The following is a 95,188-nucleotide window of genomic DNA, read 5'->3' as shown; positions in this document are numbered from 1 at the left end:
AAAAGATGAAAACTCAAGCGGTGTTTTCGGTTTCCCTTTAAATTTGTAGATTCAGTTTTGAGAGAACAACGTTCTCTTGAAAAATGTGCGGTGACGATGGCAAGAAGGTCACACCTGTTCCCATCTCGAACACAGAAGTTAAGCTTCTTAGCGCCGATTGTAGTGAAGGGTTTCCCTTTGTGAGAGTAGGACGTTGCCGCGCAAACAAAAAGCAAGCATGCAGGTTATCCCTGATGCTTGCTTTTTTTTTTGCATTTTTTCGGATTAATCCCAGTTATTGATTTTGTTTCCCAAACAGCTGCACAGCGTACAGAAATTCCCCGTCATAATGGACGCCGATGCCTACCTCCAGGAAATCGGGTTGAATCATATTGGCGTAATGCCCTTCACTTTCCACCCATCCATCAAACAAAAATTCGGCCATACCTGCTTCGTCCTTGAAATAGGTCGCCATTGCCAGATTTTCTCCGACCGTTTGATAAGGGTACCAGTAATCCTCGGTCTGGATGACCGTGTAAAAATCGGTTCCATCCGGCCGGGTGTGCGAAAACGATGTCTGGGTTTCAATGGCCCGGTGATCGGCCGCCGCTTTAAGCGTTTCGTTCTTCGTAAGGGGAAGCAAGCCTTGCTCCAGGCGAAGCTCATTCAGCAAAACCATGATTTTATCTTCCACTAGGGTATAGTCGATTTCATCAGGTCGGGTGAAGGGCGCTGTGAGCAGATCGACGCCTTCAGGGCTTGTCAGCACTTGAATTTTCTCAGCCACATCCGTTTGGATTGCTTGCTCGAGAAACGGGAATTTATCGTTCAAAGCATTACGGTTTATTCCGTATCCGACCAATAACGCTGCTATGCCCGTGAACAGCAAGCCTCTAATGATTCGCATCCGCACCGCTCCTTTCAGATTTCCAAATAGTTTATTACTGGAAAATTTCCAGTAGATTCAAGCATGTTTCCATTATAGTCAATTTTCTGCGCAATGTCCTGGAGAAAGTCTGGGATTCGTTTTTTGATCGGTAATTTGCTAAAATGGGGGTAGAATCGAAAGATGGAAACCTGTTGTGCGGATTGCTGAAGGGGGAATTCCTATGAACAAAAGGGTTGGGTTGCTGCTTGTTGCCTGTGTAGGTGTCTTTGCTGCATGCCAAAATGAAACTGAAAGTGCAACCGTGAATTCTTTGGTGGGGGAAGAATCAGCTTCTGTTGTTGAGGAAACTGCAGCTAAAACGATCCTTTTTTCAAGCGGTGTAAAGAACGGAATCACCAGAGGCGACAAGTATAACTATTTTGCATTAGAGGGTACTGCTGAAGGGTATGATCAAGTGACGACCATCATCGAAGGGACGGCTGTCGACTACCGCGAGACGAACAACGTGTGGGAGTTCGATTATCCTTATCAAGGCCCCGGAGTCGAAACGGAAATTACCTTCACGACGGATACATCCGTCATCTATGGCGATACCGGAATCGAACTGGCTGATCTTGCTCCTGAAAGTTATGTCACCATAACGTTTATGCCCAATGAGAACCCAACGATAACTCCGCCGGCTTTTACGGTCAATGAGGGTGAGGCGCAAAACTTTTTGAGCGACGAATCCGGGATAAATGAATTGGTGACGGTAACGGAAATTCGTGAAATAGATGCGCTGGAGGGACTCAATCCGCTTGGGGAAAAACTATTGGAAGTGGAAATACAATACGTCAACAACGGCAACGTCGAGACCTACATCGCACCCAACTATTTTTCGGCACTTGATGCCGAGGGGAAGAGCCTGCCGTTGCGCTATACCCATTTCTGGCTACATACTGTCGCACCCGGGGAGTCCTTCACGGACACGGTATATTTTGACATCACCAGTGAAGGGCCGTATGCCATCCAATTTTTTGATGGAGCCTGGATCGACAGCGAAGAAGCGGGCGGCACTGTCAATGATATCTAGCTGACCGAATGATATCGAAAAACTACGGGAAATAGTCCATTACAGTGATTGTGCTGGTTAATGGATAAATGGATAAAAGGAAACAGCCTTGTACAGCGAAAGCTGTGCAGGGCTGTTCTTACGTTTTCTGAGGTACGGCTGCAAAAATTGTGCGTTACTTTTAGGTACGGACAACCAAAACATCACACGGTGCATGACGGACCACATAGTTAGAGACCGATCCAACAAAAGCCCTGGTGATCGCACCTTTGCCGGTCGCTCCGATGACAATAAGATCGATGTTGTATTCTTTTGGAAATGCTTCAGCGATCAATGTCATTGGGTTGCCGTTGGTTACAGACTTCTTGATTTCAATCCCTTCATTTGTAGCGAATGTCATCATTTCATCGAGGAATTCATATTCCATGTCCTTGTATGCTTCCGTCAATCTGGATTCATATTCAGGGCTAAGCGGAACATTTCGTGTATCCTTGACATAGATAAGGTGTAACGCGGCGTTATTGCGTTTGGCAATGGCAACAGCTTTTTTGAACGAATCTTCTGACTGACCTGAACCGTCAACGGGAACCAAAATATTTTTGTATTCTGCTAACATTTCTACCCGCTCCTTTTTTGATTTTGTTCAGAAAACGCTTCCTACATTCATTCTACAACAACAATGTTTGAAAAGGAAGCCGGGAACAGGTGACAAAAATGAGAATTATTTGGCAGAACTATTAAAAATAAATGAAGCATGCTAAAATGAGTTTACGAAAAAGAAAGGAATGAAGGCGGATATGACGGAAGCGAACCAAGAACGGGAGATCAGATATTGCAGGCAGACGAAGGTGATTCAGACACACCATGTTTTTCCGTTCGATTCAAATTACCACGGTACCTTGTTCGGCGGTAAACTGATGAGCATGATCGATGATTGTGCGGCAATTTCTGGGGAGCGTTTCGGTCGTACGACCAATGTGACCGCATCGGTGGACACATTGAACTTCATCAAGCCGCTTCCGACAGGGCACTCAGTCTGCATTGATACGTTTGTGTCCGGAGCAGGGAAGACGTCCATGGAAATCTTCACAAAAGTGACCGGGGAGAATCTTCGGACGGGTGAACGTTACTTGGCGGCTACCTGCTTTTTGACCTTTGTGGCGCTCCCTGATGAGAATGGGGATAAAGTATGTCTTCCGAAAATCGTACCGGAAACGGTCGAGGAAAAATTCATCAACAGCGGATATGAAGAAAGACGGCAAAAGCGGAGAGCCGATCTGGACTACCAAAAAGAGCTGCATGAGCATCTCACGATAGAAATACCTTGGGCGGATTAGCGTTTGCAGGCAGAAACAGCACGGCAAGGCTTGATCTGAACAGCATGGAAAGAAATACATACAAATGATGGAGCAGGAGTGTGTCAACGTGTCGAAAACTAACGGAAAAGATTTATTGGGTCAGCCATTTTTGAATAAAGGGACCGCATTCACTTTGGAAGAACGGGCAACATTGGGATTGGAAGGCTTATTGCCGACTGCAGTCCGTACACTGGAAGAGCAGGGAGAGATTGTCTATGCGCAACTGGGCCAACTGAGCGATGCCTATTCCAAACAGAAGCATCTGATGAATATCTACGCCCAGAACCGCGTGCTTTTTTACCATGTTATCGGGAAACACGTGACGGAGTTGTTGCCGGTCATCTATACACCGACCATCGCCGACACAGTCATGAATTATTCGCGGGATTACCAGATTCCCCAAGATGCGGTCTATTTGGATGTGAATCGTCCGGAAGCGATCCGCAGCGCTTTGCTGAATAGCAGTAAAGATATGGATGAAATCAAAATGATGGTCATCACGGATGGCGAAGGGGTGCTGGGCATCGGCGATTGGGGCATCCAAGGCATCGCGATTTCGGTCGGGAAACTGGCCGTCTACACAGTCGCTTCGGGATTGAATCCGCAACAGGTGTTGCCGATTGTGATCGATGCGGGCACAAATAACCAAGAGCTGCTGGAAGATCCGTTCTACCTCGGCAACAAGCATAAACGCGTGACCGGAGAGGCTTATTACCCATTCATCGAAACGTTCGTTGAAGAGGCTTCCGCGCTGTTCCCGGATGTATTGTTCCACTGGGAAGATTTCGGCCGCGACAACGCCGCCAATATTCTGGAACAGTACCGCGATAAAATCTGCACGTTCAATGATGACATCCAAGGGACCGGCGTGATGATGTCGGCTGCGATGGACTCGGTCGTCAGAATCACGGATAAGCCGATCACGGAACACAAAATTCTTGTTTTCGGAGGCGGAACTGCCGGTGTCGGCGTTTCCGACCAAATCCTCATGGAGATGCTGCTGCAAGGTGCCGACAGCAAGGAAGCCCGCAAACAGTTTTACATGGTCGACCGCTACGGTCTGGTCACTGATGATATGGCAGACTTGACGCCGGGCCAGCAAAAATATGCGCGCGCCGCGGATGAATTCCCTACACAGCTGACCGATTTGGCTGAAATCATCGATGCCGTCCAACCGACCGTATTGATTGGCACTTCGGGCCAAGCCGGCGCCTTTACGCAAGCAGTCGTCCAGAAGATGGCAGCATACAATGAACGTCCGGCCATCATGCCGATCTCCAATCCGACCAGATTATGCGAAGCAAAGGCTTCGGATGTTATCGCTTGGTCCGAGGGAAGAGCGTTGGTCGTCACCGGTAGCCCATCCGATCCGATCGCATACAATGGCGTGAACTATAAAATCGGGCAAGCGAATAACGCCTTATTGTATCCGGGCTTAGGCTTTGGGATCGTCATCGCAAAAGCGAAGACAGTGACGGACAGAATGCTGTCCGCTGCAGCGCACGGCATCACTTCCCTGCAGAACTTGGAGGAAGCGGGAGCAGCGATTTTGCCGCCGGTTTCCCAGTTGCGCGAAGCATCGAAATTGGTTGCGGCAGCCGTCATCCAAGCAGCCATCGAAGATGGCGTAAATGGCGTTGAAATAGCGGACCCGATGGAGGCTGTCGAAGCTGCCATCTGGAAAGCAGAATATTAGGACAAAAAGCACGTCCAAAAACGGAAGAAACGACAGGAAGGAACGGGATGAATGGAATATCGGATTGAACATGACTCATTAGGGGAAGTAAAAGTAGCAGCGGATAAATTATGGGGTGCACAGACACAGCGCAGTCTGGAAAACTTCAAGATCGGAATCGAAAAGATTCCGATGGAAGTCATCTACGCATTGGTCGAAATCAAGCGGGCTGCCGCAGCCTCAAACCATGAAGTCGGTTTGTTGGATGAGACAGTGGCAAAGGGCATCCTTTTGGCGGCTGACGAAGTGCTTGAAGGAAAGTGGGACGATCAATTTCCATTATCCGTATGGCAGACCGGAAGCGGCACGCAATCCAACATGAACGTGAACGAAGTGCTGGCGAACCGGGGCAACCAGCTTGTTGACGGCGGCATCCATCCCAACGACCACGTGAACAAGGGCCAGAGCTCCAATGACACATTCCCGGCTGCCATGCATATCGCCGGCGTACTGTACATAAAAAACAAACTGTATCCGGCGATTGATCAAATGATCGGCACCCTGACCCGCTTGGAGCAGGAAAATGCGGCGATCGTCAAATTGGGCCGTACCCATCTGCAGGATGCGACGCCATTGACATTAGGCCAGGAAATCAGCGCATGGCGCGTCATGCTTGAAGAAACCAAGTCAATGATCGAGGACTCCTTAAAATATATGCGACAAGTAGCCTTAGGCGGGACAGCGGTAGGAACGGGACTGAACGCCGATCCGATCTTCATCCAAAAAACAATCGAAAAGGTTGCGGAACGCACGGGCGAGCCCTTCGTCGGTGCAGAAAACAAATTCCATGCGCTGACCAGCAAAGATGCCTTTGTGCATACGCACGGGGCAGTCAAAGCATTGGCGGCCAATTTCTACAAAATCGCAAATGATGTCCGTTGGCTGGCAAGCGGTCCGAGAAGCGGAATCGGCGAAATCAGCATCCCGATGAATGAGCCCGGAAGTTCGATCATGCCCGGAAAAGTCAATCCGACCCAATCCGAAGCGGTAACGATGGCCTGCATCCAAGTGATGGGCAACGACAGCGCTATTGGGTTTGCCGCTTCGCAAGGTTCTTTCCAGCTGAACACCTATATGCCGCTCATCGTGAACAGCTTCATGCAATCTGTCCGCCTGCTTGCGGATGCACTGATCAGCTTTGATGAAAACTGCGCGAGCGGAATCAAGGCGGAACAAGAAAAAATCAACCATAACCTGACCAATTCCTTGATGCTGGTGACTGCGTTGAACCCGTACATCGGCTATGAGAAAGCAGCCAAAATCGCCCAGAAGGCTTTCGTGGACGGCACTTCCCTGAAGGAGGCGGCTGTCGCGATGGGACATGTCACTGCTGAAGAGTTTGATAAGTACGTGGATCCGATGAAAATGGTATAATTATTTCCGACGAAGTGCGGATCGACAGGCAAGTTCAGTCGATCCGTTTTTGTTGTCTATTATTTTGAAACAGATTGAAAAGAGGGGGTTGCGTCGTGGATATTACCTTGGAATTGATGAAGCACAGCATTTTGGAAAGCGAGCGGATCCTGCTGCGTCCGGTCGGATTGGCGGATGCTCCGGATATGTACGAGTATGCTTCCGATGTGGAAACGACCCGTTTTGTCTTCGAAACGCATCGCGATCGGGCGATGACGGAGGAAGCCATCGCGAATTACTTCATGGCGGCGCCTACGGGAAAGTATGCGCTTGTAGTGAAGGACACCAAAAAGATGGTCGGGACGATCGATATCCGTCCGAACCCGACTGACCGCATCGCGGAAATCGGCTACACCTTGAACAAGGCTTACCGCGGCAACGGCTATATGACGGAAGCCGGCAAGCTCATCACGGCGCTGGCTTTTGAAGTTTTGGAACTGGAAAAAGTCTTTGCGATGCATGACGTTCTCAACCCGGCTTCAGGCGAGGTGATGAAGCGCATCGGGATGCAACCGGAAGGGATTTTGCGCAGGCATAAAGTCTTCAAAGGGCGCAGCTGCGACATGGCTTATTACGGAATACTGAAGGAAGAGTATTTCCAGCAAGCAAGGAAAGTCTGAACCGCAAAAAAGCATTGCTATTTCGGAGCTTTTCTCATACAATAATTAGTGATTGAACGTAAGGAATAGTATATGGATGATGGGCAAAGAGAGTCTTTCCTAGGCTGGAAGAGGGACCCCCACTGATCCGTTGAACCTACCTGACAGTATGCCTTAGAAATATGGCCGGTTTTCTGCCGTTACCAGATGTTGAGTTGGGCTTTCGCCAATAATGAAAGCCAATGAAGGTGGTACCGCGGAAATACATCAGGAAAGTATATTTCGTCCTTGTTAAGGATGGATTATGCTTATTTTTTTGCAATCAAATAGAAAAAATATTTTAAAATCAGGAGGAAAAACATGAGTAACTTACAAAAAGAAGATTTTTCAGCATGGTATATCCAAACCATCAAACAAGCTGATCTGATGGATTATTCACCTGTACGCGGCTGCATCATTTTTAAACCGGACAGCTATGAAATCTGGGAACATATCCAGGAAGAATTCAACGCACGCTTCAAAGAGGAAGGCATCCGCAACGCCTACTTCCCGATGCTGATCCCGGAATCATTCTTCACAAAAGAAAAAGATCATATCGAAGGCTTCAGCCCGGAATTACCATGGGTTACGGAAGCTGCTGGCGAAAAATTGGAAGAACGTTTGGCATTGCGTCCAACATCGGAAACGATGATCGGCACGGCTTTCGGTGACTGGATCAATTCTTACCGCGATCTGCCGATGGAAATCAACCAATGGGCTAACGTGTTCCGTTGGGAAAAGAAAACCTTGCCGTTCTTGCGTACTTCCGAATTCCTTTGGCAAGAAGGACATACTGCCCATTCTGATGAAGAAGATGCGCGCCGTCGTACCATGCGTATGCTGCAAGTCTACAAAGAAGTCATCGAAGGTTTGTTGGCAGTGCCTGTCTACGAAGGACAAAAAACGCCTTCAGAACGTTTCGCAGGTGCGGTTGATACCTACTCCGTAGAAGCGATGATGAAAGACGGAAAAGCAGTTCAGGCCGGCACTTCCCACTATATGGGCACAAAATTCGCGGAAGCATTCGACATCAAATATTTGAACCGCGATAACGAACACGTTTATGCGCATACTACTTCTTGGGGCGTCTCCACACGTTTGATCGGTGCAATGATCATGGTCCACGGCGATGAACAAGGATTGGTGTTGCCTCCTAAAGTCGCAGCGAAACAAGTTGTCTTGATGCCGGTTGGCCCATGGAAGAAGAAACCAGAAATCGTGGAACGTCTGGAAATATTGCAAAAAGATCTGAAAGCTACCGGTATCCGCGTTCTCTTGGACGACAGCGACAACTCGCCTGGATTCAAATTCAACGAGTGGGAACTGAAGGGCGTACCGATGCGCATCGAATTCGGACCGCGCGATATGGAAAACAACCAAGTAATGGTGAAAATGCGTGACCTTTCCGACAAAGTGGCTGTATCCTTGGATGAAATCATGGACTTCGTGCCGAAAGCATTGGACGAAATGCAAGTGCGTCTGTTAGAAACGGCCCGTGAAAACCGCAAAGCCAATGAATACACCAACATCGACACGTTGGACGAACTGAAAGCACATATCGAAGCGAAGAAAGCAGCAGGCGAAGTGCCTGGATTCGTATTGGCAGGATGGGACGGCGAGCTTGAAACGGAAGCGAAAATCAAAGAAGAGACTGGCTTCACGACCCGCAACATGCCTTTCAACCCGCCAGTCGAAAAAACAACCTGTATCGTTTCAGGCAAACCAGCCAAACACACAGTCTGGTTAGCCAGAGCTTACTAAAGATACGATGAATCCTACTCTAGAAATCGAGCACTAAGAGGATATTACGAGAACGGCCGCTCTTTGGCCGTGACGTAATATCAGCTTAGGCGGAGATTTCTGGGATTCAGAGTTTGACTAAAAAAAACAGGACCCACTCCATCAATGCGGAGTGGGTTCTGTTTGTCTTTTCGGCATTACTTTTTGTCGGCATCCTCGGGGTGCAGGTGCACGATTTTTTTCCCGCCCAAAATGTTTTTCACATCAGTACGGCGCTTGTCTTTTTGAGCTTCGACCAATTTCTTCGGCGTAATGTCATTACCCTCGGGATCGTAAACTTTTGAATTCAAAAGGATTTCATCAAAAGAACTGCGGAACGATTGGATGTAGGTTTGACGCAGTTGTTGCTGCTCGATTTTTTCGGTTTCGGTCAGACCATCCGCCGTTTTGGCTTTACGGGCCAATTCATTGATTCTGTTTAACAGTTTTTCCATATATGTTTCTCCTCTCATGTGGAAGGAGATATCAGAAGTGTTTGTTGTGCCAAGCTTTCGCTGCAACAACCTCTTCATTCGTCAGTGAGTGTCCAGCGTTTCCCCAATAAATGGATACCTCACTGCCGGCTCCTTCTAGTGTTGCCTTCAAATCCGTGCTTTCTTCCGGTGCGCAAAGCGGATCATTTGTGCCCGCACCGATAAAGACAGGAAGGGCATGCAGATCAGGCAATTGACGATTGTGGAACGGCACCATCGGATGATGAAGGATGGCCCCTTTGACAGCATCTTTGAAAGAGTATATCATACTCCCGGCTATATTTGCACCATTTGAGTATCCGATCACGACGATGTTATTCCGGTCGAAACCATATTCTTTGGAGGCATCCTCCAAGAACGCAATCAATTCCTTAGTGCGGTATTCCAGGTCATTTTCGTCGAATACGCCTTCTGCTAAACGGCGGAAATAACGGTTCATGCCGGATTCGGTCACGTTTCCGCGCACACCCAGCAGAGAAGCTTCCGGATCGATCGCCTCTCCGAGGAAAAACAGGTCGTGCTCAGTTCCTCCTGTGCCATGCAATAACAGCAGCAAAGGCCTTTTTGGATTCCCTTGTTTGAAAATATGTTGATGATTCATCTAAATCAATCCTCTCTATTATACGTTGCGGACTTCGAACGGAATGAGTCCTGCCGTCAATGCCTCACGTCTGCTTTCGTACTGCGGCGGAAGCATCAATTTTTGGCCCATTGTTTCGCGGGGCTCATCGATAGCGAATCCCGGAGAATCCGAAGCGATTTCGAAAAGGATGCCGCCTTTTTCCCTGAAGTAAAGGGCTTTGAAATAATTGCGGTCCCGGACAGGCGTGGCATGCAGCCCAAGGTCGGTGACATGCTTCAGCCAATCCAGGTGATCCGCTTCATCTTTTGCCCGCCATGCGATATGATGGACGGTTCCGACACCCATGACACCGGCGCCAACCGAAGTCATCTTGATATCGACGGTATTGCCGAGAGCAGCTTCAGAACGGAAACGGATCAGGTCATCTTCCTGCCCGATGCGCTCCAATCCCATCACTTTTTCAACGACAGCCGCAGTTTCTTCGGGCGCTCCCGTCAACAGGACGGCTCCCGCAAAGCCTTTGATGGCATGTTCTGAGGGGACACCGTTGAAGGAATAAGGGTTATTTTTTCCGTCTTCACGCTCCACCAATTCCAGATGCAGACCATGGGGATCATCAAAGTCTAGGTAAGTTTCCCCGAACCGGGTCGATTTATCGAACGGAACGTTGTAATCAGCCAGGCGGTTTTCCCAGAATGACAGGGATCCAGCCGGAACCGCATAAGCAGTGATGCCGACCTGTCCATCGCCGATGCTGCCATGGCGGGATTTTGCCCATGGGAAGAACGTGATGACGGTCCCGGGTTCGCCGTCCGCGTTGCCAAAGTAAAGATGATAGGTTTCCGGATCGTCGAAGTTGACGGTCTGTTTGATCATGCGCATCCCGAGCACGCCGGCATAAAAGTCGACATTCTCCTGTGGATGACCCACGATGGCTGTAATATGATGGATTCCTGCTGTTTTCTTCATTACGAAAGACACTCCCTTAGAATTGATTTTGGATTCTTTAAACTTATTATCTCGAATTCGAAATAATAATAACACGAGAAAATTAAGCTGTCAAATAGTAAGCGTAGAGCAGTCGGTAAATAAAAAGTTAAGATAGCAGTAAAATTTACCGCGGGGCATATGCTATAATTAAACCTACAACAACAGAGGAATGAGGGGTAAATTTGCAGGATAGCAGCATCGACCAAGTCATACGGGATTTTGTCAGTAAAGGCATTGCGGCCCATCGCATCCATAGCCTGGATGAGCGATACGCCATCAATCACTTATTGGGTTTATTAGAGATAGACGCTTATGATGTTCAAAAAATACCTTCCATTCCTTTGCCCAATTTACTGGACTCACTGGATCGGATGATCGGCTACGCGATTGAAAAGCATCTGATTTCGGATATTCCTGAGGAAATCGAAATCATGGAAGCGCAAGTCATGGAACTGATCACACCTTTGCCTTCGGAAGTGAATAAGCGTTTCTGGATGCATTATGAAGAAGCACCGATGCGGGCAACCGATGAGTTCTATCGTTTGAGTCAGGATAATGACTACATCAAGACCAGGAAAATCGCGAAAAACAAACATTTTTCGATCGATTCCAAATACGGCAAGCTGGAGATTACGATAAACCTTTCCAAACCCGAGAAGACGCGCCAACAGATGGAAGCTGCGCGTCAATCGGAAGGCGGCAACTATCCTGTTTGTGCGCTTTGTATGGAAAACGAAGGATATAAAGGAAGAGCCGGTGCGGCAGCGAGAAGCAACCATCGGATTGTGCGTCTTCCTTTATTCGGGGAAAACTGGGGCTTTCAATATTCGCCTTATTCCTATTATAATGAGCACTGCATCATTCTTTCCGAAGACCATGTGCCCATGCATGTCAATGAAGAGACAATTGCGAACCTGTTGGAGATCGTGACGGTTTTCCCACATTACTTCATCGGATCCAATGCGGGATTACCGATAGTCGGAGGCTCCATCCTCAGTCATGAACATTATCAAGGAGGGCGTCACCATTTTCCGATGGAAGCTGCCAAAGTTCTCCGGACCTTGGCTCTGGAAGGTTTCCCGGAAGTCGAAGCCGAAGTACTCTTTTGGCCGCTTTCGGTCATTCGTCTCCGTTCAGAGGATAGGGATGTGGTCGCTGCAGCCGCGTGCGCCATTATGGAAGAATGGCAAAACTACAGCGACCCGCAAGTTGAAATTTTGGCGGAATCGGCAGGCATTCGCCATAATGCGGTAACTCTCATTGCGCGCCGTGTCGGAGAAGCTTACGAGTTGGATGTGGTGTTTCGGAATAACCGGACAAGCGAAGCATTCCCTGACGGCATCTTCCATCCGCATCAGGATGTCCAGCACATCAAAAAAGAAAATATCGGCTTGATCGAAGTGCTCGGCCTGGCCATCCTGCCGCCCCGATTGGATACGGAGCTCAATGAAGTTGCCGATTATCTGTTGGGGAAAACCGCTGACGTTGCCTCCTGCCATCTGGAGTGGGCCGAAGAACTGAAGCAGCAAGGGCCTTTCGAAGCAGATTCCGTCATGGAAATGATCCATGAGGCGGTCGGTGAAAAATTCCTGCGCGTGATCGAGGATGCTGGCGTGTATAAGCAAACACCGGAAGGGCAAGCGGGCTTCGATCGCTTTTTGCGCACACTTGAAAATCAGAAATGAAATTGCATAGAAGAACGACGGAGGTGAAGTAAGGATGGCGACCATGAAGGACATCGCCGAAAGGGCAGGAGTCTCGACCGCAACGGTTTCGCGCGTGCTGAACCACGATGAGACGCTTTCTGTCGGGAAGGAAACGAAAGATCGGATTTTCGCAGCCGCAAAAGAGCTGAATTATTCCAAAACGAAAAAAAAGAAAAGCAGAGAAAAGATCCTGCTGCTGCAGTGGTATACCCAAGAGGAAGAGTTGGATGACCTCTATTATCAAGGCATCCGTTTAGGGGCCGAGGAACGCGCCGAAGCCGAAGGGTACGATGTCGTGCGCGTTTTCCATGATGTGACCTTCGATATCGAAAAGGACGTCATCGGAATTGTCGCAATCGGTAAATTCGGAGAGCGACAGGTACAGAGGCTGATGGATTTCGGCAAGCCGTTGTGCTTCATCGACTCGGATCAATTCAAATGGAAACAGGATTGCGTCATTGTCGATTTTGCATCCGCGATGGAACAGGTCGTTGCCGAAATGGACAGAGGCGAACACTCCAAAATCGGCTTTTTGGAAGGCAAGGAACTGACGAACGACAAAGAAATGCTGGTCCGCGATCCGCGGTCGGAGCTATTTCTTGCCGAACTGCGCAAGCGAGGCTGGTACCGGGACAAGTACCACCGCAGCGGGAGTTTCAGCACTACCTCAGGATACGAAATGATGAATCAGTTGATCAACGAAAACCGGGAACAACTTCCGACTTTCCTGTTTGCCGAAAACGATGCGATTGCGATAGGTGCCTTGCGTGCTTTGCAGGAAGCGGATATTGCGGTTCCTGATCAAATTTCGGTAGTCGGATTCAACGACAGCAAGGTCGCCAAATACGTCTATCCGACTTTGTCGACCATCCGTGTCGATACGCGCGAGATGGGCAACACAGGTGTATCCTTATTGCTGGACCGCATCTCCTATCCGCGGAAAGTATCCAAAAAAATCAGTTTGTCCACGGAATGGATCAAGCGCGCATCGACAAAGTGATTCCACCAAATCAATGCTGAACCGCTCTGAAAAAAGAAGAAGCCGCCCCAACAAACCGATACAGGTTGTTGGGGCGGCTTCTTTTCATATCCTATCAAAAATGAGTCTTATTTTTTCCAATCATCGATTTTATCATCAGCCTTGTCTACAAAATCATCGGCTTTGTCATGGAGTTCGTCTTCAACTTCAGCTTTTTTTTGTTTTGCTTCGCCGCGTGCTTGTTGGAGTTTACCTTCTAATTCTTTTCCTGAGTCATCCACCAGGTCGCCGTATTCCTCTTTAACTTTGCCGACAACTTTGTCCTTCATGCCTTTTGCTTTATCGCCCAAATTTGAATCCATGATGTCTCCTCCTTTTTGATGTCGCACTTTTTGACTACGCTTACTATAATCTATTTTAACGCATTTATTTTTAGAATCAAGCAATAGCCCTTGGAAATGAAACCGTTATCCATCATTCTTCTGGGAGTATTTGGAAGGACACATGCTTTTTATCGTTCTGATTAAATGCTATACTAGATAAGCAGAATAATCAGGAAAAGGAGGCTATCTAGATGAAAATATTAGCCATTGAATCCTCAAACCAGACCATGAGTGCGGCTGTATGCGAAAATGGCCGCTTGCTCGCAGAGGTCACTACAAATGGAAATCTTCAGCATAGTACCCAATTGATGCCCGCGGTGGACCATGTCATGCAGCTTGCTGGATGGAAGCCTGCCGATTTGGAACGCATCGCAGTTGCTAAGGGGCCGGGATCATACACAGGAGTCAGGATCGGAGCGACCATCGCTAAAACATTGGCGTGGACATTGGCGATTCCGTTAGTGCCTGTTTCCAGCCTGAAGGTTATTGCCGGCAATTGTGAAGGGGCAGCGCACAAGCTTGTTCCTATGATTGACGCGCGCAGGGGCAACTGTTACACAGCAGTTTATCAATTCGAGGACAACTTGTTGGTGGAACGGATTGCCGACACACATATAGCCAGTGAAGAGTGGTTCCAGCGCTTATTGGCGGAAGAAGGCACTTACCTGTTCGTGGGAGAGGATGTCAGCAAATACCGCGAGCGGATCGTTGCATTATTCAAGGAACGCGCACTATTTGCGGGAGAATCACAGGCTTTGCCGCGAGCGAGCGTTCTGGCGACACTTTCGGAATCCGGAACAGCGGAGGATCCGCACACATTTGTGCCGGCTTACTTGAAAAACCCGGAAGCTGAAGAAAAATGGGAAGAACAGCATCACAGTAATCGGAGGGAAGACTACGTTGAAAGAGTGGATTCATCGATTTAAATCCGTGTACAAGGAAATTCAAACCGATGTCCGGTCATACATCCTGTCCAAGTTCGTTTACAAGCGCGTTCTCTCCGAGGAGGAAACCTATCTGCTGCGTAATCAGCTGCCGGTCAGATTGATGATCGGCAGGAAACAGCATATTCCGGATATTCTCTATATCGAACGGATGAGCTATGATGGCGCGACCCCTTGGGGAAGGACGGCATTGGAGAATGATATGTTGCAGAATCCCAAATCGCTGTATTACGTTTTGTATGAAGGGTATTCGCCCATAGCTTTTTTGGGTGTCAGATTGGATGGGAAAGATATCCATATCACGAATTTGGCGGTAGTGCCCGAATTTCAGCAGATTGGTGTTGCCACTTTGTTGTTGCGGGTATTGAAGGGTTTTGCGGATGAAAAAGGAGTCACAAGCATCAGTCTGGAAGTGCGGATTTCAAACCACAGAGCGAAGGCTTTGTACGCTAAAATAGGTTTTCTGCCGGAGCGGGTCAAGCAGCATTATTATCACGGCGATGGCGAAGACGCGTTGGAGATGGTGTGGCCCTTAGCGGGAAAACAATCGGAAGAAAAGGAAGATGTTCATGCAACGCACGTTTGAAATCTGTGACCTGAAGGCGGACGCAGGCAAGTTGGAGCAATATGCACAGGCTTTGTATGAACTTACATTGCTGGCCAATGAGGGGCATTCCAGTTGGAAAGCATCCTCGTTCCTGTCTGAATTGAAGGATAATCATTCCCTTTATACAGGCTGCATGGAAGAAAATAAGCTGGTGGGCTATATTTGTTGCATGGCGGTTGTGGATGAGGCGTCGATCAATAATTTTGCGGTAGCGCCTGACCAGCAGGAAAAAGGCATCGGAACAAAATTGTTGCAGGAGATGATCGTCTTGCTGAAAACGAAGGGCATAGAACGGCTCTGGCTTGAAGTCCGTGTCTCTAATGAAGCTGCCTGTAACCTGTACAAAAAAATAGGTTTCACAGAAATATACCGAAGAAAAGAGTATTACCAGAATCCGATCGAGGATGCCTACATCATGGAATTGGCGCTGATATCGGAAAATAAAGAGGAGGCGGAAGGCTGTTGACAGAAACAGATGTGACCATACTCGCGATTGAGAGCAGTTGCGATGAAACAAGTGTAGCTGTGGTGAAAAACGGAAATACGGTCCTTTCGAATGTTGTTGCTTCCCAGATCAAAAGCCACATGCGCTTTGGCGGGGTCGTGCCGGAAGTAGCGAGCCGTCATCATGTCGAGCAGATCACCCAAATCGTTGAAGCGGCATTGAGTGAGGCCCAAGTCACTTTCGATGCCATCGATGCGGTCGCGGTAACACATGGCCCAGGCTTGGTCGGCTCGTTGCTGATCGGCGTCAGTGCGGCAAAAGCGTTGGCTTTTGCGCATCAGAAACCGCTCATTCCGGTCAACCATATGGCCGGCCATATCTATGCGAACCAGTTGGTGACGCCGATGCGCTACCCGTTGTTGTCTTTGGTGGTCAGCGGAGGGCATACGGAATTGGTGTATATGGAAAAGGACGGCTCTTTCGACATCATCGGCGAAACGCGGGATGATGCTGCGGGAGAGGCTTACGACAAAATCGGCCGCATTTTGGGCTTGCCTTATCCAGGCGGGAAAAAAATGGATGAAATGGCTCATGAAGGCAAAGAAACGATGCATTTTCCGCGCGCAATGATCAAAGAGGACAACTATGATTTTAGTTTCAGCGGATTGAAAAGTTCCGTCATCAATACTGTCCACAATGCGCGCCAAAAAGGGGATGACATCAATCCCTACGACTTGGCTGCCAGTTTCCAGGCAAGCGTCGTGGAGGTTTTGGTGCATAAGACTTTGCGCGCAGCCAAGGAAAAGAATATCAAGCAACTGCTGTTGGCCGGCGGAGTTGCCGCCAACAGAGGCTTGCGTGAGGCTTTGTCCGCAAAAATGGCACAAGAGCTTCCGGAAGTCGAAGTCGTCATTCCGCCGTTGTCGCTTTGCGGGGATAATGCGGCGATGATCGGGGCTGCGGCCTACACTGAATACCGCCAGAAACATTTTGCTGGATACGATCTGAATGCACATCCCGGATTGGTGCTCGGAGAATGAAAAAAAGAGAACGCTGGCCGATTATGGCGACCAACGTTCTCTTTTTTTGTCGTTCTTAGCCAATCAATGCTCTGCAGTAATCGGCATCGAGATCCGAAAAATCGGTGACGATGACGGTTGCCAAGGATAGATCCTGCGGCGGGAAGTCGAGATTGCGGAAACCGATACATTTGCAGCCGGCCGCATGTGCAGAGGCAACCCCGTTTCTGGAATCCTCTATGACGACGCAGTTTTCCGGTTTGGCTTTCAGGTTTTCGGCAGCATCCAGGAAGATATCGGGCGCGGGTTTGGAATGTGCAACGCTCTCTCCCGAAACAAAATAGCTGAAATATTTTTCGATGTCCAATTCTTTTACAGCCTTATGGATATCCGTCAACGGAGAGGAAGAGGCAATCGCTAAAGGAACACCAGCTTCATGCAGACGTGCAATGAAGGGAATCACACCGGGGATCGGTTGCAGGCCATCTTCTTCCATCAGACGATTCCGGATGACGTTCGCCCGCTCCACCAATTCTCCGACTGGAGCATCCAGATCGAATTCATTTTTCATTGTTTCCCACATATACTCATGCGTCGTTCCCTGATAACGGAAATGGTACTCCAGCTCGGTATCCACTCCAAATTCCTTCAATAACATACTCTCTGATCGCAAAAAGAATGGTTCCGTATCGATGATGACACCATCCATATCAAATAAAACGGCTTCCAACATATTCTTACCTCCATGTTATGCGTACTTGTTCCAGTGCATCTTAACAAAAGTTCCGGCTTTCCTCAACTGAAACAGAAAGCGCGTGAGCCAGAACGGTTATCCGCCTGACTATTCGCTCAGTTCCTCAAGCGCAGTTGTCTGATCTTCCCAATCCTGCATCAGCTCTTCCTGCCGTGCTTGGAGAGCGAGCAATTGCTGATTGAACTGTTGGACTTTTTCATGGTCACCGTAGACTTCCGGCTCGGTCAATTGCAGCTCGATTGCAGCGATGGACTCCTCGACGGTCGCCAATTCATCCTCCAAAGCCTCCACTTGCCGGGCCAGTTTTCTTTCCAATTTCAGCTTTTCCTTGGAAGAAACATAATCCCCTTTGGCTTTCGAAAGGGGCTCAACGGCAGTGTTTGTTTCCACAGCGCTTTCGGCCTGCTGCAGAGCTGCCAACGCCGCTTCTTGTTGTTTCTTTTCAATATAGTAATCGTAGTCCCCGAGGTATAATTTGCTGCCTTCAGCGGAGAGCTCGACAATGCTTGTCGCAATCCGGTTGATGAAATAGCGGTCGTGGGATACGAAAAGCAGGGTGCCGTCATAATCGATCAAGGCATTTTCAAGCACTTCCTTACTGTCGATGTCCAAATGGTTCGTGGGTTCATCGAGGACAAGGAAGTTCTTTTGATCCAAAGCCAGCTTGCAGAGCGAAAGCCTTGCCTTCTCGCCACCGCTCAATGCCGGGATCGTTTTTTCGACATCGGCGCCGGAGAACAGGAAGCTCCCCAGGATACTGCGCACGTCTTTTTCGTTCAGCGTAGGGTGAAGATCCCAAATTTCAGCGAGAACGCTCTTGTTTTTGGAAAGGTTGCCTAATTCCTGGTCATAATAACCAAGGTCCACATTGGCACCGAGCTGGACTCTGCCTTTCAAAAGCGGAATCTCGGAAATGATCGACTTCAGCAAAGTGGACTTGCCGATCCCGTTCGGCCCGACGATCGCGATCGCTTGTTGTTTGCGGATATCAAGATTGATCGGGTCAGCCAGGATCGTATCGGAATAGCCGACAGCCCCGTTTTCAAGGGTCAAGACGACGTTTCCGCTCTCTTTTGCGATCTCGAAGGAGAAGCGGGCGGAACGTTCATCGCCTTTTGGCTTGTCCATCCGGTCCATTTTTTCCAGACGTTTGCGGCGGCTTTGCGCCATCTTGGTCGTGGAGGCGCGCGCCAGGTTACGGGCGACATAATCCTCCAATTTGGAGATTTCATCCTGTTGCTTCTCGTAAGCCTTTAATTCCTGCTCCAGGCGGGCGGCTTTCTCGGTCAGATAATAAGAGTAGTTCCCTTTGTAGTGCTGGATCTTGTGGCGGCTGATTTCATAGACTTCGGTGGCTACTTTGTCCAGGAAATAGCGGTCATGGGAAACGATCAACAGCGAGCCGTTGTAACCGATCAGATAATTTTCCAGCCAAGCCAACGTGTCGATGTCCAGATGGTTGGTGGGCTCATCCAAAATGAGCAGGTCGTTCTTCTCAAGCAGGATTTTGGCCAAGGCGAGCCTTGTTTTCTGGCCGCCTGACAATTGGGAAATCGGGCGATTGTAATCTTCTTCGTAGAACTGGAACCCGTGCAACACTGAACGGATCTCGGATTCGTAGCCGTACGCATTCTTTTCATGCAGGGTGTGCTGAAGATGGTCATAGCGTTCCAAAGCTTTTTGATAGGCTTCTTCATCCTCGAGCAGATCTGGATCCCCCAGAGCAAAAGCGGCTTGCTCAGCTTCTTTGCTTAATTGGATGAGTGGGGCAAAAATGGTCAACATTTCTTTCCAAATCGTATTGGAGGAATCGACCGCGCTATGCTGATCCAAGTAGCCGATCGTGACTTCCTTGCTCTTGGAAACAGAACCGGCATCCGTCGCTTCGATGCCCGCCAGGATCTTCAGCAAGGTTGATTTCCCTGCTCCGTTTCGGCCGACGAGCGCAATGCGCGAATGGTCTTGGACGGTAATTTGAATATTATCGAATAAAACGCTCGCCCCAAAAAGGCGCGCCAAATTTTGTCCTTGTAATAAAATCATATGTAGTGTCCTCTTTCTAAACAAATACTCGCATTTATCCTTTTCATTTTATCACAGCAAGCACTGATTCGATAGAGACAAGCAGAGTTATTGCTATATTCACGTATTTGTGCATGTGAATTTTATTGATGACCCCGCTTACAATTAGTATTGTATTTCACATAATGTTCAAAAAAGGATTCACAATCAAGTCCGGTTTCGAACAAATTAGTAGATTTTTCACAATCAGATGATATAATAGTCAATATGAAATGAAAGCTTAAGTATGTGAACATACTTTTTAAAGTTTGTGCATTCGGGCAAACAATATGAGGTACGAAATGAACGAGGAAAGAAGAGGAGAAAATAATGTCGACGAATGATATTCCAAAAGCTACGGCAAGGAGGTTGCCGATTTACCACCGCTATTTGCGCTTTTTGCACAACGCTGGTAAAAAACGCGTTTCATCCACTGAATTGAGTGAAGCAGTAAAAGTGGATAGTGCTACTATCCGTAGGGATTTTTCATATTTTGGCGCACTGGGCAAAAGAGGATACGGCTATGATGTCGAGTATTTGTTGGATTTCTTCAGCAAAACCTTGAATCAGGACCGTTTGACGAACGTGGCTCTGATCGGTGTGGGTAATTTGGGACATGCCTTGTTGAACTACAACTTCCATGTAAGCAATAATGTGCGCATCAGTGCCGCATTTGATGTCAATGAAGGCATCGTCGGCAAAATCCTTAGCGGTGTGCCGGTTTACCCGATGACTGATATGGTTGAGCAATTGCGCATCCAACAGATTGATGTAGCCATTTTGACCGTTCCCCAAGAAGTGGCGCAGGATGCCACGAACCGATTGACCGAAGCGGGCGTTCGCGGCATCATGAACTTTACCCCGATCCGTCTTTCCGTTCCGGATAATGTCCGCGTTCAGAATGTGGACTTGACGAATGAATTGCAGACATTGATCTATTTCTTGGACAATGATATCGGCTGAGCAAAGTCGACAGCTGATGATAAGAAAACGCAAAAAGAAGGATGAGGCCGCCTCATCCTTCTTTTTTCTAGTTTTTATCGATGCTGTCTTTGATTTTCACGTAGGCATTGAACATGCGTACGCCTTTGACAACATCACTTGTTGCGAACAACACGCTGACGATGGCCATGAATCCCCAGCCTGCAGTATTCACGGCATCGACTGCCAACCAGATGAAGAGGATGGCGAAAACGAAGCGGATGATTATTTGAATTAGTAGATTTTTTAAAGTCATGTTATTCCTTTCTTTTTCCTAAATAGCGGGCTTCACGTGTCTCACGAAATGAGTTGGGACAGAATCGGCAAGGCTGACACGACATTCATCAACGCATGCGCAATCATCGGAGTCGCTATGTTTCTTGTCCGGTAATAAAGGAAAGAAAACCAAAGACCCAGAGAGCCGTAAACCAAATAGTGCCCATCATTATGCGCAATCGCAAAAAGCAAAGCGCTGATAGTGGCTGCGCCGACTATCCCGATTCCGTCAACCAGATGCGTGACAATCGCTTTACGGAACACAAATTCCTCCATCACAGGTGCAAAGATGATGATGTTGAAAATAAAGAACGGGTAGCGGTTTGTCAAGTCCAGCAACACTTCCGTATTTTCGGAAACGACTGGCATCTTGAACAATAGATACTCCACATTCATCGCGACGATCTGAATCAGGACAGCTCCCATGAAACCGAAGAGTCCGGTAGTGAGCGTTTTTCCGATTGGGGCAGACGGTTGATCCGTAAGACTGTTTAGTGGTGTCCATTTTTTTCTGCTATTCCATGCTACCATAAGGACAGTTCCCAGGAAAGCAAAGAATAACGAGAGATTCATGGCGGCTGCGATGCGATCTGCCTCCGGAATGAAAAAAAGCATCAGGACCGGCAAGAGCTGAGAAGCGAGATAGATGAGGATGATCTGTATGGCTAACGTTAACCTTGAACGTATTTTTTTATTCATATATAGTACCTTTCTGAGAGAACTGACGTTTTTGCGCTTAAAAACAGTATAGCATAATAGCGAATAAAAATAGAATCGGAAAAAATCGGCTTCCCTCTTGCAAATTAATTGGAGATTGATTAATATAGAAATGTAACTTAGCACTCTAAGTTGATGAGTGCTAAAATGATATTATTTTGGAGGGATCATCTTGTTAAAACCATTAGGAAACCGTGTTATTGTAGAAGTTGCCAAAGAAGAAGAAAAATCTATAGGCGGCATCGTTTTACCGTCATCCGCTAAAGAAAAATCCCAAACAGGTACCGTAATTGCTGTCGGCGCAGGCCGCGTGACAGATAACGGCGTAACAATCGAAATGACCGTTAAGGCGGGAGACACTGTCCTTTTCGAAAAATATGCAGGCACAGAAGTTAAATATGCGGGAACAGAATACTTAGTGATCAAAGAAAGCGACATCGTAGCAATCCTGGACTAAAAATATAATTCATGAGGTGAATCGATAAATGGCAAAAGACATTAAATTTTCAGAAGACGCAAGGGCAGCAATGCTTCGTGGTGTAGATATATTAGCAAATACCGTAAAAGTGACTTTAGGACCCAAAGGACGCAACGTCGTTTTAGAAAAAGCGTACGGCTCTCCGTTGATCACGAATGATGGTGTAACGATTGCTAAAGAAATCGAATTGGAAGATCGCTTCGAAAATATGGGAGCGAAACTGGTTGCCGAAGTTGCTTCCAAAACAAACGATATTGCCGGTGACGGTACTACGACTGCCACTGTTTTGACACAAGCCATCGTTCGCGAAGGGCTGAAAAACGTTACAGCAGGCGCAAACCCAGTGGGCATCCGTCGCGGTATTGAGTTGGCTACACAAGCAGCTGTAAAAGGTTTGGCGGAAATTTCCCAAACCGTAAATTCAAGAGAATCGATCGCGCAGGTTGCTGCCGTATCATCCGGATCGAAAGAAATCGGCGAATTGATTGCTGAAGCGATGGAAAAAGTCGGCAACGACGGGGTCATCACTATCGAAGAATCTAAAGGTATCGAAACCGAATTGGATGTTGTTGAAGGCATGCAATTCGACCGCGGTTACCTGTCGCAATACATGGTCACAAACAATGACAAGATGGAAGCTGAATTGGAAGCACCATACATCCTGATCACGGATCGCAAATTATCCAATATCCAAGACATCTTGCCTTTATTGGAACAAATTCTGCAACAAGGACGCCCATTATTGATCGTTGCTGATGATGTTGACGGAGAAGCACTTCCTACATTAGTATTGAACAAATTGCGCGGAACATTCAATGTAGCAGCAGTCAAAGCACCTGGTTTCGGTGACCGTCGTAAAGAAATGCTGCAGGACATCGCAATCTTGACAGGCGGTACAGTCATCGCTGAAGACTTAGGCTTGGAATTGAAGGATGCTTCCGTAGAGCATTTGGGTCGTGCAGGCAAAGTTGTCGTAACCAAAGATTCCACAACAATCGTTGAAGGAGCCGGCGAAAAAGCAGCCATCGAACAACGTGTGGCGGTCATCCGTGCGCAATCAGCAGAAACAACTTCGGAGTTTGACCGTGAGAAATTGCAAGAACGCCTTGCGAAATTATCCGGTGGCGTCGGCGTCATCAAAGTCGGAGCGGCTACAGAAACTGAATTGAGAGAACGCAAACTGCGTATCGAAGATGCTTTGAACGCAACGCGTGCTGCTGTTGAAGAAGGTATCGTATCCGGTGGGGGTACAGCCTTGATCAACGTTCAAAAATGCGTCGAAGCGTTGGAACTGAGCGGCGACGAAGCGACAGGTGCACGCATCGTGGCACGTTCGTTAGAAGAGCCAGTGAGACAAATCGCTGAAAATGCAGGGAAAGAAGGCTCCGTTGTAGCCGATAAGATCAAAGGCCTTGAAGTTGGCATGGGTTATAACGCCGCAACCGACGAATGGGTAAACATGATCGAAGCAGGAATCGTCGATCCTACGAAAGTGACACGTTCCGCTTTGCAAAACGCAGCCAGCGTTGCTGCTTTGATCCTATCGACAGAAGCTATCGTAGCCGACCATCCAGCCCCAGCAACAGCCCCATCAATGGACCCAGGCATGGGCATGATGTAAAAAACAGGATGTGATGATTCGCGTTTAGATACCCGGACGTTGGAGTGAACCGTGGATGTCCACCTCTTTTGTGGACAACCACGGTTTGCGAAACGGGAGCGGTATCTGCGAATCAGAACTCAACTATAAGGATACGATGAATTGCGTTTAGAGGGTGAGCACTAAGAGGATAACCACAAAGCGGACGTTTTTTGTCCGTGTGTGGTTATCAACTTAGGCGGAACCCTCTGCAATTCAGAGTTCAACTATAACAGTGTGTGATGAATCCTAAGCTCAGAGTTTGAGCACTAACGAGGTTCAGGACCAAGCAGCCCGCTTTTGGCTGATTGGTCCTTTTTTCTGCAGATTTTTTTCAAAGCCAGATTGCTTCAACAATGACTTTGACTTCTGATCTATTTTTCCGTATAGTATATGCCCTATGGGGGCATATACTATATAAACAAGAGGTGCAACTCATGTCTCATTCACAGGAACACAGAACGGACAGTCTTGTTAAACGATTAAATCGGATTGAAGGACAAGTCGCGGGGATCAAAAAGATGATCATCGAAGAAAAAGATTTTGCTGATGTCATCATCCAATTGAATTCGACCAGATCCGCCATCCAAAAAATCAGCCACATACTTTTGGAGGCCCAAACAGAGCATGCGTTGATGCATGTCAGTGAAGGCGCTGATTTGGATGATGAAATGAAGAAACTGCAAAAAGTAATTTCGCAGTACAACAAAATGAATTAGGTGATGAGATGGAAAAAAGCACAGGAAAGAAAATTCTGAATTTAGCAATACCTGCAACAATCGAAAATCTGCTCCAGACATTGGTCGGTTTCGTTGATACGCTACTGATAGCAAAGATAGGCCTCATGGCTGTCACGGCAGTCGGTGTAGCCAACACAATCCTGAATGTGTATTTGGCGCTATTCATAGCATTAGGGGTCGGGACGTCTTCCCTGATAGCCCAAAAACTTGGGGCAAAGGACAAGGAGGGGGCTGTCCGGATTGCTCAGCAATCAACCTTTTCCGCAATAATCATAGGCTTGCTTTTTGGGTTACTGACGCTTGTGTTCGGAAAATCATTTTTAGCGCTGATGGGCGCGGATGACCAAGTGATGGCCTATTCCGCCGCGTTTTTTTATATCGTGGGGGGCAGTTCGGTCTTTTTGGCGGTCATGACCATTTTCGGGAGTATACTGCGCGCGTCCGGGAATACAAAGTCCCCAATGCAAGTCAGTATAATCGTAAATATACTGAATGTAGGCTTAGACTATATTCTGATTTTTGGTATCGGACCGATTCCGGCTCTTGGTGTTGTTGGGACTGCGATAGGCACAATGGTGGCAAGAATGTTGGGATGCCTGCTGTTATACAAACACATAAAAAAATCCCCTGTTTCATTCAATCTGAAGTCTATTTTTGCAAAAAGTGATTTTGCACCATTAATGAGGCTTTCGATTCCAGCAGCGCTTGAGAGATTGGTCATGCGGGTGGGACAAGTAGTCTATTTCGGCTTGATCGTTGCGATCGGCGCGAAAACTTTTGCAGCACACTCCAGTGCGGGTAATATCGAAAGCTTTGTGTATATGCCGGCATACGGGTTGGCCACTGCTGCTGCCACTCTCGTCGGGAACAGTACAGGTGCAGCGGATTTCAAGGAGGCAAAACGTGTCGCATTCCTATCGGCAACATTTGGCGTCATCGCTATGAGCTTCTTGGGGTTGATCCTGTTTATAGGCTCCCCATATTTTGCCCAAGTGTTCACATCGGACACTGTGGCAATCAATCAAATCGTGACTGCGTTGAGAATAGATGCGTTCAACCAGCCGGGTCTTGCGGTCAGCTTAATCACGACAGGTTCCTTGCAAGGGATGGGCGATACCAAATCGCCTTTGTACAGCACCGCCTTTGGGATGTGGTGTTTGCGCATAATCGGGGTGATCGTTTTAGGAAGAGTATTGGGTTGGGGAATTGCCGGCGTTTGGATTTCGATTGGAATTGATCTTTACATACGCTCGCTCTTTTTGGTCCATCGATTCAGTAAAAATATATCCGATCGAAGCATGCTATCCCCTGAATAATGAAAAGTAACCATTGAAGTCATCAAAATCATCCACAGAAAATCAAATGCAGGCTTCATTTCTACCGGAAATGGAGCCTGTATTTATTTTTTTATAGAAATGAACGTAAAATCATGCAATTTAATAATGAAAACTTCTGTCTATAATTTCAGAACATCCCCGTCTGAATGGTTTTGAATGAAAGTTAATGTTTTTGGAGGAAAATGATTGCTTTATTCTCGTGTGGGTGGTATATTTTTGTTCGAGAGGTGATAGAAAGTGCTTACAGAAGAACGGCATAAAATCATTCTAGACACTTTAGCCAAAGACAATATCGTAAAACTGCAGGACCTTGTCGATGAGACGGGCAGTTCTGAATCCACGATCAGACGGGATTTGAGCACTCTTGAAGAGGCCGGTTTCCTGATTCGTGTCCATGGTGGAGCAAAGAGAAACTATAGTGTTTCCGCTGAAGACAGGATGGAAGATAAAACGTCCAAAAACGTTCAGGACAAACAACGGATCGCTGAAAAAGCAGCTCAATTAGTGAGCGATCAAGACATCATCTTTTTGGATGCCGGATCGACCACCTACGAAATGATTCCCTTCCTGAAGGGCAAGAGCATCCTCGTCGTCACAAATGGCGTCCCGCATGCCAGTTTATTATCGGATATGCAAATCGAGACGATCCTTATCGGCGGCAAAATCAAGATGGAGACAAAAGCAGTCATCGGACCGGTCAGCCAAATGCAAATGAGAAATTACCGTTTCAGCAAAGCTTTTCTTGGCATCAACGGCATCGACAAGCAATATGGTTTCACGACGCCGGACACCGAAGAAGCGGCCATCAAGCGGATAGCCATCGAGAATGCAGCACAAAGCTATGTCGTAGCGGATGCTTCGAAGTTCAAGCAAGTCAGCTTCGTGAAGGTCTGCGATATTGAGGATTGCGGCATCATCAGCTACAATGTCCCGTCGGAAATCAAACGTAACCTGAAAGACAGTACAACTATTTGGGAGGCTGAATAATGATATATACAGTAACATTAAATCCATCCATCGATTACATCGTCCATTTACCCGCAATCGAGTTGGGTGAAGTGAACCGTATCCAACAGGATTTCAAACTGCCGGGAGGCAAAGGCATCAACGTTTCCCGCATCTTGAATGAACTGGAAGTGGAAAACACCGCTTTAGGGTTCCTTGGCGGTTTCACCGGGAAATACATCGAAGACTGGTTGGAAGCGGAAAAAAGCAAAATACACTTCACGCATGTGGATGAAGCGACCCGCATCAATGTCAAAATCAAGTCAGGGATGGAGACGGAAATGAACGGCCCGGGCCCGAATATCGAGCCTGCAGTCGCCGAAGAATTCCTGAAACAATTCGATGCGCTTGATCCGGAAAACGACATCGTAGTCTTGGCGGGAAGCAAACCTACAAGCTTGCCGGATGATTATTATCTGACAATCATCCGCAGACTGACGGACAAAGGCGTACCGTTCCTGATCGATACGACCGGGGAAGAATTAAAAAATGCATTGCCTTTCCATCCGTTATTGGTAAAACCGAACCACCACGAGTTGGCGGAATTGTTTGATACTACTTTCGAAACCGATGAGGACATCCTGCCATACGGGAAGAAGCTTCTTGAAGCTGGAGCGCAATACGCGATCATCTCGATGGCCGCTAAAGGAGCCATCCTTTTCACTCCGGAAGGTGTTTACCATGGAACAGTACCGAAAGGGGTACTTAAAAATTCAGTCGGTTCCGGAGATTCAATGATCGCCGGATTTGTCGGTACATACATGAAGACGCACGACCCGTTGGAAGCATTCAAAGTCAGTATCGCTTGCGGAAGCGCGACCGCTTTTGCCGACGACTTAGCCAAACGCGAAGAAATTGATGCTCTAGTCAAACAAGTCACTATCAGCCAGCTATAGGGAGGAGAACTTATTAATATGAAAATCAATGATATCTTACTAAAAGAATTGATGATTATGGATTTGCAAGCAACAACCAAAGAGGGCGTTATCGATGAAATGATCGCAGGTCTTGCCACTAATGGCATCATCAATGATGCTGTAGTTTACAAAGAGGGCATCATGAAGCGCGAATCACAAACATCCACTGGTTTGGGCGACGGCATCGCAATGCCGCATGCCAAAAACAAAGCGGTCATCAAACCTGCAGTCGTTTTTGCAAAAAGCGCAGCCGGTGTGGACTATGCTTCATTGGACGGTCAACCAGCACATCTATTCTTTATGATTGCGGCTCCAGAAGGCGCAAATAATGTTCATTTGGAAGTTTTAGCGTCATTATCCCGTTTACTTATCAATCCTGATTTCACTGCATCATTGAAAAAAGCTCAGACTCCAGAAGAAGTTCAAGGTTTGTTTGCGGCAGCAGAAGCTAAGCGCGAAGCCAAAGAGCAAGCAGAAGCAGCAACGAAAGCAGCTCCAGTAGCGGCAACCGAAACGAAGAGACCTTTCGTCATTGCAGTAACGGCTTGTCCTACAGGGATCGCACACACGTATATGGCTGAAGATTCATTGAAACTGATGGCTGAAAAAATGGGCGTCGATATCCGCGTTGAAACGAACGGCTCGGATGGCGTCAAGAACGCCTTGACAGCCGACGAAATCCGCCGTGCCGATGGCGTCATCGTGGCAGCTGACAAAAAAGTTGAAATGGCGCGTTTCAACGGTAAACACGTTCTTCAAAGACCGGTAAGCGACGGCATCAACAAAGCTGAAGAATTGATCACAAAAGCAATGCGTCAAGAAGCACCGATCCTGAATGTTGAAGGCGATACATTCTCATCCAGCTCAAGCGACGAAAATCCATCAATCATCGGAAGAGTCTACAAAGACTTGATGAACGGTATTTCACACATGTTGCCGTTTGTTGTCGGTGGTGGTATCCTGATTGCGATTTCCTTCCTGTTCGAAACGTCATTCGGTGCAGATAGCCCGTTGTTCATTTCCTTCATGGCAATTGGTGGAGCAGCATTCAGCTTCCTGATTCCGATTTTGGCCGGTTACATCGCAATGAGTATCGCAGATCGTCCAGGGTTGCTCCCAGGTATGGCGGGCGGCTACTTGGCAGTGCAAGCAAACGCCGGATTCTTGGGCGGATTGATTGCTGGTTTCTTGGCCGGTTACATCATGGTTTATCTGAAGAAAGCCTTTAAAGGATTGCCTCGTACCTTGGATGGCATGAAGACAATTCTCTTGTACCCTGTGTTCGGTCTATTGATCACTGGCTTGTTGATGTACTTCTTGGTAGGTCCTGTCTTCTCCACAATCAATACAGCTATGATCACTTTCCTGGAAAACTTGGGTACTGGTAATGCAGTACTGTTGGGTGCTGTTCTTGGCGGTATGATGGCAATCGATATGGGTGGCCCATTCAACAAAGCAGCTTATGCCTTCTCAATCGGTATCTTCACAGACACTCAGGACGGCAGCTTGATGGCCGCTGTAATGGCTGGTGGTATGATTCCTCCATTGGCAATCGGTATCGCAACATTGATTTTCAAAAACAAATTTACGGATATCGAACAAAAATCCGGACTTTCCAACATCTTGTTGGGCCTTTCCTTCATCACTGAAGGTGCGATTCCATTCGCTGCGGCAGATCCGATGCGCGTAATCGGTTCATCCATCGTTGGTTCAGCGATTGCGGGTGGTTTGACGCAGCTATGGGCAGTTTCGATCCCTGCACCACATGGTGGCTTGTTCGTAATCACATTGGCTAACCGTCCGTTGATGTTCTTGCTGGCTTTGTTGATCGGAACAGCCGTTTCAACGTTGATGCTGGGTCTGTGGAAAAAAGATAAAACACAAGAAGTCGCGAAATAAATTGAAACATTCATTGAGAGAACAGACTGGGCATCCCCCTATCTGCTCTCTCTTTTTTGCTGTTCCGAAAATAAGTCGCATAAATGAAAACGGTATGACAGAGAAATGAGAATAATGTAAAAAAATGGGATGATTTTCATGGCAGATATGCTATAATGCATATTGTTAAATAAACGAAAATGTAGATATCAGTTCATGCATAAAAGCAACGGATATTGAAATCTGTATAAGGAGGTAAAAGCATGGCAGCAAAGGAATCAATCAAAAAAGTGGTTTTGGCTTACTCAGGTGGATTGGATACGTCCGTCATCATCCCTTGGTTAAAAGAAAATTACAACAACTGTGAAGTAATCGCCGTAGTAGGAGACGTAGGACAAGGTGATGACTACAGCCGATTGGAAGAAAAAGCGATCAACTGTGGCGCATCGAAGTTGTATGTTGCAGACTTGAAGAAAGAATTCGTTGAAGAATTCATTTGGCCGACATTGCAAGCTGGCGCTAAGTACGAAGGACAATATTTATTGGGGACTTCTTTCGCCCGCCCAATCATTGCCAAAAGAATGGTAGAGATCGCGCATTTGGAAAATGCTGATGCAATCGTTCACGGTGCAACAGGGAAAGGGAACGACCAGGTCCGTTTTGAAGTCGGCATCAGAGAATTCGATCCGAACATCACAATCATCGCCCCTTGGAGAGAATGGGAATTGACTTCCAGAGAAGATGAATTTGCGTATGCTGCTGCACATAACGTGCCGCTTCCGATTACGTTGGAAACAAACTACTCAAAAGATAAAAACTTATGGCATCTATCGCATGAGGGCCTTGATCTGGAAATGACAGCCAACGAGCCTGATTACGATAAAATTCTGGAGATGTGCGTGACGCCTGAGAAAGCTCCGGACGAAGCGACCTATGTCACGCTGGAATTCAAAAAAGGCATACCGGTCAGCCTGAACGGTGAAGCTTTGGACGGCATCGCCTTGATCGGAAAATTGAACGTGATCGCAGGCGCGAACGGCGTCGGCATCATCGATATCGTGGAGAACCGCTTAGTCGGCATGAAATCAAGAGGCGTTTATGAAACGCCAGCCGGAACTGTGCTGTATCATGCCCACGACAAATTGGAACAGCTTTGCTTGGACAAAGATACTTTCCAATATAAACAATTGCTGGCAAACAAATATGCGGAGCTTGTATACAACGGATTGTGGTACACTCCATTGCGCAAAGCGTTGGCTGCATTTGTGGATGAAACACAACAGAATGTCGAAGGTTTCGTGAAGATGAAACTTTACAAAGGCAACATCACTGATGCTGGCGTTGTCAGCGCGAAATCATTGTACAGCGAAAGCTTCGCGACTTTCGAGAGCGACGATGTATACAACCATACTGATGCAGCCGGCTTTATCCGTCTGTTCGGATTGCCTACATCCATCCGTGTCATGAAAGAGCAAGCTGAAGATCAAGCGACACATGAAGAATTGAAAGATCTATTAAAATAAATAACCGGTATTAGTGTTTTTTGACAGCTAGTCCGCTCCGGAACGTCCTCATCAGGCAATAAGTCCTGATGAGGACGTTCTTTTTCAATTGTTGGATAAACCTGAATCATGATGCCGTAAGCAGGCTCCCATCCTGGAATGGAGGGATATTGCCTGCCCAAACTTTGATATCCCAAAAGAATAAACTATGATAAAATGAATGCATTCATATTATGCAAGTTTAAGGAGGAGGAGATTAAGCGTGAATCAAACAGGTGAATGGAACAAAGCCCGTAAAATTATCATCGGTATCATTGATGTGCTATTGTTCATCGGATCATTGCTGCTATCTTTTTATTTAAAATTCGGAAGAAATATACCATTGATAAACTTCGATGCCTTTCAGGGCAGCATTGCCTATGTCTCAGTGATTTTCATCATCGTCAATATCCTGTTCGGTACGTATATCTTTTACAATAAATCGATCAGTGACTTCTTGTTCATAACGGTCATCGGGCAATTTGTCCTTTCGTTGATCATCATGGCGCTGACTTTTGCCGGGCGCTGGTTGGCATTCCCGCGATCGGTCATTCTGATCAACTTTTTTGTGGGAACGATCTTGCTGTTCCTGTTCCGCGTAATGGTTTTCAAAATGTATCAGAGCATGAGCGGAAGCAAACGGGTCATGATTGTCGGGATGGAAAAAGAAGTATTTGCAGCAGTCGACAACTTCACGAATACAAAAAGCATCCGCCATGTCGTGACGCATGTGGTCCTGTCGGATTATTATGAAAATGTCCTGCGGCATCTGGATGAGATTGACATCGTCTACTTAGCAAGCCAAATCGAAGAATCCGAAAAACTGAAGATATACGATCTGTTGACGAGCAAAGAGAAGAAGATGTTCCTGAATACGAGTTTCGAGAATCTGATTATGGTCAATCCGAATATGATGAACATCGAGGATGAAAGCATCATCGAAGTTTCCCCGTTCCGTATCTCGGCAGAAGATGGCCTGATGAAACGAATCATCGATATTGCAGTTGCGCTCATCGGTATCATCATCACTTCGCCGATCATGGCCGTTACAGCTATCTTGGTGAAGAAAAGTTCTGAAGGTCCCGTATTCTACAAGCAGATACGCATCACCAAAGACGGCAAGGAATTCGAAATCCTGAAGTTCCGCAGCATGGGTGTGACTGCTGAGAAAGATTCAGGCCCAGTTTTGGCTACAAGCAATGATGTGCGCGTAACGACAGTCGGAAAATATCTGCGCTCCCTGCGCATCGATGAACTGCCGCAGTTGTTCAACGTATTGCTGGGCGATATGTCCTTGGTCGGTCCCCGGCCGGAACGTCCTTTCTTCGTTGATCAATTCAAGGAATTGAACCCGCATTATTACCTGCGCCACAACGTTCGTGCCGGGATTACCGGATATGCGCAAGTGTACGGGAAGTACGCTTCCGACTTCAACAGCAAGCTGAACTTCGATCTGATCTACATCAAGAAGTATTCCTTGATACTGGATCTGAAAATCATGCTCCAGACCGTCAAAATCTTGTTTGATAAAGTATCATCCCGCGGAGTGGATGAAAGCGAACGGGAGATTCTGACCGAGCAAGAGATTGAAGCACGCGGTATCAGAGTCATTTACTAAAAAGCAAAGCGGTCTAAGCCCGCTTTGCCTCGAATAAACAAAAAACCATCCACCGGGCGTTTTTCCGCCCGCCAGGATGGTTTTTTGTTTACACAGAAATGCCGGTTGTATTTGCGGGAACGCGGGCCGATCACTATAATCAATCTGATGGATTTTGGACAAAAAAGCGGAAATGTAAGGGGAATTGCGTTACAATAGGTAAATAGAGCACTTCCTACTGCAGGACCGTAAAAGGATGCGGAGGCCTACGATCAAAGATGAAATGAGTGAGTTGGATGAGTTTTGATTATAACGATGATAGTTTAGCTTTGCATACTGATTTGTACCAAATTAACATGATGAAGACTTATTGGGATGAAGGCATTACCGAAAAACATGCAATTTTTGAATTGTACTTCCGAAAGTATCCTTTCAATAATGGCTATGCAGTCTATGCGGGGCTTGAACGCTTCGTATCCTATATCCAGAATTTGCGCTTTACGGATACGGACATCGCCTATTTGCGTGAGCATGTCGGCTACGAGGAAGGTTTTTTGGAGTATCTGAAAAATTTCCGTTTCTCGGGCACGATCCGTTCCGCTCAGGAGGGGGACCTCGTCTTTGCGAATGAACCGATTGTCCAAGTGGAAGGTCCGTTGGCGGAATGCCAATTGATCGAAACGGCCTTATTGAATGTCGTGAATTTCCAAACGCTGATAGCGACAAAAGCCGCACGTCTGCGCTATGTCTGCGATGACGAGCCGTTGATGGAATTCGGTTCCAGAAGAGCGCAGGAAATGGACGCCGCCATCTGGGGCACACGCGCAGCCTATATCGCGGGATTCAATGCAACGAGTAATGTCCGAGCCGCTAAACTGTTCGGCATTCCGGCTTCGGGTACCCATGCCCATTCGATGGTGCAAGTCTACCGCAATGATTATGATGCCTTCATGGCTTATGCGCGTTCCCACAAGGATTGTGTATTCCTGGTGGATACGTATGATACGTTGAAATCGGGCGTGCCGAATGCCATCAAAGTGGCGCGGGAAATGGGCGATAAAATCAACTTCAACGGCGTACGCATAGACAGCGGGGATATGGCCTACATTTCCAAAAAAGTCCGTCAGCAATTGGACGAGGCAGGCTTTACCGATGCGAAAATCTACGCATCGAACGATTTGGATGAATTGACCATTTTGAACTTGAAGATGCAGGGCGCAAAAATAGATGTCTGGGGTGTCGGCACCAAGCTGATCACCGCATATGACCAACCCGCGCTTGGAGCGGTCTACAAATTGGTTTCAATTGCGGATGAGAGCGGCAAAATGGTGGACACGATGAAGATCTCCAGCAACGCCGAAAAAGTCTCCACGCCAGGCAAGAAACAAGTGTGGCGGATCACCCGCAAGCGTGACGGCAAGTCGGAAGGGGACTACATTGCGCTTTGGGAAGAAAAGCCCGATCAAGAGGCGGAACTGTATATGTTCCACCCGGTCTTCACTTACATCAACAAGACCATCACTGACTTTGAGGCGCGTCCCGTTCTGCAGGACATTATCGTGGACGGTGAGCTGGTTTACGAATTGCCTTCGCTCCAAGAAGTAAAAGCCTTCTCGGAAGCGCAGATGAGCGGTTTGTGGGATGAATACAAACGTATCCTGAATCCGGAAGACTATCCTGTCGACTTGTCGCAGAAGACGTACGATCACAAGATGTCCACAATCAAAGCCATCAAGAAGCAAATCAAGGAAGAAGCGTCATTATTGGAAAGCACTAAATAACCAATCAGATCAATCAAGGGGGAATAGGTATGCGTCCATTGCAAAAAGAAATTATTGCTGCATTAAGAGTGAAACCAGAAATCGATCCAAAAGAGGAAATCCGCATCAGCATCGATTTCATGAAAGATTATTTGGCGGCACACCAATTTTTGAAGGCATTCGTTTTGGGCATCAGCGGAGGACAGGACTCCACTTTGACGGGGCGTTTAGCCCAGTTGGCGATCCAGGAAATGCGCGATGAGACAGGCGACGATAGTTACCAATTCATCGCTGTCCGCCTTCCGTACGGCATTCAATTCGATGAGCACGATGCCCAGGCTGCATTAGCTTTCATTTCGCCTGACCAAAAATTGGTCGTGAACATCAAAGAAATGGCTGATGCTGCACTCGATGCGCTTGAAGAAGCCGGCCTTACCATCACCGATTTCAACAAAGGAAACATCAAAGCGCGTCAACGTATGATCGTTCAGTTCGCGATAGCGGGCGACAGCAGCGGAGCTGTTTTGGGGACTGACCATGCGGCAGAATCCGTGACCGGTTTCTTCACGAAATTCGGGGACGGCGCAGCCGACTTGTTGCCGATTTGGCGTTTGAACAAACGTCAAGGCCGTCAATTATTGAAAGAACTGGGCGCGCCGACGCAGCTCTACGAAAAAGTACCGACAGCGGACTTGGAAGAAGACCGTCCGGCATTGCCTGATGAGGTGGCTCTCGGAGTGACTTATGAGATGATCGATGCGTATCTGGAAGGCAAGGAAATACCGGATAAGGAAGCTGAAGTCATCGAAGGCTGGTACACGAAGACCGAGCATAAACGGCACTTGCCGATCACGGTCTATGACAGTTTTTGGAAAGAAGCCTAATCTGTTCAGATAGTGGGGTTTTGCAGTGAAAATCAGCAAACAATTTAAAATGATGCAAGAAAATCAAGAACTGCAGTGCAAGAGCAGGGGTCATATCCTGCTCTTGCACTGCTTCAGCTTGTTGGCGACTGTATTCGTGGTCCATCTTTACCTTCAATGGACCCAAAATGATCTGGATGCCGGACTGGTCGTGAATTTTGTATTTGCTTGGCATACCGAGAAGTTCCTGATCAGTACGGGCGTATTAGTGACGCTGGGTCTATGGCTTTGGGCGTTGGTAGGGAACATCCGCTTAGCGAACGCCTTGCTGTTGCTGTCGGGAGGAATCCTCGGCATGGCGACTTATGAAAAGATGCTGCAGCGGAACGAGCCCGTTTATCCGAGCGACTTGAAGATGCTGACGGAGGCCACCTTCCTTTTGGAGATGCTGAATGGACGGACATTGGCGGCACTAAGCTTTGTGTTCATCCTGTTTTTGGCATTCGTGCTTTATTCCCTGCGTCATGCCAAGTCCAAGAAAACCGTAAAATTGGGATGGAAATCACGCGTGCTGATTCTCATAACAACAAGCATGGCGCTCGGCTATGCCGGCCAGTTCCAGCAGGAAAGCAACCTGCTGAAGAAAGCCTATGACAGGACGGCTTATTGGATTCCGTACAGCCAACAAATGAACTACTACAACACCGGCTTTGTGGCCGGCTTCCTATACAACCTTTCGGCTGCACCGATGGAGCTGCCGACGGATTATTCACAGGAAAAGATTAATGAGTTGAAGGTAACCTATCAACAACTTGCTGACGAAATCAACGCAGAAAGAACAGCTGTATTGCCTGAAACGAATATCATCTATATCATGAATGAAAGTTTTGCGGACCCGCTTGAATTGGAAGGATTGAATCTGCAAAGCGATCCGATTCCGTTCACGCGAGCCTTGATGGACACAAGCTACAGCGGCGAACTGTTGTCCCAAGGCTATGGCGGCGGAACCGCCAATATCGAATTTGAGGCATTGACAGGTTTTTCGATGGAGCCGTTCGCTGCGAACATCACGACGCCCTATACGCAATTCCTGTCTTCGCAAGACGATTTCCCTTCCGTCGTGTCCCGTTTGGAAGAAGCCGGTTTCCGTACCACAGCGATCCATCCCTACAATACGACCATGTATAAGCGGTTGGAGAACTATGAGACTTTGGGATTCGATTCTTTTCTTTACGAGGACACGATGACAAATACGGAAAAGTTGGATACCAATCCGTATATTTCGGATGCAGCCGCGTACGCTGAAATAACGGCTATCCTGAAAGCCAGCGAGGAAAAAGATTTTATCCATTTGGTGACGATGCAGAATCATACGCCTTATCAAAATAAATACACGGTAACGCCATCTGCTGCTGAAACCGGCATAGCCAGCCAGACGATCCGGAACTATCTGCAGGATCTGCAGTACAGCGATCAAGCGTTGGCGGATCTGTTGGCAACTCTGCAGGAATGGGATGAGCCGACAGTCGTCGTGTTTTGGGGGGATCATTGGCCGAGCGTTTTCGGAGAGGATCTTTATGCGCTGAATACGATCCAAAATATGCATGAGACGCCTATGTTCGTCTACAGCAACACGGAAGAAGCCCAAAAGGATTTGGGCGTCACCAGCCCCATCTATTTCTTCCCGGAAGTGCTGGAGTTGAGTGGCAGCCGCGTCACGGCTTTTGAAGCCTTGTTGATGGCGCTTCAGGAACAGGTGCCAGCTTTCGAAAAGACGCTGTATGTGAATGGCGATACCGGTGAATATGTCTCGAGCCGAGAGGGACTGTCCGATCAGGCCAGAAGTCTGTTGGCGGATTATGATCTGATCCAGTACGACACGACCACCGGAGACCGGTATGCAGAATTAAACGGTTTTTTCAAAATGAACGATTGAAATAGGGTGGCACAGGCTGGCTCCTTTTGCGGGAGTTGATTTGCAAGTAGGGCCGGAATCGCCTATGATTAAGGGAATACAGGGTGAAAGGAGGGGTCCGGTGAGTTTCTTTATACGTTTTATGCTTCTTTTCGGTGCGACGATCCTGGCTAGTATGCTGTTCACCTATCTTTTCCGTGCGGCTGCGAGACGTTTCCGCTGGACGGATAAGCCATCCGTAGCTAAAGTGCATGTCAAGGAGACGCCGACGATGGGAGGCGTAGCCATATTCTTGGCTTATTGGGGAGCCTTCTTCGTTGGAATCCCTCTGAGTAACCGCTCGGGCTTTGCGGGCATCATGTTTTTGAGCTCCTTGATCATCCTGATAACGGGGATCATCGATGACGCCTATGATCTGAGGCCCTGGCAAAAAATGATCGGCATCCTTACTGCGGCGAATGTCCTCTATTTCTTTACGGGCATCAAAATAGACAGCCTGACGCTGGATTATTTCGGAACGATTGAATTCCATGAAGCGGGTTACTTGGTGATGATGTTGTGGATTGTGGTCATCACGAATGCGGTGAATCTGATGGATGGGTTGGATGGCTTAGCTACAGGCACTTCGATCATTTCCCTCTCGACGATGGGTTTCGTCAGCTATTTCTTCACCGATTATATGGATGTGGCCACCGTCATCATGATTTTCCTTTTGGTTGCGAGTTTGTTGGGTTTTTTGCCTTTCAACTTCTACCCGTCCTCCATTTTCCTCGGGGATACGGGATCGCTGTTCGTAGGGTTTATGATCGCGGTGCTGTCCTTGTACGGCCTGAAACATGCCACTTTCGTATCGCTCCTGATACCGGTGGCGATTCTCGGGGTTCCGTTGACTGACACGATTGCCGCTGTCCTTCGTCGGACTTTGCACAAGCGTTCCATCAGTGCGAAGGACAAAAGCCACCTGCACCACCGTTTGCTGCGCTTAGGGTTTACGCACCGCCAGACCGTTTTGGTCATTTATGCTTTGGCGATCATCTTCTCCTTGACTGCCATCCTGTTCCCGATTTCTTCTTTCTGGGGAACGGTCGTTTTGGTAGCCGGTCTGATTTTCGGCGTGATGCTCTTCATCGCTTCCTTCAATCTGTTGGACAGCAATCGCTCCAAGTTGCGCAAGACATTGTATCGCCTTTTGAGGGAAAAGGACGACAAAAACAAATGAACAAGCCATGAAAGCCAAATAGGCTATCACGCGCTTGTTCATTTTTTTATTCAAAATCTATTCGATTTCGCCTTCATCGGCTTCGTCGTAAGCTGGGGAGACAGGACGCTCCACATAGTCCTCCTCGCCGATTTCAAAGACGACACGGCCGTTCATGACATCCGTAACAGCATTCTGGAAACGGCTGATGTCCTCAGTAGGGATGCCGCACAAAAAACAAACCTGGTCGGTGTATTGGGCCTCAATCAGAGTGTAGGGCGACTGTGCCAAGTAATTCTCCAATTTTCCGGATGCGGAATAGGAAACGATGCAGCCAACTTTTGTCTGGAGGCTGCGGACAACGATGCCGATGTCCTTCAGTGCGGTCGATACGGATCGGCTGTAGGCGCGGATCAATCCACCGGCCCCCAACTTTGTCCCGCCGAAATAGCGGGTCACGACGGCTGCGACGTAACGCAGATCGTTTTTCTTGAGCACTTCCAGCATCGGGACGCCAGCTGTTCCGGATGGCTCGCCGTCGTCATGGGCGCGCTGGATTTCGTTCTGGTCGCCGATCAGGTAAGCGGAACAGTTGTGCGTCGCTTTCCAATGCTCTTTTTTGACGGCTTGGATGAAGGCTTTGGCCTCGTCCTCAGAATGGACACGTTTGAGGCTGCAGATGAAGCGGGAACCCTTGATGATGATCTCTGTAACGCCGCTCTCTGCGATAGTGTGATAGGTTGTCAGCATATCCTTTCCCCTCCAAGTTTTTTTATTCTCATTTTACCACAGAGATGCTCGGATGACAGGCCACGAACAAGGAAAGGGACTTTCCGAACATTTCCATTTGTGGTATTGTTAGATGGAATAGACCAAACGGCCACAGGGGTCGATGGAAAGGTGATCTGCGTGAAAGCTACAGATTTAATCGATGTACTCAAAATGAAAAAAGTTGTTGGGAGCTTGGATCCCGCTTTGAATATTGGAAAAATAAGTCAGGATTCCCGCGATATCCAATCGGGGGATCTGTTTATCTGCATCGACGGTACGCAAGTCGATGGCCACAATTACGTTGAGACGGCGGTCGCCAATGGTGCGGGCTTGATTGTTGCCCATAGGGATATCCAAAAATTGGCAGCATCGGTCCCGGTCGTGTATGTTCCCGATACGGGCAAAGCGATGAGTCTGCTTGCGAATCATTTTTATGCTTATCCGAGCGAGGCGATGAAAGTCATCGGCGTCACGGGGACAAACGGAAAGACGACGGTAACCTACTTGGTGGAAGCCATCCTTAAGGCGATGGACAAAAAAACCGGACTGATGGGCACCATCGAAATGCATATCGGCGACGAAGTGCACAAAACGAAAAATACCACGCCAGACAGCATCACGATGCAAAAGGCCCTGCACCTTATGGTTGAGAAGGAGACTGAATACTTCACGCTGGAGCTGTCCTCGATTGCGTTGGAAATGGGCAGAGCATGGGGTCTTGATCTGGATGTCGCGATCATGACGAACCTGACGCATGAACATATGGAATTCCATCACACGATGGCAGCCTATGCCGAAGCGAAAAAGCTGCTCTTCTCCCAACTGGGAAACGGACGCAAAAATGGACGGACGAAAACGGCGGTACTGAATGCGGATGATGAAACGATCCACAGCTATCGCATCGCTACGGCGGCAGAAGTCATTTCTTACAGCGTGAAGGATGAAACGGCTGATTTCTTTGCAGCGGATATCACATACAGCCGGACGCAGACACGCTTCAATCTGATCGTCAATGGGGAACGCTATCCTGTCCTGACGAACCTGGTGGGGCTCTATAATGTCTCCAATACATTGGCTGCGCTAGCAGCTGTTTATGCAGTGGGCATTCCGTTGGAGGATGCAACAAAAGCGGTAGCGTCATTGGCTGGTGTTACCGGCAGATTGGAGATCGTGCCTGGCGCGAGCGACATCGGCGTCTACGTCGATTTTGCCCATTCGCCTGACGCGATGGAAAAAGTATTGAGTGTGGTGCGCGAATTTACTCAAGGCAGAGTCATTTCCGTTTTCGGCGGCGCTGGGGAACGGGAGCATGAAAAACGCCCAATCATGGCCCGCATCGGTACGGAACTTTCCGATTATGTGGTCCTGACGACGGACGATACCGGGAAAGAACCGCAGGAACAGATTATCGCGATGATGCTTGCCGGCATCGAAAAGGATAACTATGAATACATTGAAAACCGTAAGGAAGCGATCCAACATGCCATCGCCATCGCAGAACCGGGAGATACGGTCATCCTGCTGGGCCGCGGACATGAGGCTGACTACAACGACAGAGGCAGAATGATCCGCCTGTTGGACAGTGAAGTGGCGGCTAAAGCGATTGAATTGCGCAACGAGCAGAAAGATTGAGGACTTCCATGAAAATTGCAGTAGTTACGGACAGTACCGCTTATCTGACGGCTGAGATACGCCAGCGGCACCATATTCATATGCTGCCATTAGTCGTTAATATCGGAGAAAAATCATATGAAGAAGAAATAGATCTGGTTGCTGAGGATTTTTATGCCTTGATGAAAGCATCTGGCGATTTCCCTAAAAGCTCCCAACCAGCAGTGGGTGCCATGCAGCAGCTGTATGAAGAATTGGCTAAGGAATATGATGCAATCATCAGCGTCCATCTCTCAAGCGGCATCAGTGGTACGTACCAGAATGTTGCTGCTCTAAGCAGGGAATATCCGGAGTACAACATCCATGCCTTCGATTCTGAAATCAGCTGTTACGTGCAAGCCCGCTTCGTCTTGGAGGCTGCAAGGTTGGCTGCTGCCGGTATTGACCCGGAGCAGATCATGGCGCGATTGGACCATATGAAAAAACGTTCCCGTGCTTACTTTATGGTGGATGATCTGATGAACCTGCAGCGCGGCGGCAGACTGTCCGGTGGGGCTGCTGTCATCGGCTCGATCATGAAAATCAAACCGGTGCTGCATTTTTCGGACAAAAAGATAGTCGTTTTCGAAAAAATCAGAACCAATGCAAGGTCATTGCGACGGATCGAAGAACTGTTGGGCCAGACGGCTTCAAAGGCGGACTATCCGATCATCGCAACCGTCATCCATGGCAATATTCCCGAAAAAGGGCAAGATTGGCTGGAACATCTCCAAGGAAAGTTTCCGGACATCCGCTTCGAAATGAGTTATTTCGGCCCTGTCATCGGTACGCATTTGGGCGAGGGTGCGCTGGGGCTGACCTGGACTGAAGACACCGAATTGAGCTTTCCGATATAGGCAACAACTGTTTGCGGCAATCATACATTCATCCGGAAGGAAGGGCCATTTGGTCCCTGGCCTTCCTGTTTTTTTCTGGGGGGAATTTCGGACTGGTTTTTAAACAGATAGCGGGGGTGCTTTTGTGAGAGTATTTATCGGCGTCAGATTGCCTGAGCCCATTAAAGAACAACTGGGTGCCGTTCAGGAAGAAGTGAAACGTGCCAGCCTCAAAGGATCATTCACGGATCCGGATAACTTTCATTTGACGATGCGTTTTATCGGGGAAGTGAATCCGGAACAGAAAAGTGCGATCGAAACGGTGTTGGCCCGCTGCACGCAAGAACAGGCTCCCTTCCTGATCGAACCCGATGGATGGGGTTGTTTTTTCAAGAAAAACAAGTGGATCATCTGGCTGGGCATCAAAGAAAACAGACAGCTCCATCAACTCTATGATCAGCTTAACGCGGAACTTTTGGGGCAAGCAACGACAGTCGCCGACGAGGTTGCCTTCATTCCGCACCTTACGCTCGGTCGGGGGATCGTACTGTCGCAGGAGTGGGAATCACTCATCAAAGTGCCGCTGCCCTCTGACCAGAAAATCCCGGTCACCGCGCTGACGCTGTTCGAAAGTGTGCGGGTGAACGGAAAGCTGGTCTATCGCCCAATCGCTGATTTCCCGTTCAACGGTCAGACAAGCCGGACGATTTCCAGCAAACAAACAAATCCCTGACAGGAAACAGAAAGGCGTCACACTTCGCATAATCAGCGGAAGAGCGGCGGCTTTTTTTGCGTATGCTACCAAAGAAGGGATAGGTGGGATGATATGGACGGGAAGGAACTGTACGGCAGGGAGTTGACGAGGAGCGAGTGCCGCAATGCAGACGAAGCTCTGTTGGCTCTGGCTGAGAAGCGGCCCGGATTGGTCAGCGCAAACGGGAAGTTGACATGTAACCGCTGCGGAAATCAGGAAAGGAAAAAGCTGCAGGCAGCGCCATGTTCTTGCGGAGCTGCTTGTCTTTATTGCTTGAGTTGCCTGAACATGGGGAAAATCAAAAGCTGCACAATCCTCCATCATCTGCCGGAAACCAACTCGTTCGCATGGCCCCATGAGCCGATTCTGCAATGGAAGGGCCAGCTGTCCTCGGAACAGAAACGTGCATCGGATGAAATCGTGGAGACGGTCCATGCTGAAGAGACACGCCTGATCTGGGCCGTTGCCGGTGCCGGGAAGACCGAGATGATTTTTGAAGGGATTGCAGCCTGTCTGCGCAAAGGCGGGAGAGTCTGCCTGGCCTCCCCGCGCGTGGACGTTTGCCTGGAACTGGCCCCACGGATCAAGCAGGCCTTCCCGGACGTCCCGGTGGCCTTGCTGTACGGAGGGGATGAGGAGGGCTACAGCTATACGCCGCTCGTCATCGCCACGACCCATCAACTGCTGCGTTTCCGGGAAGCGTTCGATTTCCTGATCATCGACGAAATCGATTCCTTCCCGTTCCATAACGATGTGAGCCTACAATTCGGGGCGCAAAAATCCAGAAAAAAGGCGAGCGCGCTGGTTTACTTGACGGCAACACCTTCAAGAGTGATGCAAAAGGACATCAAGCGCGGCAGATTGTCAGCGACGGTGTTGCCTGCCCGCTATCACGGCTTTGCGTTGCCCGAACCAGAGTGTCTGTGGGTCGGGAATTGGCGCAATGCCATCAACAAAAAGAAAACGGCCCGATTCCTTACCCTGATCCGCAGGCAGCTCCAAACGAATCGGCGCTTTCTGCTTTTTTTGCCGCACATCCAGCTGATGGAAGAGCTGGACGGATGGTTGAGGGAACTTTTTCCGGACAAGCAGTTCACTTGCGTTTCGGCGAGCGACCCTGACCGCGAGGAGAAAGTGAAAAGGATGCGCGCGGAGGAATATGATTTTTTGATGACGACGACCATATTGGAGCGCGGCGTGACTTTCAGGGACATCGATGTCATCGTGCTTGGCGCGGAAAATCGGGTCTTCACGGAAGCTTCGTTGGTGCAGATTGCCGGCAGGGCAGGCAGGCACAAAGACTTTCCGACGGGGTGGGTCTGCTTTGCCCATGATGGCGAAACGAAAGCCATCCAAGGTGCGGTCCGGCAGATCCGCTCGATGAACCGGGATGCGGGAAGAAGGGGGCTACTGAATGGGTCAGTGTCTGTTTTGCCAAAATGAGATCCGCGAAGTTTTGACCCTTCAGGAACTTTTCGGTTCCAGGGAAAAAGTTTGCGGAACAATCTGCCGATCCTGCGACGAAAAGTTGCCGCGTTTAGTCGGTCAAACGTGCTGCCCGGGCTGCATGCGGCCGCAAACAGCCATTGAGTTGTGCGAGGACTGCCGGAGGTGGAGCTGTCGTTATCCGGAGCTGACGATCGCGCATCATGCCTGCTATGCCTATACCGGTGTTGTGAAGGACTGGCTGCAACGCTACAAGTTCCAAGGCGATTACCGTCTTGCCGGTGCCTTCACGAACGAGCTGCAGGCTTTCCAAAGGGCGCATCCAAGAGGGCTGTTCCTCCCGTTGCCGATATCATCAGCCAGTTACGAGGAAAGAGGCTTCAGCCAATGCGAAGAGATGCTGAAACAAGCTGGGATCCGCTACGTGCAATTCTTGGGAAACCAGCATGCCGGGGAAAAACAATCCGAAAAAAACAGGCAGGAACGACTGCTGACAACGCAACCATTTTCGTTGCTGGACGAGCACAAAAAATATCTTCAGCAGGAAATTATTCTTTTTGATGATGTCTACACAACCGGAAGAACGCTCTACCACGCGAAAACCCTCCTGTACAAGCATGGATTCAGATCGGTTCGTTCGATTACGATCGCAAGATAATAAATCATAAACATTGAAATTTTAAGGCGCTTACATTATAATGAAGTTAAAGAAACCCCCTATGAGTGGTCCATAGGTGAGGGTTGTCTTTATCTGACGATGCGTCAGACGAAAGGAGAGAGTGCTATGTTTAAGTATAATGTCCGAGGAGAAAATATTGAGGTTACAGAACCGATCCGCAGCTACGCCGAGAAAAAATTAGGCAGACTGGAAAAATACTTTAGCAACGTGCCTGAAACAACTGCGCATGTCAACTTAAAAGTATATCCATTCCCAGCCGAAAAATCTGCTAAGGTGGAAGTTACGGTTCCGCTACCTTTCCTGGTTTTAAGAGCCGAAGAGACTTCCAACGATCTATACGGAAGCATCGATTTGGTCGTGGACAAACTTGAACGCCAAGTCCGTAAGTACAAGACGAAGATTCATCGCAAATCCAGAGAGAGAGGATTTGATATCGGTAACGAGCCGAATCTGATCGAAGAAAAAATGGAAGACGATGAGAATCCGCTTGAAATCGTCCGCACTAAACGTCTTTCCCTCAAACCGATGGACAGTGAAGAAGCTGTATTACAGATGAATATGCTTGGACACAACTTCTTTATCTTCGAAGATGCTGAAACGAACGGCACAAGTATCGTGTACCGCCGAAAAGACGGCAAATTCGGTCTGATCGAAACTGACTAAATCCGAAAATAACGTCCCCCGCCCATAATAAACGGCGGGGGGCTTTTTTTATTAGGCAACAGGTGCATGGTTTTGTTGATGGCGAGTAGTTCACATTAATTAAAAGTAATGATAGAATAGTAGAGATAAAAGAATTATTTTTGCATCAGCAACGAACGACTTATACACGAATGCATACCCAGTGAAAATGATTGCTGGAATGAAATCAGACAGCAAGAGGAGATATAGAATGGCCAACTTTTTAAAGAAACTCATCGAGAATGATAAGAAAGAGCTACGTTCCTTGGAAGGAGTAGCGGATAAGGTCATCTCCTACGCGGATCGAATGGCCGCTTTGGATGATGAAGAATTGCGCGAACTGACCGAATCCTATAAAGAACGCTATAAAAAAGGGGAGTCTTTGGATGACCTGTTGCCTGAAGCTTTTGCGGTAGTCCGCGAAGGCGCAAAACGCGTCTTGGGACTGTATCCTTATAAAGTGCAGATCATGGGGGGGATCACCCTGCATAAAGGCAACATCGCCGAAATGAAGACCGGTGAAGGTAAAACCTTGACTGCAACAATGCCTGTTTACCTGAACGCCTTATCGGGCGAAGGCGTTCACGTTGTCACCGTCAATGAATACCTGGCAAGCCGCGATGCTGTTGAGATGGGTGAACTGTACCGCTTCCTGGGGTTGACTGTAGGCTTGAACACTAACGGCAAGTCTTCTGAAGAAAAACGAGAATCCTATAACTGCGACATCACTTACAGCACCAACAATGAATTGGGCTTCGATTATTTGCGGGACAATATGGTTGTCTACAAAAATCAAATGGTGCAGCGCCCGTTGAACTTTGCGGTCGTCGATGAGGTCGACTCGATCTTGGTTGATGAAGCCCGTACACCATTGATCATTTCCGGACAAGCCGAAAAATCGACAGCACTCTATAACCGAGCTGATTTCTTCATCAAAGGATTGAAAGAGAATGAAGACTTTACGATCGATTTGACATCCAAATCGATTGCATTGACAGATGAAGGCATCGAGAAAGCCGAAAAAACATTCCATTTACCAAACCTGTACGATGTGGATAATACCCGCTTGGTGCATCATTTGGATCAAGCTTTGCGCGCGAACTTCATCATGCTTGTGGATATCGATTACGTAGTGGAAGACGGAAAAGTAAAAATCGTTGACCAATTCACTGGGCGGATCATGGAAGGCCGTCGTTACTCGGACGGACTTCACCAAGCCATTGAAGCGAAAGAGAACGTTGAAATCGAAAATGAATCGAAAACGATGGCCACCATCACTTTCCAGAACTATTTCCGTATGTACAAAAAACTGTCTGGTATGACCGGTACGGCGAAAACGGAAGAAGAAGAATTCCGGGAAATCTACAATATGAACGTCATCTCGATTCCTACAAACAGACCGATCGTCCGTAATGACTTTCCGGATTTGTTGTACCCATCCTTGAAGAGTAAATTCAGGGCTGTCGTCGGCGACATCAAAGAGCGTCATGCCAAAGGGCAGCCGATCCTTGTCGGTACCGTAGCAGTGGAAACTTCGGAACTGCTTTCGCACATGCTGCGTCAAGAAAACATTCCGCACCAAGTGTTGAATGCCAAAAACCATTTCCGGGAAGCGGAAATCATCATCGGAGCCGGTCAACCCGGAGCCGTCACGATCGCCACCAACATGGCCGGCCGTGGTACCGACATCAAGCTGGGTAAAGGCGTCAAGGAATTAGGCGGTCTCTGCGTCATTGGTACCGAACGCCATGAATCACGCCGGATCGACAACCAACTGCGTGGACGTTCCGGACGTCAAGGGGATCCTGGTGAAACGCAATTTTACCTGTCGTTGGAAGATGACTTGATGAGACGCTTCGGATCGGAACGCATCCAGCAAGTTTGGAGCAAATTGAATTTGGACGATGAAGCAGAAGACGTGGTCATCCAAAGCAAAATGCTTTCCAAACAAGTGGAATCCGCCCAGAAACGAGTGGAAGGCAACAACTACGATACCCGTAAAAACGTATTGGAATACGACGAAGTCATGCGCGAACAGCGTGAAATCATTTATGGACAGCGTCTGGAAGTCATCAACGAAACCGAATCCCTGAAGTATGTCGCAACAGCCATGATCAAACGTGCGATTGCGCGTGTGGTCGAAACACACACCATCGGTGAAAAGGCGACATGGAACCTACAAGGGATCCGCGATTTTGCGGGAGCTGCCCTAGTGCATCCCGACAGCATCAGTTTAGCCGATCTGGAAGGCAAAACTGCGCATGAAATCGAGGAATATTTGGTGGAACGCGCAATGGAAGTTTACAAGACAAAAGAGAAACAATTGAGTCCGGAACAAATATTGGAGTTTGAAAAAGTCGTCATCCTGCGGGTCGTGGACAGCAAATGGACCGATCACATCGACAATATGGATGAGCTGCGCCAAGGAATCGGCTTGCGTTCATACGCACAGAACAATCCGTTGACCGAGTACCAAACCGAAGGCTATGATCGTTTCCAAGAAATGATCGCCACCATCGACTATGACGTCACCCGCATCGTGATGAAATCAGAAATCCGCCAAAATCTGCAACGACAATCAGTAGGCCAAGGCTCGAACATCATGCCGACGCGCGAAACAGTCGCGTCCTTAACCGAGCAACAGGAACAAGCGCGCAGAGCACAGATCGCCGCAATGAGAATGCAAAAACTGATGGAAATCCAAAAAGCCAAACAAGCGGCTGAAGCAGCAGAAAAACAAGAGTCGCCTACCGAATAATAACCGGGAGCGATTCAAGCAATCTACACTTCATCCAGCAAAAAAAGTCAAACACACACTAATCGGATACAGCGCCAATCGAGGAGGGTCGGGATAAAAAACAGTAGCTTGTTTTTATCCCGACCCATCCTTCTTTTGTCGAATCTAGGAGGAAATCAAATGGAATTAAGTGAAATCAAAGCAATATTGGAAAGTTCAGAAACAAAAATCTCAAGCTTCAGGAGGTCTCTTTGACTTAGATGGCCTGGAAACGGATATCGCGGAATTCGACGATCGCATGCTCGATCCTGAGTTCTGGAACAATGCCGAAGCGGCGCAGGAAGTCATCAATCAATCGAACCAAATAAAAGTAGTCTACAATACCTACAAGAGTTTGGAAGCGCAGTATGAGGACCTGGAAGTCTTGTATGAAATGGTGAAAGAGGAAGAAGATCCGGATTATTTGGAAGAATTGAACGAAAAGACGAAAGAATTTACCGAAGCGTTGGAAAAATACGAACTGACGATGCTGTTGAACGGACCGCACGACAAATCCAACGCCATCTTGGAAATCCATCCGGGTGCCGGCGGAACGGAATCCCAGGATTGGGGAAGCATGCTTTTCCGCATGTACACACGTTGGGCCGATAAAAAAGGCTTCGACGTGGAGACACTGGACTATCAAAGCGGGGATGAAGCCGGAATCAAGAGCGTAACGATCCTTATCAAAGGATTGAACGCCTATGGCTACCTGCGTTCGGAAAGGGGCGTACACCGTTTGGTCCGCATTTCGCCGTTCGACTCGGCCGGAAGAAGACACACCTCTTTTTGTTCGATCGACGTGATGCCGGAGATCGCTGCGGATGATACGGAGATAGAAGTGAGTCCGGATGACATCCGTGTGGACACGTACCGCGCCAGCGGAGCAGGCGGACAGCACATCAACAAAACATCCTCAGCCATCCGGATCACGCACATCCCGACCGGCGTTGTTGTGGCGAGCCAGGCGCAACGTTCCCAATTCCAGAACAGGGACACCGCTATGGGGATGCTGAAGGCAAAACTATATCAACTTCAAGAGGAAGAGCGTGAAAGAGAACTGGCAGCCATCCGCGGAGAACAAAAAGAAATCGGTTGGGGTTCACAGATCCGTTCTTACGTATTCCATCCCTATTCCATGGTCAAAGACCACAGAAGCAGCTATGAAACGGGTAACGTACAGGCCGTCATGGACGGGGATCTGGACGCCTTTATCGACGCCTATCTGAAAATGACAATGGATCAGGAAGAGCTATAAGAACCGCAACGAAATGAAAAATGGCCAGACGTGAGCAGGAATAATGAGGATTCAGCTGGGCTTCTGAGAAACTATTGACACATACTTGTAAAGAAACTAAAACAGACATAGTTACACAACGTGCTATAATAGGGAAGCATTCTTGCGGCCTCTGAAGGTTTCAGAACGGCAGCAAGGAAAAAAAGAAAAGACAGGTGATAAAATGATTGAAATGCTGAATGTCTCTAAGAAATACAACAACGGCATTACGGCGGTCAATAATCTGAGCGTGAAGATCGAGCAAGGGGAATTTGTTTATATTGTAGGCCCCAGTGGAGCCGGCAAATCAACCTTTGTCAAAATGATGTACCGCGAAGTAAAACCATCCTCAGGAACAGTTCAAGTAGGCAAATATAATTTAACGACCATGAAGGAAAAGGAAATCCCATTGTTGCGTCGTTTTGTGGGCGTAGTCTTCCAGGATTTCAAATTATTACCGAAACTGACCGTATACGAAAACATCGCCTACGCGATGGAAGTAGTCGAAAAAAGTCCGAAAGTCATCCAGAAGCGCGTATTGGAAGTGCTTGATTTGGTCGGACTGAAGCACAAAGTCCGGATGTTCCCGAATGAACTTTCCGGTGGAGAACAGCAACGGATTGCGATTGCGCGTGCGATTGCGAACATGCCTGGCGTCCTGATTGCGGATGAGCCAACAGGTAACTTGGATCCGGATACGTCGATGGAAATCATGCGCATTCTGGAAGAAATCAACAACCAAGGCACGACGATTCTGATGGCAACCCATAACAGCCAAATCGTTAATGACATCAAACACCGTGTATTAGCAATAGAGAATGGCCGTATTGTCCGAGATCAACAAGAAGGAGAATATGGATATGAAATTTAGAACATTTATGAGACACATAAGAGATGCGTTCAAAAGCCTGTTCCGTAATGGCTGGATGTCGATCGCCTCAATCAGTGCTGTGGCGCTGACCTTGCTGCTTGTGGGATCCTTTACCGGTATTCTCTTGAACGTGAACAAATTGGCTTCCGACGTCGAAAATGATGTGAGTGTAAAAGTTTACATCGATCTGGCGGCTGATCCGGCTGCGCAGGAAGTGTTGAAAACAGAACTGGAAAACATCGCCAATGTGGAATCGATCACTTTCTCAAGCAAGGACGAGGAATTGGATAAGATCATCGGCAGCTACGGCGATGAGTTCGACCTATTCGGTGGGGATGCCAATCCGTTGTATGATGCTTATGTCCTGAACACAACGGCTCCGGAACAGACGAAAGCGGTAGCTGAAGCAGCATCCGCTATGCAGTATGTCACGCAGGTCGAATACGGCGGTGCCACAGCGGATAAATTGTTCGAGACGATTGCGACGATCCGTACGATCGGGCTTGTCATCATCATCGGTTTGCTGTTGGTTGCCGTATTCCTGATTTCCAACACAATCCGAATCACCATCTTTTCACGGAGCACAGAAATTGAAATCATGCGTTTGGTGGGGGCTAAAAACAGCTTCATCAGATGGCCGTTCCTGATTGAAGGAGCCGTTATCGGTCTGATAGGGGCATTGATTCCCATGACCTTCCTCATATTCCTTTACCGCTTCATTTTTGATGTGAGCGGGGATTACTTGGCAGGCACAAACTTCGGGCTTTTGACTCCGAATCCATTTCTTCTCTACATCAGTCTTCTGATGGTGGGCATCGGCATCTTTATCGGAGCATTCGGTTCCGTATTCTCGATGCGCAGATTCCTGAAAGTTTAAAAATAATTCGAGTTCAAAAAAGGTTCCAGTCATACTACTGTATGGCCAGAACCTTTTTTCTGTTGCCTGAAACAGTGTTCTTGCCCGAAAAAAAGACAAGCTTTAATTATTATTTTTACTCTCGAATATTTCCCCGGAACCGGACAGAATCTCCTGTACAGCGCACTTTTTGGAGTCTACTGGTTTGAGAAACAAAAATCAGCCGGTGAAATCTGAATTGCCGTTTTCCAACATTTTTAGTATGCTGAAAAGGAAGCGAGCCGAACAGGAAGCTGAGGGGCTCAGAATACGTACATTCGTAAAATACATGGGATGGCATTCGCCATCCCGGACCCCAATCGGTCGGAGGAGGAAACATGAAAAAGGTTTTGCTAGTGGATGATGAACCATCCATCGTTACATTGTTGGCTTTCAACTTGGAAAAAGACGGCTACGAGGTGACAACTGCCACCGACGGAGCGGAAGGCTACCGTTTGGCCATCTCGAATCCTTTTGACTTCATCATTTTGGACCTGATGCTGCCGTCAATGGACGGAATGGATATCTGTAAACGTCTGAGACAGGAAAAATTTGATACACCGATCATGATTTTGACAGCGAAGGATGATGAATTGGAGAAGATCATCGGACTTGAGTTGGGGGCGGATGACTATATGACGAAGCCTTTCAGCCCCCGCGAAGTATTGGCCAGGATGAAAGCTATCTTAAGAAGAACAAACAAAGCTGTTCCGGCTGAACCGGTTACGACTGCCCAACAGGAACTACCGGAAGATGAGACAGAAAAAATTGAAGTGGGCGAAATCACTATTTTCCCGCAATTATATGAGGTCCATGTTGATGGAGCATTGATTGAAATAACGCCGAAAGAATTTGAATTGTTGCTTTACATGGCGAAGCGTGCCAATCGCATCCTGAGCCGGGAACAGTTGTTGAACGCCATCTGGAATTTTGATTACGCGGGAGAAACGCGCATCGTTGATGTGCACATCAGCCATCTCCGCGAAAAAATCGAAAAAGATACCAAAAATCCGCAATACATCCGTACGGTCCGAGGCTTCGGGTATAAATTCGAGGTAGCTAAGCCATGAAGCAACTGCAGTTGCGGATGCTTGCCACATTTGTGCTGATCTTCGCGCTTTTCAGTGTGGCTTTCGGAATATTTCTGGAGACAGTGTTAGGGAATTATACGCGGAACTTGCACAGTGAGCTGCTTGTTGAACAGACTCAAATAGTGGGTACACTGCTCCAAAACAGCACGGATGGCAGTGATTGGTTTTTTGTTGAAGCAGAGTTGGATAAACTCGATGCTTTCACGGAAGACAGGATTACTTTGGTCGATACTGATGGGGTTGTTCTTTATGATTCGCAGATCACTACAGTTAACTTGGAGAATCATCTGCGACGGGAAGAAATCCAGGAGGTTCTTTCCGGGGAGGCTTACGGAACAGGTCAGCGAAAGAGCGAAAGCACCAATCAGGAGTTGTATTATGTAGCTGTACCCATCTATGATGAGGCAGGCACCATCGTTGCGATTATCCGATTATCCAGACCACTGAGCGCCTTGACGGTCAGCCAACGCATTGAACAGTCCCTTTACGTTTTTATCCTATTGGCTTTGGTGGTAGCGTTCATACTCACCTATGCTTTGACGAAACGTATCGGCAGACCGATTGATGCCGTTATGGATGTTGCCAAAAAGCTTTCCGACCACCAATATGATGCGCGGTATAAAGGGAGAGGCTTCGGCGATTTCCAGAAATTGGGGGAAACCATCAATGAGCTTGCCGAGAGTCTGGATAATCAAATGAACGAGATCAAGCAAAATGATGAACGCCTTACGGGGTTGATCAACCATCTTGTTATCGGCGTGATGCTTTTGGATGAAAACAAGGAAATCACAATGGTCAATGCTGCTATGCAGGAAATATTGAGCGAAAGCGAAGAATCATTGGTCGGCCAATCCTATGTTGAGGCAGTAAGCAGTTATGGGCTCAGCCATATGATTGAACGAGCGTACACATACAGAGAGCCGCAGAATGACGAAATCTACTTTTATTATCCAAAAGATAGGGTAGTCGATGCCAATATCGTTCCGATCACAAGCAAGAAGCCTGGCGAAATGAACCTGATCGTCCTCCTCTACGATATAAGCGAAATCCGGCGATTGGAAAAAGTCCGCACCGACTTTGTTGCGAATGCATCCCATGAGCTCCGGACTCCTATCACTGCTTTGAAAGGATTTGCCGAAACATTGTTGGACGGTGCAATGGAAAATCCCGTCATCCTGAAGCAATTTTTGGAGATCATCTTATCCGAAAGTACAAGGTTAAATCTTTTGGTGAATGATATATTGGAGTTATCCAAGTTGGAGCAGCGCCAAGTTCCGCTCACAGTGGAAGAAGTGAACGTTTCGGAAGCGGTGCTGGCGACATTCCAGTTGGTCGATCAGAAAGTCAAAGAAAAGAACATGACGCTGGAATTAGTGGAAAAGGATTTCGTCACCTTGCATACGGATCCGAACCGCTTGAAGCAAATACTGGCGAATCTGATCAACAATGCCGTAGTCTATACGCAAGCCGGAGGGCATATTACGGTCACAGTCGAGAGGATGGCAGAACAAGTGCATCTTCACGTTGCCGATAATGGCATCGGGATACCGGAAGCCGATCTGGGAAGAGTTTTTGAACGCTTCTATCGCGTCGACAGAGCCCGGAGCCGCAACTCCGGAGGTACCGGATTAGGCTTGTCGATCGTGAAGTATTTGGTTGAAAACATGAACGGAACGGTGACTGTAGCAAGCAAGCAGGGGAAAGGGACGACCTTTACAGTGACGTTGCCCCTATAAGAATGGATTCAAATACAAAAGCTTTACAGGCGAGAAACGCGTCTGTAAAGCTTTTTTGCTGGGATTCTGAGGGCTTGTTTACAAAACATTTACAAAAAAGAGGGCAACTCAACAAAAACTTTACACGAAACCGCAAGGAAATTAACAAAAGACCGTTAATATTAGGGTTGTGAACAGGCAATGACGTTCAAATAACCTCAACATAAAGGATGGTAAAAAATGAACTTTGGCAAATTATCTAAATTCGCAATGGCTTTAACTATCGGCGCTACATTGGCGGCTTGCGGCAATGGTGACGGAGGAGACGCAGCAACAGAAAGCGGTGCGGCAACAGAAAGCACAACTGCAAGCAACGATATCTTAGTAGATGGATCTTCCACAGTATTCCCGATCATGGAAGCAGTAGCAGAAGAATTTTCAATCGTAAATCCAGACCTCAGAGCGACTATCGGTGTATCCGGTACGGGTGGCGGATTTGAGAAATTCATTGCAGGCGAAACAGACATCAGTAATGCTTCACGTCCGATCAAAGACGAAGAAATCGCCTTGTTGGAAGAAGCCGGCATCGAATATACGGAGTTCCAAATTGCCTTGGATGGCTTGACAGTAGTTGTTAACAGCGAGAACGACTGGGTAGATCAATTGACTATCGAAGAATTAGCAATGATCTGGACAGAAGGAACCGGCGTAGAAACATGGGCGGATGTCCGTGAAGGCTGGCCGGAAGAAAAAATCGAGTTGTTCAGCCCAGGTACTGACTCAGGAACGTACGATTACTTTGATGAAGTGATCTTGGATGGCGAACAAATCAACAAAGTAGCTTCATTATCTGAAGATGACAATGTCTTGGTACAAGGTGTTTCCGGATCCGCAAATGCTATCGGGTACTTCGGATATGCATACTTCCTGGAAAACAGTGACATCGTCAAGGCTGTTCCGATCGTAAACGGTGAAGGCGTTGCAGTCACACCAAACGACACAACAGTTCAAGATGGATCTTATGAGCCGCTATCTCGCCCATTGTTCATCTACGTGAAGAACGAGTCATTGAAAAATGAAAATGTCTACGAGTTCACGAAATACACATTGGAAATGGCAGCCGAAATGGCAGCTGAAGTTGGCTATGTAGCACTACCGGCTGAAACGTATGAAGCAGCTTTGACTACATTGGAAGGCTTAAAATAAACAAAACCAAATAAATAACTAAGGGATGTAAGGGAAGCGAGCGTTGTGCTTCCCTTGCATCTCATCTTTATTAGAGGAGAATCAATATGTCCAAATCTGTCAAAGACTTGATGAACGAAAAAAGTTCACGACAAAAATCTTTGCAATTTACAGAAAAAGCAATGCCTCTTTTTTTTCTGGTCTGTGCGATCATTTCGATCCTGACGACATTCGGGATTGTGTTCACATTGGCGAAAGAAACGTTCACGTTTTTCAATGATGTTCCGATCCTGGAATTCCTTACCGGAAGAGAGTGGTATCCTTTCTTCAAAAATGATCCCAGTTTTGGGATTTTGCCGTTATTGAGTGGAACATTCTTGATAGCAGGCATTGCGATGCTCGTAGCCGTGCCGCTTGGCTTGGCCTCAGCCATCTATTTGAGCGAATACGCAACCGAACGGACCAGAAAAATCGTCAAGCCGGTTCTGGAGGTTTTGGCCGGGGTTCCTACGGTAGTTTACGGGCTGTTCGCCTTGACGTTCGTTACCCCATTGCTGCAGACAGTTATCCCGAACTTGCCGATATTCAATGCGCTGAGCCCTGGTATTGTCGTGGGGATCATGATCATCCCGCAGATCACGTCCTTGTCGGAAGAAGCGATGGGCGCTGTGCCGAACGCCATGCGTGAGGGGGCCTTAGCTTTGGGGGCTACCCGTTTGGAAGTGGCGCTGAAAGTCATTTTACCGGGGTCCTTGTCAGGGATCATCTCATCCATTGTATTGGGAATCTCGCGTGCGGTTGGCGAAACGATGATCGTATCCACAGCTGCTGGCTCCACGCCTAAATTTACGCTTGATGTAACAGAATCCATCCAGACGATGACTTCCTACATCGTCCAGGTCAGCATGGGGGATGCCACATATGGTTCAACCATTTACTACAGCATCTATGCAGTAGGGATGACCTTGTTCCTCTTCACCTTGCTGATGAACCTGTTGGCGAATTATGTGTCTCGTCGTTTTAGGGAGGAATATTGATGAAATTAGTAGAGAAGAACAACAAAAGAATCAACAACCGGCTGATGCTTAACAATTTATTCAAAGGACTTTTTTTTCTCGCCACCTTTTTTGGTATCGTCGTCTTGGCTATCCTGGTCATGCGGATCGTCTCGCAAGGAGCCAGCTATCTTGATTGGGATTTCTTGAGCAATTATGCATCAAGAAGACCGGAAGATGCCGGTATCAAAGCCGCCATCTATGGTACCGTCTGGATCATGGCCATTGTCGCTCCAGTATCACTCATTCTGGGTGTCGGAACGGCGATCTATCTTGAGGAATATGCTCCAGATAATAAATTTACGCACTTCATCGAGTTGAACATTTCGAATCTTTCCGGCGTGCCATCCATTGTTTTCGGGCTCCTGGGGCTGACTGTATTCGTCCGCTTGCTGGAAATGGGCCGAAGCGTCTTAGCGGGCGGTTTGACCATGAGCTTGATGATTTTGCCTGTAATTGTTGTTTCCAGCCAAGAAGCGATTCGCGCCATTCCAAAGGAACAATATGAGGCCTCTTATGCGATGGGTGCCACCAAATGGCAGACGATTCGTACAGTCGTTCTTCCGGCAGCTGTGCCCGGCATCCTTACTGGATCGATATTGGCTCTTTCAAGGGCGGTCGGGGAGACTGCACCGCTGTTGATGATCGGAGCGATGACCTTTATTGCCTATGTTCCGGAAAGCATCTTATCCGGTTTCACGGCAATGCCGATCCAAATCTTCAACTGGGCAGGACGTCCCCAAGAAGAATTCCAGGCGGTCGCTGCAGCAGGAAGTATTGTCTTGATGCTTATGTTGGTCATCATGAACTCATTGGCAATCTATATCCGCAATAAATTCTCGAAGCGTTATTAAATTAGGAGGGTACTCATTTGAATCCAGAAGTGAGCTTAAAAGATAAAAAAATGATTTACAGCGTGAAAGATTTCAACTTATGGTACGGGGATACACACGCCCTGAAAAACATCCAACTTGATATTCCAACGAAAGAAGTCACGGCGATCATCGGACCATCAGGATGCGGCAAGTCCACTTTCATCAAAACCTTGAATCGGATGGTCGAGTTGGTTCCAAGCGTAAAAATGACGGGATCAATCAATTATAATGAACAAAACATTTTTGATCCAAGATACAAAGTGGAACAGCTGCGTACGGATGTGGGGATGGTCTTCCAAAAGCCGAACCCTTTCCCAAAATCGATCTATGAAAATATCGCATACGGGCCTAAAATCCATGGCATCAAAGATAAAACCATTTTGGACGAGATTGTTGAAAAAAGTTTGAAAGGTGCAGCTCTTTGGGATGAAGTAAAAGATCGTCTGAAGCAGAATGCCTTTGGGTTATCCGGTGGGCAACAACAACGTTTGTGCATCGCCAGGAGTCTGGCGGTGGAACCGGAAGTCCTTTTGATGGATGAGCCGACTTCCGCATTGGATCCTATTTCGACGTCCAAAGTCGAAGACCTTATCCAGACTTTGAAAAAAGACTACAGCATCATCATCGTTACCCATAATATGCAGCAGGCAGCCCGGATTTCGGACCAAACGGCCTTCTTTTTAAATGGAGAAGTGGTAGAATATGATAAGACGGAAATCATTTACTCCAATCCGAATGACAAACGCACAGATGATTATATCTCTGGCAAATTCGGGTAAGACTGGGCTATAATGGGATAAGAGATGCACTGTGATGCATAATGACTTGTAACAGGGGGCGAAAAGATGAGAAAGATTTTTGAAGAAGAATTGCAGGATTTGCACGTACTTTTCTCTGAAATGGGGAAAATGGTGAATGAAGCAATCTACATATCTGTTAAAGGTTTTGTGAATCATGATAAAGAGCTTGCTGCAGAAGTGATAGCGAGTGATATCGTCATCAACCAAAGAGAAGCGGAAATCGAGAAAAGATGCTTTGAATTGATCGCGTTGCATCAGCCAGTCACTGGTAACCTCCGCAGAATCGTTACCATCATGAAGGCATGCGCGGATCTGGAGCGTATGGCAGATCACGCCGTGAGTATTGCGAAGTCGACTATCCGTGTTAAAGGCAATAAGCGCAATTCCGATATCGAAGCAGCGATAGCAGAGCAATCAGAAAAAGTGAAAGTCATGGTGGAGGAAGTACTTGCAGCCTACATCAAAACGGACATCGAAAAAGCAAAAACAGTTGCTCTAAGCGATAAACTGGTCGATCAGGCCGCCGAACATATCTACGGACGCGCCATCGAAGAGATGAAGCTTGATCCGGAGCTGGTTCTGGGAGCGACCGACTACATCATGGTTGCCGGCTATCTCGAGCGGATCGGCGATTATGTAACAAATATTTGTGAATGGATCATTTATTTGGGTACAGGGAAAATCATCGAATTGAACACAAACAACAAGTTCGAAGACTGACAGATTTATGAATGCAGGATGAGAAATGCTGAAGCCAGGAAGAACGCGCAATCAAACCCGATTGTGCGGCATCTTCCCGGCTTTTTTTTTGCTTTATTCAGTAAGGGCAGCCAGAAGTGGCTGATTGAAAACACTCATGAAAATGTAATAAATATTTCTGTGCTATATGTAAGACAAGCGTTCCGGCAATTTGTTATAATATGGATAATCGTAGAGTAAATTTACAGAAAAATAACGTAAAATCAACGTTACAATGTTCCATCAATAAAATATATGGTGGATTTACATAAAATTTACAAAAGAGATACGAAACATTTACAAACATTCGTTACGATGGATAAGTATGTGTTCAAGGTAAATACATGGGAGGTACACAATGAAATTAAGATACGTTTCAGCCATAGTCAGTCTCGCTGCCGTTTTTGCGCTATCTGCCTGCGGACCTGTAGTCGATGAGGAATCCATCACCGCGGTCGGCTCTTCTGCGCTGCAACCGCTAGTCGAGGCAGCAGGGGAACAATTCAGCGCGGAAAATCTGGGTAAATTCGTCAATGTCCAAGGCGGCGGTACCGGAACCGGCTTGAGCCAAATCGCCGCAGGTGCGGTAGACATCGGCAATTCGGATATTTTTGCCGAAGAGAGGGAAGGGATCGATGCCAGCCAATTGGTGGACCATCGTGTCGCCATCGTCGGGATTACGCCTATCGTGACGCCTGGCGTCGGTGTAACGGATCTTTCCATGGAAGAGTTGCGCGGCATCTTTACCGGCAAATACAGCAATTGGTCCGAATTGGGCGGAAAGGATCTGCCGATCGTCGTTTTGAACCGTGCGAAGGGCAGCGGGACCAGGGCGACATTCGATAAATGGGTTCTGGCCGGAGAAGAAAGCATCATCACCCAAGAGCAAGAATCTAACGGAACAGTCCGTCAGATCGTTGCTTCAACACCAGGCACCATCAGCTATGTATCGTTCTCGTACGTCAACGAAGATGTCGAGGCGCTTTCCATCGATGGGGTAGAGCCAACACCAGAGAACGTTGCGACAAACGAATGGGTCATCTGGGCATATGAACATATGTACACGAATGGTGAACCGACGGGATTGACGAAAGAATTCCTGGATTACATGCTGTCGGAAGAAGTGCAAGGCAATCTGATCGAAGCATTGGGATATATTCCTTCGACGCAAATGAAGGTCGATAGGGACATTGAAGGAAACGTAACACCGATCGAATAACAGCAACTGAAATATCATTGTGATGAAAGGCTTCGCCTTTTCGGAGGACGGCGCCTTTCGTTGCGGCTCAAAGTTTAAGAGGAGGGTTTCTCTTGGAAATGACACCAGGAAACTTAATGAAAAAGTCAAGTAAACGCAGATTGGAATCATTTGGACGCACCATCAGTCTGATCAGCACGGCAGTCATCGTCTTCATTGTGCTGTCCATTCTATATTTTGTCACCAGCAAAGGGATATCCACCTTTGTTACGGATGGCGTATCGCTAGGGGATTTTTTGACGAAAAGCATCTGGAACCCCGGTACCGTCGCTGATGACGGCACCCCGTTGGTCGGCGCCTTGCCGATGATCGCTGGCTCATTTTTGGTCACCTTGATTTCCGCAGCTTTGGCAACGCCGTTTGCCGTGGCTGCAGCCTTGTTCATGACGGAAATTTCACCGAAATCCGGGAAAAAAATACTGCAGCCAGTCATCGAACTGTTGGTTGGTATTCCGTCTGTTGTATATGGATTCATCGGCTTGACGGTTGTAGTGCCGTTTGTCCGCTCGTTGTTCGGCGGTACCGGATTCGGTATTCTTTCTTCCACCTTGGTCCTGTTCGTCATGATTTTGCCGACCGTGACCAGCATGTCAGTGGATGCGTTGAACGCAGTCCCCCGTCATTACCGGGAAGCTTCCCTTGCTATGGGTGGGACGCGCTGGCAGACCATCTATAAGGTGGTTTTGCGGGCAGCTACCCCAGGCCTTATGACTGCGGTCGTCTTCGGGATGGCGCGAGCGTTCGGAGAAGCCTTGGCGGTTCAAATGGTCATCGGGAATGCAACGTTGATGCCGAATAGCCTGGTGACGCCGGCTTCAACATTGACAAGTATTTTGACGATGAGCATGGGGAACACCGTGATGGGAACCCTGGAAAACAATGTCCTCTGGTCATTGGCGACCATCCTCCTGTTGATGGCTTTATTCTTCAATATTTTGACACGCTACATCGGTAAGAAAGGAGCCGTTAAAAAATGAACATGAATCCCAAAAAAGTAGACAAATTTATGGTCGGCCTGATTTATTTATTTTCCGGAACGATCATCCTTATCTTGGCAAGTCTACTGCTCTTTATTCTATGGCGCGGCCTGCCCCAGTTCTCATGGGAATTTCTGACGGCTCCGGCAAAATCCTTTCAGGTAGGCGGCGGAATCGGAGTGCAGTTATTCAATTCCTTTTACCTATTGGTCCTGACGCTGCTGATCAGCACGCCTCTTGCACTGGGAGCGGCGATTTACCTTTCGGAATATGCACCTCAAAATTGGTTTACCGACATCATCCGTACTGCTATCGAAGTTTTGAGTTCCTTACCGTCTGTTGTAGTCGGTCTCTTCGGATTTCTGATCTTCGTCATCCAGTATGGTTTTGGCTTCTCGATCCTTTCGGGAGCCTTGTCCCTGACCATCTTCAATCTGCCGCTTTTGACGCGGACGATTGAAGATTCCTTGCGGGCGATCCCGTCTTCCCAGCGTGAAGCTGGATTGGCGTTGGGGCTTTCCCGTTGGGAGACAGTCACGCTGATCATTCTGCCAGCTGCTTTGCCGGGTATTCTGACCGGGATGATTTTGGCTGCGGGCCGTATTTTCGGTGAAGCAGCCGCATTGATCTATACAGCTGGGCAGAGCGCTCCGGCTTTGGATTTTACAAACTGGAATCCGCAATCCATCACAAGTCCGTTGAATATTTTCCGGCCTGCTGAAACATTGGCTGTGCACATTTGGAAAATCAACAGTGAAGGCGTGAAACCGGATGGAGCGCAAGTATCCGCTGGTGCCTCAGCAGTACTGGTGTTGGCGGTCCTCATCTTCAATCTGACTGCCAGAAGTTTGGGCAGAAGATTGCAGAAGAAGGCTACTTCAGCATAGAACCGGAAAATTGATTTGAAGGAGGGACCCTTGATGGGGAATGAAAAGACACTGGAAACGAATATCATCCGGATGCGTCCTGAGGCTGAAGTTGCCCTGAAGACAAATGATCTGCATGTTCATTATGGCGATTTTGAAGCAATCAAAGGCGTTTCCATGGAATTTGAAAAGAATAAAATCACCTCGCTGATCGGACCGAGCGGGTGCGGGAAATCCACTTATCTTCGTTCGCTGAACCGGATGAACGACGCTGTTCCCGGCGCAAAAGTGACTGGGGAAATCATTTACCAAGGCATTGATGTGAACGTAGCTGAAGTCGATGTATTCGAAGTGCGGAAAAATATCGGGATGGTATTCCAAAGACCGAATCCTTTCAGCAAATCGATTTATGAGAATATCGCTTTTGCGCTGAGAAGGCATGGCATGAAAGATAAGTCGGCATTGGATGAAATCGTCGAAACCAGCTTGAAACAAGCTGCCCTTTGGGACCAAGTGAAGGACCAATTGAACAAAAGCGCCTTAGCGCTCTCTGGCGGACAACAGCAACGTCTCTGCATCGCACGCGCGATCGCACTGAAACCGGATATCCTGCTTTTGGATGAACCTGCCAGCGCGTTGGATCCGATATCGACTTCTCAAGTCGAAGAAACCTTGCTGGAGTTGAAAGAAAAGTATACGATTATCATTGTTACACATAATATGCAACAAGCATCGCGGATCAGTGACTATACGGCGTTCTTCTATTTGGGCAATGTCATTGAATATGATGAGACCAGAAAAATCTTTACCCGTCCGAAGATTCAACAGACGGAAGATTATGTTTCTGGGCATTTCGGCTAGGAGGAAAGCAACGTGAACAGCACAAAACCCATTATTGAAACGCGTGATGTACATTTATATTACGGAAAGAACGAAGCGTTGAAGGGCATTTCGCTTGATTTTCATAAAAAAGAAATTACGGCTCTGATCGGGCCGAGCGGATGCGGAAAATCCACCTACTTAAGGACGTTGAATCGCATGAACGATCTGATTCCGGATGTGACGGTCACCGGGAAAATCAGTTTCAATGGTCAGGATATCTACAGTCCGCAGATGGACACCGTAGAGTTGCGGAAAAAGGTCGGCATGGTTTTCCAACAGCCGAATCCGTTCCCCTTTTCGGTATTCGATAATGTGGCGTATGGCTTGCGCATCGCCGGGATGAAGGACAAGGAAAAAATCGCCCGGATCGTGGAAGAAAGCCTGAAGAAAGCAGCTGTCTGGGATGATGTCAAAGATAAATTGGATCAGAGCGCCTTATCTTTGTCAGGCGGTCAGCAGCAACGTGTCTGTATCGCCCGGGTCTTGGCGATCGAACCTGAAGTCATTTTGTTGGATGAACCGACGAGTGCGTTGGATCCGATTTCCAGCGCTCAGATCGAACGGATGCTTATGGAATTGAAAAACGAGTACACGATGATCATTGTTACGCACAATATGCAACAAGCATCGCGGATTTCTGATAATACTGCCTTTTTCTTGAGCGGAGAATTGATTGAATTCGGTGAAACGAGCCAAATCTTCACCAATCCAAAGGAAAAACAAACGGAAGATTATATTTCTGGACGTTTCGGCTGATCCGTTGCATAATGAAAAATATTTACAAAGGGGTTGGTTTGTGATGAGACGAGTGTTTGAAGAGGAATTAAAGAGTTTGCACGCTCACTTTTTGAAGATGGGTGTGTTGGTCAATGAAGCGATCCAGAAATCAGTGGATGCTTTTGTCACGCACGACAAAGAATTAGCGCAGCAAGTCATTGATGAAGATGCAGCCATCAATGCATTGGAGAACGAGTTGGAGCTCGAATGTTTCGAATTGATAGCCTTGCAACAGCCGGTCACCACTGACTTGCGCAAAATCGTAACCGTGATGAAAGCCAGTGCGGATCTAGAGCGGATTGGCGATCATGCTGTCAGTATCGCAAAGTCGACGATCAAAGTGAAAGGCACCAAGCATGATGCCGATATCGAAACAGCTATCGCGGAAGCTGCCTTGATGGTCATGGCGATGGTAAGGGAAGTTCTGGATGCTTACGTTGTAATGGATGTTGAACGGGCACGCGAGATTGCATCCAGGGATACAGAAATAGATGAACGTGCAAAAAATATCTACGAAAGCTGCATCGAGCATATGAAACAGGATCCTGACATCATTTTCGGAGGGACCAATTACATGCGCATTTCGACTTATTTGGAAAGAATAGGCGATTATGTAACGAATATCTCCGAGTGGATCATTTACTTGGATTCCGGAGAAGTCGTAGAACTGAATGTCCACCATAAAATTTAATGAGGAAAGCGTTGCGATGCCCAAGCGGTGTTGCAACGCTTTTTTTCTGGGTCAGTCAGTTCTTAAGCCAAGGCAGTTTGCTTGCAGCTGCTTGATTTCGACAGCAAGGGCAATAGCTTTCATAGAACGGATGAATTTGCTAAAATAAGGATTGAAGTAAGGAACAGGAGACTAAGTGAGATGATGTCAGACTTGAATACAGAAACGATACAAGCAGTTACGAAAATATTCAAATTGATCGGCGATCCGACCCGTTTTTTGATTCTCCATGTATTGGAAAACCGGGAACTGAACGTAAATGCCATCGCAGAGGAACTGGAATTGGAGCAATCGGCAGTTTCGCACCAGCTGAAAAAGCTACGGGAAGCAAAGTTGGTAAAAAGCAGAAGAAGCGGAAAAAATATCCTCTACAGTCAAGACGATCAGCATGTCTACGCAATTCTGCATTTGGCTGTCGAACATGCCGAACACGGCAGGGATGATGGACATAAAGAGGCTGATACAGCCGCAGCAGACAAGAAAGAGACTTGAACATCCGTGCGAACTAATGTTCTTTTTAGCCTTGGATATGGTATACTACAGACAATTAGGAAGCAGACGAAAACCAAAGAATAAGTCAAAGAAGGATCTGAAAATATGGCAAAAGACCAAATCATCGTACGGGGAGCCCGTTCGCACAATTTGAAGAATATAGATGTCACCATCCCGAGAGACAAACTTGTCGTCATGACCGGCCTTTCCGGATCGGGCAAGAGCTCGTTGGCTTTCGATACGCTTTACGCGGAAGGGCAAAGACGTTATGTGGAAAGCCTCTCCGCCTATGCGCGCCAGTTTTTGGGCCAGATGGACAAACCGGACGTGGACAGTATCGATGGCCTGAGCCCGGCGATTGCGATCGATCAAAAGACGACGAACCGCAATCCGCGTTCAACAGTCGGCACAGTTACGGAAGTCAACGATTTCCTGCGCCTGCTTTTTGCACGTGTCGGGCATCCGATTTGTCCGAATGATGGCACGCCAATCAGCAGCCAATCGCCCGAACAGATGGTGAATCAGGTTCTGGAGCTGCCGGAACGCACGAAACTGCAGATACTGGCACCGATCATCAAAGGGAAAAAAGGGCAACACAAAAAAGTGTTCGAGGATATCAAGAAGCAAGGCTACGTCCGCCTCCGCGTCGATGGGGAATTGTTTGATGTTTCCGAAGACATTGAATTGGAAAAGAATAAAAAACATGACATCGCGATCGTTGTCGATCGGCTGGTCATCAAGGAGGGTATCCGTTCGCGGATCTTCGATTCGATCGAAGCCGCGTTGCATTTGGCCGATGGATACGCCATCGTTGATGTCATCGGCAGTGAAGAGCTTTTGTTCAGCGAACACCACGCCTGTCCCTATTGCGGATTTACGATCGGTGAGATCGAACCGCGCCTGTTTTCTTTCAACGCGCCTTATGGAGCCTGTTCCGAATGTGATGGGCTGGGGATGAAATTGGAAGTCGATCCTGACTTAATCGTTCAGGATAAACAGCTTTCCCTGAATGAAGGGGCGCTGGTGCCTTGGAACCCGATCAGCTCGAATTACTACCCGGAAATGCTGCGCCAATTTTGTGTGCAGAACGGGATCGATATGGACCTTCCGTACGTCGAACTAAGCACCGATACCCAGCAGAAACTGCTCTATGGTGCTGGAGGCGAATTGTTCCATTTCCATTACCAGAATGAATTCGGCGGTGTCCGGGATGTCGATATCCCTTTTGAAGGGGTCATCACCAATGTCAATCGACGCTACAAAGAGACATCGAGCGATTTTACGCGCGAAGCGATGCGCCAATACATGACCGAGCTGCCTTGCCACACTTGCCATGGCTATCGTTTGAATGAGCAAGCCCTGTCCGTGAAGGTGGCCCAACACGACATCGGTCAAGTCACGGAGTTTTCCATCGAGAATGCGGTCGCTTTCTTCGAGGAGATTTCCCTTTCGGAACAAGAGAAGCAGATTGCCGCGCCTATCCTGAAGGAAATTTTGTCCCGATTGACTTTCCTGAAGAACGTCGGCCTCGACTACTTGACCTTGAGCCGGACGGCGGGCACACTTTCCGGTGGGGAAGCGCAGCGGATCCGCTTGGCGACGCAAATAGGCTCCAATCTGTCCGGTGTGCTCTACATTTTGGATGAGCCATCCATCGGGTTGCACCAGCGCGACAACAATCGGTTGATCGAATCGATGAAAAATATGCGCGACCTTGGCAACACGTTGATCGTTGTGGAACATGATGAAGACACGATGATGCAGGCGGATTATCTGATCGATATCGGACCGGGTGCTGGTGAACTCGGCGGCGAAATCGTGGCTGCCGGTACACCTGAGCAAGTCATGAAAAACAAAAAATCGCTGACAGGGAAATATCTGTCAGGGAAATTGTTCATCCCGGTTCCGGAGACACGAAGGACAGAAGACAAAGGTGCCGTGGAAATCACCGGCGCCACTGAAAATAATCTGAAGAATGTGGATGCTGCCTTTCCTTTAGGTAAAATCGTGGCAGTCACCGGTGTTTCCGGTTCAGGGAAGAGTTCTTTGGTCAATAATGTCCTGAAGACGGCCCTGGCCAAAGAATTGACCCGTACGAAAGAAAAACCGGGCAAGTTCAAGACAATCAGCGGGTTCGAAGGTCTGGAGAAAGTCATCGATATCGACCAAAGCCCGATCGGACGGACGCCGCGAAGCAACCCGGCAACCTACACCAGCGTCTTCGATGACATGCGCGACCTTTTTGCCAGCACCAACGAAGCCAAAATACGCGGCTATAAAAAAGGCCGTTTCAGCTTCAATGTCAAGGGTGGTCGTTGTGAAGCCTGCCGCGGAGACGGCATTCTCAAGATCGAAATGCATTTCCTGCCGGATGTCTACGTGCCTTGCGAAGTCTGTCATGGCACGCGCTACAATTCCGAAACTTTGGAAGTGCAATACAAAGGAAAGAACATCGCCCAAGTCTTGGATATGACGATTGAGGAAGCTTTGGCCTATTTTGAAGCCATCCCTAAAATCAGGCGCAAACTGCAGACCATCGTAGATGTCGGCCTCGGCTATGTGACATTGGGGCAACCAGCCACGACTTTATCCGGCGGTGAAGCCCAACGGATGAAGCTGGCCAGTGAACTGCAACGCGTTTCAAGCGGAAAGACATTCTACATACTGGATGAACCTACCACGGGGTTGCACACACACGATATCGCCAGATTATTGCAGGTTTTGGACCGCTTGGTGGAAGCCGGCAACACGATCGTCGTGATCGAACACAATCTGGATGTAATCAAAACTGCCGATTACATCATCGATATGGGTCCTGAAGGCGGAGCCGGCGGGGGAACTGTACTTGCAACCGGCACTCCGGAAGAAATCGCCGAAGTGAAGGGCAGCTACACCGGCCAATTTCTGAAGCCTATTCTGGAACGGGATAAAGCAAGAAACAAAAAGACAAAATAGATAGCGAAAGGCCAGCCGATTCCGGTTGGCCTTTTATTGTACATGCTACCCTCTAGTCATTTCTGCTGAAGGGAAAATCAATCTTTAGACCTATGACAAGGGAAAAGAAATTGGGCATAATAAGTACATAAGCAACAGATAATCAGCAATAGGCAAACTGTCCCATGTCAGTGAATAGATAAATGGATAACCATCAAGGAGGAAATACCATGAATGAAAGAGACCGTATTTTGGCGTTGGTAAGAGAAGGCATCATCACTACCGAAGAAGCCTTGGTGCTTTTGGAAAACTTGGCGAAGCGTGAGGGAAAAGATGCCGTGAAATTGAATCAGCAGCAAGATTTTACAGATACACCCGATAGTGCATCAGAATACACAGAGCAGACCGATCAAGCATCCGATCAAGAGCGGGAAGACCGCAAAAATCTGGAAAAGATTTTGGATGAACTGGCCAGCGAGATTTCCTATTTCTCCTCTCAGATAGATGCGAAAGGCGAAGCGCTCCAATCGCTGAAAAAACAGATCAACGACAAAGCCGAAAAAAGACAAGAATTGGCGACAGCCGATGAACTGGGCGATTTGACGGGCGAGCAAGAAATCACCTTGATGCGCTTGGATGAAGAACTGGAAGGCCTGCGCGGGCAAGCTGCCGCACTGGAAGCCGAAAAAGTCGAGATGGAACAAAAAATGCGCGGCCTCAAGAAGGAGCATGTGGAAAACAGCGTGAAATCCTTTGGCGAGAAACTGGGCAATAAAGAGGAATGGAAAGATACAGCCACCAATTTCACAGATCGCCTCACCAAAGCAGGCGCACAACTGAGCAAATTTTTGACCGACACGGTGCAAACGGTCGTAGAGAATGTCGATTGGAAAGATACTGATTTCAACATCAAGATCCCTGGATTGATCACCAGCAAATTCCAGCATGAATTCACATTCGATCAAAACACAGCGACGATTCTTGATTTCCAACTGGCAAACGGCAATGTGACGTTGCAGAGTTGGGATAGCGAAACCATTTCGGTTGCCGCGGATGTGAAAATCTACGGGAAAACCGATGAAGCGATAGCGAAGGAAGCGTTCGATGCTCGGAGCACGCTGGTGATGGATGAGGATAAATTCACTTTCCGCGTTCCGAACAAACGGGTGAAATGCGATATCGTCGTCTCTTTGCCAAAGCGCGAATACGATTACGTCGCAATCAAGATGTTGAACGGGAATGCGACCCTGAAAAACATTGAAGGAAAAGATTTTTACATCAAATCCACGAATGGCAATATGGTCATTTCAGGTCTCAAGGCCATCATGCTGGAGACGGATGGCGTCAACGGGAACCTGGATGTCTCAGAAAGCACGATCGTGGATGTGCTGGCGAAAACCATCAACGGCAGTCTGACGATCAAGAGTGATGTCATCAGTGCAACTGTTTCCGTTGTGAACGGCGATGTGAAACTTTCCTATCCGGGAACCAACGCCAAACAGATCCAAGCCAGCTCCGTCAACGGGTCAGTCAAGCTGTCCTTGCCTGCTGCCAAAAGCGCAGAAGTGAAAGCCAGCAGTTCTTTGGGGAAAATCATGAACCGGATGGAAAATATCGAAATCATCCGCCAAAAAAATGAACACACAAACAAGTACCTGGAATTCAGACGAATGGACGAGGAATCGCCTGTTATGGTAGAATTAAAGACAACAACAGGAAACATATTCTTAAAAAATAACTAAAAATAGCTACAATAAATGGCACACATAAGGAGAGAACGAAAATGAAAAAATTAACCAAATCTGCTACAGACAGACAAGTCAGCGGTGTTCTGGGAGGTATTTCCGAATACTTCGGCATCGACTCAACGATTGTGCGTGTGGTATTTCTGATTGCCGTATTTGCGGGAGTCGGTTCGCCCGTGTTGCTGTACATCCTGATGGCTGTACTGATGCCTGAACCGGGCCGAAGCGACAGCGGACAATCATTCGGCGGAACGTATGATTCCTCATCTTCCCGCCGCAGTTCCGATGCCTCGAGATCTGTAAAAGAAGCAAAACCAGTGGACAAACAAGAAGAGGATGACTGGAGTGATTTCTGATGGGTTTTTGGAAAAAAGCGGCGGTCAACTCGCTAGTGTTCATCGCTTTGGCTTATTTCATGGCACCTTCATTCTATGTGCATAGCCTTTGGACAGCTTTTTGGGCCAGCATCATCTTAGGGATTGTAAACTTTCTGATTAAACCGGTGCTTTCGATCCTCTCGTTCCCGATCACAATCCTGACGTTCGGCTTGTTCAGCTTCGTCATCAATGGATTTATGCTGTATCTGACGTCTTGGTTGGTCGGTCCTGGATTCCACTTCACAAGCTACGGCACAGCATTCCTGGTGGCTCTGATCATGTCGGTCGTGCATATGTTCCTGAGCAGGGACGACGCGCGTTAACCAAGAGGGTTCGGTTACGGCACTTAGCTCCAAATTACATAAAGTAAGGCAGTTGAAACGATTGTTTCAGCTGCCTTTTTGTACTTTCGTATGCACCCATAAAATGTTATGATGGATAGGAATACAATAAACCACAAGCGATTCAATCATTGTTTGCGGCAAGATGAGAATGTAAAAAAATCCTGCCCGATTTGGGTCAGGAAATTAAATGATAGAGCGAGGGATAAGAATGGCGAATACAGTCACTGTAAAGGAATTAGTGGATTCTTCAGGTTATATTGTACTGAGCGGAGAAGAATTTTTGGGAAACAAGATCACGACCAGCGAAATCTCCAGACCCGGCGTTGAGTTGACAGGTTTCTTTAATTTCTACCCGTCGGCCCGTATCCAGTTGTTGGGGAAAACGGAATTGACATTCATCGAGAGGATGACCGCCGAAGAGCGCCTGATCGTCATGAGGCGACTTTGCAGCAAAGAGACGCCTTGCTTCGTCATCGGACGCAAGCTGCAGGCACCTGCAGAATTGACGAAAGCCGCGCAGGAAGCCGGCATACCGATTCTTTCGGCACAATCCAGAACAACAAGAGTATCCAGTAACATCACCAATTTCCTTGAAGGCAAGTTGGCGGAACGGGTTTCGATGCACGGGGTTTTCGTGGATGTTTTTGGAATGGGCGTCATGATTACAGGGGACAGCGGCGTCGGAAAGTCGGAAACAGCTTTGGAATTGATCCAAAAAGGACACCGTCTGGTTGCTGACGATCGCGTTGATCTGTATCAACATGATGAAAATACGCTGATCGGTGAGGCACCGGGCATCCTTCGCCATCTGATCGAAATCCGCGGAATCGGCATCATCGATGTGATGACGCTGTTCGGGGCCGGGGCAGTCAAACAGACCAATGAAGTCAATCTGATCGTCAACCTGGAGCTCTGGAGCAAAGACAAAAAATTTGAACGTCTGGGCAGCACGGAGGAGATTGTGAACATTCTGGATGTCGGTATCCCTAAAATCACGATTCCGGTTAAGACAGGGCGAAATCTTGCCATCATCATCGAAGTGGCGGCCATGAATTTCCGTGCGAAAACCATGGGCTACAATGCCGCTGAGACTTTCGAAAGAAATTTGGAAGCATTGATAAAAGAAAATGCTCAAAAAGGTGAATAGGCTTGCATAAAGGAGAATGAGATGAATAATTTAATAGCCGCATTGAACCCCGTCGCATTGTCATTTGGTGGGTTGGAAATCCGTTGGTACGGCGTCATCATCGCGGCAGGCATCCTCATTGCCATGGCATTGGCGACGAAAGAGGCCGAGAAAAAAGGGTTGGACCCGGATTTCATTGTCGACATGATGTTCTGGACGATACCGATCGGGATCATCGGCGCCCGCATTTACTATGTGTTGTTTGAATTGGATTATTATTTGCAGAACCCAGGCGAAATCATTCAGATCTGGAATGGTGGCATCGCCATTTACGGGGCGTTGATAGCCGGTATTTTGACGATTTACTGGTACACCAAACGAAAAGGGATTTCTTTTGCATTGACGATGGATATTTTGGCACCCGCAGTCCTGATTGCGCAATCCATCGGCAGATGGGGGAACTTCATGAACCAGGAAGCGCATGGTGAGGAAGTCAGCCGCACCTTTTTGGAGAATTTATTCCTGCCCGAATTCATCATTGAACAGATGAATATCAATGGGATTTATTACCACCCGACCTTCTTGTACGAATCGCTCTGGTCATTGGCCGGTTTTGTGCTGATCCTGATCCTGCGCAGAAAAGAGCAGCTGTTGCGTGTCGGTGAAGTGATGTTCACTTATGTCATGTGGTACTCGTTCGGCCGGTTCTTCATCGAAGGCATGCGCATGGACAGTCTGTATCTTTTCGGGCCTATCCGGGTTTCGCAGGCGCTGTCCATCTTGCTGTTCCTCGGAGCGATGGGAGTCTGGGCTTACAGACGCAGAAACAATTATCCGCCTGATCCCTTTTACACGAACATCACCAGAAAGGAAGCATAATATCAGAATGAATTTCAAAACGGTTTTATTTGATTTTGACGGCACTATTGCCGATACGAACCGGCTCATCAGCGAAAGCCACTTTGTCGTCATGGAGGAAAATTTTCCAGGCCGGTTCAAAAAAGAGGAAATGGCCCAATTCAACGGTCCCAGTCTAGAGGAAATATACGGGAATCTTGATCCTAGCCGACAGGAGGAGCTGGTCGCCCGCTACAGGGAGGTCATGCTGGAAAAACATGATGAAATGATCGTCATGTTTCCGGGCATCAAAGAAGTGCTTGAAACTCTTAAACAGAAAGGCCTCCGCTTGGGCGTCGTTTCAACGAAGCGCAGCGATGTGCTGAAACGAGGTATCGCTATCCTCGGCATCACGGATTATTTTGATACGATCCTCGGCTCAGGCGATTTTTCGCAACCGAAACCTGATCCGGAGTCACTCTTTCTGGCTCTGGATCGTCTGGACGCTGAAAGGGAAACCAGCGTAATGGTCGGGGACAATCACCACGATATAGTCGCAGGCAATAATGCGGGCGTCACAAGCATTTTTGTGGGCTGGTCCGAAAAAACGACTGCATTCATCCAACCATATCGGCCAACAAAAATAGTCAAAGATCCACAGGAGTTGGAAGAGTACATTCTTTCCGGCGTGAGAGTTTAATGGAGGGGAAGCGAGCAAAATGAAACAAACAGTCGCCGTATTAGGGGCAGGATCTTGGGGTACAGCCTTATCCATGGTATTGAATGAGAATGGACATGATGTCCGCCTTTGGGGGAATGACCCGAAACAAATCAAAGAAATCAACGAACAGCATACGAATGAGCATTACTTGCCGGGTGCCAAGTTGAGTGAAGCGATTGTGGCGTACACGGATCTGAAAGCCGCAATCAAAGAAGCAGACGCGCTCTTGTTCGTTCTGCCGACCAAAGCGATCCGCGTGGTCGCGAAAGAAGTCGCAGCGCTGTTGGACGGACAAACAAAGCCGCATCTGATCCACGCCAGCAAAGGGTTGGAGCAGGATACCCATAAACGGATTTCCGTCATCATCCAAGAAGAGATTCCGGCTGAAAAATACGATAGCTTAGTCGTCCTTTCCGGACCGAGCCATGCGGAAGAAGTCGCCAAAAAGGACATCACAACGATCACTGCCGCATCCGAGAATGAAGAGGATGCAGGTTATGTGCAAAAACTGTTCATGAATCCCTACTTCCGGGTCTACCGGAACACGGATGTCATCGGGGTTGAGTTGGGTGCTGCTTTGAAGAACATCATCGCAGTCGGTGCCGGAGCGCTCCATGGATTGGGCTACGGCGATAATGCCAAAGCGGCTTTGATGACGCGCGGGTTGGCTGAAATCAGCCGCCTCGGCACAGCCTTTGGAGCCGATCCAATGACCTTCTTCGGTCTGAGCGGGGTTGGCGATCTGATCGTTACCGGAACAAGCCGCCATTCGCGGAACTGGCGCGCAGGGGATCTGATCGGAAAAGGCCATGACCTGGATGAAGTGCTGAACAATATGGGGATGGTCGTTGAAGGCGTGGCGACAACAAAAGCCGCTTATGAATTGGCACAGGAAAAAGGCATCGAAATGCCGATCACGGAAGCCATCTACAAAGTGTTGTACGAGAAAGTTGACGTCAAAAAAGCAATCGAGGAATTGATGCTGCGCGAAGGCAAAGCGGAGCAATCTTCTCAAAATGTGGAAAAGGGGAGCCAGTCAATATGAAGAAAGTCAGAAAAGCAGTGATTCCTGCTGCGGGATTCGGAACACGTTTTTTACCGGCAACGAAAGCGATGGCAAAAGAAATGCTGCCGATTGTCGATAAGCCGACCATTCAATTCATCGTCGAAGAAGCGATCGCATCAGGGATCGAAGATATACTGATCGTAACCGGAAAAAGCAAACGTCCAATCGAAGACCATTTTGATTCAAACATTGAGTTGGAAGCGAATCTGCGCGAAAAAGGCAAAAATGAACTGCTTGAATTGGTGCAGGAAACGACCGGTTTACGCATCCATTTCGTCCGCCAATCTTATCCATTGGGATTGGGCCATGCGGTTCTGCAAGCAAAAGCCTTTGTCGGGGATGAGCCTTTCGTTGTCATGCTTGGGGATGATCTGATGGAAGACGAAGTGCCGTTGACCAAACAGTTGATGGATGCATACGAGCGCACGCATGCTTCGAACATCGCCGTGATGGAAGTGCCGCATGAAGAAACATCCAAATACGGCATCATCGATCCGGATCAGGAACTGGAACCAGGCCTGTTCAACGTCCGCCGATTCGTCGAAAAACCGAATCCGGAAGACGCGCCGAGCAATTTGGCTATCATCGGCCGCTACTTGCTGACTCCGGAAATTTTCGAAATTCTGGAAAATCAAAATCCGGGTGCCGGCGGAGAAATCCAATTGACCGACGCTATCGATACTTTGAACCAAACGCAGCGCGTCTTCGCAAAACGCTTCGACGGCAAACGCTTTGATGTCGGAGACAAATTCGGCTTCCTGACGACAAGCATTTCTTACGGCCTGACCCATCCGGAAATAAAGGATAAATTGAAAAATTATCTGGTGGAGCTGGGCGAAAAGTTGACTGCCGAGGACGAAGGCAAATAGCCAGTCAGGCAATCCAAACCAATTGATTGTTGAATAAAAACAAAAGAGGCCGGGCCATCAATCGTTCTGCGATTCATGGCTCGGCTTCTTCTCCATTAATTGAGGACCCTGAGCAGAATTGTGGCACAAAAAATAAAGTCAGAGTAAACTGTATAGGAACCAGATTTCGGCACCAGCCCGGAACAGACTTAACACCAGAAGGAGATACACTAAACATGGAACAAACTGAAAAAATTTATGACGTCATCGTCATCGGAGCCGGGCCAGGCGGAATGACTGCGGCGCTTTATGCATCCCGTTCGAATTTGAGCACCTTGATGCTGGAACGCGGCATTCCCGGCGGTGAAATGATCAATACGGCCGAAATTGAAAATTATCCTGGCTTCAAATCGATATTGGGTCCGGAGTTGGCTGAAAGGATGTACGAAAGCTCCATGCAATTCGGAGCCCAGCACGCCTACGGAGATGTGAAACGCATTGTCGTCGATGGCGATTACCGCATCGTCGAAGCAGGCAAAAAGTCCTATAAAACGCGTGCCGTCATCATCGCTACCGGTTCCCACCACCGCAAATTGGGGGTTCCCGGAGAAGACCAGTACAATGGCCGCGGCGTTTCCTATTGTGCCGTCTGTGATGGTGCCTTCTTTAAAGGCAAAAAATTGGCAGTGGTCGGCGGCGGAGATTCTGCCGTGGAGGAAGGGACTTACTTGACGCAATTTGCGGACGTCAACATCGTGCACCGACGTGATGCCTTGCGCGCCCAAAAAATCATCCAGGACCGTGCCTTTAAGAATGAGAAAGTTTCCTTTACGTGGGATTCCTTTGTGGAAGAAATCAAGGGCGATGGACAAAAAGTCACGGGCGTAGTAATCCGGAACAAAAATACCAACGAAATCACTGAAAAAGCCGTGGACGGCGTCTTTATTTATGTCGGCATTTTGCCGCAATCGGATGCCTTCCTTGATCTGGGGATCACGGATGAAGAAGGCTGGATCATCACGAATCAGCATATGGAGACCGCCATACCGGGCATCTTTGCCATCGGGGATGTGCGCCAGAAACTTCTGCGCCAAATCACGACTGCTGTCGGAGATGGCGGGGAAGCCGGAAACCGCGCTTTTTCTTACATCGAAGATCTGCATGACCGTATGGCAGCTGCCGAAGCGGCTGCCGAGACAGCGGACTGAGAAAATATTCATCAAAACAGTCAAGTTGTTTTCAAATCGATAAATATCACTAAAGTTCATGTTCTGATTTCAGAGCGTGAACTTTTTTTGTAGATTCCATCTTTTCGCTCATAATGCATGTAAATAATGTTATAATATGGTTAAACTAATATGGGAAGGATGATGAAAATGTCTTATCAAGAAACCATCGCACAATGGAATAATTTTGCCTTATTAGAACCTACATTAAAAGAAGAATTGCAATCTTTGGAGGGAAATGAAGAAGCACTGAAAGATGCTTTTTTTGCTCCGCTGGAATTCGGGACTGCCGGTATGCGCGGCATCCTGGGAGTCGGCATCAATCGAATGAACATCTACACAGTACGCCAAGCGACCGAAGGATTGGCTCGTTTGATGGAGGCGAAAGGTGAAGAAGAGAAAAAACGTGGCGTTGCGATTGCTTACGATTCCAGACACCAATCTCCGGAGTTCGCGATGGAGGCAGCGAAGACATTGGGTGCGCACGGCATTCCGGCTTTCGTTTTTGAAAGCTTACGTCCTACACCTGAATTATCCTTTGCGGTAAGACATTTGAATGCGCTAACGGGCATCATGATCACAGCGAGCCATAACCCGGCTGATTACAATGGTTATAAAGTCTATGGAGACGACGGCGGCCAGATGACTCCTGACGATGCGGACGCTTTGACTGAATATGTAAGAGCAATCGAAAATCCACTGATGATCCAAGTGGGTGATGAAGCAGAGCTGAAAGCAGCCGGTTTGATCAAAATGCTTGGAGAAGAGATCGACGCAGCTTATCTTGAGCTGGTCAAAACAGTGACCGTCGATCCTGCCCTTGTCCATGAAATGAGCAAAGAAATGAAATTGGTCTTCACGCCTCTTCATGGGACTGGTCAGATGATGGGTGAACGCGCTTTGAAGAATGCCGGATTTGAAGGCATCTATCTCGTGCCGGAACAGGCAGTAGCGGATCCGAACTTCTCCACCGTGAAATCACCGAATCCGGAAGAAGCAGGCGCATTCGAATACGCCATCAAACTGGGTACGGAACTGGATGCCGATATTTTGGTCGCGACCGATCCGGATGCTGACCGCTTGGGTGCGGCCGTCCGCAAAGCAAAAGGCGAGTACGTTGTCCTGACTGGTAACCAAATCGCTTCATTGATGCTGGATTACTTGCTGCGCGCGAAAAAAGCGGCCGGCACATTGCCAGCCAACGGTACAGCCCTGAAATCAATCGTATCCAGCGAGTTGCCTACCGCAATCGCAAAATCATACGGTGCGGATATGGTTGATGTTCTGACCGGATTCAAATTCATCGCAGAAAAAATCAAGCAGTACGAAGAAGACCACAGCAAGGAATTCTTGTTCGGTTTCGAGGAAAGCTACGGCTATCTGGCAAAACCGTTCGTCCGCGACAAAGACGCTATCCAAGCCCTAGTATTGATTGCTGAAGTAGCGGCTTACTACAAGAAAAAAGGCCAAACGCTGTATGACGGCTTGGTCGAAATCTTCGAAACGCACGGCTACTATAAAGAACAGACAATTTCCGTCACGATGTCCGGCATCACTGGAGCAGAAAAAATCAAGGCGCTGATGGCTCAATTCCGTTCTGAAGCACCGTCAGACTTCGCAGGCATCGCCGTATCGATCACGGAAGACTTCGGCAACTCGACGAAGACATTCCCTGATGGTTCAACTGAGAGCATCGATATGCCGAGCTCGAATGTGCTGAAATACTTCCTGGAAGATGGCAGCTGGATCGCCATCCGTCCAAGCGGAACAGAACCAAAAATCAAATTCTATATCGGTGCCAAAGCGGAAAGCCAATCCGCAGTCGACGAAAAAGTTGCTGCTTTCGAAGCAAGCATCCGTACTTTGACCGCTGAATAAGCAATGCAACAAAAAAGAAGCCCGCGGGCTTCTTTTTTATTTGAAGGTTTATCAGAAAGTTTTGGCCAATTGTTTGGCTTTTTCGATCGCATCCGCAACGATTTCATCGGCACGGTCCGGGTATGTGTCCATGCCTTCAACGAAAAGTTGCGAGATTTCTTCGACTCCCAGAAAGCGGAAAATGCTCTTGATGTACTGGCTGGCAGGGTCGCTTCCGTCGAAGAGGCCTCCGTTTGCTTGGATATGCAGCAATTTTTTATCCGGGACCATGCCGACCGCTCCGGATTCCGTGTAACGGAATGTCTGTCCGGCGACAGTGATAGTATCGATCCACGTCTTCAGGCGACCCGGCACGTGCATGTTCCACAAAGGATTGGCGATGATGATCTTATCCATGGACAAGAAATCATCTGTGTAGTGATTGAAGAGCGTCACTTTTTCCTGCTGACGGGAAGTCAATTGATCAAATAGCACACCTTTCGACAATTCTTTCCATGCAGTCAAAAGATCCCGGTCGATTTCAGGGATTGCGACTTCATAAAGATTCATGTCCTTGATGCGATCGTAAGGATTCACAGCTTTGTATTCCTCCAGAAAAGCATCCAGGACTTTCATGGAACGGGAGACGCTGCTGTCGAAAGGATGCGCGCGCACAACTAAAACTCTGGCCATAGAATAACCTTCTTTCCAATTTGTTATAGATACATGATACCATTTACATGCACAGATGATAAAGCATAACCACTATCTGAAAACGAGAGGAACAGGTAAAAAAGAGAGTTACCCTTGTCGGGTAACTCTCTTTTGCATTTTCAATCAACAATCTTAAGCTACGAAAGCTTCCGCAGACAGAGGCGTTTCATCGATGAAGAAACGTTTGTACCAGACGAGGAAGATGTAGGCAGTCCAGATTTGGCGACCGTAATCCAATTTCTTCGTATAGTTGTCATCGAGGATCTGCACGAGCTTGTCGGTGTCGAAAAATTCTGCCGCATAGTCTGAAGCGAAAGCTTTTCTGACTTCGTTGTAGAATTCTTCTTCACGCAGCCAGTGACGGATAGGAGTAGGGAAGCCCAACTTCGGACGTTTCGCCCATTCTTCCGGCAGGACATCGGCAGCCGCTCTGCGCAGCACGTATTTCGTATCGATTTCGTTGACACGGTAATCGGAAGGGATGCGTTTCGCCAATTCCATGACTTCTTTGTCCAGGAAAGGTACGCGCAGCTCCAACGAGTGGGCCATGCTCATCTTGTCGGCTTTCAACAGGATATCCCCAGGCATCCAAAGGTTCAGATCGAGATACTGCATCTTCGTCACATCATCCTGGCCTTTTACTTCGTCATAGATCGGTTTGGTGATCGAACGGATATCCGGGCCATTTTTGTATGCTGGCTTCAGGATATCCACAGCTTCTTCTTCGTCCCAGACGATGGCTTGGCCGATGAAGCGTTCTTCAACTTTTTGGCCGCCTTTGACCAAGAAGGTCGTCAGCGTATTCTTCGGCAGTTTGTGGGCCAATTTGCCGATGCCTTTTCGCAGGCTGTAAGGGACCTTTTCATAGGTCTCCATTTTCTTGGATGGCTCATACCAAGAGTAGCCGCCGAAAATTTCATCTGCGCCTTCACCCGAAAGTACGACTGTCACATCTTTCTTCGCCAATTCAGCCAAGAAATACAACGGAACGGAAGACGGATTCGATTGCGGTTCATCCATATGGTATTGGATGGTAGGCAGGGCATGGAAAGCTTCCTCAGGCGAGATGTACTTGCGGACATTCTCGATGCCGAGGATGTCGGAAAGATCGGCAGCCTGGTTGGTTTCGTTGAACATTTTTTCATATTCGGAGAAGCCGACCGAGAAAGATTTTTCCGGTTTCATCAAAGCTGTGATCAAGCTGGAATCGACACCGCCGGAAAGGAAAGCGCCGGTTTTCACGTCACTGATTTTGTGGGCGCGAACGGAATCGGCCATCGTTGCTTTAATTTCTTCCACATAGCTTTCCAAAGTGCCGTTTTCGGCATGAAATTTCTTGTCCCAATATTCGACCGTATGGATATCGTTGCCTTTAAGCACCATATAATGCGCCGGTTTCAATTTGTGGACGCCCTTGAAGAAGGTTTCGCCCATTGAAGAGTATTGCAGCGTCAAGTAAGGGCGCAAAGCATCCTTGTTCACTTCTTTGATGAAAGCAGGGTGAGCCAAAAATGACTTGATTTCAGAACCGAAAAGCAAGCTGCCGTCGGTTGTGTTTGTCGTATAGTACAACGGTTTGATGCCGAAGCCATCACGGGCGATGAACATCGTATCGTTCACTTTGTCCCAGATCGCGAACGCGAACATGCCGCGCAATTGTTTCACGAAGTCATAACCGTATTCTTTGTAGCCGTAAATCAAAACTTCACTGTCCGTTTTGGAATGGAAGACGTGTCCTTTTTGTTTTAGATCTTCGCGCAACTCCTGGAAGTTGAAGATTTCGCCGTTGAACACCAATACCAAATTTCCGTCGGCACTGTACATCGGTTGCTTCCCGTTATCGGAAAGGTCGATGATGCTCAATCGGCGGAAGCCTAACGTTACCTTGTCATCAGAATACATGCCGCCGCTGTCTGGCCCGCGGTGCACGATCCTATTCATCATACCTTCAATCACAGTCTGATGGTTCCATGCAGTCGATCCATGGATATATCCAACAAAACCACACATTTATACCACTCCTTAAGTATCTCTTGCTAGATCAGAATGTCTGTCCGTCTAGAGTCCAATCTATTCTATCACAAATGGAAAATCATTAAAAGAAATTATCCGATGGGAAAGCTCTGCAGAATTCCCAAAAATCGAAAAAATAAGGCGATCCACTTTGTATGGAAGCGCCTTATTCTTCGGTTTCACTGCTTATTTTGTGCGCTCAACGATTACGCTTAACTTTGCTGGAGGGGTCCAGACGTTTTTCCATCAGACCCAACAACCAATCCGCCAGAACGGCCATCAAAGCGGTCGGGATTGCGCCGGCTAGGATGATGGCTGTCCCGTTCGTCGCATTGACACCGCGGGAAATGATATCCCCCAATCCGCCGGCGCCGATGAAGGTGCCGATGGCGGTGATGCCGATGGCAACGACCAAGGCATTCCGCAAGCCGGCCATGATGACGGAAAGCGACAACGGCAATTCGACCAGATAAGTCAATTGCATCCGCGTCATCCCCATGCCTTTACCCGTATCCAACAAAGCGGCATCCACATTCCGCACACCGGTATAGGTGTTTTTGATGATCGGCAGCAGCGAATACAGGAAGACTGTCGCAATGACGGTATCCGACCCAAGTCCGAGTCCCAGCATCAAAATGGATAACAGCGCCAGGGAAGGGATGGTCTGGATGACATTGGCTGCGCCGATGATCCAATCCGCCAATTTTTTATTGCGTGCGATCCAGAAACCGAGTGGGATTGCTACAATTGCGGCGAACAGCACCCCATAAATGGAAATCAGAAAATGGCGGGTGAACTGTTCGAAGACATAGCTACCATTTTCTCTATAATAGTAAAGCAACTGCTGGAGCATATTCATTTCGCTTAGATTCATCATTCGCCCTCCTTTAAGGATGTAACTTCTTTATCTTCAAAATAGCTGTTCTCTTCCAGGAAATTTTGGGCGACTGTTTGGGCTTCCACCAAGTCGTTATCGACTTCATAGTTCATCGCCTGCATCATTTCATCAGTCAGCGTGTCCTCCAATTTCAGCAGGATGGTCTCCAGTTCAGGATAAGCTTCCAGAATTTCTTTGGAGGCAACGGGGCTGGCATCATAAGGCGGGAATAGCTGCAGATCGTCTTCGAGAACGACCAGGTCATAGCTCGCGATCCGTCCGTCTGTGGAATAGCCCAAAACGATGTCCATTTCATCCGCCTGCAGAGCATCATATACGAGACCGACCTGCATCGGATAGACGCGCTGGAAATCAAAGCCATAGGTATCTTTGAAGGCTTCGTAACCGTCACCTTCCCGCTCCATCCAGGAATTGTCGACGCCGGCTCTCAGATTCGGGGCCAATGTTGCGAGGTCGCTGATGGTCTCCAAATTATTTTCTTCGGCAAATTCACGTGTCACCAAAAAAGCGTACGTGTTGGCAAAGCCATAGGATGGGAACCAAACTTGATCGAATTGTTCATCGAAACCCTTGACTACCGTCTCCAAAGCCAATTCGGGATCCGTAAGAGGCTCCATGCCCAATTCACCGGTCAGAGATGTCCCTGTGTAGCGGACAGCCGATACATTCGCATCCCCGCCTATCATAGCTTGGTGATTCAAGGTCGATGAACCAAGATTATTGACCATATCCACGGAAGCGTCCGGCAGGTAATGTTCGACCATCCCTCTGACCATATAACTCAATATTTGCATTTCTGTCGTTGTCCCACCGGTGATGACGATGCCTTCATTGTTCACTGATGCGCCAAGGCCAGGCAAGGAGCAGGCGGCCAACAAAAGTGACGTCAGCGGAAACAGCAACCATATTTTTATGTGTTTCTTCATAATCAGTTTCCTCCTTTTGCAGATGTTGTCTGTGGAGAAACGAATCGTTCAAGCTTTCCAAGCAGGAAATCAGCCAATAAAGCCAATACGGTCACCGGTAAAGTTCCCCAAATGATCATTTCCTGATCGTATACATTCAATCCGTTAAAAATATAATCACCCAAACCGCCGGCTCCTATATACGAAGCAAGCGTCGCCCAGGCGATGACGTACACTCCCGCCAAGCGGATTCCGGACATGATGACCGGAGCTGCCAAAGGCAATTTCACTTGCAGAATGATCTGGTTGTCGGTCAAGCCCATCCCTTTTGCTGAGTCGATGATGTTGTTGTCCACATTCGAGATGCCGATGAACGTATTGCGCAGAATCGGCAACAAGGAATAGATGAATAAAGCTACGATCGCGGGAAGTTTTCCAATCCCGAAAAGTGGGATCATCAAGGCGAGTAACGCCAAGGAAGGGACCGTCTGGAGAATCGAAACAAAACTGATGATAAAACCGGAGTAACGCTTGAAGTGGGTCAAGGCGATGCCCAAAGGAACGGCAACCAGCACGCCAAGCATCAGAGCTAAGGCTGAGATGTAGAAATGCTCACCGGTTTTAAAGAGTAACTCGGAACCGTTTGTTGTCAAAAAGTCCATATCATCACCCCTTAACCGTTTCAATGTCTGCGGTCGTTTCGATTACCTCTTCAGCGGGCATTTCAGGCTCTATGTCTCCCCATATCGTATCGTATACCATGTCCACAATGGAAGTGCGGGTGATCAAGCCGATCAGATGGTTTTTTGCATCCACAACAGGAATGTTTTTATAACCCAATTTCAGGATACGCTGCAAAGCGTCCCTAACGAGCGTACCTTCACGGACAAAAGAAACTTCACTCATGATTTCGCCAGCAGTTACCGGTCTGCGGAGGTTCTGGTTGATCGCTTCGACACTCAACATGCCCAACAAAACATCGTCCATATCTGTCACAAATAAGCTGTCGACTCGACGCGTGCGCATCAGTTTGATCGCTTCTGATAGAATTTGATCAGTCGAAACGGATACCGGGCCACGGATCATGATTTGTTCCACTGTGCGGAAATTCGTGCGCGCTTGGCTGAGGCGTTCCTCGCCGATGAAATTTTCGACGAATTCGTTCGCGGGGTCCATCAGGATGTTGTCGGGAGTGTCGAATTGGACGACTTTTCCTTCCTGCATGATGACAATCCGGTCTGCCAGTTTCAAAGCCTCATCCATATCGTGGGTTACAAAGATGACTGTTTTGCCCAATTCCTGCTGCAGCTGTTTGACAAGTTCCTGCAGCGAATCACGGGTGATTGGATCCAGTGCTCCGAAAGGTTCATCCATCAAAATGATGTCCTGGTCGGCTGCCAAAGCACGGATAACACCGATGCGTTGTTGCTGGCCGCCTGACAGTTCTGATGGGTAGCGTTCCAGAAAATCCAATGGAAGATCGACTTTTTGGATCAGCTCCTCTGCAATTGTTTTTTGTTTTTCAACAGGCCATTTCAGTAATTTTGGAACCATGACGATGTTTTCGAAGATGGTCATGTGTGGCATCAGACCGATTTGCTGGATGACGTAACCTATTTGGCGGCGCAATTCCACTGCATTCATGTCCTTGATGTTTTTTCCGTTGATCAGTATTTCGCCGGAGGTAGGTTCAATCATGCGGTTGATCATCCTCATGGAAGTTGTTTTACCGCTGCCGCTTGTTCCGATGAATACAATGAACTCTCCGTCATTGAACGTCAGGTTAAGGGAGTCCACTGCAATTTTCCCACCCGGGAATCGCTTGGTTAAATTTTTAAATTCTATCATGGTTTCACCTCTTAGTTATTTTAATTTCACAAATTCCTTACTCTACCTTACCGCGCAAGGAAGCCATTTTGCAAATGATGGGGCTGAAACTTTGTGAAAAAAGCATGCAAATGAGAGGGTTCCCATCGTTGGGATGACGGTATATTTTCGATAAATTTTTATATTTTTAAATTCGTCCAATTTGAATGATATAAAGTTGATAAAGGGAGTGTTCAATATAATTGCTATAAGCTTCTGAAGCAGGATTGGAACAAAGAAAAATAATTGGGATTCGTCAAAAAGAATGCTAGGATAATAGTAGAGGCAAATACACGCAGGTGATAAAAGAATGAGAGCGGTTTCTTGTTTTTGGCCAATGATAAATTTCAAATCAGGAAAGAGGCATATACGTGGAAAAAAAATACATCATGTCGATAGATCAAGGGACAACCAGCACGCGTGCAATCATCTGGGACAAGAAAGGCACAATCATCTCTTCTTCGCAACGAGAATTGATGCAATATTATCCTGAACCAGGCTGGGTGGAACACGATGCGAATGAAATTTGGATCAGTGTTCAGTCGGTCATAGCGGATGCTTTGATCAGGGGGGCCATCCGTCCGGAGGAAATTGCGGCAATAGGGGTAACGAATCAGCGCGAGACAACGGTTGTATGGGACCGCGTTACCGGAATGCCGATCTATCATGCGATTGTTTGGCAATCCCGTCAAACTTCGGATATCGCCGACAAACTGAAGCAGGAAGGGCATGACGACTTCATCCATGATAAGACCGGACTGATCATCGATTCCTACTTTTCGGCCACTAAAATCAAATGGTTGCTGGATCATATCCCGAGTGCTCGTGAGCGGGCTGAAAAGGGCGAACTGCTTTTCGGCACCATCGATACATGGATCGTCTGGAAACTAACAGGGAAAAAGGTGCACGTAACGGATGTTTCCAATGCCAGCCGAACGATGTTGTTCAATATTTACGACTTGAAATGGGATCAGCAGATCCTGGATTTGCTGGACATTCCGCGAACGCTGCTGCCTGAAGTCCGTTCTTCATCGGAAATATACGGATATACCGAAGAAAATGATTTTTACGGTTCGCGCATTCCGATAGCCGGAATCGCCGGTGATCAACAAGCTGCCCTTTTCGGGCAGACCGGATTTGAACAGGGGATGGTGAAAAATACTTACGGGACCGGCGCGTTCATTGTTATGAACACAGGTCTTACACCGGTGAAATCGGAAAATGGCCTGCTTACAACGATCGCATACGGGTTGAACGGCGAAGTGACGTATGCCCTTGAGGGGAGCATCTTTGTGGCCGGGTCCGCTCTGCAATGGCTGCGCGATGAAGCCCAGTTGATCCGGACTGCAGCCGAGTCGGAAGAATATGCTGAATTGCTTGAATCGAACGAGAACGTTTATATGGTTCCGGCGTTTGTCGGATTGGGGGCACCCTATTGGGATCAGGACGTGCGTGGTGCTTTCTTTGGATTGACGAGAGGGACTTCGAAAGCTCACCTGATCCGTGCGACGCTCGAATCGTTGGCTTATCAGACAAAGGATGTCGTGGATACGATGCAGAAGGATTCCGGATTGGTCATCACAAACATGCGCGTCGATGGGGGAGCGGCCCACAATAATTTCCTGATGCAATTCCAAAGCGATATTCTGAACACAACATTGACCAGATCCAAAGTGATGGAGACAACCGCACTGGGGGCCGCATACTTGGCAGGTTTGGCAGTAGGATTCTGGAAGGACACCGACGACATCATCAAAAATTGGGAACCCGATTGCGAATTCCATCCGAATATGCCTGCCGAAGTGCGCGAAGACCTCTACGCCGGCTGGCAAAGCGCAGTAACCGCCGCCCGCCACTTCAAACATAAGCCAAAACTTAAGAAACACTAAAATGTTCAGAAATAGACAAATGATACACCCGGTATGTTATAATGAACATATATATATATTTGACTGGAGGAATTACAATGGCAGACACTCTCGAATTGGTAGTCATAACGGGGATGAGCGGCGCCGGGAAAACGGTGGCCTTACAGACATTTGAAGATTTAGGCTATTTCTGTATAGATAATATGCCCCCAAGTTTATTACCGAAATTTTGGGAGCTTGTAAAGGAATCGGGTAAAATAAGCAGGATCTGCTTAGTGATCGATCTGCGCTCCCGTGCATTCTTTGATGAAATCATGTCTGCTGTGGACAGTTTGGACAATACTTCCTTCATCACAACCAAAGTCATCTTCCTTGATTCGAAGGACGATGTGCTTGTTTCCCGATACAAAGAGACAAGAAGAAGCCATCCCCTTACCCAATCAGGCGGAACCGTACTGGAAGGAATCCACAAAGAAAGGGAACTGCTTGAGGATATCCGCAATCGGTCGCAATTGGTCATCGACACGAGCGAAACAACACCGCGCCAATTAAGGGAACGGCTGTTGGATACATTCAAAGTCGACGACAAGGATGTTTTCCATATCGAAGTCGTATCTTTTGGGTTCAAGTATGGCTTACCGATCGATGCCGACATCGTCATGGATGTCCGCTTTTTGCCCAATCCGCATTACGTAGATGAACTGCGTCCGTTGACGGGGCTGGATAAGCCAGTCTATGATTATGTTATGAAGCAACCGGAGACGGAAATTTTTTACAAAAAATTCATCGACCTACTGGAATACATCATTCCTGGCTATAAAAAAGAAGGCAAGACCAGCGTGAATATCGCCATCGGTTGCACTGGCGGGCAACACCGCTCTGTCGCTTTGGCGGAACGCACCAGCCTGCAATTGAAGAGTGCGGGCTATCAAGTGAATACGACCCACCGTGATCGGAATAAACGCAAAGAGACGGTGAATCGGTCATGAGTCAAAATCCGAGCAGAACGAAGAAAATCGTCGTTATCGGCGGCGGAACGGGCTTGCCGGTCATTCTGGAAGAACTGAAGAATCACAACACGGATATCACGGCCATTGTCACGGTGGCTGATGACGGCGGCAGCAGCGGCATCATCCGCGACCATGTCAACATTGTGCCTCCCGGGGATATCCGCAACTGCCTGATTGCGCTCTCCGATATGCCGAAATTGGAAAAGGACATTTTCCAGTACCGTTTCAATTCAAAGGATTCCTTCGTTTCCGGGCACGCAATCGGAAACCTGATCATTGTGGCTCTGACTGAAATGAAAGGGAACATTTTTGATGCCATTCGATTGCTGTCCGTCATGATGGGCGTAAAAGGCAAAATTTACGCCGCAGCTGACGAGCCACTCTCACTATACGCAGAGTTCAAGGACGGTACGGTCATCAAGGGCGAGTCAAAAATCGCAAATGGCCGCAAAAAAATCGAACGGGTGTATGTCAAACCGTTGGATGAAACAAGGGATGCCGTCGCCTCCCGTCACGTCATCAACAGCATCCTGGAGGCGGATATGGTCGTCATCGGACCGGGAAGCCTGTATACGAGCATTTTGCCTAACCTGATGATCAGTGATCTGGGGCAAGCGGTCATCGAGACCAAAGCCGAGAAAGTATACATCTGCAACATCATGACGCAATTGGGCGAAACGGAGGGCTTCAGCGATGCCGAGCACATCAAGGTATTGCATGACCATCTGAAAGCGAAATTCATCGACACCGTCCTGGTGAACACGGAAAAAGTGCCGGATGAATACCTCAATCAACAAGCCGACGAAGAATATCTGTTGCAAGTACGCCATGACTTCAAAGGATTGCGCGAAGAAAATTGCCGTGTCATTTCCGCGGATTTCCTGGATATGAAGAACGGCGGCGTTTACCACGACGGCAAAAAAGTCGTTTCGGAACTGATCAATCTAATCTCTAATATCAAAACTATCTGTTGACCTTTTTTCTGATTGAAAGAAGCTGTCGGAAAGGAGGCACATATGTCTTTTGCATCTGAAGTAAAAAAAGAATTGACAACATTGGAAGTGCACCGCGAACATGCGAAAGCCGAACTGACCGCGTTGATCAGGATGAGCGGGTCGGTCAGCATCTATAACCAGTCATTTGTCCTGAATGTCCAGACAGAAAATGCGGCAATCGCCAGACGGATGTACGTTCTCTTGAAGGATCACTACTCATTCGAAAGCGAATTGTTGGTGCGCCGCAAAATGAAGCTGAAGAAGAATAACGTCTATATTGTGCGCCTGAAGCAAGGCGTTACGGAATTGCTGAGCGATCTGAGCATTTTCGACGGGCTGTCCTTCAAGACGCAAGTTTCCGAAGATATCATGAACAATAACCAGAAGGAACGCTCTTACCTGCGCGGCGCCTTCATGGCCGGTGGTTCGGTGAACAGCCCGGAAACGAGCCGTTATCATCTGGAAATCTATTCCAACTATGAGGACCACAACCAAGACATCTGTGATATGATGAATCACTTTGACCTGAACGCGCGGACGATCGAGCGTCGCAACGGATTCATCACTTATCTCAAGGAAGCCGAGAAGATCGCCGATTTTCTGGCATTGATCGGTGCCCATAATGCGATGATGAAGTTTGAGGACGTGCGGATCATCCGAGACATGCGTAATTCCGTGAATCGCCTCGTGAATTGCGAAAACGCGAATATGAACAAGACGATCGATGCGGCGGCAAAACAGATCGCCAACATCGAATTCATCGAAGCGACAGTAGGACTTGGAAGATTACCTGACAAGCTGAAGGAAATCGCCGTGATCCGCTTGGAGAATCCCGACATCAGCCTGAAGGAACTTGGTGAAATGATACCGAGCGGAGTCATATCCAAATCCGGCATCAACCACCGTTTGCGAAAAATAAACGACTACGCCGATTCATTGCGGATGGGGAAAGCCATCCGCTGATACAGGAAAATAAACCTTGAGACTGAGAAAAGTCTTCAGGTTTATTTTTTTGAAAAAAATCAAGCCTGCCTTTTTGCGGATATTATAGACAGTAAGTCAAGCAGAAGGAGGAATGAAAGGATGAATCAAGTATCATTGATTGGGCGGCTGGTGCGGCCCATCCAAGTGCAACAGGTGAATGGGGAAAGGCAAGTCTGCAACAATACACTGGCGGTGCAACGGCTAAGGAAAGCGGATGAAGGCCAACCGCAGGCGGATTTCATACCTGTCGTGTTTTGGGGAGCAACCGCAAATCTGGTTGAACAGTATTGCGCCAAAGGGAACCAGATCGGTGTCAACGGCCATTTGGTTTCGCGTTCCTACGTCAATAAGCAAGAGCAGCACGTTTATGTCATCGAATTGGTCGTGGAAGAACTGTATTTCGTGGAAGCGAAAAGAGAACAGGAAGCAGTCTGATGCTCCCCCACAAAAGCCCCGGATTCCGGGGCTTTTTCTGTCGGAAACGCCGATTTCCCCATTTATTCATAGAAACTTCAAAGGTATGTGGTATCGTAGACTGGAAATGATGCCGCTCATCGGAAAAAAAGATATAATAAAGGAAATGAAAAGGAGAGTCGCTATGGAAATTTTGATGATAGAAGACAATGAAGCCGTCTGCGAAATGATGGCGATGTTTTTTGAGAATGAAGGCTGGCAAGCTGCATTCAAGCATGACGGGAAAGAGGGCCTGGAGGCGTTCGCGGCGGAAGACAGAAAATGGGATATGATCATCCTCGATCTGAACCTGCCGAGCATGGATGGCATGCAGGTCTGCCGTGAAATAAGGAAAATCTCCCAGTTTGTGCCGATCATCATGCTGACGGCGCGCGATTCGGAAAGCGACCAAGTCATCGGTCTGGAAATCGGCGCGGATGAATACGTCACGAAGCCATTCAGTCCATTGACCCTGATCGCCCGCATCAAAGCGATGCACCGTCGCGCTAAGGTCGATCACTCGCAGGTGCAGGCTACGGACGATTTCGATGTACTCACCGATCATGTCAAAATCAGCACGATCACACGCGAAGCCTATCTCGACGGGAACCAGATCGAAAGTTTGACGCCGAAGGAATTCGAACTATTCGCATTGTTGGCGGAACACCCGAAACAAGTATTTTCGAGGGAACACCTTTTGACACGGATCTGGGAAGATCCTTATTACGGGGATGAACGCACAATCGATGCCCACATCAAGAAATTGAGGCAAAAAATAGAAGCGGTCGGACCGCAAGTGATCCAGACGGTTTGGGGAGTCGGCTACAAATTCGACGACAGCGGAGTAGATGAGAAATGAAGTACGTCTATCAACAAACCCTGGCTTTTTTCGCCTTGATTCTCATAACCGTCAGTACGACAGGCATCCTGATCATCCAATACGTCACCAGTAATGTCTACGACGAGAAAGAGGCGCAGCTGTACGGCTATGCCGAATCGATCATCGATCAGAACATGACGGTCCAGCAACTGGAAAGCGGTTCGACTTTGGTGTCCAACCAGGACGTTTCGTTTGCCATCTTTGATGCAGAAGATCATATGGTTTATCCGCAAGCGACGGATCTGTATACGAGCGGGATCAGCACGGAGGATTTTGAGAGGCTCTCAGAAGGGGAACGGATTTCTTTGACGGAGCGGGATCGCGGCTTCCTGAACGAAAAAAAACGCTTCTTGACGGTTTATCTCCCGCTTTTTAATGCGACTACGGCCGATTTCACAGGCTTCATAGCGGTAGGCTCGCCGGTAAAAGGGATCGAGGACGAAATCAACGAAATTGAGCACAACCTGCTTGTGGCTGTGCTGACTTCCGGGGGCATCGCGATTGTATTGAGCCTCGGCATCGCCAATTATCTGACAAGGCGCATCAAGCGCATGCGGAGGGCCACCCATGAGATTGCGTCAGGCAATTTTGATATCTCGCTGGAGAATCATCACAAAGATGAATTTGATGAGCTGTCGGAGGATTTCAACCAAATGGCAAGGTCTTTGAAAGCCTCCAACGAGGAAGTCGAACGCCAAGAGAATTTAAGGCGTCAGTTCATGATGGACGTAGCCCATGAGATGCGCACGCCGCTCACGACGATCAACGGCATCCTGGAGGGGATTCAGCATCACATGATTCCCGAAGGACGCCGGGATCGGAGCATGCAACTGATGCAGAAAGAAACCAAAAGGCTGATCCGTTTGGTGAATGAAAACCTTGATTATGAAAAGATCCGCTCCAATCAGATCGTCTTAGTGAAGCAGGAGTTTTCCGCCAAGGAAGCGCTGGAGAATGTCGCGGAACAGATGCGGGCTAAAGCGCAGGCGAAGGATGACCTGATCATCGTCCAGGTGGATGCAGCGGATCGGATCTACGCGGACTATGACCGTTTTATCCAGATCATGGTGAACCTCACTCAAAACGCTATCCAGTTCACGAAAAACGGAACCATCACCCTGTCGTCGTTCCCGGATGGCGAGCAGCAGATCATCCAGGTCAAAGACACGGGCATCGGCATCGAGAAAAAGGATATCACGAGTATATGGGAAAGGTTCTACAAAGTTGATGTTTCCAGAAAGAACACTAAATTCGGAGAATCGGGAATCGGTTTGGCTGTGGTCCAATCTTTAGTGATGAACCATAAAGGGACTGTCGACGTGAAAAGCAATCCAGGCGAGGGAACAACCTTCACGATTACATTGCCAACGAAAGCAGCATTTGAAAAAAATGGTTAAAAAAAGAGCTGTCGGAATTTTAATATTCCGGCAGCTCTTTTGGTTATTCAACTGTTTCTGTCTGTCCTTCTGCTGGGGCTTCTTCAGTAACGGGTTGTTCTTCCGTTACGGTTGCTTCAGCAGCGGCTTGGTTGGCAGGGAACTCAGGAGCATCCGTCTGATAAAGCGGAACGCTTGAGACGCCGTTGTTCGTGTAGTACAAGGAAGTGTTCAGATTGCCCAATTCCGCGATGTCCGCTTCCAGTTCGGCTGGAGAATCCACATAGCTGTGCTGGCTCTTGTCGACCGGCACGAATCCGTCAGGTGTGTAGAAGCGAAGCAAGTCTCCGTTGATGATCTGATCGGAGATGGCCAGCTGCAGTTCAGCTTGAGCTCGGATTTCAGCAACCTTTTGGATCACTTCTTCGGTCTGATAAGCAAGTGTACCTGTTTGGGTATGATAAACAGTATTTCCTAAAATGGTATATTCGCTCGTCACGATGCTTCCGTTACGGAAAACGACGATTCCCTCATTTTGCGCCGACAACAGATCCTGTCCAAGTTGGACATAGGCTGAAGTATCGACACCAAGCAGATGCATCACAGTAGGCAAGATATCGATCTGGCCGCCATAGACATCGCTGATCTGGCCGGTGCCGGAACCCGGGTTATGGATGATGAGCGGAATTTTTTGCATCATGGCGTCGTCATAGGCACCCCACAAGTCTGCATTCGCTCCGATGAGCGGCGCAACCGTTTCATTGCGTGAGCTGGAAATTCCGAAGTGGTCGCCATACAATACGAAAATCGTATTATCATAAAGTCCTGAATCCTTCATATATTGGAAGAATTCAGCCAAGGCCTCATCAGCATAGTGGACGGTATTGAAATAACCGTCAACCGTTTCATCGCCGGTATCCAAAGCGAAGGTGTTGTTCATCTCGTCTTCAGGGAACGGGAAGTGGTTCGATACAGTTATGAACTTCGCATAGAAAGGCTGCGGTAATTGTTCCAGGTATTGAGCCGATTCCTGCAGGAACAATTTATCCTTCAACCCGTATTCTACCGAATTCTCATCCGTCAGCGTGTAGCTGCTGTCGGCATCAAAGAAATAATCATAGCCAAAAGATTTGTAGACATTATCGCGATCCCAGAAAGAGCCGACATTGCCGTGGAAAACGGCTGACGTGTAGCCAAAGGTTTCGCTCAAGATGGCCGGTGCAGATTGGAACGTATTATCCGCACCAACCTGTGTGAAGGCTGATCCTTGAGGCAATCCGAACAGTGAATTGTCCAACATCAGTTCGGCATCACTTGTTTTTCCTTGTCCAGTCTGGTGGAAAATGTTGCTATAACTGTTGGAGTCGCTACTGTGATACAAGCTGTTCAGGAACGGCGTGACTTCCGCAGTCGTGCCTGTTTCATCGGTAAGCGACAAATCGATCAGGAACTGTTGCATACTTTCCAGATGGATGTAGACGACGTTTTTGCCTTCCGCTTGTCCGAAGTATGCTTGATTTGGTTCGGCGTAATGTTCACCCAAATAATCAAGGACGCTAGCCATGTCTGAGCTGTCCGCGCTTGCGCGCACTTGGTTGGCCTGGGCTGTCTTGATCCCGTCGTAGAGCGTGTAGACATTGATTCCCAAGTATTTGACGATATAGTTGCGGTCAAATGTTCTCGTCAACAATTGCGGGCGGCTGATTTCAGCCAGACCCAGGTTAGCGGCGAAAATCGCAATCGAGGCTGCCACTGTCGCAAATGCCCATCTTTTCTTGAAGATGCGTTCGTCGCGGTTTTTGCTGACGAATTTCTTATAGACGTAGATTAGGACGAAAGCATCGATCCAATAGAACAGGTCGATCGGCTGCATCATGGCGATGACGCCGGAACCAAGGTTTTTGGTTGCGTTGGCTGAACCGAAAATGGTCTTAAGCGTCAAGAAATCCGTGAATTCACGATAATAGACGACATTGGCGAACAAAAGAAAGGAATTGAAAAAATACAGAGCAATCAGACTCCGGTAGCCTTTTTTAGGATTCTTCACAAAAAGGGAAATCCCCAGAATCAATAAAGTCGTTGCGATTGGATTGATAAAAAGAATCAGCTGCTGGAACCAGCCGTCTACGCCTAAAGAGAACGCTGTGTGGTAAGCGAAATAGGTCTTTAGCCAGAAAAGGACGACGGCGAACAGGAAAAACCCGAATCGCGTCTGCAACTGTTCAGTTAATTTTTGTTTCAAAAAAGAGACCTCCTATGATATCTTGTGGAACACATGTAAATTTCATGTGAATTTTTAAGGGTAATGTGTGTTGTTTGTGAATTTTATGTAAAATGAGCTAGTGTCATTATATTCTGAATGCTTTTGATAGTCAATCGAAGCACCGTAAAGTTTTTCCTAAGTTTTTATCAAGAACAGTTGCTTTTTTCAGGATTTTTCGAGAAAATGGGTCTTTCCATGTATCTGATTAAAGGAACAAAACTGACAAAGGTGAGCATAGATTATGATATTTTTACAAGGGCTGTATGAGTGGGTGGCTGCTTCTCTGGAATCATCTGTCAATCATTTTCCGCTCATACAATTAGTTTTCAACAGCGTGGACAAGACTATACTGTATTATTTGATTTTTCTGGTTCTTCGGGCCGCTTATCTGTTGCACAGACATCGCAAGACGGGCAAAAAAATCCCCTTATATAAGGAAGGTTTGCTGCATGCTCTGTTTATCTACATCGTGCTGCTGCTTCAACTGACGGTTTTCCGCAACGAGGAGACTTTCTGGACCGTCGAGTATCACAAAATCGATTGGTCGGCGATCCATTGGCTGCCGTTGGTGGATACGGTCAAGCTCTTTTACGGGGACTCCGGTTTTTCGGCCTGGTATAATTCGTGGGGGAACGTCGTCTGGTTTATGCCGTTGGGCTTCGTGGGTCCGTATCTGTTCAGAAAAAAATGCAGTTTCCTCAAAGTGACGGCGGTCGGCTTTCTTTTTTCCGCCATGATCGAGTTCCTCCAGCTCATCTTTCAGACGGGCGTGACGCATATCGATGATGTCTTCTTCAATACGTTGGGTGCAGCAATCGGCTACGGCATCTGGGTATCTTCAAAAAAACACAGCAGTGCAGAACGGACAATTGACTATAAAGGAAGAAAACTATGAAAAAAATAATCATTACGCAAATAAGCGAAAAAAAAATTAAGGCAGGGAATCCCTTGCTGCAGTTCGAGGATTTCCCAAATGAACTCAGCTTTTCTGAGGGCGAAATCGTCGAACTGGTCGATTCTCGCCAGGCATTCGTAGCAAGAGCCTATTTGGCCAAACAGAACAAAGGCGTCGGGTGGGTATTTTCGTTGGATAACACGGATAGTTTCAATGAAGCGTTCTTCAAAAACAAGTTCGAAAAAGCGAAACGTAAGCGCAC

General features: G+C 47.9%; 88 protein-coding genes and 1 rRNA gene (1 of these 89 only partly in view). 71 read left to right on the top strand and 18 right to left on the bottom strand.

Annotated elements, in window-relative coordinates; translation table 11 throughout:
• The first annotated feature begins 86 nt into the window (after positions 1 to 86).
• Positions 87 to 202: ribosomal RNA gene (gene rrf / locus C7R73_RS04725) — 5S ribosomal RNA — on the top strand.
• A gap of 72 nt (positions 203 to 274) precedes the next feature.
• Here the strand turns inward: rrf and C7R73_RS04720 are convergent.
• Entirely contained in the window at positions 275 to 886 is a 612-nt protein-coding gene (locus C7R73_RS04720) for a CAP domain-containing protein (RefSeq protein ID WP_106449364.1), read from the bottom strand.
• A 202-nt stretch (positions 887 to 1,088) separates the two neighbouring features.
• On the opposite strand from C7R73_RS04720, the gene C7R73_RS04715 reads away from it, so the two are divergent.
• Entirely contained in the window at positions 1,089 to 1,940 is an 852-nt protein-coding gene (locus C7R73_RS04715) for a DUF4352 domain-containing protein (RefSeq protein WP_106449363.1), read from the top strand.
• Positions 1,941 to 2,100: 160 nt separating this feature from the next.
• Here the strand turns inward: C7R73_RS04715 and C7R73_RS04710 are convergent, their stop codons facing one another.
• Complete coding sequence (locus C7R73_RS04710; protein WP_068620806.1) at positions 2,101 to 2,535, bottom strand: universal stress protein; 435 nt, start codon at positions 2,533 to 2,535, stop codon at positions 2,101 to 2,103.
• Positions 2,536 to 2,704: 169 nt separating this feature from the next.
• Here C7R73_RS04710 and C7R73_RS04705 point away from each other — a divergent pair, with 169 nt between their 5' ends.
• The 5 genes from C7R73_RS04705 to proS all read left to right on the top strand — a co-directional run bounded on the left by C7R73_RS04705 (position 2,705) and on the right by proS (position 8,824).
• On the top strand, positions 2,705 to 3,256 hold the full coding sequence (locus C7R73_RS04705; RefSeq protein ID WP_239992567.1) for an acyl-CoA thioesterase: 552 nt from the start codon (positions 2,705 to 2,707) through the stop codon (positions 3,254 to 3,256).
• 88 nt (positions 3,257 to 3,344) lie between these two features.
• Positions 3,345 to 4,973 carry an oxaloacetate-decarboxylating malate dehydrogenase gene (locus C7R73_RS04700; protein WP_106449361.1) on the top strand — a complete coding sequence of 543 codons (1,629 nt, stop codon included), beginning with the start codon at positions 3,345 to 3,347 and terminating at the stop codon, positions 4,971 to 4,973.
• Positions 4,974 to 5,024: 51 nt separating this feature from the next.
• A complete protein-coding gene (gene fumC, locus C7R73_RS04695) occupies positions 5,025 to 6,386 on the top strand; it encodes a class II fumarate hydratase (protein WP_106449360.1) in 1,362 nt (453 codons plus the stop codon).
• A 95-nt stretch (positions 6,387 to 6,481) separates the two neighbouring features.
• The gene (locus C7R73_RS04690; protein WP_239992566.1) at positions 6,482 to 7,045 is read left to right on the top strand and encodes a GNAT family N-acetyltransferase; all 564 of its coding nucleotides are present in this window, start codon (positions 6,482 to 6,484) and stop codon (positions 7,043 to 7,045) included.
• A 339-nt stretch (positions 7,046 to 7,384) separates the two neighbouring features.
• On the top strand, positions 7,385 to 8,824 hold the full coding sequence (gene proS / locus C7R73_RS04685) for a proline--tRNA ligase (protein ID WP_106449359.1): 1,440 nt from the start codon (positions 7,385 to 7,387) through the stop codon (positions 8,822 to 8,824).
• A 176-nt stretch (positions 8,825 to 9,000) separates the two neighbouring features.
• On the opposite strand, the gene C7R73_RS04680 is transcribed toward proS, so the two are convergent.
• Genes C7R73_RS04680 through C7R73_RS04670 form a run of 3 tightly spaced genes read right to left on the bottom strand, consistent with a single transcriptional unit; the run spans position 9,001 to position 10,888 of the window.
• The gene (locus tag C7R73_RS04680) at positions 9,001 to 9,297 is read right to left on the bottom strand and encodes a DUF896 domain-containing protein (RefSeq protein WP_106449358.1); all 297 of its coding nucleotides are present in this window, start codon (positions 9,295 to 9,297) and stop codon (positions 9,001 to 9,003) included.
• Between the two features lie 31 nt (positions 9,298 to 9,328).
• The gene (locus C7R73_RS04675) at positions 9,329 to 9,937 is read right to left on the bottom strand and encodes an alpha/beta hydrolase (protein ID WP_106449357.1); all 609 of its coding nucleotides are present in this window, start codon (positions 9,935 to 9,937) and stop codon (positions 9,329 to 9,331) included.
• Between the two features lie 18 nt (positions 9,938 to 9,955).
• The gene (locus tag C7R73_RS04670; RefSeq protein ID WP_106449356.1) at positions 9,956 to 10,888 is read right to left on the bottom strand and encodes a ring-cleaving dioxygenase; all 933 of its coding nucleotides are present in this window, start codon (positions 10,886 to 10,888) and stop codon (positions 9,956 to 9,958) included.
• Positions 10,889 to 11,091: 203 nt separating this feature from the next.
• Between C7R73_RS04670 and galT the strand changes: the two genes are divergently transcribed.
• Both galT and C7R73_RS04660 read left to right on the top strand, forming a co-directional pair.
• Positions 11,092 to 12,594 carry a UDP-glucose--hexose-1-phosphate uridylyltransferase gene (galT, locus tag C7R73_RS04665; protein ID WP_192875240.1) on the top strand — a complete coding sequence of 501 codons (1,503 nt, stop codon included), beginning with the start codon at positions 11,092 to 11,094 and terminating at the stop codon, positions 12,592 to 12,594.
• Between the two features lie 34 nt (positions 12,595 to 12,628).
• Entirely contained in the window at positions 12,629 to 13,615 is a 987-nt protein-coding gene (locus tag C7R73_RS04660; protein WP_106449355.1) for a LacI family DNA-binding transcriptional regulator, read from the top strand.
• A gap of 107 nt (positions 13,616 to 13,722) precedes the next feature.
• On the opposite strand, the gene C7R73_RS04655 is transcribed toward C7R73_RS04660, so the two are convergent.
• The gene (locus C7R73_RS04655; RefSeq protein WP_106449354.1) at positions 13,723 to 13,956 is read right to left on the bottom strand and encodes a CsbD family protein; all 234 of its coding nucleotides are present in this window, start codon (positions 13,954 to 13,956) and stop codon (positions 13,723 to 13,725) included.
• A gap of 212 nt (positions 13,957 to 14,168) precedes the next feature.
• Here C7R73_RS04655 and tsaB point away from each other — a divergent pair, with 212 nt between their 5' ends.
• Genes tsaB through tsaD form a run of 4 tightly spaced genes read left to right on the top strand, consistent with a single transcriptional unit; the run spans position 14,169 to position 17,013 of the window.
• Complete coding sequence (gene tsaB / locus C7R73_RS04650) at positions 14,169 to 14,903, top strand: tRNA (adenosine(37)-N6)-threonylcarbamoyltransferase complex dimerization subunit type 1 TsaB (protein WP_106449353.1); 735 nt, start codon at positions 14,169 to 14,171, stop codon at positions 14,901 to 14,903.
• Entirely contained in the window at positions 14,878 to 15,507 is a 630-nt protein-coding gene (gene rimI, locus C7R73_RS04645; RefSeq protein ID WP_106449352.1) for a ribosomal protein S18-alanine N-acetyltransferase, read from the top strand. The genes tsaB and rimI (C7R73_RS04645) overlap by 26 nt, the downstream gene beginning before the upstream one ends.
• The gene (rimI, locus tag C7R73_RS04640) at positions 15,491 to 15,994 is read left to right on the top strand and encodes a ribosomal protein S18-alanine N-acetyltransferase (RefSeq protein WP_161525862.1); all 504 of its coding nucleotides are present in this window, start codon (positions 15,491 to 15,493) and stop codon (positions 15,992 to 15,994) included. Before rimI (C7R73_RS04645) ends, rimI (C7R73_RS04640) begins: the two co-directional genes overlap by 17 nt.
• Entirely contained in the window at positions 15,988 to 17,013 is a 1,026-nt protein-coding gene (tsaD, locus tag C7R73_RS04635) for a tRNA (adenosine(37)-N6)-threonylcarbamoyltransferase complex transferase subunit TsaD (RefSeq protein WP_106449350.1), read from the top strand. Before rimI (C7R73_RS04640) ends, tsaD begins: the two co-directional genes overlap by 7 nt.
• 55 nt (positions 17,014 to 17,068) lie before the next feature.
• On the opposite strand, the gene C7R73_RS04630 is transcribed toward tsaD, so the two are convergent.
• Complete coding sequence (locus C7R73_RS04630; RefSeq protein WP_106449349.1) at positions 17,069 to 17,725, bottom strand: HAD family hydrolase; 657 nt, start codon at positions 17,723 to 17,725, stop codon at positions 17,069 to 17,071.
• Positions 17,726 to 17,833: 108 nt separating this feature from the next.
• Positions 17,834 to 19,789 (bottom strand): ABC-F family ATP-binding cassette domain-containing protein, encoded by a 1,956-nt coding sequence (locus C7R73_RS04625; RefSeq protein ID WP_106449348.1) that lies wholly within the window; start codon positions 19,787 to 19,789, stop codon positions 17,834 to 17,836.
• A 348-nt stretch (positions 19,790 to 20,137) separates the two neighbouring features.
• On the opposite strand from C7R73_RS04625, the gene C7R73_RS04620 reads away from it, so the two are divergent.
• A complete protein-coding gene (locus tag C7R73_RS04620; RefSeq protein WP_086629504.1) occupies positions 20,138 to 20,770 on the top strand; it encodes a redox-sensing transcriptional repressor Rex in 633 nt (210 codons plus the stop codon).
• Positions 20,771 to 20,837: 67 nt separating this feature from the next.
• Here the strand turns inward: C7R73_RS04620 and C7R73_RS04615 are convergent, their stop codons facing one another.
• Positions 20,838 to 21,044, bottom strand: a complete 207-nt coding sequence (locus C7R73_RS04615) for a DUF4305 domain-containing protein (RefSeq protein ID WP_106449347.1) — start codon at positions 21,042 to 21,044, stop codon at positions 20,838 to 20,840.
• A gap of 41 nt (positions 21,045 to 21,085) precedes the next feature.
• Entirely contained in the window at positions 21,086 to 21,763 is a 678-nt protein-coding gene (locus C7R73_RS04610) for a CPBP family intramembrane glutamic endopeptidase (protein WP_106449346.1), read from the bottom strand.
• A gap of 190 nt (positions 21,764 to 21,953) precedes the next feature.
• Between C7R73_RS04610 and groES the strand changes: the two genes are divergently transcribed.
• The 13 genes from groES to C7R73_RS04545 all read left to right on the top strand — a co-directional run bounded on the left by groES (position 21,954) and on the right by C7R73_RS04545 (position 38,670).
• Positions 21,954 to 22,238, top strand: coding sequence for a co-chaperone GroES (gene groES / locus C7R73_RS04605; protein ID WP_086629443.1), 285 nt, complete (start codon positions 21,954 to 21,956; stop codon positions 22,236 to 22,238).
• 28 nt (positions 22,239 to 22,266) lie between these two features.
• Positions 22,267 to 23,880, top strand: a complete 1,614-nt coding sequence (groL, locus tag C7R73_RS04600; protein ID WP_106449345.1) for a chaperonin GroEL — start codon at positions 22,267 to 22,269, stop codon at positions 23,878 to 23,880.
• A 455-nt stretch (positions 23,881 to 24,335) separates the two neighbouring features.
• Positions 24,336 to 24,617: a metal-sensitive transcriptional regulator gene (locus tag C7R73_RS04595; RefSeq protein WP_106449344.1), complete on the top strand. Its 282-nt coding sequence runs from the start codon at positions 24,336 to 24,338 to the stop codon at positions 24,615 to 24,617.
• An 8-nt stretch (positions 24,618 to 24,625) separates the two neighbouring features.
• Positions 24,626 to 25,954, top strand: a complete 1,329-nt coding sequence (locus C7R73_RS04590) for an MATE family efflux transporter (protein ID WP_106449343.1) — start codon at positions 24,626 to 24,628, stop codon at positions 25,952 to 25,954.
• Positions 25,955 to 26,212: 258 nt separating this feature from the next.
• On the top strand, positions 26,213 to 26,962 hold the full coding sequence (locus C7R73_RS04585; protein WP_106449342.1) for a DeoR/GlpR family DNA-binding transcription regulator: 750 nt from the start codon (positions 26,213 to 26,215) through the stop codon (positions 26,960 to 26,962).
• Positions 26,962 to 27,876, top strand: coding sequence for a 1-phosphofructokinase (pfkB, locus tag C7R73_RS04580; protein WP_106449341.1), 915 nt, complete (start codon positions 26,962 to 26,964; stop codon positions 27,874 to 27,876). Before C7R73_RS04585 ends, pfkB begins: the two co-directional genes overlap by 1 nt.
• An 18-nt stretch (positions 27,877 to 27,894) precedes the next feature.
• A complete protein-coding gene (locus C7R73_RS04575) occupies positions 27,895 to 29,796 on the top strand; it encodes a PTS fructose transporter subunit IIABC (protein WP_106449340.1) in 1,902 nt (633 codons plus the stop codon).
• A gap of 242 nt (positions 29,797 to 30,038) precedes the next feature.
• Complete coding sequence (locus C7R73_RS04570; protein WP_106449339.1) at positions 30,039 to 31,298, top strand: argininosuccinate synthase; 1,260 nt, start codon at positions 30,039 to 30,041, stop codon at positions 31,296 to 31,298.
• Between the two features lie 199 nt (positions 31,299 to 31,497).
• Positions 31,498 to 32,934, top strand: coding sequence for a sugar transferase (locus tag C7R73_RS04565; RefSeq protein ID WP_106449338.1), 1,437 nt, complete (start codon positions 31,498 to 31,500; stop codon positions 32,932 to 32,934).
• Positions 32,935 to 33,209: 275 nt separating this feature from the next.
• The gene (locus tag C7R73_RS04560; RefSeq protein ID WP_106449337.1) at positions 33,210 to 34,694 is read left to right on the top strand and encodes a nicotinate phosphoribosyltransferase; all 1,485 of its coding nucleotides are present in this window, start codon (positions 33,210 to 33,212) and stop codon (positions 34,692 to 34,694) included.
• 29 nt (positions 34,695 to 34,723) lie between these two features.
• Positions 34,724 to 35,557, top strand: a complete 834-nt coding sequence (gene nadE, locus C7R73_RS04555) for an ammonia-dependent NAD(+) synthetase (RefSeq protein WP_106449336.1) — start codon at positions 34,724 to 34,726, stop codon at positions 35,555 to 35,557.
• A gap of 25 nt (positions 35,558 to 35,582) precedes the next feature.
• On the top strand, positions 35,583 to 37,472 hold the full coding sequence (locus tag C7R73_RS04550) for an LTA synthase family protein (protein ID WP_106449335.1): 1,890 nt from the start codon (positions 35,583 to 35,585) through the stop codon (positions 37,470 to 37,472).
• Between the two features lie 100 nt (positions 37,473 to 37,572).
• A complete protein-coding gene (locus C7R73_RS04545; RefSeq protein WP_239992565.1) occupies positions 37,573 to 38,670 on the top strand; it encodes a glycosyltransferase family 4 protein in 1,098 nt (365 codons plus the stop codon).
• Positions 38,671 to 38,727: 57 nt separating this feature from the next.
• On the opposite strand, the gene C7R73_RS04540 is transcribed toward C7R73_RS04545, so the two are convergent.
• Positions 38,728 to 39,399: a YigZ family protein gene (locus C7R73_RS04540; protein WP_106449333.1), complete on the bottom strand. Its 672-nt coding sequence runs from the start codon at positions 39,397 to 39,399 to the stop codon at positions 38,728 to 38,730.
• Between C7R73_RS04540 and C7R73_RS04535 the strand changes: the two genes are divergently transcribed.
• The 35 genes from C7R73_RS04535 (at position 39,307) to C7R73_RS04365 (ending at position 77,827) form a co-directional block, all read left to right on the top strand.
• Positions 39,307 to 41,052: a UDP-N-acetylmuramoyl-L-alanyl-D-glutamate--2,6-diaminopimelate ligase gene (locus tag C7R73_RS04535; RefSeq protein ID WP_275658090.1), complete on the top strand. Its 1,746-nt coding sequence runs from the start codon at positions 39,307 to 39,309 to the stop codon at positions 41,050 to 41,052. The two genes, C7R73_RS04540 and C7R73_RS04535, sit on opposite strands and share 93 nt — an antisense overlap.
• A gap of 8 nt (positions 41,053 to 41,060) precedes the next feature.
• Positions 41,061 to 41,927 (top strand): DegV family protein, encoded by an 867-nt coding sequence (locus tag C7R73_RS04530; RefSeq protein ID WP_106449331.1) that lies wholly within the window; start codon positions 41,061 to 41,063, stop codon positions 41,925 to 41,927.
• A gap of 124 nt (positions 41,928 to 42,051) precedes the next feature.
• Entirely contained in the window at positions 42,052 to 42,639 is a 588-nt protein-coding gene (gene thpR / locus C7R73_RS04525) for an RNA 2',3'-cyclic phosphodiesterase (RefSeq protein WP_106449330.1), read from the top strand.
• A gap of 93 nt (positions 42,640 to 42,732) precedes the next feature.
• Positions 42,733 to 44,103 (top strand): ATP-dependent helicase ComFA, encoded by a 1,371-nt coding sequence (locus tag C7R73_RS04520; RefSeq protein ID WP_106449329.1) that lies wholly within the window; start codon positions 42,733 to 42,735, stop codon positions 44,101 to 44,103.
• Complete coding sequence (locus C7R73_RS04515) at positions 44,075 to 44,764, top strand: ComF family protein (RefSeq protein ID WP_106449328.1); 690 nt, start codon at positions 44,075 to 44,077, stop codon at positions 44,762 to 44,764. Before C7R73_RS04520 ends, C7R73_RS04515 begins: the two co-directional genes overlap by 29 nt.
• 126 nt (positions 44,765 to 44,890) lie before the next feature.
• Positions 44,891 to 45,448 (top strand): ribosome hibernation-promoting factor, HPF/YfiA family, encoded by a 558-nt coding sequence (gene hpf / locus C7R73_RS04510; protein WP_106449327.1) that lies wholly within the window; start codon positions 44,891 to 44,893, stop codon positions 45,446 to 45,448.
• A gap of 229 nt (positions 45,449 to 45,677) precedes the next feature.
• Positions 45,678 to 48,224: a preprotein translocase subunit SecA gene (gene secA, locus C7R73_RS04505; RefSeq protein WP_106449326.1), complete on the top strand. Its 2,547-nt coding sequence runs from the start codon at positions 45,678 to 45,680 to the stop codon at positions 48,222 to 48,224.
• Positions 48,225 to 48,383: 159 nt separating this feature from the next.
• Positions 48,384 to 49,500 (top strand): peptide chain release factor 2 gene (prfB, locus tag C7R73_RS04500; protein ID WP_106449325.1). Its coding sequence is split into 2 segments (ribosomal slippage): positions 48,384 to 48,455 and positions 48,457 to 49,500, totalling 1,116 coding nucleotides; the frame shifts between segments, so codons are not numbered across the junction.
• A gap of 202 nt (positions 49,501 to 49,702) precedes the next feature.
• Complete coding sequence (gene ftsE / locus C7R73_RS04495; protein ID WP_086629500.1) at positions 49,703 to 50,389, top strand: cell division ATP-binding protein FtsE; 687 nt, start codon at positions 49,703 to 49,705, stop codon at positions 50,387 to 50,389.
• Positions 50,379 to 51,266, top strand: coding sequence for a permease-like cell division protein FtsX (gene ftsX / locus C7R73_RS04490; protein WP_106449324.1), 888 nt, complete (start codon positions 50,379 to 50,381; stop codon positions 51,264 to 51,266). Before ftsE ends, ftsX begins: the two co-directional genes overlap by 11 nt.
• A gap of 356 nt (positions 51,267 to 51,622) precedes the next feature.
• Positions 51,623 to 52,354, top strand: coding sequence for a response regulator transcription factor (locus tag C7R73_RS04485; RefSeq protein ID WP_106449323.1), 732 nt, complete (start codon positions 51,623 to 51,625; stop codon positions 52,352 to 52,354).
• Positions 52,351 to 54,111, top strand: a complete 1,761-nt coding sequence (pnpS, locus tag C7R73_RS04480) for a two-component system histidine kinase PnpS (RefSeq protein ID WP_106449322.1) — start codon at positions 52,351 to 52,353, stop codon at positions 54,109 to 54,111. Before C7R73_RS04485 ends, pnpS begins: the two co-directional genes overlap by 4 nt.
• A gap of 219 nt (positions 54,112 to 54,330) precedes the next feature.
• Positions 54,331 to 55,296 (top strand): PstS family phosphate ABC transporter substrate-binding protein, encoded by a 966-nt coding sequence (locus C7R73_RS04475; protein WP_205076462.1) that lies wholly within the window; start codon positions 54,331 to 54,333, stop codon positions 55,294 to 55,296.
• Between the two features lie 86 nt (positions 55,297 to 55,382).
• The gene (gene pstC, locus C7R73_RS04470) at positions 55,383 to 56,312 is read left to right on the top strand and encodes a phosphate ABC transporter permease subunit PstC (protein ID WP_106449321.1); all 930 of its coding nucleotides are present in this window, start codon (positions 55,383 to 55,385) and stop codon (positions 56,310 to 56,312) included.
• Positions 56,312 to 57,184, top strand: coding sequence for a phosphate ABC transporter permease PstA (gene pstA, locus C7R73_RS04465; protein ID WP_106449320.1), 873 nt, complete (start codon positions 56,312 to 56,314; stop codon positions 57,182 to 57,184). Before pstC (C7R73_RS04470) ends, pstA (C7R73_RS04465) begins: the two co-directional genes overlap by 1 nt.
• A gap of 50 nt (positions 57,185 to 57,234) precedes the next feature.
• Positions 57,235 to 57,984: a phosphate ABC transporter ATP-binding protein PstB gene (pstB, locus tag C7R73_RS04460; RefSeq protein WP_106449387.1), complete on the top strand. Its 750-nt coding sequence runs from the start codon at positions 57,235 to 57,237 to the stop codon at positions 57,982 to 57,984.
• Between the two features lie 66 nt (positions 57,985 to 58,050).
• Positions 58,051 to 58,725: a phosphate signaling complex protein PhoU gene (gene phoU, locus C7R73_RS04455; protein WP_106449319.1), complete on the top strand. Its 675-nt coding sequence runs from the start codon at positions 58,051 to 58,053 to the stop codon at positions 58,723 to 58,725.
• 376 nt (positions 58,726 to 59,101) lie between these two features.
• Positions 59,102 to 59,962 carry a phosphate ABC transporter substrate-binding protein PstS family protein gene (locus C7R73_RS04450; RefSeq protein WP_106449318.1) on the top strand — a complete coding sequence of 287 codons (861 nt, stop codon included), beginning with the start codon at positions 59,102 to 59,104 and terminating at the stop codon, positions 59,960 to 59,962.
• A gap of 98 nt (positions 59,963 to 60,060) precedes the next feature.
• Entirely contained in the window at positions 60,061 to 60,978 is a 918-nt protein-coding gene (gene pstC, locus C7R73_RS04445; RefSeq protein ID WP_106449386.1) for a phosphate ABC transporter permease subunit PstC, read from the top strand.
• A gap of 2 nt (positions 60,979 to 60,980) precedes the next feature.
• Positions 60,981 to 61,865 (top strand): phosphate ABC transporter permease PstA, encoded by an 885-nt coding sequence (gene pstA / locus C7R73_RS04440; protein ID WP_086629494.1) that lies wholly within the window; start codon positions 60,981 to 60,983, stop codon positions 61,863 to 61,865.
• Between the two features lie 33 nt (positions 61,866 to 61,898).
• Complete coding sequence (pstB, locus tag C7R73_RS04435) at positions 61,899 to 62,705, top strand: phosphate ABC transporter ATP-binding protein PstB (RefSeq protein WP_106449317.1); 807 nt, start codon at positions 61,899 to 61,901, stop codon at positions 62,703 to 62,705.
• A gap of 12 nt (positions 62,706 to 62,717) precedes the next feature.
• Positions 62,718 to 63,482, top strand: a complete 765-nt coding sequence (gene pstB, locus C7R73_RS04430; protein WP_106449316.1) for a phosphate ABC transporter ATP-binding protein PstB — start codon at positions 62,718 to 62,720, stop codon at positions 63,480 to 63,482.
• A 43-nt stretch (positions 63,483 to 63,525) separates the two neighbouring features.
• On the top strand, positions 63,526 to 64,194 hold the full coding sequence (phoU, locus tag C7R73_RS04425; protein WP_106449315.1) for a phosphate signaling complex protein PhoU: 669 nt from the start codon (positions 63,526 to 63,528) through the stop codon (positions 64,192 to 64,194).
• A gap of 183 nt (positions 64,195 to 64,377) precedes the next feature.
• Entirely contained in the window at positions 64,378 to 64,725 is a 348-nt protein-coding gene (locus C7R73_RS04420; RefSeq protein WP_205076469.1) for an ArsR/SmtB family transcription factor, read from the top strand.
• A gap of 105 nt (positions 64,726 to 64,830) precedes the next feature.
• Complete coding sequence (gene uvrA / locus C7R73_RS04415) at positions 64,831 to 67,680, top strand: excinuclease ABC subunit UvrA (protein WP_106449313.1); 2,850 nt, start codon at positions 64,831 to 64,833, stop codon at positions 67,678 to 67,680.
• Between the two features lie 209 nt (positions 67,681 to 67,889).
• Positions 67,890 to 69,401: a daptomycin-sensing surface protein LiaX gene (gene liaX, locus C7R73_RS04410; protein ID WP_161525861.1), complete on the top strand. Its 1,512-nt coding sequence runs from the start codon at positions 67,890 to 67,892 to the stop codon at positions 69,399 to 69,401.
• A gap of 41 nt (positions 69,402 to 69,442) precedes the next feature.
• Positions 69,443 to 69,760: a PspC domain-containing protein gene (locus tag C7R73_RS04405; RefSeq protein ID WP_106449311.1), complete on the top strand. Its 318-nt coding sequence runs from the start codon at positions 69,443 to 69,445 to the stop codon at positions 69,758 to 69,760.
• Positions 69,760 to 70,104 (top strand): phage holin family protein, encoded by a 345-nt coding sequence (locus C7R73_RS04400; protein WP_106449310.1) that lies wholly within the window; start codon positions 69,760 to 69,762, stop codon positions 70,102 to 70,104. The genes C7R73_RS04405 and C7R73_RS04400 overlap by 1 nt, the downstream gene beginning before the upstream one ends.
• Positions 70,105 to 70,333: 229 nt before the next feature.
• Positions 70,334 to 71,272: an HPr(Ser) kinase/phosphatase gene (hprK, locus tag C7R73_RS04395; RefSeq protein ID WP_106449309.1), complete on the top strand. Its 939-nt coding sequence runs from the start codon at positions 70,334 to 70,336 to the stop codon at positions 71,270 to 71,272.
• A 21-nt stretch (positions 71,273 to 71,293) separates the two neighbouring features.
• Positions 71,294 to 72,130 (top strand): prolipoprotein diacylglyceryl transferase, encoded by an 837-nt coding sequence (gene lgt, locus C7R73_RS04390; RefSeq protein ID WP_106449308.1) that lies wholly within the window; start codon positions 71,294 to 71,296, stop codon positions 72,128 to 72,130.
• Positions 72,131 to 72,137: 7 nt separating this feature from the next.
• Complete coding sequence (locus tag C7R73_RS04385) at positions 72,138 to 72,788, top strand: HAD-IA family hydrolase (RefSeq protein WP_106449307.1); 651 nt, start codon at positions 72,138 to 72,140, stop codon at positions 72,786 to 72,788.
• Positions 72,789 to 72,807: 19 nt separating this feature from the next.
• Positions 72,808 to 73,854, top strand: a complete 1,047-nt coding sequence (locus C7R73_RS04380; RefSeq protein ID WP_106449306.1) for an NAD(P)H-dependent glycerol-3-phosphate dehydrogenase — start codon at positions 72,808 to 72,810, stop codon at positions 73,852 to 73,854.
• Positions 73,851 to 74,744 carry a UTP--glucose-1-phosphate uridylyltransferase GalU gene (gene galU / locus C7R73_RS04375; protein ID WP_106449305.1) on the top strand — a complete coding sequence of 298 codons (894 nt, stop codon included), beginning with the start codon at positions 73,851 to 73,853 and terminating at the stop codon, positions 74,742 to 74,744. Before C7R73_RS04380 ends, galU begins: the two co-directional genes overlap by 4 nt.
• A 215-nt stretch (positions 74,745 to 74,959) precedes the next feature.
• Entirely contained in the window at positions 74,960 to 75,931 is a 972-nt protein-coding gene (trxB, locus tag C7R73_RS04370) for a thioredoxin-disulfide reductase (protein ID WP_106449304.1), read from the top strand.
• Positions 75,932 to 76,099: 168 nt separating this feature from the next.
• Positions 76,100 to 77,827 carry a phospho-sugar mutase gene (locus tag C7R73_RS04365; RefSeq protein ID WP_106449303.1) on the top strand — a complete coding sequence of 576 codons (1,728 nt, stop codon included), beginning with the start codon at positions 76,100 to 76,102 and terminating at the stop codon, positions 77,825 to 77,827.
• A gap of 51 nt (positions 77,828 to 77,878) precedes the next feature.
• On the opposite strand, the gene C7R73_RS04360 is transcribed toward C7R73_RS04365, so the two are convergent.
• From C7R73_RS04360 to C7R73_RS04335, 6 genes are all read right to left on the bottom strand, one after another.
• Positions 77,879 to 78,499 carry an NAD(P)H-dependent oxidoreductase gene (locus C7R73_RS04360; RefSeq protein WP_106449302.1) on the bottom strand — a complete coding sequence of 207 codons (621 nt, stop codon included), beginning with the start codon at positions 78,497 to 78,499 and terminating at the stop codon, positions 77,879 to 77,881.
• A gap of 153 nt (positions 78,500 to 78,652) precedes the next feature.
• A complete protein-coding gene (gene asnB / locus C7R73_RS04355) occupies positions 78,653 to 80,530 on the bottom strand; it encodes an asparagine synthase (glutamine-hydrolyzing) (protein WP_106449301.1) in 1,878 nt (625 codons plus the stop codon).
• A 202-nt stretch (positions 80,531 to 80,732) separates the two neighbouring features.
• Positions 80,733 to 81,410, bottom strand: a complete 678-nt coding sequence (locus tag C7R73_RS04350; RefSeq protein WP_275658089.1) for an ABC transporter permease — start codon at positions 81,408 to 81,410, stop codon at positions 80,733 to 80,735.
• The gene (locus tag C7R73_RS04345) at positions 81,407 to 82,357 is read right to left on the bottom strand and encodes an osmoprotectant ABC transporter substrate-binding protein (protein ID WP_192875239.1); all 951 of its coding nucleotides are present in this window, start codon (positions 82,355 to 82,357) and stop codon (positions 81,407 to 81,409) included. The genes C7R73_RS04350 and C7R73_RS04345 overlap by 4 nt, the downstream gene beginning before the upstream one ends.
• Before the next feature lie 2 nt (positions 82,358 to 82,359).
• Positions 82,360 to 82,998: an ABC transporter permease gene (locus C7R73_RS04340; protein ID WP_106449299.1), complete on the bottom strand. Its 639-nt coding sequence runs from the start codon at positions 82,996 to 82,998 to the stop codon at positions 82,360 to 82,362.
• Positions 82,999 to 83,002: 4 nt separating this feature from the next.
• On the bottom strand, positions 83,003 to 84,184 hold the full coding sequence (locus C7R73_RS04335; RefSeq protein WP_106449298.1) for a betaine/proline/choline family ABC transporter ATP-binding protein: 1,182 nt from the start codon (positions 84,182 to 84,184) through the stop codon (positions 83,003 to 83,005).
• A 389-nt stretch (positions 84,185 to 84,573) separates the two neighbouring features.
• Between C7R73_RS04335 and glpK the strand changes: the two genes are divergently transcribed.
• From glpK to C7R73_RS04300, 7 genes are all read left to right on the top strand, one after another.
• Positions 84,574 to 86,091, top strand: a complete 1,518-nt coding sequence (gene glpK / locus C7R73_RS04330) for a glycerol kinase GlpK (RefSeq protein ID WP_106449297.1) — start codon at positions 84,574 to 84,576, stop codon at positions 86,089 to 86,091.
• A 77-nt stretch (positions 86,092 to 86,168) separates the two neighbouring features.
• The gene (rapZ, locus tag C7R73_RS04325; protein WP_106449296.1) at positions 86,169 to 87,059 is read left to right on the top strand and encodes an RNase adapter RapZ; all 891 of its coding nucleotides are present in this window, start codon (positions 86,169 to 86,171) and stop codon (positions 87,057 to 87,059) included.
• Complete coding sequence (locus C7R73_RS04320) at positions 87,056 to 88,054, top strand: gluconeogenesis factor YvcK family protein (RefSeq protein WP_106449295.1); 999 nt, start codon at positions 87,056 to 87,058, stop codon at positions 88,052 to 88,054. The genes rapZ and C7R73_RS04320 overlap by 4 nt, the downstream gene beginning before the upstream one ends.
• A gap of 42 nt (positions 88,055 to 88,096) precedes the next feature.
• Positions 88,097 to 89,038, top strand: coding sequence for a DNA-binding protein WhiA (gene whiA / locus C7R73_RS04315; protein WP_106449294.1), 942 nt, complete (start codon positions 88,097 to 88,099; stop codon positions 89,036 to 89,038).
• Between the two features lie 120 nt (positions 89,039 to 89,158).
• The gene (locus C7R73_RS04310; protein WP_068560913.1) at positions 89,159 to 89,494 is read left to right on the top strand and encodes a single-stranded DNA-binding protein; all 336 of its coding nucleotides are present in this window, start codon (positions 89,159 to 89,161) and stop codon (positions 89,492 to 89,494) included.
• A 163-nt stretch (positions 89,495 to 89,657) separates the two neighbouring features.
• Positions 89,658 to 90,371 (top strand): response regulator transcription factor, encoded by a 714-nt coding sequence (locus C7R73_RS04305; RefSeq protein ID WP_106449293.1) that lies wholly within the window; start codon positions 89,658 to 89,660, stop codon positions 90,369 to 90,371.
• A complete protein-coding gene (locus tag C7R73_RS04300) occupies positions 90,368 to 91,789 on the top strand; it encodes a sensor histidine kinase (protein WP_106449292.1) in 1,422 nt (473 codons plus the stop codon). Before C7R73_RS04305 ends, C7R73_RS04300 begins: the two co-directional genes overlap by 4 nt.
• A gap of 43 nt (positions 91,790 to 91,832) precedes the next feature.
• Here C7R73_RS04300 and C7R73_RS04295 read toward each other — a convergent pair whose 3' ends face one another.
• Complete coding sequence (locus C7R73_RS04295) at positions 91,833 to 94,010, bottom strand: LTA synthase family protein (protein WP_106449291.1); 2,178 nt, start codon at positions 94,008 to 94,010, stop codon at positions 91,833 to 91,835.
• Between the two features lie 262 nt (positions 94,011 to 94,272).
• Between C7R73_RS04295 and C7R73_RS04290 the strand changes: the two genes are divergently transcribed.
• Complete coding sequence (locus C7R73_RS04290; protein WP_106449290.1) at positions 94,273 to 94,926, top strand: VanZ family protein; 654 nt, start codon at positions 94,273 to 94,275, stop codon at positions 94,924 to 94,926.
• Positions 94,923 to 95,188, top strand: partial view of a class I SAM-dependent rRNA methyltransferase gene (locus tag C7R73_RS04285; RefSeq protein ID WP_106449289.1) — the beginning only. 919 nt of this gene lie beyond the right edge of the window; 266 of the gene's 1,185 nt are visible here — the first part of the coding sequence; its start codon is at positions 94,923 to 94,925; its stop codon lies off the right edge, out of view. Before C7R73_RS04290 ends, C7R73_RS04285 begins: the two co-directional genes overlap by 4 nt.

This window comes from Trichococcus alkaliphilus (assembly GCF_003008695.1).
GTDB classification, from domain to species: domain Bacteria; phylum Bacillota; class Bacilli; order Lactobacillales; family Aerococcaceae; genus Trichococcus; species Trichococcus alkaliphilus.
This window is presented reverse-complemented; position numbering and strand designations above follow the sequence as displayed.

What these genes read in the sequence shown, in the direction of transcription:
- C7R73_RS04360 (WP_106449302.1), bottom strand. Translation starts at nt 78,499, where the DNA reads ATGGCCAGAGTTTTAGTTGTGCGCGCGCATCCTTTCGACAGCAGCGTC.
- asnB (WP_106449301.1), bottom strand. Translation starts at nt 80,530, where the DNA reads ATGTGTGGTTTTGTTGGATATATCCATGGATCGACTGCATGGAACCAT.
- C7R73_RS04450 (WP_106449318.1), top strand. Translation starts at nt 59,102, where the DNA reads ATGAAATTAAGATACGTTTCAGCCATAGTCAGTCTCGCTGCCGTTTTT.
- C7R73_RS04610 (WP_106449346.1), bottom strand. Translation starts at nt 21,763, where the DNA reads ATGAATAAAAAAATACGTTCAAGGTTAACGTTAGCCATACAGATCATC.
- C7R73_RS04575 (WP_106449340.1), top strand. Translation starts at nt 27,895, where the DNA reads ATGAAAATCAATGATATCTTACTAAAAGAATTGATGATTATGGATTTG.
- C7R73_RS04715 (WP_106449363.1), top strand. Translation starts at nt 1,089, where the DNA reads ATGAACAAAAGGGTTGGGTTGCTGCTTGTTGCCTGTGTAGGTGTCTTT.
- lgt (WP_106449308.1), top strand. Translation starts at nt 71,294, where the DNA reads ATGAATAATTTAATAGCCGCATTGAACCCCGTCGCATTGTCATTTGGT.
- C7R73_RS04420 (WP_205076469.1), top strand. Translation starts at nt 64,378, where the DNA reads ATGTCAGACTTGAATACAGAAACGATACAAGCAGTTACGAAAATATTC.
- groL (WP_106449345.1), top strand. Translation starts at nt 22,267, where the DNA reads ATGGCAAAAGACATTAAATTTTCAGAAGACGCAAGGGCAGCAATGCTT.
- C7R73_RS04290 (WP_106449290.1), top strand. Translation starts at nt 94,273, where the DNA reads ATGATATTTTTACAAGGGCTGTATGAGTGGGTGGCTGCTTCTCTGGAA.
- whiA (WP_106449294.1), top strand. Translation starts at nt 88,097, where the DNA reads ATGTCTTTTGCATCTGAAGTAAAAAAAGAATTGACAACATTGGAAGTG.
- C7R73_RS04305 (WP_106449293.1), top strand. Translation starts at nt 89,658, where the DNA reads ATGGAAATTTTGATGATAGAAGACAATGAAGCCGTCTGCGAAATGATG.
- C7R73_RS04710 (WP_068620806.1), bottom strand. Translation starts at nt 2,535, where the DNA reads ATGTTAGCAGAATACAAAAATATTTTGGTTCCCGTTGACGGTTCAGGT.
- trxB (WP_106449304.1), top strand. Translation starts at nt 74,960, where the DNA reads ATGGAACAAACTGAAAAAATTTATGACGTCATCGTCATCGGAGCCGGG.
- secA (WP_106449326.1), top strand. Translation starts at nt 45,678, where the DNA reads ATGGCCAACTTTTTAAAGAAACTCATCGAGAATGATAAGAAAGAGCTA.
- C7R73_RS04400 (WP_106449310.1), top strand. Translation starts at nt 69,760, where the DNA reads ATGGGTTTTTGGAAAAAAGCGGCGGTCAACTCGCTAGTGTTCATCGCT.
- C7R73_RS04565 (WP_106449338.1), top strand. Translation starts at nt 31,498, where the DNA reads ATGCATTCATATTATGCAAGTTTAAGGAGGAGGAGATTAAGCGTGAAT.
- uvrA (WP_106449313.1), top strand. Translation starts at nt 64,831, where the DNA reads ATGGCAAAAGACCAAATCATCGTACGGGGAGCCCGTTCGCACAATTTG.
- C7R73_RS04675 (WP_106449357.1), bottom strand. Translation starts at nt 9,937, where the DNA reads ATGAATCATCAACATATTTTCAAACAAGGGAATCCAAAAAGGCCTTTG.
- C7R73_RS04720 (WP_106449364.1), bottom strand. Translation starts at nt 886, where the DNA reads ATGCGAATCATTAGAGGCTTGCTGTTCACGGGCATAGCAGCGTTATTG.
- pstB (WP_106449387.1), top strand. Translation starts at nt 57,235, where the DNA reads ATGATTTACAGCGTGAAAGATTTCAACTTATGGTACGGGGATACACAC.
- ftsX (WP_106449324.1), top strand. Translation starts at nt 50,379, where the DNA reads ATGAAATTTAGAACATTTATGAGACACATAAGAGATGCGTTCAAAAGC.
- C7R73_RS04475 (WP_205076462.1), top strand. Translation starts at nt 54,331, where the DNA reads ATGAACTTTGGCAAATTATCTAAATTCGCAATGGCTTTAACTATCGGC.
- C7R73_RS04680 (WP_106449358.1), bottom strand. Translation starts at nt 9,297, where the DNA reads ATGGAAAAACTGTTAAACAGAATCAATGAATTGGCCCGTAAAGCCAAA.
- C7R73_RS04540 (WP_106449333.1), bottom strand. Translation starts at nt 39,399, where the DNA reads ATGCTGACAACCTATCACACTATCGCAGAGAGCGGCGTTACAGAGATC.
- C7R73_RS04515 (WP_106449328.1), top strand. Translation starts at nt 44,075, where the DNA reads ATGGGTCAGTGTCTGTTTTGCCAAAATGAGATCCGCGAAGTTTTGACC.
- C7R73_RS04660 (WP_106449355.1), top strand. Translation starts at nt 12,629, where the DNA reads ATGGCGACCATGAAGGACATCGCCGAAAGGGCAGGAGTCTCGACCGCA.
- pstB (WP_106449317.1), top strand. Translation starts at nt 61,899, where the DNA reads ATGGGGAATGAAAAGACACTGGAAACGAATATCATCCGGATGCGTCCT.
- liaX (WP_161525861.1), top strand. Translation starts at nt 67,890, where the DNA reads ATGAATGAAAGAGACCGTATTTTGGCGTTGGTAAGAGAAGGCATCATC.
- rimI (WP_161525862.1), top strand. Translation starts at nt 15,491, where the DNA reads ATGCAACGCACGTTTGAAATCTGTGACCTGAAGGCGGACGCAGGCAAG.
- tsaB (WP_106449353.1), top strand. Translation starts at nt 14,169, where the DNA reads ATGAAAATATTAGCCATTGAATCCTCAAACCAGACCATGAGTGCGGCT.
- C7R73_RS04365 (WP_106449303.1), top strand. Translation starts at nt 76,100, where the DNA reads ATGTCTTATCAAGAAACCATCGCACAATGGAATAATTTTGCCTTATTA.
- fumC (WP_106449360.1), top strand. Translation starts at nt 5,025, where the DNA reads ATGGAATATCGGATTGAACATGACTCATTAGGGGAAGTAAAAGTAGCA.
- C7R73_RS04485 (WP_106449323.1), top strand. Translation starts at nt 51,623, where the DNA reads ATGAAAAAGGTTTTGCTAGTGGATGATGAACCATCCATCGTTACATTG.
- C7R73_RS04530 (WP_106449331.1), top strand. Translation starts at nt 41,061, where the DNA reads ATGAAAATTGCAGTAGTTACGGACAGTACCGCTTATCTGACGGCTGAG.
- C7R73_RS04655 (WP_106449354.1), bottom strand. Translation starts at nt 13,956, where the DNA reads ATGGATTCAAATTTGGGCGATAAAGCAAAAGGCATGAAGGACAAAGTT.
- hpf (WP_106449327.1), top strand. Translation starts at nt 44,891, where the DNA reads ATGTTTAAGTATAATGTCCGAGGAGAAAATATTGAGGTTACAGAACCG.
- C7R73_RS04350 (WP_275658089.1), bottom strand. Translation starts at nt 81,410, where the DNA reads ATGATGAATCTAAGCGAAATGAATATGCTCCAGCAGTTGCTTTACTAT.
- C7R73_RS04705 (WP_239992567.1), top strand. Translation starts at nt 2,705, where the DNA reads ATGAAGGCGGATATGACGGAAGCGAACCAAGAACGGGAGATCAGATAT.
- C7R73_RS04310 (WP_068560913.1), top strand. Translation starts at nt 89,159, where the DNA reads ATGAATCAAGTATCATTGATTGGGCGGCTGGTGCGGCCCATCCAAGTG.
- pstC (WP_106449386.1), top strand. Translation starts at nt 60,061, where the DNA reads ATGACACCAGGAAACTTAATGAAAAAGTCAAGTAAACGCAGATTGGAA.
- C7R73_RS04385 (WP_106449307.1), top strand. Translation starts at nt 72,138, where the DNA reads ATGAATTTCAAAACGGTTTTATTTGATTTTGACGGCACTATTGCCGAT.
- C7R73_RS04615 (WP_106449347.1), bottom strand. Translation starts at nt 21,044, where the DNA reads ATGACTTTAAAAAATCTACTAATTCAAATAATCATCCGCTTCGTTTTC.
- C7R73_RS04590 (WP_106449343.1), top strand. Translation starts at nt 24,626, where the DNA reads ATGGAAAAAAGCACAGGAAAGAAAATTCTGAATTTAGCAATACCTGCA.
- C7R73_RS04570 (WP_106449339.1), top strand. Translation starts at nt 30,039, where the DNA reads ATGGCAGCAAAGGAATCAATCAAAAAAGTGGTTTTGGCTTACTCAGGT.
- C7R73_RS04380 (WP_106449306.1), top strand. Translation starts at nt 72,808, where the DNA reads ATGAAACAAACAGTCGCCGTATTAGGGGCAGGATCTTGGGGTACAGCC.
- C7R73_RS04320 (WP_106449295.1), top strand. Translation starts at nt 87,056, where the DNA reads ATGAGTCAAAATCCGAGCAGAACGAAGAAAATCGTCGTTATCGGCGGC.
- C7R73_RS04300 (WP_106449292.1), top strand. Translation starts at nt 90,368, where the DNA reads ATGAAGTACGTCTATCAACAAACCCTGGCTTTTTTCGCCTTGATTCTC.
- pstC (WP_106449321.1), top strand. Translation starts at nt 55,383, where the DNA reads ATGTCCAAATCTGTCAAAGACTTGATGAACGAAAAAAGTTCACGACAA.
- C7R73_RS04620 (WP_086629504.1), top strand. Translation starts at nt 20,138, where the DNA reads ATGTCGACGAATGATATTCCAAAAGCTACGGCAAGGAGGTTGCCGATT.
- phoU (WP_106449319.1), top strand. Translation starts at nt 58,051, where the DNA reads ATGAGAAAGATTTTTGAAGAAGAATTGCAGGATTTGCACGTACTTTTC.
- galU (WP_106449305.1), top strand. Translation starts at nt 73,851, where the DNA reads ATGAAGAAAGTCAGAAAAGCAGTGATTCCTGCTGCGGGATTCGGAACA.
- proS (WP_106449359.1), top strand. Translation starts at nt 7,385, where the DNA reads ATGAGTAACTTACAAAAAGAAGATTTTTCAGCATGGTATATCCAAACC.
- pstA (WP_106449320.1), top strand. Translation starts at nt 56,312, where the DNA reads ATGAAATTAGTAGAGAAGAACAACAAAAGAATCAACAACCGGCTGATG.
- C7R73_RS04345 (WP_192875239.1), bottom strand. Translation starts at nt 82,357, where the DNA reads ATGAAGAAACACATAAAAATATGGTTGCTGTTTCCGCTGACGTCACTT.
- rapZ (WP_106449296.1), top strand. Translation starts at nt 86,169, where the DNA reads ATGGCAGACACTCTCGAATTGGTAGTCATAACGGGGATGAGCGGCGCC.
- ftsE (WP_086629500.1), top strand. Translation starts at nt 49,703, where the DNA reads ATGATTGAAATGCTGAATGTCTCTAAGAAATACAACAACGGCATTACG.
- pstA (WP_086629494.1), top strand. Translation starts at nt 60,981, where the DNA reads ATGAATCCCAAAAAAGTAGACAAATTTATGGTCGGCCTGATTTATTTA.
- hprK (WP_106449309.1), top strand. Translation starts at nt 70,334, where the DNA reads ATGGCGAATACAGTCACTGTAAAGGAATTAGTGGATTCTTCAGGTTAT.
- nadE (WP_106449336.1), top strand. Translation starts at nt 34,724, where the DNA reads ATGCGTCCATTGCAAAAAGAAATTATTGCTGCATTAAGAGTGAAACCA.
- C7R73_RS04535 (WP_275658090.1), top strand. Translation starts at nt 39,307, where the DNA reads ATGGACACGTTTGAGGCTGCAGATGAAGCGGGAACCCTTGATGATGAT.
- C7R73_RS04625 (WP_106449348.1), bottom strand. Translation starts at nt 19,789, where the DNA reads ATGATTTTATTACAAGGACAAAATTTGGCGCGCCTTTTTGGGGCGAGC.
- C7R73_RS04560 (WP_106449337.1), top strand. Translation starts at nt 33,210, where the DNA reads ATGAGTTTTGATTATAACGATGATAGTTTAGCTTTGCATACTGATTTG.
- C7R73_RS04670 (WP_106449356.1), bottom strand. Translation starts at nt 10,888, where the DNA reads ATGAAGAAAACAGCAGGAATCCATCATATTACAGCCATCGTGGGTCAT.
- C7R73_RS04595 (WP_106449344.1), top strand. Translation starts at nt 24,336, where the DNA reads ATGTCTCATTCACAGGAACACAGAACGGACAGTCTTGTTAAACGATTA.
- pfkB (WP_106449341.1), top strand. Translation starts at nt 26,962, where the DNA reads ATGATATATACAGTAACATTAAATCCATCCATCGATTACATCGTCCAT.
- C7R73_RS04630 (WP_106449349.1), bottom strand. Translation starts at nt 17,725, where the DNA reads ATGTTGGAAGCCGTTTTATTTGATATGGATGGTGTCATCATCGATACG.
- C7R73_RS04405 (WP_106449311.1), top strand. Translation starts at nt 69,443, where the DNA reads ATGAAAAAATTAACCAAATCTGCTACAGACAGACAAGTCAGCGGTGTT.
- C7R73_RS04335 (WP_106449298.1), bottom strand. Translation starts at nt 84,184, where the DNA reads ATGATAGAATTTAAAAATTTAACCAAGCGATTCCCGGGTGGGAAAATT.
- C7R73_RS04520 (WP_106449329.1), top strand. Translation starts at nt 42,733, where the DNA reads ATGGACGGGAAGGAACTGTACGGCAGGGAGTTGACGAGGAGCGAGTGC.
- pnpS (WP_106449322.1), top strand. Translation starts at nt 52,351, where the DNA reads ATGAAGCAACTGCAGTTGCGGATGCTTGCCACATTTGTGCTGATCTTC.
- phoU (WP_106449315.1), top strand. Translation starts at nt 63,526, where the DNA reads ATGAGACGAGTGTTTGAAGAGGAATTAAAGAGTTTGCACGCTCACTTT.
- C7R73_RS04340 (WP_106449299.1), bottom strand. Translation starts at nt 82,998, where the DNA reads ATGGACTTTTTGACAACAAACGGTTCCGAGTTACTCTTTAAAACCGGT.